Raw genomic sequence first — 115,343 nt, 5'->3', positions numbered from 1 at the left:
ACTTATGTACTTATTATAATTCAATAGTTTATAAAAGAAAAGCGATTTGCTCAAACGTTTTGAAAGATTTGAAAATAGGAATAAAAATAAAAACAGCTTAGCATAAAAAGCTAAGCTGTTGAGTGGTTCAACTAATAATCAGTGGGGATGAAAGAATCCCAGTGATTAAAGTTTCACCTTATCCCATTCCAACTGGCGCTAAAACTCTCACTTTAACACGGAAGTGAAGACTAAGAAGTGTTAAGTGTGAGATCAAGCGCCAGTAAGAATCCGATTGGTTCAACTAATAATCAGTGGGGATGAAAGAACCCCCCACTGATTAAAGTTTCACCTTATAAGCCGATTATAGCCATGTGTTCTTTAAGGATCTGTTCAGAATGACGGAATTTTTCCATTTCATCCTCTGTCAGCCGAAGTTCAACAACTTCCTTTACACCAGAACGGGTGATGATGGCTGGAACCCCCATGCAGACATCTTTCATACCGTATTCTCCATCAAGGACCGTCGATACGGCGATGATTTTGTAATCATCGTTAAAGATGGAACGAGTGATATAGGCGATGGCATTACCGATGCCGTAATAAGTGGTTCCTTTGCGGTTCAGGATTTCGAATCCTGCTTTGCGGACCTGGTCGGTGATTTCATCCAAATCGATGCCGCTGTATTTTTCTTTATGTTCCTCTAAAATTTGCATAAATGGCTTTCCGCCGATTGTCAAATGGGACCATGCAACGAACTGGGAATCACCATGCTCACCCATTGTATAGCCTTGAATACTGCGAGGGTCCACATCGATATGCTCGGAAAGAATGGACTTCAAGCGAGAGGAATCCAAAGAAGTACCTGTTCCCAATACCTGATTTCTTGGCAGCCCTGATTCTTTCCAAATTAAGTATGTGATGATATCGACTGGATTGGAAGCAACGAGGAAAATACCGGAGAAACCTGTTTTCATTACTTCGTGGACGATGGATTTAGCGATTTTCGCAGAAATCTCCAATGTATCAAGGCGTGTTTGGCCGGGTTTTGGCGGTCCACCAGCTGTCACGATGATTATGTCCATATTTTTGCAGTCTTCATACGAACCAAGACGGACCTTGGTTCTTGAGGTGGTGAAATCCACACAATGCTGAAGATCCATCACTTCACCGTATGCCCTTTCTCTATTAACGTCAATAAGAACCAATTCATCTACAATATTTTGGTTCACGATTGAGTAACCGGCTGATGCGCCTACAAAACCTGTACCGATGATGGCTACTTTCCTGGTTGAACAGATCATATGTATCCTCCTGTTTGAAAAATGAATGATTGTGTTGATAAACTTTTTTCCTGTACTAATGAACGCTCAGACTTCCGCTTCAAAGGGCGAGAGGATGTTAAGCGACCGTAAAGAACCTAAGTGGTTCATAGTGATTTATGGGGGATATCCCCCTTGGTCTTTTTATAAAAGTAGTGAACATATAAGTGAATTATAAAATGGACGGTGTGAAGGTGAGAATAGTTTTAACCAGACATTTTTTCTTTATGGCGATTCTTTGGACGAAGTCTGATTTATGGTAATTTTCAAAGTGGCTCAGTGGCTTAAGTAAACGTCTCTTTTATTGGAGAGCTGTTTATCCATTCCTGTTTAAAATGGACGATGAAAGTTTTTGCCGTTCTGATTTGGGCATGGCCATCTATAACTTCTGGGGTTGGGAAGGAGAAGGAGGAGAGACTTTTTAAGTCCTTTCCTCTATCGTTCAATAAACCATTCGTTCCTTGCCCTGTTTCATTGGCCTGGTAGTCGATTCTGCTAACGCTCCGCAAAATTTTTTCGCTTCCGTAATAAGATAGCCCCATCCGCAGCTTATATCCAACAGTTTCTTTCCTTTCTTAACATTCAGTTTGTGAAGAATATGGCGGATTCTATTCGTTTGCCGCATGTGGCAATCTTAAGAAGCCAGAAGATACGCTGAAAGATGTAAGGACAAAAACAGGCTGCTTTACTTAAAAGTCAATTTGGAGCTCTCGGTTATATCAGCTTCCAAAACATCTGTAATCATCTTCAAGGCAAAATCATTCTCTTTCTTTGTATTAGAAGCTATGCAGTCTGCTGGGACGAATATGTTATATTCACGCATATATGCTTCATCGGCGCTGAAGAGGACGCAAATATTCCCTGCTATTCCTGTAAGGATCACATTTTTGGCTTCAAGCTGATGAAGGAGTGTATTCAACGCTGTTTCGTAAAAAGCAGAGTGCTTAGGTTTAATTAGAAAATAATCATCCTCATCCGGTGTTATTTCATCCAGTATGTCTTCATTCTGCTCATTTTTGCAGAATTCGATGATTTTTTTGTAATTGGCCTGCCACATATAATAATGGTCGTTGACATAAATGACAGGTATGCCCTCTTCCTTCGCTTTTTTCTTTAAGTCTTTCAGAGGTTTAATGATGTTTTTTGTATGCTCAAGTAATTGATCGCCTCCGGGGAAATCGAAATTATTGATCATATCGATAATGATTAATGCGTAAGGATGTTGATGCTTTAAAGAATTTGGTGCTGGCATCGTGATTCCTCCTTTTAAAGAACTTTTTAGTTATTACATACCGCATTTGGCCGCTGATAAACCTAGAGGAAAACCTGATCGGTCATCGGTGTCAGATGAATTGGAATGGAAAATTTTAGAGAGGATATTTAGGGGGTATGATTCCATACTAATCTGTGTAACGAGATTACTCTTCAAGGAGGCGTCATCATATGACAGTCATTAATAATGTGAAAACCACTCTTGCTGGGTTAAAAACAGCTCAGGCCAGCTTTGAAACATTTGCTTTGAGCACAGATAACCAAGAAGCCAAGCAATTGTACCAGAATGCCGCTGCCCAAACACAGTCAATTGTGGATTCACTATCTCCACGTGTGGAACAAATGGAACAAGAAGAGCCTCAATACAAGCAATAAGCAGGAAGGGTTGGTTAAAGCAACCAACCCTTTCTTCCATTACATACAAAGTGCGAAGTCAAAGAAGTAGAAGCGGGAGATCAAGCATCCGTAAGAACGCGACAATTGGCGGGAGATGAATGCCCCCATCGATAAACGTTTCACTTTGTATAAGAAAGCAATTTCATCCATAAAGGGAGTGCCGATATGGCTAACAGCAAAAAGAAAAAACTTACACCAACCCAACAGGAATATCAAGAACTGCAAAGCCAATTGGAGTTAAAGCGGCCCGTATTAAAAAATTGCATGAGAGCCTTTTGGGTAGGGGGCTTAATCTGTTTGATCGGGCAAATCCTAGAATTTTTCTATATCTACTTTTTTAATTTCACCGAACAGACTGCAGGCAGTCCTACAGTAGGGACTTTCGTTTTCATTGCCATGCTTTTAACCGGTTTTGGAGGTTATGACCGCCTTGCCCAGTATGGCGGCGCCGGTACGGCTGTGCCTGTGACAGGCTTTGGAAATGCGATCATTTCTGCATCCATTGAACATCGACGGGAAGGGCTTGTGCTGGGGGTTGGCGGCAATATGTTCAAATTGGCGGGATCTGTTATCGTCTTTGGCGTATTTTCAGCTTTTGTAGTTGCCCTTATAAGAACGCTTATAGTCAAGTGGGGTGGTTTTTAATGCTTAAGGGTCATCGTACATGGGTGTTTGACCATAAGCCGGTCATCCTTTCCACAGGTACAGTAGGAGGGCCGTTTGAAGCAAAGGGAGCGCTGGCCGAGGATTTCGATTTATTGCATGAAGATACATGGCTGTTGCAGGATTCCTATGAAAAAGCGCAGCGGGTGCTTCTTGAAGAAGCTTCCAAAAAGGCAATTGAAAAAGCGAGCCTTCAAAAGGAACAGATTAAGTTCTTTTTCGGAGGGGATCTCATTAATCAGATTACGCCTACCAGCTTCGCTATGAGGACACTCGGCATTCCGTACTTTGGCTTATTCGGTGCTTGCTCTACGTCGATGGAGGGATTGGCCTTAGCAGCTTATATCGTTGACACAAAAGGCGCTGATTACATATTGACCGGAGCTTCCAGCCATAATTCGGCTGCAGAAAAACAATTTCGCTATCCGACCGAGTATGGCGGCCAAAAGCCTCCGACAGCGCAATGGACCGTAACAGGGGCAGGGGCAGCAGTCATCGGACAAAGCGGTAAAGGGCCGAAAGTGACCTCGGCCACGATCGGCCGTGTCATAGACATGGGATTAACCGATCCATTCAATATGGGAGGCGCCATGGCGCCAGCAGCTGTAGATACGATCGAATCCCATTTGAATGAGCGTCAAATTGACCCTTCTTATTATGACTATATTGTCACTGGAGATCTGGGGACAATCGGGCAAGATGTGTCGCTCGCTTTGTTTGAAAAACATGGAATCCCTATAAGTAAAGAGCAATTTAAGGATTGCGGCCTGATGATCTATAGGCAAGGGCAGCCGGTTCTTGCGGGGGCGAGCGGGCCAGGATGCTCGGCAACGGTTGTTTACGGCCATTTATTGAACGCCATGAAAAGAGGAGAGTTCAAAAGAATGCTGGTAGTGGCCACAGGGGCATTGCTTTCTCCGCTATCCTTCCAACAGAATGAGACCATTCCATGCATCGCCCATGCAGTTTCAATCGAAATGGATGGCTAAAGAGATCGAAAAGGAGGTTGTCAAATGACTGTTGCGTCGGAAGTGAAACAATGCTTAGCCAGTATGAAGGGAATTGAATCGAGTCTTTCAACATTGGCCCTCACCATGGTGGATCCCCAATCAAAAAAGGCATTGGAGGATTCAAGGCAGCTTGTCGGTGAAGCCATACTGGAGCTGAGTGAGCGGATTGGTGTACTTGAAAGGGAAGAACTGCAATACAAAGGGTTTTAAAGGCAAGGAGGTGCAGTCATGCCGGATTGGTTAGTTGTTATTGTAAGGTCGATTATTTTCCTTGTTGCGCTTTTCCTGATAACCAAAATGCTCGGAAAGAAACAAATTGCCCAGCTTTCTTTCTTTGAGTATGTAACGGGAATAACCATCGGGAACATTGGGGCTGAGGTGGTAACCGGATTGGAGCAAAGCGTCGGTCTGGGATTGTTGGCTTTGGTTGCCACAGCCATCCTTCCATTTATAGTAGGGTTCATTTCGTTAAAAAGCAAAACCTTCCGAAATTTTGTGGAAGGTAAAGGGACTGTATTCATTCAAGATGGGAAAATTTTAGAAGAGAATCTGAAGAAAGAGCGTTTTTCCACAGATGAATTGTTGGAGATGCTCAGAAAAAAAAGTGTATTTTCAACTGCTGATGTAGAATTTGCTGTCTTAGAACATACAGGTGATTTAAACGTTTTGCTAAAGAAAGAGAATCAACCTTTAACCCCTAAAGATATCAATATGCTAGTCCCAAATGAAAAGGAACCGCAGACGGTTATCATGGACGGCAAATTGCTGGATGAGCCATTAGCAACGTTGGGTCGAAGCAGGGCGTGGCTGCAAACAGAGCTTGAGAAGTTGGGAGTTACCCTTGAGAATGTATTTCTTGGGCAAATCGATTCGTATGGAGAGCTGACAGTGGATTTGTTTGATGACCAGCTGAAAGTGGCATCACCGCAAGGAAGGCCTCTATTGTATGCAACCATGAAAAAATGCCAGGCGGATTTGGAACTTTTTGCGCTGGGAACAGATGACCCGGAAGCAAAACAAATGTACGAAAAAAATAGCGAGAAATTGCAACAAGCCATCGACCATGTGGCTTATATTCTAAAAAGCTGATGGTGACAGGCCGTCGCAAATTCCGCATACTAATTTTAAAAATACTGTAAAGAAACTGTATGGACGAGATTCTTTACAGTTTCTTTATTTTGAGTTGGCAGTTGGATCGAAATGCGTGGCAATCTTCAGCATATCGATTGGATTAGTGACGCCAAAAATAGAATAGACTGTTTTTCCTTCTTGCCAGGTTACTTTATTAGTAGCAGATTTGGATGCTTCTACATCAGCTTTGACTGAACCGTATTGATGCGGGGCAGGCAGTGAATTCTTTTCCAAATAGGAAACGATTTGTTTGGCTAGCGGTGTATAATCGCTGTTTCCTTCTATATTGGAAGCGTGTACGGATAAATACCATCGCCCTTCATGCCAATTGAGCCATTTGTTTCCCGCGCCGGCTTCTGGAAATCCTTTAATGCCCGATCCCAATTGAATAGGGGGGTTGCCTGTATTGATTTCTTTAGGAGACATATAACCGACCGCTTCCTGCGCCTGCTGGACAGTATTATATTGGCGGACTTCCACAGTAGCAATAGGGTGGGCAATTTGGACAATATTCAATTTCTTATGATTGACCGGAATGCTAGTATCGGTTTCGAAGAAAATGACTCTATACATTTGTTTATCCGAAACAGTGGCGGCACTCAAATGTTTTTTGGCATTCGTCAACGGCAGTTCCTTTGGCAGCTTTGGTTCCAAATTGCTGGAAATTTGTTTCTTGGTCTCGGCAATCACTTCTTTTTGCGTCACATTCGTTTGGGTGTTGTTTTGGTAACCTGAAGGGTTTGTTGCTGAGCTCCCTGCATCTTTTGTTCCATTATTGCTATGATCGTCCGAGGTCTGCGGTTTCGATGATGAATGGCCGTTGGAATTGGTTTCGGTAGGAGTTGTGGTTGAATCCTGTTGTTGTTTCTCTTGTGTGGAGGTGCCTGCTGTTGTTGTTTCTTCCTTGTTGGTACAAGCAGACAATGCCAGCAATGATAATAGTGCAGCTAAGTAAATGGTTTTCTTCATGATTATTCACCTCTCTTTGCTTATTCCCGTTAAAAATTAGAAAAAACGTCATTATCTATTCGTTTAGTATATTTTAGATAAAAATACCAAAATATATAACTTTAAGCAATAACAACCATATTCGTTATCATCTGCATGAAGATTACGAAAGTCAAGTTAGAATCATCTAAAAATGTACAAAAAAATAGCGGAAGCCCACCCGATATGACGTTTTCTCTTTATACAGTATTGCGGCCACAAGCAAAATGATTGGACAGATAAAGGGAAAATTTGATTGATGGGAGTTTTTGCGCCAGTTAGAAAATAATCTCCATCCAAAAGGGTGGAGATTATTCATTCATGAGAAGTTTAGATGACGTACTCATATACACTTATAAAATGGGCCAGGCTGCCGAGCAAAATAAAGATATGGAATATTTCATGAAAGCCAAGATGTTTGAATTCTAAAAATGCCGGCTTCAGTGCATAAATGATACCGCCTATTGTGTAGATGATCCCTCCGCCAATCAATAGGTAGAGACCTTCTTTGCTGAGGGCTTGGGACAGTGGCTTGGCGGCCAGAATGATGATCCACCCCATTGCTATATATAAAACGGTCGATAACCAACGAGGACAAGAGAACCATAGAAGTTTAAACAATACACCGCTCACAGCAATAAGTGTAATCAATCCAAATAGAAACCAACCGATTAAACCATGAAGGGAAATCAAACAAAAAGGGGCATACGAACCGGCAATTAAAATAAAAATCATGGAATGGTCCAGTTTTCTTAACCAGGCAATGACTGTATCTTTGGCAACAACTAAATGGTAGGTTGCTGAGGCGGCATAGAGGAGAATGAGGCTGATGCCGAAAATGATGACAGCTGACAGTTGAAGCACGGTCGAGTGGCCAGCAGCAGCTTTGATCGTCATGGCCAGCAACCCGATAAAGGAAAAAATAGCACCCGCCAAATGCGTAAACCCGTTGATGGGTTCCCTGATATACATATTCATTTTAGTAATCTCCTTTGTTAAACATGTAGTTTTTATAACTACATATAATTATATGTATGAATCGAAATGTAGTCAATGTTTATATTTACTTTTATTTTTCCCTCCTATAAACTGAAATGTAAGGAGATTGCAAAGGCAGGTAACTACTTTATGATGGAGAACAAAACAGAGTATATAACGAAAAGTGTCCAAGAACCGTTGCTTAAATCGGAAGATATACCGGATATCGATTTATACATGGACCAGGTTATTCAATTATTTGAACAAAAATTTGGGAGCACTAAACGCCACGAAGAAGACAAAATTTTGACCAAAACAATGATCAATAATTATGCGAAGGGTAAATTATTCTTTCCAATCAAAAACAAAAAATATTCCAAGAACCATCTCATCTTAATTTCCCTGATCTATCAATTGAAAGGGATTCTTTCCATAAATGATATTAAAGATACATTGAGTGCGCTTAATAAGGAAGTGACCGAGACAAATCGCTCATTGGAGTCCTTTTATGAATCCTATCTGGCTGTACAGACAAAGAACGCAGAACATTTTAAAGAAGAAGCGGCTTTGATAGACATAGAAGCAGCTGAGGAAATGCAGCCTAAGGATAAAGAGTTGGAGCCGATTCTGAAAATCGCCTCTATGATCCATATGAGCCAAATGTACAAAAAGGCAGCAGAAACATTGATTGACGAACTAAAACTAGAAGCAGACCAAAAAGGGTAACCAATACCTGCTGTTTTGATCCCATTCTAACTGGCGTTATGACTCCCGCTTCATCATATGTAAGTGGGAGATTAAGCGCCAGTAAGAATGATAAACGCAGACTATAAAAAGAAGTAATCTATTAAGCAAACATCTTTTCTAATAGGGGAAGCGTATGCGAAGAGAAAAATGGGCAAATAGCTTTACGTCAGGCATGTGTAGGTATAAGCTAAAGGTAGGATTAATTATTTGAATATATTTAACTGATTTTACTTTCAAAATGTTTTTCTAGAATAATTTTTGGGTATGGATAAACGACCATTTCTTAAAAAGAGTAAAAGCTTTTTGATTGTAGAAAACTGTTTTTTAATTTATTATTTCTTTTGACTATTTATAGTTTGAAAAATTTTCTTGAATGTATGTCTTCAAGAACTAAATGAATGGCTTGAAGGCGGGGGACCTTTTAATACCCCAAAAAATAAGTAGAACTACTTATTAGTAAAGGAGAATTGGATATGTCAGAAACAGTCACTCAACCAAAGTCTGAACAAGAAGTGGAACAAAAAACTTCAAATCAAGAACAGCAAGACGTTATCGATCAGCTATTACAACCCGAGGTTCAACAATCATTGACTGCGTTAGTAGAGCAGTTGCCGAAATTGACTGAGCTTATGGACATGTTGACTAAGTCTTATGACTTCGTACAAGCAGTAGCGAAAGACGAAACGTTAAAGAGCGATACTGTCGGTGCCATCACTGAAATTGTGGAACCTGTCAAAAATTCCGTGAAGAAAGTGGCAGCTACAGCAATCGAAGCTAAAGACCGTGCTGAGGCAAGCTCTGAAGTTGTAGGTCTTTTTGGTCTGTTAAAAATGATCAAAGATCCACAAGCTCAGAAACTATTCCGTTTCTTGAATGCTTATCTTCAAATCAACGCAGAAAAAAGCAGCAAGTAATTAGGTCTTTTTTAACAATCTATTAGCGAGGACGGAGGATTATACTATGTCAAAACATATTGTCATATTAGGTGCTGGTTACGGCGGTTTGTTATCCGCTTTAACTGTGCGTAAATATTTAAGCAAAGAAGAAGCAAAAGTAACTCTAGTGAACCAATATCCAACTCACCAAATCATCACAGAGCTGCACAGATTGGCAGGGGGCACCATTTCTGAAGAAGCTGTGACTATGCCATTGGAAAAATTGTTGAAAGGCAAAGATGTGGATCTTAAGATCACTAAAGTGGAATCTTTCAACGTAAACGATAAAAAAGTGAAACTTGCTGACGGCAATATCCTTACTTATGATGCATTGGTAGTGGGATTGGGAAGCAAAACAGCTTACTTCGGCATTCCAGGGCTTGAAGAGTTCAGCTTCGTGTTGAAATCAGCTGCTGATGCTAAGAAAATCTACAACCATATTGAATCTCATATCCGTGAGTATTCAAAAACAAGAAAACCGGAAGATGCTACCATCCTTATCGGCGGAGGCGGTTTGACTGGAATCGAGCTTGTGGGCGAGATTGCGGACAATATGCCTAAAGTGGCCAAACAGTATGGCGTAGATCCAAAAGAATTGAAAATCATGCTTGTTGAAGCTGGTCCGAAGGTAATGCCTATGCTTCCTGACCACTTAATCGAGCGTGCAATGTCCAGCCTTGAAAAACGCGGTGTTCAGTTCATCACTGGGGTACCGGTTACAGGCGTTAAAAACAACGAAATCGATCTTAAAAACGGCGAAAAAATCGTTGCTAATACATTCGTATGGACAGGCGGCGTACAAGGCCTTCCAATGATTGAAGAATCAGGGCTTGAAGTGAACCGTGGACGGGCTACAGTGAATGAATTCCTGCAATCTACATCCCATAAAGATGTATTTGTTGTCGGCGACAGTGCAGTAGTCTTCAAAGAAGACGGCAGACCACAACCGCCTACAGCGCAAATCGCATGGCAAATGGGTGAACTTGTTGGCTACAACCTGTTCGCTTACTTGATGAATAAAGACATGGAAGTATTTAATCCGGTTAACTCTGGTACACTTGCAAGTTTAGGACGCAAGGATGCAGTTGCTTCTGTCGGCGCAAGCAATACGTCTCTTAAAGGCTTGCCTGCATCTATGATGAAAGAAGCAAGTAATATCCGTTATTTGTCCCATATTAAGGCGTTATTTGCGCTAGCTTATTAATCTATTGAATGAATCACTGGAAAGTCCCAGCAATTTGGCTGGGACTCTTTTTTTATGCAGTAAAAGATGGATTTCGCCTAGAAATTAGTTTAAAGGTAAAATTTTTATCGCTAAACTTTTTTATATATTAGTATAGTTATTTGATGATAAGAACTGGACAATGGACATGCTGTGAGACTTTATGGCTTACACCGCCAAGCACCATTTCTTTTATGTTTCCGAGTCCACGGCTTCCGATGACAACCAAGTCGGCTTGCTCTTGTTCCGCCAGTTGTATAATCTGTTCGGCTGGATCGCCTTCCACGTATTTGGCTGAAGGAGTGAATCCCTCTTCCTCGGCCTTCTGCTTTGCTTGTTTGAGGATTTTTTCACCGGCTGTACGCACAGCATCGTACACATTCTCAGCTGAGGGGATAATCATTGTCGGGGGCATAACAACGCTCCTACCTACATGGACAAGCAGCAGGTCGGCCTGTTGCCACTTAGCAAGCGATAACGCCGTGTCCAGAGCTTTGTCACTCATAGGCGAACCATCTATGGCTACCAAAATCTTATTAAACATTCCTTTTTCCTCCCAACTATGTAAAAGCCATATAATTGTATACCCTTTCGGCAAATCACGAAAACGCATTGACGATTGAATCTATATGGCAAAATAATAAAGAAATATCCATTTGTAGAACAATAAGTATGAAGGATCACCTGGCCTAATTGAAGGAGCTGAAAAGAAAAAATAGTTTGTATGCATATTATTTCCTATGAAAGAATATAGAGCGTATAATAGGTTGGAGTCTTTTTTGAACGAAAACGAAGAAAGGAGAGTGGAGGCCGTGTTAAAGGATGATATCGGTTTTATGGCAACAACCACTGCGAAGATGCTTAAAGCCTTCATCAGCCAGGAATTAAAGTCTTACCATATAACAAGTGAGCAATGGACAGTGCTCAAGCAATTATCCTTTGTCGGTGATTTGAATCAAAAAGAATTAGCGATTCGGACGGATAAGGATCAGGCAACATTGACCAAAATACTGGATTTGCTTGAACAGCGGAATCTGTTAGCCCGGAAGGCAAATCCGCATGACCGGCGTTCTTACCTAGTTGAAATAACAGAGCAGGGCAAGCAGGTGGTGGATGAGGTTCTTCCCTTCATTGAAAACCTGTACCAGTCGATTTTGGCTGGAATATCTGAGGAACAGCTACATGATTTCACCTGCGTCCTCGAACAAATGAAGAATAATATTGAACAAATGAAAAGTTGATTATGAATTCATACATTTATGAAAGAAGGATTTGGATTGGAACAACACGAAATATCGAAACTATGGACGTGGCAGTATATTGTCACGATAGGAACTACTTTTTTATTTTTTCTTAGTTTTCAAGCCTTATTGGGAGGTTTTCCGGTATATGTGACGGAGATCAGCGGCAATCCGTCAAAAGGGGGAATAATGACCACGGCGTTTATGTTGGCCGCTATTGTCTCACGGCCCTTCGTGGGAACACTCATTCAAAAATTTAATATGAAGGTGACGTTGATTGCCGCTCTAATTCTCGGAATCGCAACGATTATCATTAGCTTTGGCAAGGAAGCGTATATGCTTCTAGTGGCAATCCGGATTGTCCAAGGGTTATTATTCGGCATTATAACAACGTTGCTCGCCACAATGGCCACTAATTTAATTCCAATCGACCGTATCGGTGAAGGAATCGGCTATTTTGGGCTGGCGACAAGCTTAGGGACCACATTTGGCCCGATGATTGCCATCTCTATTCTCCATACTTTTCCTTTCAAGAATCTCTTGCTGTTTATCATCCTGATCACATGCGTTACCACAATCGGAAGCATTTTTATTAAAAGTGAAAAGAAGGAAATGGTTGCTGCTTCGGCACACAAAGTTGAAAAGCAATCATTCTGGAGCAACGCATTCGATAAAAGAGCGCTATTGCCAGGTATTTTAGTTTGTCTATTCTATATTACTTTCTCGGGAACGGTTAATTTCATTGACGGTCTGGGAACAGAAAATCACCTTGGCGGAAAGGTTTCACTCTTTTTCTTGATCGTGGCAGGTATGCTTGTGCTGACACGGCCGTTTTCAGGCAGAATCTATGATCGGTGGGGCCATAAATACTTGGTATACCCGGCAGGTGTATTAGGTGTAGTTGGGTTGATTACCTTATCATTCTCGCACCATATTACGATTTTGTTTATTGCTGCCGTCTTGTACGGGATTGCCTATGGCGTTATGCAGCCGACCATGCAGGCTTGGGCAGTAAGCCGTGTAGGACATGGCAAGGCTGGGACAGCCAATGCGATGACCTTGAACTTCATGGATCTTGGCATGGCGATTGGTGCCGCTACTCTTGGCCGAGTGGCAGCAGGAGTCGGTTACAATGAGATGTTCGGTTTATCAAGCATCCTTGTGGCAGCTATGCTCGTTTTTTATTTACTCCGCAAAAAAGAACAGAAAACGGTGTTCGCTGAGAATATAAAATCAGCTTAAACATCTGTTCTTGACTTTAATTAGGCAACTAAAAAGGCATACCCTATTTTATATGACAAATAGGTTATGCCTTTTTTTAATGTGAAACATCTGTCTGTTGCAGCCTAGAATACTGGATAAGGCACTCTAATGCAGCTTGTTAAAATGCCGTTTCATAGGAGTACAGGAAAATGTATATGCTGCTCTTCTTTAAACCTTCATTTATCAATCAATTGCTAGTAGAAATAAAATAGCATCTATCCAAAAGCTATGTACACTCTAATCAGGATTCAAACAAAGATTGATTCTACTAGCATAGAAAAGAGAAGCTATAAGTGCGCGGCTTCTCTCTTTTCTGGTTCATTCCCCGATATAGAGCATTTCATCGTACACGAGATTTTCTCTTAGTTTGGAAGCGGTATTGGCCGTGATTTTTTTATCTTCAATCATATTTTCAATAATATCCCGTCCTATTTGTGTTGCCCGCAAATGGGCGCGGTTTAGTTGCATTTGATAGTTGCCGTCTTTATCCTTGCGCAGAGTCATCTGTTTAAGGAATCGATTGTAGCGCTGCATGACCAGAATGGCCTCCTGGCGGTTTTCATCGGTCATTTTCTTTTTAATGAAAGATACAGCGCCTCTGGCCGCCATGATTTGGGCAAAGCGGATGCTTCGAATCTCCTCGCTATATTTGTTCAGTGTATTCTTGACTTTTGTTTCATACCCCTTTTTCCATTTCCGGTTAATCCGGCGTTTGAACACCCAGAGAAGGAAAATGGATTTCAACTTCCGCATTGGCGATTTTTGCAGGAACTGAGTCGTTTTGGTCAGGTACACCGTATAAATCTTCAAAACAGAGGCAGAAATGCGTCCGTCCTCCACCAAGTTTTTGACAATTTCCAGTTCCTTCTCGGAAGCTTCAAATGTTAATTCCTTAATAATCTTTTGGTCCGGAGCTTTAGCAGGGCCGGATTCCATATCAATCATTTTTTGATGCAGTTCCCGGATCACTTGTTGCACGGCCATATTAGATCCATCTTTGGTTTCACTGGCGAGTTGATTGATGGTGGCCTTGATCATGGTTTTAAAGGCATCGTCAGTATCCAAGTATTTGCCTTTCACCGTGTTTTCCTTTACAGCCAGCAGTGGCAGGATCAAAGTAGCTGCGAGCAAGCTGATCAATATGACGCCGGCCACAATGAACATAACGATGTTCCGCATTGGAAACTCATGGCCGTTTGGCAGAATGAACGGTATGGAAAGGGCAGTGGCCAAGGAAATGGTTCCGTGTATGCCTGAAATAGCTGTCACAAATGCATAGCGGCCGCGCGATACAGGTTCGCTTCCCTCATCGTAATCCACAGCCACTTGACTAAGGTTGATGAAAAACAGTTCGAGCGGCGGTTTTCTTTCTTTAATGAAAATACCGTGGAGCATATACACCCACAGGTAGCGCAAAATGAATAATCCAATAGCAATCAGGAAAGTAATTCCTATGATGACACCCATCGTTATTTCCGGATCTCTTTTTAGCCCCGTATATACTGAAGGCAGCATAAAGCCAAGCAGGGTGAAAACCAGTCCGTTCAAGACAAAGGATACGACAGACCAGAAATGGTCATTGATGAATTGCAGCTTGGTGGTTGTACGCTGAAGACGGTCCTTTTCGATGCCGTGAATAATTCCAGCTGCCACAACTGCCAAAATCCCTGAAACACCAATCTCTTCTGCGAGAAAATAAATGAAGAAAGGCGTGATGAATTGGATCACAATCATCATAGTGATTTCTTCAAGGCCCAAGTTGCGGATAGCCAGGCGGAATTTTACAATCAGATAGCCTAGTAATAGCCCGAGAAGAAGGCCGCCTAAAGAGACGAACAGAAAGTTCAGGCTGGCTTCCTTAATTGAAAAGACGCCTGTCAATGCAGCGGCCAATGCCATTTTGAAGGCTACGATGCCAGCCGCATCATTCAAAAGGGACTCGCCTTCAAGAATAGGCATAATATTGCCGGGGAGCTTGAGTCCATTTGTGATGGATTTAACTGCAACATTATCAGTCGGTGTAATGATGGCCGCAAGTGCAAATGCCACAGCCATTGGCATTTCGGGTATCAGTATATGGATCAAATATCCGCCAGCGAATACGGTAAAGAAAACTAGCCCGAATGCAAGAAGGAGGATGGGCGACTTCAAATTCCAAAATTCTCTGCGCGAAATATGGTTCCCCTCACTGAACAGCAAGGGAGCGATGATACAAATCATAAAGATTTCAGGATCAAAATCTAATTCAGTGGGCACCGGCGACAAAGATAGGATGACGCCTATTCCAATCTGAAAAAGAGCGAGCGGCACTTTAGGCCATTTGTTGCTCAAGAGGTTGGATAAAATAATAGCAACAAATAAACCCAGAAGTGTAATTAAAAAAGACATACAAAATCCTCCTTGGTTTTTATAAAAAATAGCTGATTGTAAATGGAACGATTATATGTAAAGGTTTAATATGTGTAACTTTTAATGGGAGGAGATTTTTCATTCATTCCACCGTGGTTATTCGTGGAACCAACCTACGTTCTTGCTACAAACTTAACCTCCCAAGTGCGCTTCTTCGAATTTCTCTTGTAGAAGCGAGATTTTAGCGACATTTTGAATGGGATATAATAGATTGTTTAAAGAATCACATATTTATATACCCAAAAAGTGTAAAATTTAATACGGAGATGATGGGTCAAATTTATTCATTTGATGAAAAAGAAGTTAAAAATAGTAGAAAAACTCTAACTATATAGTATACCAGTTTACAACAGATAGTAAAGAAAAGGGTTTAGATAAAAATGGTATCCATTGGAATTCTGTGCTCAAAGAAGATAAGACTGCCTTGGAGAGTAGAAATTTGATTGTTAGGAAGAGTTTATGTTATTTTGAAATAATAAAGGGTATAGCTTATATAGTATGGTACATATCCAATCAAAAAGGACAACGATGACCTTAAAAGGGGGAAAATGAGATGTTCCATCTATTTAACAGTTTTCATGCCAGCTCTTGGGCTATTCTGCTGGTTGCTTTCTTTTTGACCTATTTCCTAGAAAACAAAAAGATCATGAGCATCATTTTGCGTTTGTTTTATGTGGTAATGCTGGTATCCGGAATTGGAATGCTGACAATCATGGAATTTCCGATGCACTTTGTTGTTAAAGGCATTTTGGCGATTCTATTGATTGGATTAATGGAAATGCTGTTGGCACGCCAGAAAAAGCAAAGCTCGTCTCCTCTTGTGCTTTGGATTCTTTTCATTATTGATCTGATTTTGATCATTCTGCTGGGATACAAAGTGATCTCACTGTAAAAGGGTGAAAGGGATTGCCTATTTTTAACGGCAATCCTTTTTTGCTGCCCTGTAAGCAATCTTAGTTTCAAATAAATAGGGCATGGGTATATTGAAATCATCATTAGACGTTAATCAATTAAGGGGTATGGGACAAATGAATAGTGCAATAAGCATAAAAGGCGAAATGATGGCGCTTCGTAATTTTGAAGAAGCCGCAGACAGTATTATAAAGATGATGAGTTTATTTATTGATATAAATTCCTTGTTTATTGCAAAGAATGACAACGTGACAAACCATATTGTCAAAGCGTTGAATCAGGAAGAGATTTTGATTTCGGCAGGAGAGGAGTTGCCGTTCAAAGAAACGTTTTGCAAATTAAGCGTCGACTTCGGCAGGGATATTCTCATCATACCGGACATCAACCAAAGCGAACTGGCATGCCATTTGGATGTCACCCGCCGTTTAGGCGGAGGATGTTTTATCGGTATTCCGATTTATTATAAGAATGGAGAAAACTATGGTACGATTTGCGGGCTCGATTCGAGGCCGTTTGAGTTTACGGATAAGCACGTAGAACTCTTTAAATCAATGGCCAAGGTGTTATCTTATGTCTTAGAATTGGATAAGGCAAACCGTGAAATCCAGCATCTTTCCGCTCCGTTTGTTCCTATTACGAAAGGGGTCGCAGTGCTTCCGATTATTGGCGAAATGGATGATAAGCGTGTGGAATCCATCATTGCGCTAGCTTTGTCAAAGAGCCAGGAACTGGAGTTGGATTATCTGATTATTGATCTTTCCGGGATTTCACAAATCCATACGCAGACTAGTGACTCTTTATTAAAAATGGTCTCGCTGCTTCAATTGATCGGCGTAGAACCTCTGTTGACCGGGATACATCCATCAATGGCTTTGGATGCTGTCAAAGAGGATATACACTTAGGGGATATTCTTATAGAAGCCAATCTTGAACAGGCCCTTATACGCCTGGGCTTCAGTCTAGTCAAACGTTAGCATTCCATACATATCCGAACATGCTGGTTACGGCATGTTCTTTTTGCATATACAAGGGTTTTACATAGTAATAGCGAATGTAACTAATATAGGAACCGATTTAAGGCTACTATGAAATTAGATTGAGGGGGGAAAGCTCCGTGGAAGAAAAGATTATCCAACTATCTAATGACTATCAACATGCCGGCGGTATACATATCTTTTTTAATTCGTACAATACGGAACGTTACTTGGACATTGCAACAGACTATGTGAAAGTGGGGATCAAACAGGATAAGTATGTCATGCTGATTGAAAATGAGCGTATCTATCCGCTGCTCCTGCAAAAATTAAAGAAGGCGCTGAACCCTGCACAACTTGAAAGAATTCATTATATTAATAGCTTTGATTTTTATTTATACAAAAAGAATTTTCATCCCTCCACAGTAGTGGATTATTTCCTGCAAAAGCTGGCGCCTTATGTAGAAAAAAATGCAGCCATATGCTCGTGGGGGCATATCGAATGGAACGATAATCATAAAATGGTTGCGGTCGTCAGGGAGTACGAAGAAAAAGTAGAGAAGTTGGTTAATGACCTGGACATTATGGCCGTATGCGCCTACGACGGGGTAAGATTGCCCGCTCAACTGAAAAAAACGTTGCTTAACTGCCATAATGTCTACATGACAGATGATGATTTAATCTATCCTATTCGAACGGGCACTAAGAATTTTACTTCTAAAGATGCATGAAGACAAAAACATCCGGGCGGTCCAACTACTAATCGGCGGAGAATGAATACCCCCTGCTGTTTAACGTTTCACTTTATAGAATAATTAAATGAATCGTGCTATTCTAAAGGTAGTTTACATATTTTGCATAAACAACCAGATCGTGAAGGGAAGAAATTCATATGAAACAAAAAGTAATCGTTTACAAAAAAGTGCCGGCGGAAGTACTCGCCATGCTGGAGAAAGACTATGAAGTTGTTTACTTTGAACGCTTGGATGAATCTAATCAGGCTGACTTCTTAGCGGAATTAAAAAATGCGCATGCATTGCTTGGGGCTGATCTACCTGTTAATGAAGAACTTCTTAACGCTGCTCCTCAGCTAAAAATAGTCAGCAATATTTCTGTAGGCTACGATAATTTGGACCTGCCGGCAATGACAGAGCGTGGAGTGATGGCTACAAACACGCCGGATGTCCTGAACGATACGACAGCCGATACTATTTTTGGATTATTGCTTTCGGCTGGACGCAGATTGCCAGAGCTTGACCAGTATGTCAAAACGGGTAAATGGAAGGGTTCAGTGGAAGAAGAGATGTTTGGCTTTGATGTGCATCATAAAATATTAGGCATTATTGGGATGGGCGGAATTGGAGGGGCTATCGCCAAACGCGCCCATCTGGGATTCGATATGAAAATCCTTTATCATAACCGGTCACGCAATGAAGAAGCAGAAAAGAAATACGGCGCCGTTTATTGTGGATTGGATGAGCTTCTGGCGAAATCTGATTATGTATGTTTAATGACGCCGCTTACTCCGCAAACGGAGAGAATGATAGGTGAGCGGGAATTCAATTTAATGAAGCCTACTGCTATATTCATCAACGGATCGCGGGGGAAAACAATTGATGAACAAGCGTTAATCCATGCACTTCAACAACAAAAAATAGCCGCAGCGGGCCTAGATGTCTTCGAACAGGAACCGGTTAACCCGGATAACCCGTTGCTTGGCATGAAAAATGTCGTTACTCTTCCTCATATTGGCTCAGCCACGGCCGAAACACGCACCGCCATGAGCAGGATGGCCGCAGAAAGTGTGATCGCTGCTTTAGAGGGAAAATGTCCGCCACGTATCTTGAATGAAGGGGCGTATAAAGGATCATAGAGGCTTGGAAATTCTAGTATCAATCATAAGCTGCATTCCGAATTGTTCATTCAATGACTCGGGATGCAGCTTTTTGTAATGTATTTAAACAACGGCATAAGCAATAAAATGGCTCGAATATCATTTAGGGTGTATACTATGAGTATACTTTATATATTAGGGGTATACATTACATGAAAGAAAATATTATCGCCTTACATCAGAAAAATATTGCAAAGGGGGCTGAGCATTTATTTTTGGATAAAGGATTCAATCTAACATCAATCAGTGATATTTCCGAAACCTCTGGCTATAGTCGCAGAACCATCTATAAGTATTTTGAAAGCAAAGAAGAGATTCTATATTATCTCATTATAGAAGGCCTTGACCATCTCGTTCAAAGCATTGGCGATGCGATTGATTCTGAACAAAATTTCTTGAAAAGATATGAAGCTATCTGTGCATGTATGCTTTTCTATTACGAAAATTATGCCATATCAGCACAGTCGGTTAATCGGTTCCAGAGTAATGCGCCATTAAACATGACAACATCTGTAGAACGGATCTTTGCACTGGGAGTAAAGATAAATGAATACTTATCGATCTGGATAGAGCAAGGAAAAGAAGAGGGGATTTTAAAGGAATCCTTGGATGTCATGCCGACCGTATACATTTTATCAACCAATCTAAATGCCCTTTTTGAACTGGTCACCACAAAAGGAACCTATTTATTTGCCTCTCTTCATATGACAAAAGAACAGTTTTTATCTTATGGATACACGATGAATTTAAATAGCCTATTAAAGGAGCCTACAAAATGAAACAAAATGAGTCCAGTATGACTTCCCTAATCTCAAGTTTTAGTCGAGCCTATCATAGTGAAAATGATACACCTGTCATATTCGATGACTATTTAGCTAAAGAGTTGATTTCTGCTGAAGAATATAATCAAATTAAACAATTTATGGTTAATGGATTTTCGTTTTTTGCACCAGAATTAGCGGGGGAAATGAAGACGAACGATGATAAATTAAGATGGATCGTCCAAACACAGCTAGCTCCTACGCCGCTTGCACGAGCCGCTTATACAGAAAGAGTGATTCTCAATGAGAAAACATTAGGCTTAAAGCAATATGTTATTTTAGGTGCTGGCATGGATACGTTCGCATTCAGAAAAGGTGAAGGGCTTTCTATATTTGAAGTTGATCATCCAAATACACAACAGTTCAAACTTAGCCGGATTCAAAAAGCAGGTTGGGAAATGCCGAGCAATCTAAAAATGGCCGCAGTTGATTTTCAGAAAGACAATTTACAAGAAGCGCTTTTACAGGCTGGGTTTGATCCAAAAGCCAAAACGGTATTCAGTCTTTTAGGTGTTTCTTATTATTTAAACAAAGAAGAGTTTAAGAAGCTGTTAGGGCATTTGGAAGAATTGATGATTGAAGGCAGTTCCATCATTTTTGACTATGCAGATGAAGAACTGTTTCAGTCCGACGTTAAGCGAGTGCAAAATATGGTGGCGATGGCAAAGCAAAGCGGTGAATCTATGAAATCCGTTTTTTCTATAAAGGAACTTGAAAGAATGCTCCAAGATTCCAGCTTGTTAATATATGAACATTTATCCCCAGAGTTGATCCAAGAAGCGTTCTTCTCAGATAGAAAAGACGATCTAAGCGCTTTTGAACATATACATTACGTACATGCAGTGTACAAGTAAAACGTTTCCATATTTATCGGATACCATTTTTTCACGTTGCTGAAATAAAAAGTTAGCCATATGTACCTGTTGACTTGCGATCTCATGAAACGAAACCTGTTTAGGTATTGAGTCATCTATCTTATCATACGTCTATTTTCTAAAAGGTGGTTGTTTTTAAATAAGGTGAGTGATTGATCATAAAGTTGATTGATAGGAGCAGAAGGTGCGAGACTCCTGCGGGATGAGCGGGACAGGTGAGACCCCACAGGCGATTTGCGCCGAGGAGGCTCACCGCCCGCCCCGCGGAAAGCGAGCATCCTGGAGCGGATATCAATCGTCGCTTGTACCTTGGCTCTTTTTTTACTTTTTCAAAAGGAAGTATTGAAGCCGTTTTTCTATTTTATTTATTGAAAAGATTGTTTTTCAACACTGAAAAAAAAACCTGATTTCAACTAAGAAATCAGGTTTTTTCATGTTATAAGGTAGATTCATCCTTATTTCATGGAAACTGGTTCTTTGATGTATTGTGATTCGAAATCGTAGATTTTTTCTACGTAGATTTGGTGCCAAATCATATAGACAAGGATTGTCCAGATTTTGCGGCTATTGTCGCGTTTGTTTGCGCAATGTTCTTCCAACAAGTGAAGGACTTCTTGTTTATTGAATACATCGTCTGTTTGGCTTGTTTTGATGATATTGACAGCCCAATCGTGCATTTCATCTTTCAGCCAGTGGCGGATCGGAACAGGGAAACCTAATTTCTTTCTGTTCAATACATGTTCCGGCACAATGCCTTCTGCTGCTTTACGCAAGATATACTTAGTCGTATTGTGGGCGATTTTTTCTTTTGTATGGATTTTGGCCGCTACATTGAATACTTCTTTATCCAGGAACGGAACGCGAAGTTCAAGTGAGTTCGCCATTGTCATTTTATCGGCTTTTACAAGGATGTCCCCGCGCAGCCAAGTGTGGATGTCCAGATGCTGCATTTTTGTAACGGCATCGTATCCTTTTGATTCATTGTAAATAGGTGCTGTGACTGTTTGGTAGCCAAGGTTCGGCAAGTAATTTTTAAGAAGGGCTTTCTTTTCATTCTCTTCAAACATTTTCGCGTTGCCGATGTACCGTTCTTCCAATGGAGTGACGCCGCGTTCAATGAAGCTTTTTCCTTTGACGCCATCAGGCAGCAAGTGGCTGAATGCTTTTAAGGTACTCTTGACAGGGCCAGGGATTTTATTGAACATGCTTAGTGATTCTGGCTCGCGGTAAATATTGTATCCGCCGAACAATTCATCGGCTCCTTCACCGGACAGGACAACTGTTACATGCTTTCTTGCTTCACGCGCTACGAAATATAAAGGAATGGCAGCAGGATCGGCCAATGGGTCATCCATATGCCAAATGATCTTAGGCAGTTCCTTCATATATTCCTCAGGTGAAATGACATACGAGATATTTTCCAGGCCAAGCGCATCCGCTGTTTCTTTTGCGACATCAATTTCACTGAATCCATCTCTTTCGAAACCGACAGAGAATGTCTTTAAGTTAGGGTTGACCTGTTTGGCAAGCGACACGATGATGCTTGAATCGATTCCGCCTGACAAGAAAGAACCGACAGGCACGTCACTGCGCATATGCATGTTGACTGAATCCATTAATACGTTTTGGATTTCAGTGATCAATTGAGATTCAGATGTGTTTTGGATATGGAAGTTTGGTTTCCAGTAAGGCTTGATTTCCATCTTGCTGCCCGGTTTCTTCGTGAAGTAATGGCCCGGTGTAAGTTTTTTAACACCTTCTGTCATGGTGTCAGGTTCCGGAACGAACTGGAAGCTTAGGTAATGCTGCAATGACTTGTAATCCACATCGCCTTCCATCGCCATCATGATACTTTTCTTTTCGGAAGCGAAATAAGTTTCCCCATCCTTTTCAGCATAGAAGAATGGCTTGATGCCGAACGGATCTCTTGCTCCGAATAACGTTTCTTCCTGCTTGTCCCAGATCATGAAAGCAAACATTCCGCGAAGTTTTTTCACTGCTTCTTCCTTCAGTGAGCTGAAAAGGGCAATGATGACTTCTGTATCTGATTCTGTGGCGAATTCAAAGCCTTGTGCCTGAAGTTCACTTTTTAATTCCAGATAGTTATAGATCTCGCCGTTGAAGATAATCCAATAGCGTTCATTCTCATATGAAAGCGGCTGATGACCGCTTTCCAGACCAATGATGCTCAAGCGTCTGAAACCAAAGCTAATATGGTCATCAAAGAAAAAACCGTCGTCATCGGGTCCTCTATGTGTAATAATGGCGTTCATATCTTTTAATGTATTTTCGATATTAGGGTTCTTGTCATTATGAATACATCCTACAAATCCACACACGTATATCACCAACCTAGTTGTTTTTCAAATTTATTTTTCCTGATCAAACAATTGGTATGGACTGAGGTCCGAAACCAATATTTAATTTTACCACAAAATGATATAAAAACCTTCATTCAAATTAGTTTTAGGCAATCAACTGCAAATATACTTGCTATTAGAAAAATATAACAAAAAAAGAAAGCGGGGGATAGAGGGGAAAAAGAGGGAATTCAAGGCAAAAGCACTGCATACCTAAAATGCAGTGCTGATCAGGGAATGCGTCGCCTCAATTTGGCCTGAAAATATCAAAAAGCCAAGCAAAAGCAGCAACATGCCAGTAACAAATGTTATTTTGCCGAGATGGCGGTTAATGAAGCGGATGGCATCCATGGATGTTGCCGATAAGATAGAGAAAATGAAAAAAGGGACGGCTATTCCCAAGGCAAACACGGCAAGCAATGCGGCGCCTGCAGTCCATGAAGCGGATGCAGCGGCAAGAAGCAATATGCTAATGGATAACAGTCCAGTCCCCGGAGTCCATTGCATGGAAAATAGCATGCCGGACAAAAAGCTGCCGAAGATGCCTTTGGAAGAAAAGGCGGCCAATTTTTTTCGGCCCTTCATAAATAACTTTACGTTCAACAGGCCAGTCAATAAAAAGCCGAATATAATCAATGCCAAACCGGATGTTTTAAGTGAAGGATCGCGCACTTCAAAAAATAGATTGCCGATCCAACCGGCTATTCCCCCAAGGATCATCAAGCAAATCAGGTAGCCAAGCAGAAATAGTCCGGTATGAAAAGCAACTTTGCCCCTGCTGCCGCCCATTTTTGCCGGACCTGCGCCTTTGCCTATCAATTGGGCTATATAAGCAGGCAAAAGCGGAAACATGCAAGTTGAAAAGAAGAGACTGATTCCTGCTGCAAAAACAATAAGAAATTCTATATAAACCATTTATTAATCCTACTTTCCGAATATCAAACCTATTGAATCCTTCGTACGTTCCTTTTTCCTAAGTGTATTATATTCAACCGTAAACTCAAGAAAAATGATTCAGCATCCTGCAGGCGGACAATAGGAGAGATTGTTTCTAGCCAGAATGTAGGGATGGATAATATGGATGAAAGATCCACTACCAATAACCTATTAATATGATAATTAAATCTATATATGGGAAAATAAAGAAATAAAAGATTGTTTAATAAAAGCTCTTCCGCTAAAATGAAGATAGCATTTTTTGTCAACTTATGGCGAATGGAGAGTCATTATGAACAGGACCGATTTACGGAAACGCAAACGAAGGAAAAAGCTGATTGTCATCTATACTGTTTTCATTTTGTTTGCGCTAGTAGTTATGCCCGGCTCTTATTTTGCATGGGACTACTACACAAGCTATAGCAAGGCAGTGGAGGAATCTCCCGTTACTAAAGAACCTGTCACTTTTAAAGGCGAGGAACCTGTTGCCGGCAAGGTGAATATTTTGCTTGTCGGGGTGGACACAAGAAAAGAAGGAGAAGCATCCAATTCAGATTCAATGATGATTGCCCAATACGACAGTGAGACAAAAAAAGCCAAAATTGTGTCTTTGATGCGTGACATGTTCGTTGGCATTCCCGGCAAATCGGATAAATATAGATTGAACGCCGCCTATTTAATGGGCGGGGGGAAGGATGGCGCCGAATTATTAAGGCAAACGATTAAACAAAACTTCGATGTTGATTTGAATTACTATGCCATCATCGATTTTATGGGATTCAGCAAGGCGATCGACCAGGCCTTTCCTGAAGGAATAGAAATAAATGTGGAGCAGCAGATGTCAGAGGGAATCGGCATGACGCTTAAGCCAGGCCTTCAACGTTTGCACGGAAAAGAATTATTGGCATATTCCCGGTTCAGAAAAGATGCCCAAAGCGATTTTGGGCGTGTTAAGCGGCAACAAGAAGTCATTGATGCAATCAGTGAGGAACTGAATAGCTTTCATGGTGTGACAAAGCTGCCTGGTATGATTGGGACAGTTTTGCCCTATATATCCACCAACTATGACACAACCAAGATCCTTTCGGTGCTATCCTCCTTTTTACTGAGCGGCGCCCATCAACGTATTGAAAAATTGACCATCCCGATCGATGGGAGCTTTGAAGATGAATTGGTGAATAAAGCGTGGGTACTGCAAATAGATGTAGAAAAAAACAAAGAAGCACTAAATGAGTTTTTAAATGGAGCTTAAGAAAAAAACTGTTGCCAGCATGGCAGCAGTTTTTTTGTCATAAACGGTATAAGTCTTTCAATAAAGATTGCAATTCCAGGGCGGCCCCGTCTTTTTGCAGATTCGCGGCCATACCCTGGATAACGGGGCCGCGGGGGTCAGGCCGATTCACTTCTTCCTCGAGGACTTCAAGTGTAATGAGGGTATCCTTTTGCTCGCTATATGTAGCTTTTGCTGATTGTATGGCTTCCTGTACGATTCTCAATTGCTGATATTCTTCAGTTTGGAAAGGGCATTTGAATAACGGAAGGATATCTTCTTCCCGGATGACGATGGATTCATTGCCTTTTTCAAAACCGGCTGCCAGGCTATCGCTGCGTTTCAGGATAAATCGTGCCAGCTCATAGAGATCCATCTTCTGCGTGTTGTGGATCAATAACTCTAAGTAAGATTGGGACAGGCTTTGGACCAAAAGTGTAAACGACCAGATGTTTTCCCCGACTTGTCCACCGTAAATATCATTCAAGGCATCCTTCAGCGTATAGGTTACATCGGAACGGATTTTACCAATCAATTCCCCTATCTCTTTATTAAAAGGAATGGCGCTTTCCCTGGCATACATAACAAGGAAATCCTTCGAGTCAAGGAATCCTCGGTATTGCGTGACCATTTGCTCGATGAACAGCTCTCTTGGCGAAAGATGTCTTGATTTCAGGTTTAGGATTTCTTGGTGAAATGTTTTATAATGATGCATGAAGATGCGGTACAATAGATTTTCTTTTGATTTATAGTATAGATAGAAGGAACCCTTGCTGATTTCCGCTTCAGTAGCGATTTCTTGTATGGAAGTGGCAGAAAAACCTTTTTGGGCAAATAACTTCATGGCAGCATCCATTATTAATTTTTCTTTTTCTTTCATTCCCTCAACTCCATTAAATGTGAATGTTGGATCGTTTACTTCATTAAGTGACCGGTCAGTCATTATGCAGAGGTGATGTTCTCTTTTGAAAAAGAGTTGCTGCGAGTCAGTTGGAAAAGGTAAACGTATCTAATGAATAGCCTTATTATATCAACTGTTTGCCAGAAAATCACTAGAAACAAAAAGAGAAAGCTCTGTTTTTGAATTATTTAGAACCGACCGGCAATTCATTCTTTTTTGTTTGACGCTGAATGACTGGTCAATTAATATTAATAGTAATTAGGGCTCTATGGCCAAACTTAAAAAACAAAGGGTGTCGAGATGAACAAGATAATTGGCTTTACGTTGAAGAATAAGCTGGCGATGTGGCTGATCACCATTATTGTCGTAGCCGCCGGGCTCTATTCAGGAATGAAGATGAAAATGGAAAGCATACCGGATATCAGTGTGCCAGTATTGAGCATTACAACAGTCTACCCGGGGGCAACTCCGACTCAGGTAGATGAAAAGGTAACACAGCCGGTCGATCAAATCGTCCGCAATTTAAGCGGAGTTAAAAATGTAACAGCTACATCCTACCAAAATGCATCCTCCATACAAATCGAATATGAGTATGGAAAGAACATGGATGATGCGAAAAATGAGGTGAAGGAAGCCCTTGAAGGTGTGACTTTGCCTGATGATGTAGAAAAATCCAAAATCGATAAAGTGAATATCAACGCATTCCCGATTCTTTCATTGAGTATCGCTAATGAAAAAGAATCTTTGGCTGAATTGACTGAAGACGTTGAGGATGACATTGCTCCAGCCCTTGAAGGAGTGGAAGGCGTTTCGTCTGTGCAAATCTCCGGCCAGCAGGTTGATCAAGTTGAATTGAAGTTCAACGATGAGAAGATGAAAGAATTGGGCCTAGAACAGGAAACGGTCGAGAATATCATCAAGGCATCCAACATCCATGCCCCGCTCGGCCTTTATACGTTCAAGGACAAAGAGAAAGCCGTTCAAGTGGAAGGCAATATTATTTCTTTGAACGATTTGAAGAATCTTGAAATACCTGCTGTCCCTTCTTCAGAAGAGGAGTCGGGCCAATCTGCTGATAGCCAATCCTCTAACGGCGAGCAAACAGGCATGCAGGCGGATTCTGCCCAATCGCAGGGCGCTTCATCACAAGGAGCCGGTCAACAAGCAGCAGCTGCCGCTGGAATCCCGACAGTTAAGTTAAGTGAAATTGCCGATATTCAAGAGGTTGGCAAGGCTGAATCTGTTTCAAGAACAAATGGAAAAGAGTCCATCGGTATTTCAATCGTGAAAGCAGTGGATGCCAACACGGTTGACGTAGCGAATGCTGTCAAAGATAAAATCAAAGACTTTGAAAAAGACTATGACGGCTTGGAAATCGTAACCGCATTTGACCAAGCGACTCCAATTGAGGATTCGGTTGAAACGATGCTGAGCAAGGCGGTCTTCGGCGCTATCTTCGCTATGCTGATCATCCTTCTGTTCCTAAGGGACTTTAAGTCTACGATTATATCGGTCGTATCCATACCGTTGTCATTGCTGATTGCGGTCCTTCTGCTTAAACAGATGGACATCACGCTTAATATGATGACGTTGGGAGCCATGACAGTTGCAATCGGACGTGTGGTCGATGACTCGATTGTTGTTATTGAGAATATTTATAGAAGAATGTCGGATAAGGATGAGCCGCTGAAGGGCGGAGAGCTAATCAAATCAGCTACTAAAGAAATGTTCATCCCGATTATGTCCTCGACCATTGTGACGATTGCTGTCTTTCTTCCGCTTGGCCTAGTCAGCGGAATGGTCGGAGAACTATTCATGCCATTTGCATTAACAATGGTGTTTGCGTTACTTGCTTCTTTGCTTGTGGCTATCACAATTGTTCCGATGATGGCTCACATCATGTTCAAAAAAGGCGTCAAAGTTAAAGAAAAAAGCAAAGAGCATAAGCATGGACGCCTGGCGGGCGCTTATAAGCGTACGCTGAATTGGGCGCTGAACCATAAAATCATTACCAGCGCCATTGCTGTGCTTCTGTTGGTCGGCAGTTTGGCTTTAACTCCGCTGATCGGTGTCAGCTTCCTGTCCATGGGAGATGACAAAATGATGATTGCGACCTTCAAGCCGGAACCTGGCGTCACAATGGAAGAAACAGAAAAAATCGTTACGGAAGCTGAAAAATCTCTCCTTGACCGAAAACACGTCAAAATGGTCCAATTATCGCTTGGAGCAGGAAGCCCGATGAGTATGGGTGATTCAAACAGTGCCATGTTCTTTGTCAATTATGAAGATGACACACCGGATTTTGACCAAGAAAAAGAAAAGGTAATTAAAAAGCTTCAATCAATGACCGGCAAAGGCGAATGGAAATCGCAGGATTTCTCAGCAACCGGAAGCAGCAATAAAATTGAACTGCAAGTATTCGCCAAAAATATGAAAGACCTTGAGAAAACAGTAAACAAAGTTGAAAAAGTCATGAAAGAAAACAATGACTTGAAGAAGATCGACTCAAGTCTGGCAAACACGTATGATGAATACACATTTGTTGCCGATCAAGAGAAATTGAGCAAAACTGGATTGACAGCGGCACAGATCTCCATGGCCCTTGCACCTGGCAAGCAGCCTCCTGTACTGACAACAATCCAAAAAGACGGGAAAGATTTGAAAGTCTATGTCCAGGCTGAAAAATCCACATATAACTCGATAGAAGATATGGAGAATAAGACATTGATGTCCCCTCTTGGCGTCCCTGTGAAAATCAAAGATGTCGCCAAAGTGGAAAATGGCAAAACATCCGATACGGTTTCGCGCTATAACGGAAAAATTTACGCAAGCGTAAGCGGAGAATTGAAGGGAAGCGATGTTTCTTCCGTATCGCAAGACTTGCAGAAGAAAGTGGATAAACTGGATAAACCAGCAGGATCAAGTATTAAGATGGCTGGTGTGACAGCAGATGTGAAGGAATCGTTCACTCAGCTGGGATTAGCAATGCTGGCTGCCATAGCGATTGTGTACCTTGTATTAGTCATCACTTTCGGTGGTGGATTAGCGCCATTCGCTATCTTGTTCTCATTGCCATTCACTGTCATTGGGGCGTTGGTGGCCTTGCTTATTGCAGGGGAAACAATCTCTGTATCGGCTCTAATGGGGGCATTGATGTTGATTGGTATCGTAGTGACCAATGCGATCGTACTGATTGACCGTGTTATTCATAAAGAAAACGAAGGCTGGGATACACGGGAAGCCATTTTGGATGCCGGTGCAACGCGTTTGCGCCCAATTCTGATGACCGCCATCGCAACGATCGGTGCATTGCTTCCGCTGGCATTCGGTTTGGAAGGAAGCGGCATTATTTCGAAAAGCTTGGGTGTAACCGTCATCGGCGGATTGATTTCATCTACGCTGCTGACCCTTCTGATTGTGCCGATTGTTTATGAAACAATTTCGAAGATCATTCATAGAAAATCACGTAAAAAGCAACAAAAACAGGCTGTATCTAGAGAAATATAAAACAACAAAAGGCCCGATCCTCACTTAGAGAGATCGGGCTTTTTTAGTATAGTGAAGTAATTTTGGCATTGAACTTAAATCTTCTTTTCGAAAATGTATGAACTGAAGAATGTTATGCCCATTTATCAATTGCTGCATTGTTTCAAGAATAATGTAGCGACGATTGATATCCGCTCCAGGATGCTCGCTTTCCGCGGGGCGGGCGGTGATCCCGCAGGAGTCTTCGCACCTTCCGCTTCTATCAATCAATCTAGTATCAATCAGGTTTGTACAGTATTAAAACCAGAATGAACTTTTTATTAAAATCAATATATTTCTTAAAACCTTTATCAACGGTGAACTTCTATACCATGTCAGACATTATAGAAGGTTAAATTAAAGAAGATAGGTGAGTATTAGAAAATATGCTTTATCTGTCCTCTCTTTGTACAACAAATGGCCTCATTTACTACAACAACCAAAATATTTGTTGTTGTGCTAACGCCCCCGTTCGTATTATAAGGTTAGCCAATGTTATTGGTTGACCTTTTTATTTAGGTTCTAGAATACTAATGGTAGCTGGGGTAGAACGACCGCCCCCGTGGGATTTTAATCCCGATAACTAAACCGTTCGCCCCCTACTTATAGAAACATGATTGAAGCTGGTTGGGACTTAGATCTCGTATAACAAGCGAAGCTATGACACTATAAGGAGCCATTTAGGGGTTACCAGCTAATTCATTGATGAGGAGGAGATATCATGAATCCAGTCATTGGTCTGGATGTCGCAAAAGGAGAAAGTCAGGTTCAAGCATTCTTGGAGAAAAAGAAACCATACAAAAAGAGCTTTAAAGTCGCACATACACTGGATGGATTACAGGAATTACACGCCTTTATCAAAGAAGTGGAAGAACAATCAGGTTCACAGCCACCCATTGTTTTGGAATCTACGGGACATTATCACCTGCCTGTCGTTCAGTATTTTGAAAAAAGAGGATACCTGTTAATCGTTGTGAATCCACTCATTTCTTACAAAGCGAAAAGTTCGAGTTTACGCAAAGTCAAAACAGACATAATTGATGCTCACCATCTCTGCGAGCTGTATTACAAAGAGGATTTAGAGCCCTATAAAAAGCGTGGCATTCAGCTTTTGAACTTGCGTAATCTGACGAGACAGCACGAGAATTTGACGGGTATGTTTGTCCAAGCTAAGCTACAATTTCAATCTGTGCTGGATCAAGTATTTCCTGAGTATGTAGGTGTGTTCGGAGAATTGTACTCGGATGTCTCTTTACGTACTTTATCAACCTTTCCAACCTCTAAAAAAGTGTTGGAAGCTGGTGAAGAGACCCTTACCGTGAAGATTCATGAACTGTGCAAGAGCCGATCTCAGAAATGGGCCAGTAATCAAGCGAATAAGCTCATACAAGCAGCTAATCGAAATCCGTTTCAGCAGACCCTGTATCATAGCCATCTGATTAGTTTAGAGATGCTTATTAACATTCTTCTTGAATATAAAAAGCATCTATCCGTACTTGAAGAAGAGATAGATGCCTTAGCAAAAAATATAGAAGAATATAAGATTATCCAATCCATTCCTGGTATCGGCGAAAAAATCGCGGCCACGATTATTTCCGAGATTGGAGAAATAGATCGGTTTAATCACCCTAAAAAGTTAGTAGCCTTTGCGGGAATTGACCCCAGTGTATTCGAGTCTGGTACCTTCAAGGGTACCAAGAATCACATCACGAAAAGGGGTTCCAGCAGGCTACGGCATGCCTTATTCACAGCTGTCCGTTGCGCCATTCGAGATGCCCGTAAAACTAGAACGACCAAAGAACTCATCCCTCGAAATAAGAGATTACGTGAGTTTTACGACAAAAAGCGAGACGAGGGAAAACCTTATCGAGTAGCCATTATTGCCTGTGCTAATAAGCTTTTACATTGGATTTACGCTCTTTTGAAAACCAAAACAACCTTCCAAGATGTTGCTTAAAATAAATTTTCACATATCTTCAAGGAACTTCCATCTTGTTGGAGGAAGTTTATTTGTCATGCCTTATTTTCAGTATAGCATGCTTACATTATATTTTTGAGTGAAATGATTGACAAACTATTAGCTGGTTTAATTTAAGTACACTTTTTCACAAACTTACTTCATTCATTATTGGAATACTGCCCCTTTGCTACAATAAGGAATTCAACGCAAAAAGGCATTAACCCTTCCTGAAGCTATACCCTCGTTGGTTCTGTCGGAAAAATTAAAATATTTTAGACATAAAATACTCGTTATAAAATTCATCATTGATTAGCAACGAATTTCTTTTAATACCTTCTATTTCAAATCCACTTTTCTGGTATAAAGAAATACCAGCTTCGTTTTGAGTGACAACTGTTAGCTCTAATCTTGATATATTAGAGTGTCTTGCCCACTCTTCTAATTTTTGAAATAAACTTGTACCTATACCACGACCTCTGTACTTTTCTAAAATACCAACCACGAGATATGCAGAGTGCTTTGTTCTCTTTACGTTACCACCAATAGCTATCAAATAGCCAACAATTTCTCCCTCTTCTTGTTCTGCAACAAATATTGTTGAATTACTTTGTTTCTTGATGAGTTCTAATTGTTTACGTTGTTGTTCAGGAGTGGTTTTTCTTTCTCCTGCTTCCATAAGCATAAACTTAGCTTCAGATTCAACTTGCTTAACGAGACATATAAATTTTTCGGCATCCAAGGGTTGTATCTCTCTAATTAACATTATTAAATCCCCCAATAATCAATTTCCAAAATTATAAACTATGTTTGTTAAACTAAACTGCCCCTTTACCACCATAAGGAGTTCAACATAAAAGGGCATTAATCCTACTTGAATCAAGGCCCTGATAAAAGCCCCCTTCTCATTAAGTAGGGGCTTTAATTTACTTATTTCATCCATAAAACTATATAAGGAAAAGAATAGTAATAAACAGTTCCTAAGCTTAGTAAAAGGAAACTATATTTCACGATTTTATTCTTTATAAGAAGCGCTAGAACACTGGCGATTATAGGTAAGAATACAACGAAAAATTGGAAAGTCATATTATTGACTGGTGAATAGGAATAAAGAAAACTAAACAAATGGAACAACGCTAAGATAATCCAGATAAATATCACAAATACTAACGATATCACTGATTTTTTATTCAAAACTCTCTCCTTCTATTCTATAAAGTAAGAATCTATTTTTTGTACTTGAATTTCTGGTCCTTTTTTAATTAAGCATTTTAAATTCCCTTCAGAGGATGATTATTAATAAGGTATTCTATTTGTATTATCTAAAGTCCTTCTTGAGCTAAACTGCTTCTTTTCTGCCATAAGAGTTCAACAATTAATCCTTCTTGGATCAACGCCCTCGATAGAGACATAACAAGATCAAGACTGCTCATTAGTAGCCTTGATCTTCAGCTTTAACCTCCATTAGTTCAATAAGTTCAAAAAACGTTAATTAATTTCTGATTAACGTATCCTATGAGTGGTGCATTTATTTCTTGATAACTTTTATTAAAAAATAAATTATTCCGACTGTAACAGCAAGGGAAAACAAAAAAAGTATGTTAGCCATATTATATTAACTTTCCCCCTTAAAAAGTTATGAAAGTTATCTATTCTATCGTTTAACTTCTTTATCTTCCCTAAGAAGTTAAACAGAAAGGGAGTTAATCTCTCTTGGTTCAACGCTCCCGCATACTATATTATACCTTATTTTACCTTTTGTGTATAGATTAGTAATTCCACTAACCTGCCCCGATAGTGACACAACAAAAAAGACTGCTCATTAGCAGCCTTGCTCTTCAGCTGTAACCCCAGATAGTTCAACAAAGGCTAGTTGTTGTATTCATCAGCATTAATTATTTTATATAACTTAACGAATTCTTCAGAGATAGAAATAAAATGGTTATTCTCGCTGTTACTCAAGCCTCTTAGCACACCATCGATCTTTCCGATTAATTGAGGTTTTTTCTCACCTATTTCCCACGAGAACAATTCATCATCAGAATTATAACGATCAAAAAAATAAGCATAATTTCCTCTAACACATAGAGCCTGAGAACCATATAATTTTTGGGGAACTTTATAATAATTTATAGCTTTAGTTTCAGGATAAATCTGTATTAAACAAAAGTTAGAATAGGGGAATAGCCAAACAGAGGACGCTTTCCCTTTGCAAATAGCATAACAATCGGATATAGATGGTCTAATCGTTAAATCGGAATGATACCTAAAAACAGCCTTACCAGTAAAATCGAATAAAACCAAACCCTCTGTTGATATTCCATTTCCAAAAACGCCTTCATCAAAATAACTTATCCAAATACCTTCCTTACCAATTTCAATGTCCTCAATGCCATCTCCACCGTTAAATGAAACAAGAATTTTCCCAGCCAAATTCAAGATAAAAACATTATCCAAATCATTTTCATTTCTTGAATCAGCAATAAGTAGAGTATTTTTATCAATCCATCTTACAATTGAATATTGCAATTTAAAAGGAATGGTTAGAAAATCATTTTCATTCAAAAGTATCATTAACTGTCGTTTTACTTTTAAAACAACCGCTACTCCTAAATTGTCTTTCCAATCCGCATCAATGATTTTATAAGAATCGAGGTTAGACGCTTCTTTTGAAAATACAATTTGGTCAAGTATATCTATACAAATACCCCCTTTACACCACAATTGGAATTTATTTTCATTGTTATCATAACATATTCTTCTTTAACTAAACTGCCCCATTAGCAGCATAAAAAAAGGAACTGCGATATTGTTCCCAAATTCATTAAACCATCCGATAATTGAATGGATTTATACACAAAATATTTCCATGTAAGACTTTACAAAATTGTATTTCATTAGTATTTTCAAATGTATAATTATAATTTTCAAAATCAATAAAATATCTTGAGGTCTATATTTAAAAGGGAGGACATTATGCTAAACGCCTTTAAGAAACCTTATATCTTTCCTATTATAATGTTTATTGGAAGTTTACTTTATTCAATTGTGCATAGTGTTTGGGTTATAGCGCTGTCATCCGCAGTACTAATAATTGTTGGAATACTTAATGATAAAAAAAGTCTAAAAAATATTTTCTTTGCAATTGTGGGTTATCTCCTAATATTGTTAGTAATTTCAGTAATTTTCTTTAGATATTAATTTTATTGGGTCTCTTCTTGTGAAAGCCTTCTAAATATGTTTTGTCAGTAATTCAATATTACTTGCCCATATCTCTTCTTGAGTTAACCTGCCACTTCGTACAATAACCAATTATAGCAAATTAGCTTTAAAATATAGATTTGTTCCCTTCCACCTTTATTTAACAACAACTAAAAAACTCCATTTTGAAAAAAGATTGATCAAAATGGAGTTTCTCTTTTTAACTTATTGTAAGTCTCTCTGTTAATCTGCTAAATAGTAGTCTTTAAACAGTGAAATTCGGAAGAGAATTACGCAATACATCAACAACTTGCTGTAATTGCGCTAATTTTTCCTCATCTGATAAATTCGTTGTACCACCGATAGAGCCAATTCGAAGACATACAGGACCAAGAGTTAACCGAATTGCGCCTAATAAAACTACCGTTGACGTACAAGGAATGTTTACACATAGCAAATCACCATTCTCACAAACAGTGCCGTCTGGACAAGTAGGGCATTCAGCTTGTTGTATCTCTACTTTGTGTTTGTGTACCATAAATTAGAACCTCCTTTCTCTAAAGATATAATAAAATATGCTAGAAGGAGCTTATATGAAAGGGAAGTATGCCTTTTTTTGGTTAAAATAGGTGTTTGTTATTTTATTAATCTTTCTTCTAATGGCAAAAAAGAAGCCATTTCTTCTTCACTTCATTTCTCTTTTACACTTTTAAGATAGTCAGATGGGGCAAACTGAATATTTATCATTAGAAACGTTCCATATCATTTGCTTCTTATTTTATCTGTAAGAAAGAAGAGGAAGAGATCGTGCAACCATCTGATTAAAATCCGAGAATGGCTAGAGGAAGAAGAAACTATGGGGTGATTCTATATCTCTTTTTTAGGTGTTGTTTCAACTGTTTTATAAAGTTTTTTTATAAAAGGGAAGAGATTAACTAGAAGATGATTGATAGGTATCGGATTTGGGCAGATACAGAAGCAGAAGGTAGAAGACTCCCACGGGATCAGGGGGACAGTCGAGACCCCGTAGGTGCTAAAGGCGCCGAGTATGCTCGACGCCCGCTCAGTGGAAAGCGAGCATCCTGAAGCGGGTATTTGCACCTCCCATTTATGTTTTGGTGTTCACATCATCGCCGGGATTTCAAAAATTGCTCTGTTTTTTCGATCAGTGCATTGTAATAGGATGGCTGATGCTGCACAAAATCCTGTTTGCCAATGTTGCTGGCATAAGGAGTCTGTTTGCCTCCTGTTTGCTGGACAAATCCTTGTACCTTAATTGTTTCTGCCTTACCCGTCCACAAATCCCGGAAATCTTTGAAACGGGCCGTTACAATCCCCGCAACTTCCTCTTCTTGTAAACGGAAATGCGGCACTTCCCCGTAACATGGATAGAGAAAGACATGGCTAAGTTCTTTGTCGATAAATTCCGGGCCTTCGATCACGTTTTCTAAGATGCCTAAAGGAATGCAGTCATCCAAGGCAATATCGATGCCCAATTCTTCATGTACCTCCCTCAGTCCATCTTCGGGAGCCTCATTCGCGAGCAGATGGCCGGCTGCTGTAATATCAAGCAAACCTTTGTAATCCTTCTTCCATTGGCTTCTTATCTGTAAATAAATCACATCTGTCTCTTGGATGCGGCCGATTATCCAGCAATGGAAGGTTTCGTGCCAAAGGCCCTGCCGGTGGATATCAGCCCTGGTCCCAGTCCCGATGGCTTCTCTCTGATCGTTAAAGATTCTTAATAATTCACTTTCCATAATAAAGCCTCCCAATAGGTGGATGATTTAACGTAAATGTTAAATAGTCTATATCTACAATATATAAACAGCCTGCTTTTTTAAAGGAATGTACAGGAAGTTTACAGAATATAAAATCATTTACATTTTTATATTATTTTGGTAAAATAAGTAATTGATAGACTGAAGTAAAATACATATAGTGCGATATTAGCCAACAATAAGGTAGATAAGTAATCTTAGCTCAACGATTAAACAAGTAGCTCCACAAAAAATCCCAGTATACGGAATGCCTCTTGTATTAATTTCTGAATAATGAATCTTATTAAACGGTAGAAGTGATAAAAGCTTGAATAAGAAGCATACCATATCAATAGGGACAGAGACAGGGGGAACAGAATGATTGAATTTCAAAGCGTCAATAAGTTTTATGGTGAATTTCAAGTATTGAAAGATATTAATCTTACAATCCAAAAAGGGGAGGTCGTCGTGATCATCGGCCCCTCGGGATCAGGAAAAAGCACGCTTCTGCGCTGCATCAACCATTTAGAAACGATTTCGACCGGAAGCCTGCGCGTCAATGGAATTGCTCTGAATGATAAAAAGACAAATATCAATGAACTCAGGAAGAATATTGGTATGGTATTTCAGCATTTTTATTTATACCCTCACAAGACTGTTCTGCAGAATATCACCTTGGCCCCTATGAAAGTTTTAGGAAAATCTAAGGAGGAAGCGGAAAAAGTTGCGCACGCTTATCTTAAAAAGGTAGGAATCCCTGACAAAGCGGATGCCTATCCATCCCAGCTTTCAGGCGGCCAACAACAACGTGTCGCAATTGCAAGGGGACTAGCGATGAATCCGGAAATCATGTTGTTTGACGAGCCAACTTCCGCACTCGATCCGGAAATGATTGGTGAAGTCCTTGATGTCATGAAATCGTTGGCGAAGGAAGGGATGACCATGGTCGTGGTGACTCACGAAATGGGCTTTGCCAAGGAAGTGGCTGACCGGATCATTTTCATCGATCAAGGCCAGATACTGGAAGATGCAATACCGGCCGAGTTTTATTCGAATCCCAAGGAAGAAAGGGCACGATTATTCCTCAGCCGTATTTTAAATCATTAATCAAAAGTAAGGGGGATTCTATGAAATTATCAAAGAAATTAATCTCATTGTTTTTAGTTTCAATGCTGGCGGTTATAATGCTGGCGGCCTGCGGTGCTGCAAAGGACGAGAGCAGTGGCGACAAAAAAGACGCGAAAAGCGGCAAAACCATTACGTTCGGAGTGAAAAATGATACACGCTTATTTGGTCTGAAAGATCCTGCATCTGGTGAAGTGGAAGGGTTTGATATTGATATTGCCAATGAATTGGCAAAACGGATGTATGGCGATGACACCAAAGTCAATTTAAAAGAAGTTACCTCCAAAACCCGTATTCCCATGCTGAAAAACGGATCTATCGATGCCATAATTGCGACAATGACGATTACGGAAGAACGGAAAAAAGAAGTGGACTTCTCGGATGTTTATTTTGAGGCTGGCCAATCCCTTCTGGTGAAAAAAGGAAGCAAGATTAAGAGCATTAAAGATTTGAACAAAGATACAACTGTTCTTGCAGTTAAAGGGTCAACATCCACCCAAAATATCCGTGAAAAAGCCAAGGATGCACCAGTTCTGGAATTCGAGAACTATGCAGAAGCATTCACAGCCCTGAAAGCAGGCAAAGGGGATACGCTTACGACAGATAATTCCATCCTTTACGGAATGGCTGACGAAGACAATAAATATCAAGTGGTGGGCGGAACGTTCACCGATGAACCGTATGGAATTGCCGTGAAAAAAGGAAACAAGGAATTGTTGGATAAAATCAATAAAGCGCTTAAAGACATGAAAGACGATGGCACATACGATGAAATCTACAAAAAATGGATCAAAATAGATTCTTCGAAATAAGGAAAGGCTGTGCCCAGCCGGATTGATTTCCGGCTGGGCATTTTCGGATAGCAGGAAAGAACGTGATCCGAATAGAGCTTTTTTGTGTACATGCAATACGGATACCGAATAGATGAGGCATGTCCACGTTGGGTAAAGGAGTGAAGAGATTGATTGATTTTTCAGTGCTGACAGATAACATTGATACCTATTTAGAAGGATTTCTATACACCCTGAGGGCAAGTGTTACTGCGTTAATATGCAGTTTTATACTTGGTGCCCTGCTGGCTATTTTCAGAATTGCACCTATTAAGGCGCTCAATTGGATAGGTACTGCATATGTCGAGTTCTTCCGGAATATTCCGTTGTTAATTATCGTATTTTTCATTTATATCGGACTGCCGACCGTTGGGATTGAATTGAATGGATTCATATCCGGAACCATCGGTTTGACCATCTATACATCGGCTTTCATTGCAGAAGCCATCAGGGCAGGCATTATGGCAGTCCCTAAAGGACAAATGGAAGCGGCCAGGTCATCCGGCCTTTCCTATAATCAGGCGATGAGGATGATCATATTGCCGCAGGCCATCAAAATTGTCATTCCATCTCTTGGCAACCAGTTCCTTAATCTAGTCAAGAACTCCTCCATCCTTACAGTAGTGGCGGGGCTTGATTTGATGTATGCCGGAGATATGATTGCCGCTTCCACCTTCAAGACAATCGATACGTATATTTTTGTTGGGATGTTCTATCTCATCTTGACAATTCCCTTAAACTACATGGTGATCTATCTGGAGAACCGCTTTGCGAGAAAAGGGGTGTGAATGAATGGATTTTGCAGGAGCTTTTACAGCAAGTAATTTTATGTTTTTGTTGGAGGGATTCGGTGTAACATTAAAGATTGCTTTGATTTCAATCGTGCTAAGTTTTCTTATTGGCGGGGTTGTGGCAATCCTAAGGTATGCGAAGATACCGGTGGTGTCCCAATTGCTGGCGATCGTTGTGGATATCATTAGGAATCTTCCGTTGCTGTTAATCATTTTGTTTATCTATTTGGGGCTGCCCGAAGTGCTTGGATATAGCCTGGACATTACATTTGCGGCAATCACTGCACTAACAGTCTTTGAGTCAGCCATGATTTCAGAGGTAGTCAGAAGTGGCTTGAACAGCATAGAAAAAGGACAAATCGAAGCAGGACGCTCTTCGGGACTCTCGTATATACAGACGCTTTGGCATATTATCTTGCCGCAGGCGCTGCGAAGAATGGTGCCGCCGATTGTTTCCCAATTCATTTCTTTATTGAAAGATACATCATTGGCTGTCGTCATTGCTTTGCCGGAATTAACGCATCATGCACAGATTATTAATGCGCGGAATACACATTATGTCATCCCAATCTTCTTGTTGGTTATGGTTATGTATTTTGCCGTCAATTTCGCCCTGTCTTTATTGGCGCGGCGCCTGGAATTAAAAACAGGGTAAACTGAGTTTTCATCGGCAGGTGTAATCATTCCCAGCTTATCTTCTTCGTCTTTATTCTCGAATAGGTTATAATGGGATAAACATGGAGCCGGGTTTCAGACTGTAGGCAACCTTTTTAAAAGAAGAGGATGTTTACAGTTTTTTTGTGTTCCCCGTCTGATTTTCCGTTCCGATTTACATAGAACGGATGAAAGGATGTTCGGGCTATGTGCAATCCCTATGGTTGTGGCATAAGCATATAATGTGTATTTTCATACCCTTAAGGGTATAATACTATTCAATGAACGATTCCTTATTTGGTAAGGGGCTGATATAATGACATATATTTTTATTTTTATCGGATTGGCCATTCTGTTCCTGTTATATTCTAGATATATGCCGGTAGCAGGAGTCCGTTGCAAAAGCTTAAAAGCAATCATGCAGGAACCTGCAAAGGTCGTAGTGGATTTGAGGGATTATAATGTTTCTTCTCGCTCGCCGCTGAATGGGACCATTAATATACCGGTTGCTTATATAAAAAGGCACTACCATGATATACCTAATAAGCAAGTCCATGTAGTAGCAACAGATCGCATTGAGAAGAATATGGGGATAAGACTTTTGCGCAAAGAAGGTATTCAAGTGGTATCTTATTCGCTTGAAGGTTGTCCGTGCGGTAAAAATCTAGTCTCATTAGGAGGTTAAATGAATAATGGAATACGATAATTCTGTAAAAAATCGCGTAAAACGAATCGAAGGCCAGCTGCGCGGAATCCTGCGCATGATGGATGAAAATAAAGATTGTAAAGAAGTTATCACGCAGTTATCCGCTACACGTTCAGCGATCGACCGTACGATTGGCGTTGTGGTCAGCTCCAACCTAGTAGAATGTGTCCAGAACGCAGAAGCCAAAGGAACTGACACGGAATCTTTAGTGAAAGAAGCGGTAAATTTATTAGTCAAAAGCAGATAAGAGGGTACGCTCTCCTTATCTGCTTTTTATTTTGTTCAAACATGCAGCGGCATAAAGCCAAGCTGGATCATTTTTTTATCGGAGCACATGATTGGACAACTAATACCCCTGATGGTATTCTTGGTATATCCCATAAAGCATTCCGGAGAGAAAAGCCGGAGAGCAATGGAGGCGGCCGGCGTGAACCAAGAAATGAGGATGAGCGCAGGCGCGGGGATTATATAGTGAGGAGTGAGCAAAGTGGCAATTAAAGCAGATGTTGTATTGGATGCAAAAGGTCTTGCATGCCCGATGCCAATCGTCAGAACAAAAAAAGCAATGTCAGACTTGGCAAGCGGCCAAGTTTTGCAAGTAGAGGCAACCGATAAAGGCTCAAAAGCTGATTTGAAAGCTTGGGCTGAAAGCACTGGACATCAATATATCGGTACTCTTGAGGAAGATGGGGTGCTGAAGCATTATATCCGCAAATCATCCACCGATGAGAAAACGGAGAAAAAATATCCGCATGTCATCCCAAATGAAGAACTTCAGGAGAAGATCGACAAAGGGGAACCTATGACGATCCTTGATGTCAGAGAAGAAGCAGAGTATGCATTCCAGCATATTCCGAATGCAGTGTCCATTCCACTTGGAGAATTGGATGAAAAAATGGATGAGCTGGACAAGGATGGCCAGATCTATGTAGTGTGCAGAACAGGCAACCGCAGTGATATGGCTGCGTCAAAACTGGCTGCAAAAGGATTCAGCCATGTAGTGAATGTCGTTCCTGGCATGAGCAAATGGCAAAATAAACAATAAAAAATTATCGATTGATAGGAGAAATGGGAAATGAATAAAAAAGTAGCAATTATCGCAAGCAATGGCGGATTATTTGATGCATATAAAGTGTTTAACATCGCTACAGCTGCAGCAGCAACAGATCAAGAAGTAGCCGTCTTCTTTACATTTGAAGGACTTAATTTAATCCATAAGGAAGCGTATAAGCAATTGCCGATGCCTGAAGGCAAGGAACATTTTGCGGAAGGCTTCAAAAAAGCAAACGTTCCGGCAATCCCTGAATTGGTAGCCATGGCACAGGAAATGGGCGTTAAGTTCATTGGTTGCCAAATGACAATGGACGTTATGGGATTGGCTAAAGAAGATTTTGTAGATGGAATTGAAGTCGGCGGAGCCGTCACTTTCTTAGATTTCGCCAAGGATGCAGATGTAACGTTAACATTCTGATTCGTTACAGCCCGTCCTTGACGGGTTTTTTTAGAAAAAAATATACTCCGGGGGGTAAAATGAATGAGTTTTAAAGCAATGACTGCAAGTGAAGTAACCAAAAAAGTATTTAATCAGGATACACTCTTTATCCTGGATGTTCGGAATACAGATGCATTTAATGATTGGAAAATTGAAGGAAAACATTTTGACTATCTAAACATTCCATATTTTGATCTTTTGGACGGCGTAGAAAGCATACTTGATCAGCTGCCAAAGGATAAAGACATATTGGTTGTTTGCGCTAAAGAGGGTTCATCCCTCATGGTGGCTGAAATGCTGTCGGATGCAGGATTGGATGTTTCATATCTGAAAGGCGGAATGAAAGCTTGGAGCGAGCATCTTGAACCTGTCAAAATCGGCGATTTGAAAGATGGGGGCGAATTGTACCAGTTTGTCCGCATCGGAAAAGGATGTTTATCTTATATGGCCATATCGGATGGAGAGGCCGCCATTATAGATGCAACCCGCATGATTGACGTCTTTCTCGATTTTGCCAAGGAAAAGAACGCAACTATTAAACATGTATTTGACACACATTTGCATGCCGACCATATTTCCGGAGGCAGAAAAATCGCCGAAGCAACTGGCGCGGCTTATTGGTTGCCGCCTAAGGACGCGGAGGAAGTGGTTTTTGCATATAACCGCTTGGAGGACGGCAATGATCTAACGATCGGCCACACGGATATCCATATCCATGCTTTATATTCACCAGGACACACAATCGGCTCCACATCTTTCATTATCGATGGCCGCTATTTATTATCAGGCGACATTTTATTCATTGATTCAATCGGCAGACCTGATTTAGCCGGATTGGCTGAAGACTGGGTCGGCGATTTGAGAGAAACACTGTACAGCCGCTATAAAGAATTATCGGATGAGTTAATCGTCCTGCCAGCCCATTTCATGATCATTGATGAATTGAATGAAGACGGTTCTGTGGGCAAAAAACTGGGTGAATTGTTCAAGAAAAACCACGGATTGAACATTCAAGATGAAGCTGAGTTCAGAAAACTAGTAACGGAAAATCTTCCGCCTCAGCCTAATGCCTACCAGAATATCCGCCAGACAAATATGGGCAAGCAAACTCCTGATGAAGAAGAACAGGGTGAGATGGAAATCGGGCCAAACCGATGCGCAGTCCGTTAATCCGCTTATGCCAGAATAATAAAAAAGAGATTGAAAGGTTGATATAATATATGTTGAAGGCAGATAAGATCGTAGATGCAAAAGGACTGGCATGTCCTATGCCGATCGTCCGCACTAAAAAAGCAATGGATGGATTGGAAAGCGGCCAAATGCTAGAGGTCCAGACAACAGACAAGGGCGCTAAAAATGATTTAACCGCTTGGGCAAAATCATCAGGCCATGAATTGGTGGATTCTTCCGAACAGGATGGCATCCTCACGTTTTGGATCCGAAAAGGAGAATAAACACAAAAGCGAAAGAGGAAAGAGCATCGCTAAGGTGTTATTTCCTCTTGAAGGAGGAGAAACACCTTGAGCATAGGATTCATTGCGGCGCTTGCCGCCATTGGTTTTATTGGTTCATTCATATCGGGCATGGTAGGTGTCGGCGGGGCTATCATAATGTATCCCTTATTATTGTATATTGTGCCAATGCTTGGATTTTCAGGCTTTTCAGCGCATGAAGTCTCTGGAATCAGTGCGTTCCAGGTAGTTTTCAGTACACTGGCAGGGGTATGGGCATACCGTAAAAGCGACTATCTGAATAAGACATTGATCATTTATATGGGGACTGCCGTATTGCTGGGCAGCTTCATCGGCGGGTTTGGTTCCCAGGCCATGACGGAATCATCAGTTAATTTTGTATATGCCATTTTGGCTACAATTGCGACAATCATGATGTTTATCCCCAAAAAAGGGATCGATGATTTGCCTGCTGACCAAGTATCATTCAATAAATGGGTAGCTGCTTCATTGGCGTTGGTTGTTGGTATAGCCGGCGGTATAGTTGGAGCTGCCGGTTCATTCATTCTTGTGCCAATCATGCTCGTCGTCTTAAAAATCCCAACCCGTATGACGATTGCTACATCATTGGCTATCGCCTTTATTTCATCAATCGGCACCTCGGTAGGGAAGGTAATGACGGGCCAGGTATTATACGGTCCTGCATTGGTATTAATCATTGTCAGCCTTATTGCATCGCAATTGGGTGCAAAGGCGGGCCAAAAGATGAATACCAAAATACTGCAGGGAATCCTGGCTGTCCTTATTATGGCGACAGCAGTCAAAATATGGCTTGAATTCTTGTAAACTAGGATCAATTGAAGCCATTTAACGGAATTAAGACAAAAGCAGGGAGGCAATCCTTGCTTTTTTGTTTTGATTTTTGGCAGCTTCTTATACAAAAGGAATTTCCCATAGCCAAGGTTTTCACTTTATAATAAGAGATGAAAGAGCATGAAAAGGAAAGTGATTCAATTTTGGGAGTTCTGCGTGAGTATAAGAGCAAGATATACGGGAAGAAAATCGTGATAACCGGCACGCTTTCCAAACCCCGGCGGATGGTGGCAGCAGACATTCATCATAAAGGCGGCTTGCTTCAAGGAGCTGTTACCGCTCAAACGGACTTTCTAGTGGTTGGAGAAAGATTCGGCAATACAAAAATATCAGCTGCATTCAAATTTGGCACCTATACAATTACGGAAAAAGAATTTATGGAGATGCTGCGGGAGGACGCAGATTGAGATAATGGCCATATGAAAAAGGGCAACCTTAAAAGAGTTGCCCTTTTTCATATGGTGTTTTTCTCCTATCAATAAAGGATTGATGAGGAAAAATAAGACCCACCGATTAAAGTTCACTTTATGAGCGGCAGGCTTCGATGTATTTCTCTAATAGATGCCGCATATCTTCATCAGTTTCATATAGCTCTTCAGGGTGGAATTGCAGGCCGAGCACAAATTGGCTTGGATCTTTCCACTCGATTGCTTCAATTACTCCATCGGGCGCCGTCGCTGCTATACGGCAGGAATCCGCTACGTCTTTTACTGCCTGGTGATGTTTGCTGTTCACTTTCGCTGTGGAGCTTCCAAGTAACTCATGCAACAAGGTGCCTTCTTTTATTTGTATTTCATGGGTTGGTTTTTTTCTTGAAATGTCTTGGTTATGCTGTACTTTACGATGATTTCGTTCTATGTCCTGCACCATTGACCCGCCGAGTGCCGTATTTAACGTTCCGAGTCCGCGGCAAGTACCGATAATAGGAATTTTCTTTTGCATGGCGAATTCAACCAATGTTTGCTCCATTTGATCACGTTGAATATTGACCATTTTCAGCAAGTCGGATGGTTGTTCGTCATAGTACATCGGGGAAACGTCTTCTCCGCTTGTGAGGAATAATCCATCACATAGGTCAATGCTTTCCCTTGCTGTTTCTTCGTCACCCACAGGAATGACGATTGGCAGCCCGCCAACGTCAGCGATGGCCTTAGCGTATTGATGGTTGACCTGGACGCATGGATTTGTTTCCCCAAGTATTTCTATGTCCAGTACAGAACTGGTGATGCCGATAATTGGTCGATTTTTTTTCATATTGCTGTCTCCTTACACGTTTAGTTATCTTTCTATACCCTTCTGCAGGGACTTGATAATCACAAGCGGGCTTTTGAAACGGTTGAAATTATTTGTATTGGTGTATAAAAGTGTCAAAAAAGCTGTTGGATTTATGCTTTCGAGTGTAAACATTTGTTTGTGCCATGTTTTTTTAGTATTACTAATAAGGGAACAAATCAATTAAAGGGGATTGTGAACGTGAGAAAATGGATAGAAAAAGGATTCAGTTCATATTGGAATCCTTATTGGGCAATTGGCATTGCAGGTGTTCTTAGTGCTGTGTATTTTGGGCTCACTAAAACAGTCTGGGCTGTCACTGGCGAATTCACTCGTTTTGGGGGGCATATCCTTCAGTGGTTCGGCGTGGATATTTCGGATTGGGGTTATTATAACTTGATTAAAATGCAGGGGACGACATTTTCCCGAAGTGATGGCTGGATTGTCTGGGGAATGTTTATAGGAGCACTCATTACCATTTTATTAAGCAATAATTTTAAGATACGGATTCCAAAACAGAAACGCCGCTTAATTCAGGCATTAATTGGAGGCATCATTGCCGGCTTTGGTGCCCGGTTAGCGCTTGGTTGTAATTTGGCTGCCTTTTTTACAGGGGTACCGCAATTTTCGTTTCATTCATGGATTTTCATGATTGCGACTGCCATAGGCACATATTTCGGATTTAAAATAGTCAGCACGAAATGGTGGAAAGGCAAACCGGTGCTGCTTAAAGGGAATCCGGTTTCAATGAAGAAAAAAGATGCCTATATTCAGCCTTATTTAGGAATTATCATTGCTGTCTTGTATGCGATATTGATTATTTACTTTTTTGCTGCAGGAAAAACGGTATTGGGAATCGCTGCATTATTCGGCGCTGCATTCGGTATTTTGATCGAAAGAGGCCAGATTTGCTTTACGTCTGCTTTTCGTGATCTCTGGGTCAGCGGTCGGGCAACGATGACTAAGGCGATTGCCGTGGGCATGTTTGTAAGCACCATCGCGACTTTTATTATCATTATGTATTATGGGCTGGAGCCGATTACAAAAATCGCTGCTCCAAGTACGTTTATCGGCGGCCTGCTGTTTGGCCTCGGAATTGTGCTGGCCGGAGGATGCGAAACAGGGATGATGTATCGAATGATGGAAGGCCAAGTGCTTTATGTGGTCGTTTTCATCGGAAATGTCATCGGTGCTACATTCCTTGCTTATGCATGGGATCATTTAGGTGTGTTCCATGCGCTCGTCGAAAGTGGAAAACCGATTAACCTCCTTGATCAACTAGGATCATATCCCGCCTTGCTTGCTACGCTTTTACTGCTGGTATTGTGGTTTGCTGTCGCCCGTTATTGGGAGAAACATTATCGTTTTGGGACAGGTTTTAAGAAAGAGGGGAATAAAACAGTATGAAAATCGATTATACGTTGGATTTGCGCGGTGAGCCTTGTCCATTTCCTGTCATATATGCATTGGAAGTATTAAAAGATATGCAGAAGGGGGAAGTGCTTCAAGTGGTCGCCGATTGTCCGGCTTCATTCCGCAATGTGCCTGAGGAAGTCACAAAGCATGGCTACCGCTTGGTTGAAGAGCCTGTCAAGAATGGGCAGGATTTGTATTTTTATATTTCGGCCTAAATGAATATCGAAAAAGCCCGCCTGGTCCAGGCGGGCTTTTTAATGGAAAAACACTATTAAATAGTTGCGATTTGGTCTGCAGGAATCGCAATTCCTAAGCCTTCGGCAACACGGGTGCCGTATTCAGGGTCGGCTTTATAGAAATGCTCTACTTGGCGGACTTTAATGTCTTCCTTAGTGACCAGCTGCAAGGATGCCACAATATTTTTTACTAGGCGGGCGCGTTCGTCCTCAGAAAGAAGGCGGTACAGATCGCCGGCTTGTGTGTAATGGTCATTATGGTCATAAGGAACGCTGTCTGTCATCCCCTCTACGTGAATGGCAGGGCGTTTATATTCAGCAGACTCCTGCGGGCCGCTGAAACTGTTTGGTTCATAGTAGACCGAACGGCCGCCATTATCATCCGCGCGCATAGCGCCATCCCGGTAATAATTGTTCACTTGGCTGATCGGGCGGTTGATCGGCAACGTATTGTGATTGGCCCCTACACGGTAACGGTGGGCATCTGCATAGGCGAACAGGCGGCCTTGCAGCATTTTATCCGGAGAGACATCGATTCCCGGCACCAGTGTTCCCGGCGAGAATGTAGCTTGCTCAACTTCGGTAAAATAGTTTTCAGGATTGCGGTCCAGCACCATTCTTCCGACCTCAATAAGCGGGTAGTCTTTTTGCGACCATACTTTAGTCACGTCGAAAGGATCGAAGCGATATGTATTCGCATCCTCGAAAGGCATGATTTGGACGCACAGCTTCCATGAAGGATAATCCCCGTTTTCAATACTGTTGAAAAGGTCTTCCGTATGGTAGTCCGGATGATCGCCGGCAATTTTGGCGGCTAAATCGACATCCAGATTCTTGACGCCTTGCTCTGTCTTGAAATGATATTTAATCCATACCCCTTGGCCGGCGGCATTTACCCATTGGTATGTATGGCTGCCGTAACCATTCATATGGCGCATCGATGCCGGAATGCCGCGGTCGGACATCAGAATGGTCACTTGGTGGAGGGATTCAGGCGACAATGACCAGAAATCCCAGACGGCTGTCGGGTTTTTAAGATGCGTTCGCGGATCTCTCTTTTGTGTATGGATAAAATCAGGGAATTTAATGGCATCGCGGATAAAGAAGACCGGCGTGTTATTGCCGACAAGGTCATAGTTGCCTTCTTCCGTATAAAACTTCACAGCAAATCCGCGCGGGTCGCGGACTGTATCGGATGATCCGAGCTCTCCTGCCACAGTTGAAAAGCGGGCAAACAATGGCGTACGCTTTCCTACTTCAGATAAGAATGCCGCTTTTGTATAAGCAGTCACATCATTCGTAACTTCGAAATAGCCGTGGGCGCCTGCACCCTTTGCATGTACCACGCGCTCCGGCACACGTTCTCTATTAAAATGGGCCAGCTTCTCAAGCAAGTGGACATCTTGGATGAGGGTAGGGCCTCTTGAACCTGCTGTTATTGAATGTTGATTATCGCCAACTGGGGCTCCCCAGCTTGTGGTTAATTGTTTATTCTTCTCCATAGTAGCCTCCTTGTTCGTATCTATCTTTTTGATAGATTAAATAATAACAGATTTAAAAATATAATCAATACTTTTTTATAATAATTATAAATAAGGAAAAATTGTTGGATAGGAAGAAAGGATGTGAGATTGTGAATTATATATGTTTTATGGGCTTTGTGGACTTATTTAGGGAGAAAAGATATGGAGGGAAAGAGAGGCTGTTTTTCGACAAAAAAATAACCACTTGAGAAAATTGTCACATTTTCTCAAGTGGTTGTGATGTTTATACAGACATATTTCGTTCTTTTGGTTCTGTTTTTGCTTTTGATGGCCAGAAGCTCCATTTGCCAAGAAGGAGAATAATGGCTGGCACAAGCATGGATCGGACTAAGAAGGTATCCATCAGGACGCCTATAGCCACCATGAAACCGAACATAAATAATTCCTGGATCGGCTGGGTGGTCAAAACGGCGAAAGTGGCAGCTAAGATTAGGCCTGCCGAAGAAATAACACCGCCTGTCTTGCCGATGCCCCGATGCACTGCTTCTTTAAGGGAAAAGGAGCCGAGCTCTTCCTTGATGCGCGAAATGAGCATGATATTATAATCGACTCCGAGCGCCACTAAGAAGACAAAGGTATAAAGCGGAATCCGGAAGCTCATGGCATCATATCCGAAGAAGTGGTCAAAGATCCACATACCTAAACCGAGTGCTGCAAAATAGGACAGCAGAATCGTCGCCATCATATAAATCGGTGCAATGATCGAGCGTGTCTGCAATCCTAGCATGACCATGATGAAGAGGGTCACAAGGACTACGACGACGATGGTATCGCGGTTATTGGCTTTATTCAGGTCAGCTTGTTTAGCTGTCTCTCCGGTGAAATAAAGATGATACTCTCCCTTAGTCCCACTGTTTTTCAGCATATCCGTTCTATCGCTATTTAATCGGTCCATCGTATCAATGGCATCAAGTGTATAAGGGTTATCTTTCAGGATCATCTGTAAGGTAACGGCTTTGCCATTATCTGATGCATTTGCCTGATAGTTTTGCGCAATGGTTTTGCTTGAAGGCGTAATACTCTCCACACCTTTTTGTGCTTCTAATTCCTGGGCGATGGCGGTCAGTTTGCCTGCATCCAATTGTTCATCCGATGTGATAAGAACAGTTGTCGGCGCCAGGCTTCCCGGTGAATACTTATCTTCCAGGATTTCAAATCCTTCACGTGATTCCATATCGCTTGGGAAAGACTTCAATAGATTGAAAGAGTACTTGATATTGAATGTATTCAACGAAAAGACCACTAGGATCAGAGTAAGGACAGCAATAATCGTTTTGGGGCGGCGGGAAACAAATACGCCAATCTTATCCCAAATAGGCTGTTTGGCTTTCTCCTTCGCATCTTGTTTCGGAATAAACGGCCAGAAGGCTTTTTTGCCGAACAGGGTGAACAGGGCAGGCACCAGCGTCAGGCCGCCAAGCAAAATAATGATCATGGCTGTCGAGAAAATAGGCGCAAAATTCCTATAGCCGGCATCGGAGGCGAAGAAAAGCATCAGCATTGCTACAAAAACGGTGCTGCCGCTAAAGAAAATAGGCTCCGATACAGCCTTCATGGCTTGATACATGCTCTCATATTTATTCTCTTGCGTCTTTAATTCTTCGCGGAAACGGGCGAAGACAAATAAAGAATAATCAGTCAATGCCGCAAAGAGAAGAATAGACATAATCGATAAAGATTGCTGGTCAAGATGGACACCTGCTTTTCCCATCAGCCCAAGCACGCGCTCGACTACCAGATAGACAATACCGCATGCAAGCAGCGGAATGACCGCGAGCAACGGAGAGTGGTAGATAAGGATCAGCAATACCAGAATGATGGCTACTGTCGCAAGGATCAGCACAACATCCGCGTTTGAAAATAGCTGGACAGAATCGGATGCAATCGCGGCAGGCCCAGTCATTTTTATCTTAATAGGATCTGAGACAGATTGTTTAATATCTTTTTTCAATTGGTCCAGTACAGACGTGATTTTTTTTGATTCCAATCCGGATTTCAATGTAATCGGCAGCGTTAAGCTGGTGCCGTCTTCAGAAAGGAGCGCTGCCTGGGCCTGGGGAGGCAACTGGTACAGCGGTAAAACTTCTTTCACATTTTTCGAATGGTTCTCGCTTATGTTTTTTGAGGCATCGGCAATTTGCTGTAATTGCTCTTTTGTCAATTTTTCAGCGGAAGTGAAGACCGCAATGGCAGGCGTCCCATCATCTTCTTTAAAATAGCGGTCCATTTCTTTTTGGGCTTTTTCAGATAAGGCGCTCTGCGGCAGGCCGCTGCTATTTCCTTTGGAAATTTCATCTTTTGCCTTCGGTGCTGTGACTGACAGAATAATGACAGCCAGAATCCATACAGAAATGATGATGCTGATTCCTTTTTTGGATCGGGTGGCTGTGGCCATCCATTTAAACATAGCTTGAAAACCTCCTTCATTTTTTTATTTCCGACACAACTGTCGATAATAGTCAGAACTATTGCATAATTCTATTTAAGTATGTCACACCATAAGAAAAGGCGTCAATTATTTACAACTGACACCATTTAAGATAAAATCCATTATTTCTTCAAGACGCTCTTCCTCCGTCTGGTTCCGGAAATTGGGGATTTGGATTAAGTTAAAAATGACATAGGAAATAAAAACAGTATTCGCTTCCTTTTTGATCATGCCGGCTTCTTTTGCCTGTTGGATCAGTAAGAGGCTATCGCTGTAGATTTCTTTAGAAACTTCACGAACCACCTGAATTTTATTCGAATAAGCCCCTTTTTCCTCCATTTGCTCAAGCATCTTAATAACCAGCTGGATGTGGGAATACTTGAGGAATACACGGATAAATTCACGGAATTTGGCCTGGATATCCTCGATTTGCATGATGTCCTGGCTTTCTTTGACTCGTTCATAAGCGAATCCATGCAAATAGGCGATAATGAGTTCATCTTTATTGGGATAATATTCGTAAATCGTACTTCTGCCCACAGATAATCTTTCTGCCAATAATCCGAAGGTAAAAGCATTATATCCTTTCTCAAGGAGTAATCCTTCGGTTGCTTTCATCAGAGCATGATGGTCAAGCTTTTTTTTCCTGGCCATAAGCAAGAACCCTCCCTTCCTAAGATGTTACTATACTATTCTAATTGGATCGGGGGTGGATGAAACCGCCGCCAATCAAAGTTTCACTTTATTATGACACGAAAGAGAAGCAATGGCTATCTGTTGGATGCATGCCCGGATCTCATAGTTAATGAATAGCGGAATGGAGGGGACTTTCTGGAGGGCAACAGTTGCGCGTGTCTCTGCTTGTTTGCCGTTTGTGTTTTTGGTATAGTTTGTATATTGAATTGTGAGAATTATAGAGTAAGATTAGCTTTCTAGGGTTCCGCAGCGTCTGGCTGGGCTGGTCCGAGAGAAAGCCGCAACCCCTTGGCGGGATTGTGACACGGAAGGATAAAAGCCTGGGAGAAAAGCATGTATGCTTCATTCTCCCAGGCTTTTTTTGAATGGCACAAGAGAAGCTGAAAATAAAGCAAAGGAGAGGAAATCGGATGAATAAACATTGGATGAAAGTCTTTGTGGCAGCCATTTTTGAAGTTGCTTGGGTAGTCGGCTTAAAGCATAGTCAGAATGCATGGGAATGGACGGGTACAGCTATAGCGATTGCAGTCAGCTTTTATTTAATGATTATGGCGGGGAAAGATCTTCCTGTCGGTACGGTCTATGCTGTATTTGTTGGGCTTGGGACAGCCGGTACTGTCGTTTCAGGGATTCTTTTTTTCGGTGAGCCTTTCAGTGTTGCCAAGATTCTACTGATCATTGTTTTGCTGGCAGGCGTAGTCGGGCTAAAAATGGTAAGTGACGGGAAATCAGAGGAAGGGAGCGAATCCTGATGGCTTGGATATATTTAGTGATTGCCGGGCTGTTCGAGATGACAGGGGTCCTTAGTATCAATTTGTTTCATAAAAGAAAAGATATATTGTCTATTTTTTTGATGCTGGGAACATTTGCGGGAAGTTTTTTATTCCTGGCATTGGCGATGAAGGATTTGCCGATGGGAACGGCTTATGCCATCTGGACGGGCATCGGTGCATCGGGCGGTGCGATCATTGGAATGGTTTGGTTCGGTGAATCGAAGGACTGGAAACGTCTTTTGTTTATAACAATGGTCCTTGCCGCGGCAGTCGGCCTTAAACTTACTGCTTAATATTTACTATATTATTATAACGTACCTGCTATTGCAGGTACGTACGTTTATATCCAGCCGAATGCCTTCTCTACATCTGTATCCATCACAAATACCTCGATCCGTTCTCCGGTCTTCGTGCTGATGTCGCTATGGCTGGATTGGACAGTACAGTTGGTATATCTTTCGACGATTTCTTCGAAGTTTTCACTATACATTTCCCTGAGGATCTGCCGTGCCTGTTTGACGAGCTTTCTGCCATTATGCTGCTTGACCAAGTGTTTTTCCTCAATGGTGAGCACTCCTTTGAAACGGACAATGATCATATCACCCACAATATAGGTTTTGGTTTCCTGGGGCCCTCTTCCAATCAAATCGCGCTGCAGTTTGATGAATGCTTCACTTAGCTCGCTTTCGAGTTTTTTCTTCGTAATGGCCATAATGATTCCTCACTTATATAAAAATATATAGCATTAAAGCGTATAATCACCTGAGTAGTCGCGCTTTGCATGTTTTAATGTTCGAATGATTATGCACACCGTTCATTTTTACCACGTTATCCCCAAATTTAAAAATGTTGAAAATAGGAGTAAAAACAAGGAATAATAAGCATTATGATAATTTCTATGAAAAAATCATCTTTTATGGATGTTTTTACCTGTATTTAGCCTTATTTTATTGTTTGCACAAAGCGTAATAGCAAGGTAAGATGAATTCAAATTTAATTCGGCTTAATCTCTTAATCGAGAACGGAGGAACCAATCTTTTGGGGTTAATTTTGCAGACATGCAGAAGGGATGAGAAAACTCTTTCGCCATCCTACCCGTCAGCTAACTTCGTCGGCTAAAGCGAAGGAGGTCATAAAGACCGCCTGATCAAGGGGCCTTTTTTGTGCGATTTTTTAGGTGCGCAGAGAAAGGGCAGCTTGAATGATGATGTAGGTCTTTTTGTTTTGCCTATATGTAAAAGAAAAAGGAAAATGGAAGACGGAACGCAAAGAGGGCAAAAGCTTGCTGGGCGTTAAGTAGGCCAATATATACTTTTTCTCCAAAAACACTTAAACGCGGAAAGGGAATGCTCCCTAATTTTATTTTTCTGTGCTTTAAGAAAAGGAGATAAGTATGTATTGGCCTTTTATTTTGCCTTTAAGAAGGAGGAAAGCCCGGACGGAATTCAACTGTTTCGATGAAATTTCCAGATGAAATGGAGGTGTTTAGGAATGATGGATGTATGGATGGTAGGCTTAGTCGCTATTTCCTCCTTGTTGATGGCGGGCCTGATTGTCTGGGCGGATAAAGAAATCGAAAAAAGGGGTGGGCAATAATGATGTTCTTCTTGTTGGCAATGGGCATATGCGTTTCCTTGTACTTATTGTATGCGTTATGCAATCCGGAAAAATTTTAATTTCGTAGGGGGATGGAAGGGTGTTAATGAGTATCGTTTCCATAATTGTTTCACTGGTCATCATCGGCTTGATGGTAAAGCCGACGGGGGTGTATCTAGCAAGTGTGTTTGGTGATAAACCAACAAAGCTTGATCGTATTTTTGGAGGATTTGAACATGTATTGTATCGCATATCGGGGGTCAAAAAAGAAAATCAAAGTTGGAAATTATATGCATTATCTTTTCTTTTAGTGAATGTTGCAACTTTGCTTATGGCCTATTTGGTTTTTAGATTTCAAGGCGTACTCCCGCTAAATCCAAGTCATATTAGGGGGATGGAGTCATCACTAGCATTCAACACAGCCATTTCATTCATGGCCAACACGAATCTTCAGCATTACAGCGGAGAAACGGGATTGTCTTATTTATCCCAAATGATCGGCATCGTCTTTTTGATGTTTATTTCGCCGGCAACCGCACTGGCAGCGGTGATGGCCATTATAAGAGGCTTGGCGGGTAAAAATGTCGGCAATTTCTTTGTGGATCTCACGAGAAGCTTAACGCGCGTTTTCCTGCCGATTGCTTTTGTGTCTGGCTTGGTATTTGTCTTTCTTGGTGTGCCGCAGACGCTTGATGCGACGGCGGAGGCCACGACAGTGACGGGAGAGCAGCAACAAATTGCACGTGGACCGGTAGCTGCATTCCTAGCGATTAAAGAAGTCGGCAATAATGGCGGAGGGTTCTTTGGCGCCAATTCAACTCATCCCTTCGAAAATCCGGGCGGGATCAGTAATTTTCTGCAAATCTGGCTGATGATGCTTCTGCCAACAGCGCTTCCGTTCGCATACGGCAAGATGGTCGGCAACAGAAAACAGGGCCGAATCCTGTTCACGATCATGGCTGTGATGTTTGCTATTATGCTCGTTGTTTCGCTCACTTCCGAATTCAATGGCAGCTCTGTGCTCCAGAGCCTAGGCATGAAAGATGGATTGGGCAGCATGGAAGGGAAGGAAACGCGTATCGGTGTAGGGGATTCAGCTTTTTATTCTGTCGTCACGACGGCTGCCGAAACAGGAGCGGTCAATACGATGCATGATACATTGACACCGATCGGCGGTATGGTCACGCTGATGAATATGATGCTTAACACCGTATTCGGCGGTGTTGGGGCCGGGTTTATCAATGTGTTGATGTATTGTTTGGTTGCCGTTTTCTTGTCAGGGCTAATGGTGGGAAGAACACCGGAATTCTTGGGCAAGAAAGTGGAAGGATGTGAAATGAAAATCATAGCAGTTACATTACTGATCCATCCTTTACTCATTCTAGGCGCTTCAGCCATCGCGCTTTGGACTCCTTTGGGCAGCGAAAGCATTTCCAATCCCGGTTTCCATGGCCTGACGCAAATTGTCTATGAATACACGTCCTCGGCAGCCAATAATGGCTCTGGCTTCGAGGGGCTGGGGGATGCCACGCTGTTCTGGAATATTTCAACCGGATTGGTCATGTTCTTTGGCCGTTGCTTCAGCATCATCGCCATGATTGCCGTTGCCGGGTCGTTGGCCAAAAAGCAAGTTGTTCCAGAGACAATCGGAACTTTCCGGACAGATACTTCATTGTTTGGAGGCATATTGTTGGGGTCCATCCTCATTGTCGGTGCGTTGACGTTTTTCCCGACATTAGTACTGGGCCCTGTTGCTGAATTTTTAACACTTTGATAATGGAGGAAGGAAGAAAATGGGCGAAACAGCAGTAAAAAAACACGGATATCCTGATGCTGTGCATCAAGATGCCGGCCTGGGCACTCAGGCGAAGCAGAAGAATATGATGCCTCATCCGCTAAAGGAGCCGAAACAAAAAGGATTAATCGGAAATGCCATTAAGCAAGCTTTTGTCAAATTAAATCCGGCTACAATGGTTAAAAATCCGATTATGTTCGTTGTAGAAATTGGGTTCGTCATAACACTCTTCCTTTCATTCATGCCAGGATTGTTTGGAGGAAATTCAGACATTTGGTTTAATGTGACGGTTACCTTCATCCTGCTATTCACCATTCTATTTGCCAACTTTGCTGAAAGCTTGGCAGAAGGAAGAGGCAAAGCGCAAGCCGATTCGTTAAAGAAATCTAAACAAGAAACGACAGCTAATCTCTTAAAAAACGGCCAGATTGTAACTGTATCTTCGACCACCCTTAAAAAGGGCGATATAGTGGTCGTTTCGCAGGGAGAAATGATTCCGGGGGATGGCGAAATAATAGAAGGCCTGGCATCGATCGATGAATCGGCAATCACTGGCGAATCAGCGCCTGTTATTAAGGAAAGCGGCGGCGATTTCAGTTCGGTTACTGGCGGCACGAAGGTAATCTCAGACAGTATTACCGTACAAATCACTAACGATTCAGGCGATTCCTTTCTGGAACGGATGATTTCGCTAGTCGAGGGAGCCGCGCGGAAAAAAACGCCTAATGAAGTAGCCTTAAACACGGTATTGACCGCATTGACCTTGATTTTTATGATTGTCGTCATGGCTTTGCCACTGTTTACGGATTATTTAGGATTCGCGATTGAATTGCCAGTATTGATTGCCCTTCTTGTTTGTTTGATTCCAACAACGATTGGCGGCCTTCTGTCCGCTATCGGCATTGCCGGCATGGACAGGGTGACGCAGTTCAATGTCATCGCGATGTCCGGGAAGGCGGTGGAAGCAGCCGGGGATATTCACACTATTATTCTTGATAAGACGGGAACGATTACGTTCGGCAATCGTATGGCAAGTGATTTTTTGGCTGTCGGCGGTTGCTCAAAAGAAGAATTGCATTTTTGGAGTGCAATTGCATCCGAGTATGATGATACACCAGAAGGCAAGTCGGTTGTTTCACTTGTCGGACAATTGGGGACAGTGGCGGACAGAAGCATCATAAAAGAGGCGGAAATGATAGAATTTCGGGCAGAGACAAGGATGAGTGGCCTTAACTTAAAAGACGGAAGGGCTGTCCGTAAAGGGGCCGTAGAGGCGATTAAACAATGGGTAATGCAGCAAAATGGATCTTTACCATCCGATTTGGATGAGAAAACGAATAGAATCTCGGAAAAAGGGGGAACCCCGCTTGCTGTAGCTGTGGACGGCCGTATTCTTGGTTTAATTTATTTGAAGGATACAGTGAAACCCGGTATGAAAGAGCGTTTCGATCAACTGCGGAGAATGGGCATCAAAACAGTCATGTGCACGGGGGACAATCCAGTCACAGCAGCAACGATTGCCAGAGAAGCAGGCGTTGATGAATTTGTCGCTGAATGCAAACCGGAGAACAAAATTGCGGTCATTAAAGAAGAGCAAAGCCAAGGGAAGCTTGTTGCCATGACAGGGGACGGTACCAATGATGCACCTGCTTTGGCGCAGGCGGATGTTGGCCTGGCGATGAATTCGGGAACCACCGCAGCAAAGGAAGCCGCCAATATGATTGATCTGGATTCTGACCCTACTAAGATCATTGAAGTGGTAGGGATAGGGAAACAACTGCTTATGACCCGGGGGGCATTGACAACATTCAGTATTGCTAATGATGTAGCGAAATATTTTGCTATTATCCCAGCTATGTTCATGATTGCCATCCCTCAAATGAGCGCTCTCAATATCATGCAGCTGAGTTCGCCAATGTCGGCTATTTTATCGGCCTTGGTGTTCAACGCGATTATCATTCCGTTGCTGATCCCTTTAGCCATGAAAGGGATTGCCTACAAACCAATGAGTTCGAACGCATTGCTTGGCAGGAATTTAAGCGTGTATGGGCTCGGCGGGATTCTTGCCCCTTTTGTGGGCATTAAAATAATCGATGTCATACTCGGTGTATTTATATGAACCAATTCAATGAAGGAAAGAGGGAGTATGTCTAGTGAAAGAATTGCGATTGTTGACAGTTCCGGTTCTGCGGTTCAGTGTTGTTGTGATGATAGTATGCGGATTGATCTATCCACTTGTCTCCACGGTGATTGCACAAGCGTTCATGCCTTATAAAGCGAATGGAAGTATGATAGAAGACAGCGAGGGGAATATTGTGGGCTCTGAATGGATCGGCCAAAAAGTAACAGATCCGAACTATTTCCAAGGACGGATTTCGAGTGTAGAGTACAACGGAACTGGCTCAGGAAGCAACAACTATGCCCCGTCTAATCCTGACCTCAAGAAACGGGTGCAAGAGTCTATCATTCAATGGGGAAAACAAAACCCTACGGTTCCTGTATCAGAAGTGCCGGCTGACTTACTGACTAATTCCGGTTCAGGTATAGATCCGCATATATCACCGGAAGGAGCCTACGTGCAGATTGACCGAATTTCCGAAAGGGGAGGAATCAGTAAATCGGTGCTGAAAAAACTGGTCAAGGAACATACAAAAGGAAGAGAGTTGGGCTTGTTCGGGCAAGAACGGGTCAATGTTTTGAAATTGAATCTCGCCTTAAAGGAGCTTTATAAATAAGAGGCTGGACCCAAGAGTGGATCGACCAAGCTTTTTCAAGCGGGTGTTAATAAGACGAAAATACGGGGGTTAAAGGGTGTCAAGAATCGCTGTTCTTGACGCCTTTTGAGCAGTTGGAAAGGAGAAGAAAATGGCAGCTGACCATTACTATTCACGCCGAAAGACACCAGAACAGATCTTGGATGAGTTACATAATGAACATAGAGGAAAAATGAAGCTTTATATTGGAGCAGCACCAGGTGTGGGGAAAACCTATAAAATGCTGCTGGATGCCCATGATGCCAGAAAAGAAGGAAAGGATATCGTCATTGGCTTGGTGGAAACGCATGGACGGCACGAAACTGTGGAGCAATTGAAAGATTTAGAATGCATTCCTCTAAAACAAATCACTTACAAAAGCCGGACATTCGGTGAGTGCAATATCGAAGAAATCCTTAAACGCCAGCCGGGCATCGCAATCGTAGATGAATTGGCCCACAGCAATATTAAAGGAAGTAAGAACCGTAAACGATATCAGGATGTCGAAGATCTTTTGGAGTCAGGCATAGATGTATGGTGTGCAGTCAATATCCAGCATATTGAGAGTGTGAATGATATTGTCAAACAAATTACAGGCATCTCTATTCGTGAGAGAGTGCCGGATTATTTCATCCAAAAAGCAGACGAAATCCAATTGATTGATGCCAGCCCGGAAACGTTGCGCAAACGACTGGCAGAGGGAAAAATCTATAAACCGGACAAAATCGAGCAAGCCCTCCAGCATTTCTTCAAACAATCCAATCTATCTGCACTGAGAGAATTAGTGTTACGCGAAGTGGCCAATGATATGGATGAAAAAATCCATTCTGATTTTGAGAAGGAAGAAGGCCCGTTAGGAGTATATGACCGTATAATGGTGTGCGTGCATTACGGACCCACTGCCGAAAAGTTGATCCGGAGGGGATATCGGATGGCACATCGTATGAAAGCTGAATTATATATACTCCATATTGCATCAGAAAAAGAGCCATTCTACTCGGCGGAGAAACAACAGAAGATAAAGCGCTGGAAAGCATTGGCGGATGAATTTAATGCCCATTTTATTATTGAAGAGAGAGGGAAGAGTAAGCCGGCGGACATCATCGTCTCGATTGCCAAAAAATATCGGATTACGCAAATCATACTTGGGCAGTCAGCGAGGACACGATGGGATGAAGTAAGGAAAGGATCAATCGTGAACAGCATTATGAGGAATGCCAGAAATATAGACATCACCATTGTCAGCGATGGAAGATAAAGATTATTGGAAACGCCCGAATTGAAAAAGATGCTTCCTTATTCGGAAACATCTCAACGGAAAAAATAATGTTGTTGGCTGCTCTTTTATTCAACATACGTTCCACCTATTTAAAATGATTAGAACTATAACAAAAATAATCAAAGTAGATAGAGAGATTAATGGAAACAAAAGAGTTAGTAATACGCTGGACCAAATGGATGCGATTTTTAGAGTTATGAGGGAATTGGGTAGGCTGGATATCCACTGCTGAAGTTGACCAGTTTTACGAAAGGTACTGAAAGCTGTTTTATCTCTATTTTTCACTTATTTTCTCTTCTCCGATTCTTTTTCTCCATATACAAAAAAGCACCCTATAGAATAGCCACTTTTCAAAGTATCTATTCTATAGGGTACAGTTTAGGCTTTCTATTCCTCTTTTTTTGTAGGCATTTAAATCTTTTTCAGCACGCGTGCAGGATTCCCTCCTACAACGGTTGATGGCGGTACATCTTTCGTCACTACAGCGCCGGAGGCAATGACAGCGTTGTCTCCAATGGTCACTCCAGGATTGATGATGCATCCGCCGCCGAGCCATACATGGTTGCCAATCGTCACCGGTTTGCCGAATTCAAAACCGGATGCACGTTCCTTGGCATCCAATGGATGGGTTGCTGTGTAAATATGCACCCCGGGACCGAGCATGCAATGATCACCGAATGTTACTGGGCAGACATCCAGAATGACACAGTTAAAATTAGCAAAGAAAAAATCGCCTGTATGGATGTTGTAGCCATAATCACAGCGAAAATCTGGCTCGATCGTTAGATGTTTTCCTGCTTTGCCCAATAAAAATGCCAAAATGTTTTGGCGTGCCTCGGTATCCGTTTCTTTCGATGTATTGTACAGCCGAGTCAGCTTCCTTGCGTGTTCCCGGTCTGAACAAAGTTGCGGATCGTTAGATTGATACATTTCGCCTGCAATCATTTTTTCTTTTTCAGATTTCATCTAAACGCCTCCTGTGTTGGAATGGTCATTTACCTTAGCTGCTCTTCTTGATTGACGTTAATATTTACCAATATTATAATAAATCCAAAGAATGAAGTAAACGTTTACGTAAAAAGAGGTGGAGAAATGGGCGTTACGATCAAAGAGGTAGCACAACATGCGGGCGTATCGATTGCTACGGTCTCCCGCATATTGAATGACCGCCCGGGCTTTAAGCCAGCCACGAAGCAAAAAGTGCTGGAGGCGATTGATGAACTTGGCTACCGTCCCAATGCTTTAGCAAGAGGGCTGGTCAATAAAAGGACCAAGACAATCGGTGTTATATTCCCTACTGTATCTTCGATGTTCTCGGCGGAAATTCTTCGCGGGGTCGAAGAGGCTGTCCATGCAGCAGGTTGGAGTGCCATTGTATGCAATACGGATAGCTCTACAGAAAAAACGCTGCAATATTTGGAGTTGCTAATCGAAAAACGAGTGGAAGGAATCCTTTTTGTCAGTGATCTGTTCACCGCACAATATGAGGAATGTATCCATCAGGCAAGTGTGCCAGCCGTGCTTGTGTCTACCATTTCATACAGCGGGCTTCCATATGTAAAAGTCGACGACCGAATGGCGGCGTTCTCTGCGACAGACTACTTGATCAAGCAGGGGCACAGGAAAATATGCATAGTCAATGGCGGGAAGGAGGATGCGATTGCAGGCATCCCGCGTATGGAAGGATACAAACAGGCATTCAGGCACCATGGCTTGGCGTTTGAACCTGAATGGCTGATTTATAGTGGAGATTTCAGTTTCCAATCGGGCAGATCCGTTTACGAACAGGTGATTAATAGCGGAACGACTGCGGTTTTTGCTTGCAGCGACGAGCTGGCTGCCGGGATTTTGTCAGAGGCGCACCGGCATTCGGTGGCTGTGCCTGAAGAATTATCCGTGATGGGATATGATAATCTGCTGATTGCAGAAATGGCGATTCCGCCGCTTACGACTGTGAGCCAGCCCTTGTTTGAAATGGGAAAAAAGGCGGTGGGTATGTTGTTCCAGGTGATGGATGGATCTACATGCGTTCCAAATTGCGTGATGCCCCATCAGATCATCAGCAGAGAATCGGTTTTGAGGCTAATAACGTAAACGTTTACGAAGAAAGGGTGGGACGAATGGAGAAAACATGGTGGAAAGAAGCTGTCGTATATCAAATCTACCCCCGTAGCTTTAAAGATAGCAATGGGGATGGAATCGGAGACCTTAAAGGCATTTTATCCAAACTTGATTACATAAAAAAACTGGGCGTGGATGTCATTTGGCTCTCGCCAGTCTATGCCTCTCCGAATGATGACAACGGGTATGATATAAGTGATTATTACAGCATCATGGAGGAATTCGGGACGATGGCCGAAATGGAGGAGCTGATTCGCCGGGCACATGAAATAGGCTTGAAGATTGTGATGGACCTGGTTGTCAATCATACTTCGGATGAGCATCAATGGTTCAAGGAAAGTTCGTCCAATGAAAATTCAGATAAGCGCGATTATTACATATGGAAAGAAGCGGTTGACGGCCGTGAGCCGACCAATTGGGAATCGATTTTTAAAGGCTCTGCCTGGGAGTGGAATGAGGCTACGGGCGATTATTATCTGCACCTGTTTAGCAAGAAACAGCCGGACTTGAATTGGGAAAATCCTGAACTGCGCCAAGACATATATCGGATGATGCGTTGGTGGCTGAATAAAGGCATTGATGGTTTCAGAATGGATGTAATCAATATGATTTCAAAAGACAATGCCTATCCGGATGGCCCTTGTCCAGAAGGCCAGCGCTATGGCGATGGTTCCGCCTTTTTCATGAATGGGCCGAAAATCCACGAATATCTGCAGGAAATGAACCGGGAAGTATTATCGAAGTACGATATTATGACGGTCGGAGAAACGCCTGGTGTAACACCAGAAGATGCCGTGCTTTATACCGGCGGCAAGCGGCATGAGTTGAATATGGTCTTCCAATTCGAACATATGGGGCTCGGTGACGGTCCTGACGGTAAATGGAACAATGGCCCGTGGGAATTGAAAGAACTTAAGAGGATTCTTGCGAAATGGCAGACGGGGTTGCATCACGATGGATGGAATAGCCTCTATTGGGATAACCATGACCAGCCGCGGGCCGTTTCGCGATTCGGCCATGATGGGAAATACCGTAAGGAGAGCGCCAAAATGTTGGCGGCTTGCCTGCATATGATGCAGGGGACCCCCTATATTTATCAAGGGGAAGAATTGGGGATGACAAATGTCGCTTTTGATGCGCTGGACCAGTATAAAGATATTGAGACATTGAATGCGTATCGGGATTTGGTTGAAGGCAAGGGCTGGACACACGAAAAGATGATGAGCGCCATCCATGCAAGAGGACGGGATAACGCCAGAACGCCAATCCAATGGGATGATTCGCCAAATGCCGGCTTTACAAACGGAACACCTTGGATTGAAGTAAATCCTAATTATCAAGAGATAAATGTAAAGCAAGCATTAGAAGATAAAAACTCTGTCTTTTATGCTTACCAGAAATTAATTCAGCTGAGGAAGCAGCATGACATTATTGTATATGGGGATTTCCAACTTGTTGCTGAAGATGACGAGCAGGTATTTGCCTACAAGCGTTGTTTGGGGGATGAAACGTTATTGGCTATTTGCCATTTCTCGGATGAACAGTCGGAGTTCGTATTTCCGGGAGAATTGGAGGGGAGAAAAGGCGAATTGCTCTTCTCAAATTACGAAAGCGCTCTCTGTGACGGAAGCGCGGCTGTTTTGCGACCATTTGAGTGCCTTGTCTATTTATACCGTTCATAATCTGAAGGCTCCTGTTAAGCACGGGGGCCTTTCTTTTTGTATGCTTATAGATGATTACCCTGTTAAAAGGGGATATATCATAGATATCATCAGAATTGGGGGGTTACGTTATGAATGAGAAAAAGATTGTAGGCGAGAAAGCAGCCGAATATATAAAAGAAGGCATGGTTGTAGGGCTTGGCACCGGATCCACTGTCTATTACACTCTGCAAAAATTAGGGATGATGGTTCAGGAAGGATTGAAGGTGCAGGGTGTTCCAACCTCCCAAGCGACGGAAAGTATCGCTCGGCAGTTGGGCATTCCTTTATTAGACGTGGATAAGGTCGATAGGATTGATCTTGCGATTGATGGGGCTGACGAAGTGGACCCTGCCCTTCGGTTGATCAAAGGGGGAGGCGGAGCATTGTTGAGAGAAAAAATCATTGCCCACACAGCCGACCGCTTCATTGTTGTTGCCGATTCAACAAAATGTGTCCCTAAATTAGGCGCATTTCCTTTGCCAGTCGAAGTAGTTCAGTTCGGATACAATCTTACGGCACAAAAAATAGAGGGGTTAGGCGGCAAATGCCGGATGCGGATGGCTGGTGATAAGCCATTTATCAGCGACAATGGCCATTTTATTTTTGACTGCATCTTTAACGAGCTAAATCCTTCTGCATTGGGATCAGCCTTAAATCATATTCCAGGCGTAGTGGAAAACGGCCTGTTCGTCGATATGGCGGATAGGGTGATCACTATGAAAAATGAACAGGTAATCTTGTTGGGGGAATAATTAATACAGATTGTTATGCGGGAGTGCAACAAGTATCCTGAAAAAGAGAGGGAAAAAGGAAAATATGTTGTATTCTTCTTTTGTTTCCTATCTTTTGCTGATGGACCGGTTTATGGAACGCAAATGAAGGAAGAGGGGTTAAAATGAGTGAATGTTCATAAATTCCTTATAAATCCAATGTTTGTTAACATATTCACAATTTCGACACATATTGCTTGACTCTTAATTTAATAAGTTTTACCATGGTTACATTAAGTAACCTAAACATGATGGATAACTCATGAATATGAATGCCAACTGTTACAATTTGAATATCGATTGTATTGTAACAAGTCCATTTATCTAGTAAAGGGGTACTATGCACGATGCGTAAGCGTCAGGTATGGATAAAGGGAGGTTCTAAAATGGAGTCGATGAGTTTTGTGTTATTTGGGGCAACCGGGGATTTGGCAAAAAGAAAAATTTTTCCGGCTCTTTATAATTTATATATTGAGAAAAAAATGCCTCAATCGATTTCAATAACAGGATTAGGGAGAGGGAATCTGACTAACGAAGATTTCCGGTCGCATGTTAAGGAATCATTGTATACATTTTCAAGAAGAAAACCGGAAAGCGATGCTGAACTGACTGATTTTTTGGAGTCCTTCCAATACGGTCAATTCGATGCCACTCAACCAGAGGATTACAAGAAGCTTCTCAAATTGGTTGAGAAACGTGAGCAAGAACTTGGTTTAGCGCAAAACAGAATGTTCTATCTTTCAGTTGCACCAGAATTTTTCGATGTAATTGCCTTTGGCATTAAGGAAAGCGGTTTGGGATCAGTGAGTGGCTGGAAACGGTTAGTCATCGAGAAACCATTTGGCCATGATGTGAAGTCAGCACGTGAACTGAATGAAAAATTGAGCAATGCCTTTGAAGAAGAAGAGATTTATCGAATTGACCATTATTTGGGCAAATCGATGGTTCAGAATCTTGATGCTTTGGAGTTTGCTAATCCGATTCTTCATACTCTTTGGAATAACCACCATATTTCGAATGTGCAGATTACAGCAAGCGAAGTCGTCGGTGTAGAAGAACGGGCAGGCTATTATGACCATACCGGAGCTATCCGTGACATGTTCCAAAATCATATGCTTCAAATGCTGATGATGACTGCCATGCACTTGCCAAGTACAATCAATGCGAATAACATCCGAGAGGAAAAACGCAAGGTCATGGAAGCTGTTCGGCCGCTGAACATCGATGATGTGAAGCATAATGTCATCCGTGGGCAATATTCTGCCGGAGAGCTAGACGGAAAAAAACTTCCTGGTTATTTGGATGAACCGGGCATTTTAGAAACATCTAAGAATGATACATTTATTGCTGCTCGGTTATGGATCGACAATCCATTCTGGAAAGGCGTTCCTTTCTATATCCGCACCGGCAAAAGAATGAAGGAAAAAGCAACACGAATTGTCATAGAGTTCAAGAATACGTCAAAAGAGTTATACGACAAGCAAAAGCAACAGGTTTCGCCTAATCTATTAATCATAGAGATTTCGCCGAACGAAAACGTCACTTTCCAACTCAACAGCAAAAACCCGCTAAAAGGCGGCCAAATCGAGCCCGTACAAATGAACTTTCTGTCAGAGCAAAAGGATGTTCCTGAAGCTTATGAACGTTTGATAGGAGATGCATTGAACGGAGATTCTACGTTTTTTGCCCATTGGAAAGAGGTTGAACTTGCTTGGGAATGGGTACAACCAATATTGGATGCCTTCAGAGAAAATAAAGTGCCGCTCCACAAATATCCAGCGGGATCAAATGGTCCGGCCGAAGCCTATGCATTGCTTGAACAATCAGGTTTTACATGGTGGCTTGACCCTGAAGAAGAAGAAAAAGAATCTACATTAAAATTACAAGCTTAACCCACAATAGAGAGCTCAGAGGAGGAATATGCAAATGAGTCATAAAATCGACACATTAGCAGTTAATGCAATCAGAACGTTATCTATAGATGCAATCAACAAAGCCAATTCAGGCCATCCAGGCCTTCCAATGGGTGCTGCACCAATGGCTTACGCTCTATGGGCAAACCATTACAAACATAATCCTGAAAACGGCAAATGGTTCGACCGCGACCGCTTCGTCCTTTCAGCAGGCCATGGTTCAGCTATGCTTTATAGCTTGCTTCATCTTTCCGGCTATGATGTAACATTGGATGACTTGAAGAATTTCCGCCAGTTGAACAGTAAAACACCTGGACATCCAGAATTTGGACATACAGATGGAGTAGATGCGACTACAGGCCCTCTTGGACAAGGGATTTCCAATGCAGTCGGAATGGCAATGGCAGAAGCACACTTGGCAGCACAATTCAATAAAGATGGATTCCCTGTCATCGACCATTACACATATGCGCTAGTAGGCGACGGCGACTTGATGGAAGGTGTTGCTTATGAAGCAATGTCAATGGCTGGACACATGAAATTGGGCAAATTGATTGCCTTGTATGACTCAAACAGCATTTCTCTTGATGGAGAATTGAACTTCTCATTCTCTGAAGATATTAAGAAAAGAGCAGAATCTGCACATTGGCAGCATATCCTTGTTGAAGAAGGAAATGACGTTGAAGCAATCGCTAAAGCAATTGAAGAAGCAAAACAAAATACAGAACAACCTACATTGATTGAAGTCAAAACAATCATTGGATTCGGTAGCGAAAAAGTAGCCGGCACTAACAAAGCGCACGGTGCGCCAATTGGAGTGGAAGAAGCAGTCGCTGTTAAAAGAGCATACGGCTGGGACTACGGCGAAGATTTCTATGTGCCTGAAGAAGTAAAAGCGCATTTTGAGGAATTAAAACAAAAAGGCATTAAAGAAGAAAACAGCTGGAAAGAACTTTTCAATGCTTATAAAGAAAAATATCCTGAATTGGCTGAGGAGCTGCAGAATGCAATCGATGGCAAAGCATTGATTGAAGCGAGCGACCTGCTTACATTCTCAACTGATAAAGCCGTTTCTACTCGTGTGGCAAGCGGAAACAGCATCAATCACTATGTGAAGAAAGTACCTGCCATGTTCGGAGGAAGTGCCGATCTATCAGGTTCAACAATGACTGATATTAAAGGTGAAGACCGATTTGCCTTCGATTCATATGCAGGCAAAAAGGTGTACTTCGGTGTTCGTGAACATGCAATGGGTGCAGCCGGTAATGGTATGGCTCAACATGGCGGTGTTAAACCATTCGTCAGCACATTCTTTGTGTTCAATGACTACCTACGTCCATCTATCCGTTTGGCAGCCTTGCAAAAATTGCCTGTAACCTATGTGTTTACACATGATTCAATCGCAGTCGGTGAAGACGGCCCTACACATGAACCAGTTGAACAATTGGCAGCCTTGCGTGCAATTCCTGGCTTAACTGTGATCCGCCCTTCTGATGCGAATGAAACAGCAAATGCTTGGGCATATGCACTTAAACAAACTGAAGGACCGATTGCGCTTGTATTGACTCGCCAAAACTTGCCTGTATTAGAAAAAACAGCAGGAAATATCGATGACCTAAAACTAGGTGCATATGTAATGGAAGAAACAAATGCACAACCTGACGCAATCTTAATCGCAACAGGTTCAGAAGTTTCACTTGCATTAAAAGCAAAAGCTGAATTGGAAAAAGACAATATGTCTATCCGCGTAGTGGCAATGCCTAGCTGGGAATTGTTCGAGCAACAATCAAAAGAATATAAGGAACAAATCCTTCCTAGAGCCATCAAAAACCGCTTAAGCATTGAAATGGGCATATCACTTGGCTGGGAACGCTATATCGGCTTAGATGGCGTCAGCTTGTCAATCAATACATTCGGTGCTTCTGGTAAAGGCAATGAAGTAATGGAATACTTCGGCTTTACTGTTGACAAAGTTGTCAGCGCAACAAAAGAATTAGTTCAAGGTTAAGCACAGTTCCCGCGTTTTGCGGGACTGTTTCAATAGATATAAATTAATGGTTTTTGATAATAGGAGGAGATTGGTTTGAAAATCGGGTTAATCGGCCTTGGCAAAATGGGGATGAACCTTGGCCAAAATATGTTGGACCACAAACATGAAGTGGTCGCTTTCGACGTAAACAGCGACGCAATCAAACAAATGGAAGGCTACGGCGCAACAGGAGCTTCAACATTGAAAGAACTTGCTGAAAAGCTAGAACAGCCACGTGTGTTATGGGTGATGGTACCTCATCAGGTGGTAGATTCCGTCATTGACGAAATCACACCATTCCTAGCTAAAGGCGATATCATCATTGAAGCTGGAAACTCTCATTATAAAGAATCCATCCGCCGTTATGAATTATTGAAAGAAAAAGGAATCCACTTCATGGATGCCGGTACTTCTGGCGGCACAAGCGGCGCACGCAACGGTGCATGCTATATGGTCGGTGGAGATCCTGAGGCTTGGGAAGTTGTTGAACCTGTATTTGCTGATACAGCCGTAGAAAAAGGCTATCTATACGCAGGTCCAGCCGGAAGCGGACATTACTTGAAAATGGTCCACAATGGTGTGGAATACGGTATGATGGCTGCAATCGGTGAAGGATTCGAATTATTGGAAAAGAGCCAATTCGATTATGATTTCGAAAAAGTGGCCCGTGTCTGGAACAATGGTTCCGTCATCCGTTCATGGTTAATGGAACTTACAGAAAGTGCATTCTCCAAAGACGCTAAGCTGGATGCTATTAAAGGTGTTATGCACTCTTCAGGAGAAGGAAAATGGACTCTTGAATCAGCATTGGATCTGCAAACAGCAACTCCAGTGATCGCTATGTCCTTATTGATGAGATATCGTTCCCTTGAGGATGATACATTCACCGGTAAAGTTGTCGCTGCACTACGCAATGAGTTCGGCGGACATGCTGTAGAAAGCAAATAATCTAACAAAAAAACGGAGGTCATTATAAATGAAATTCTTTATTGATACTGCAAACATGGATGATATTAAAAAAGCGTACAAAATGGGTGTATTGAACGGTGTAACAACAAACCCTTCATTAGTAGCTAAAGAAGGCGTGAAATTCGAAGACCGCATCGAAGAAATTCTGCTAGCAGTTCCTGATGTAGAATCTGTTTCTGCTGAAGTAACTCCTGATGCCATTACTGCTGAACAAATGATGGCTGAAGCCGATGAATTAATCAAAATCAACAATGGAGATAAAAGAGTAACAATCAAAGTGCCAATGACTGAAGCTGGTTTAGAAACAACTCGTTACCTAGCTAAAAAAGGCGTTAAAGTGAATGTGACATTGATCTTCACTGTAAACCAAGCCTTATTGGCAGCTCGCGCAGGCGCTAGCTATGTTTCTCCATTCTTGGGAAGATTGGATGATATCTCTGAAGACGGCGTTCTATTAGTTTCTAAGATTGCTGAGCTATTCCGAATCCACAACATCGATTCTCAAATTATCGCAGCATCTGTCAGACATCCGGACCATGTAACTCGTGTAGCAATGGCTGGCGCTGATATTGCAACCATTCCATTCAAAGTCATTCAACAATTGACTAAACACCCATTAACAGACCAAGGTATCGAAAAATTCGCTGCTGATTGGACAAAGGCTGTTAAATAATAAAGGATCAATAAGAGACTGCTAGGCTCCGGACAACGTTGTTTGTCCGTTGCCTTTAAGCAGTTTTTTCAGTAAGAGTGATTTTTGTTGATCGGCAGGGAGGATGTTCCTTCCAATCAAAGTTTTGCTTTATACGAAAGGGGATTGTTTCGTTTGTCTATTTCACTGAATTATTCGAATGTTTTACCGTTCATGAATCAGCAAGAGGTTGATAATCTTGGTGATTTTGTTGAAGTTGCACATCATATGCTGCATGAACATAAAGGGCCCGGCTCCGATTTTCACGGCTGGGTAGACCTTCCGACTGAATATGACAAAGAGGAATTCAGCCGTATCAAGAAAGCTGCTGAAAGAATCCGCAGCCATTCAGATGCTTTGGTTGTCATCGGAATCGGCGGTTCATATTTAGGGGCTCGCGCAGCGATTGAAGCTCTTTCTCATTCTTTCCATAACCAAATGGAAGGCACAACTGAGGTCTATTTCGCTGGCCAAAATATCAGCTCAACCTATCTTTCACATTTGATGGAAGTGTTGGAAGGGAAAGATATTTCGGTAAATGTGATCTCTAAATCAGGAACAACAACAGAACCGGCACTTGCATTCCGCATTTTCCGCGAATACATGGAAAAGAAATATGGCAAAGAAGAAGCGAAAAAACGGATTTTCGCTACAACTGACCGGGAAAAAGGCGCCTTAAAACAACTGGCTGACGAAGAAGGCTATGAAACATTCGTCATTCCTGATGATGTCGGCGGCCGATATTCTGTTCTTACAGCAGTTGGATTATTGCCGATCGCAGTTTCTGGATTGGATATCGATGAAATGATGAAAGGCGCAGCAGCTGCAGCGGCTAAATATAATGATCCTAAATTGGCAACAAATGAAAGTTACCAATATGCGGCTGTGCGAAATGCATTATACCGCAAAGGCAAAAACATTGAATTGCTCGTGAATTATGAACCAGCTCTTCATTATGTATCAGAATGGTGGAAACAGCTATTCGGCGAAAGTGAAGGGAAAGACCAAAAAGGATTGTTCCCTGCTTCTGTCGATTTCTCGACTGACTTGCACTCTATGGGACAATACGTACAAGAAGGACGCAGAGACCTGATTGAAACAGTAGTACAAGTCAAGAAACCAAAAGTGGAAATGACTGTTCAAGAAGACGCTGCAAACTTGGATGGCCTAAATTTCTTATCTGGCAAAACATTGGATGAAATTAACAAAAAAGCATTCCAAGGCACTGTTTTGGCCCATGTGGACGGCAATGTGCCGAATATAATCGTAGAGTTAGACGAACTTACTGAGTATACATTTGGCGAGATGGTTTATTTCTTCGAAAAAGCATGCGGCATCAGCGGTTTATTGATGGGTGTTAATCCATTCGACCAACCTGGTGTGGAAGCTTACAAAAAGAATATGTTCGCTTTGCTCGGAAAGCCTGGCTATGAAAGTGAAAAAGAAGCATTAATGAAACGTCTATAATTAAGAACGAGCATCCGAGCCTTCGCATGAAGGAAAGGATGCTTGTTTTATACTTGCAAAAGAAAGAAGGGGTATATATGAATTTGCTTGATGCAAAAGTCATCAAAACAGCATACGGACTGGAAACATATATAGATGCGGAGAAAAATATCGAAGTCGTTGATGTAAAGTTGCCTGATGAACAACAGGATAAATACCGCATAAAAATCGGTATTCAATATTATCTATTAAGAGAAGATAAGGATCTATATGAATCCCATGATTATGAAAGCCAGATGAATTATTTCTGGATGGCAATGGATAAAGAATTAAGCGGTCTAGAGTTATTGGAACCTACCACAGAAAACTTATTTGCGGTGAAGGATAAAGGAGAACGAGATGCAACTAAGCAGATGATCAGTGAGTGGATGATCCATACAAATGCTTTTAAGCAAGGAATTTTGCGCGCTATGGAAGAAATGAAGCAGGAACAGTCGCCAGAGAAAACAAAAATGGCAGCTTTTATGAAAGAGCTGTTGAAACTGAACGATGAACATGTCGAAAAAGCACCATTGATTAAATGCAGTTAATAAGGTGGATAACTTGTGCTTACACATAATCTATAGAGAGAGCCTACTACCATGGAGATGCTGTCGTATTCCGGTTAGTGAGGCTCTTTTTCATATTCTGGGGAAGTGTTCGCTTTCCGCTGGCCGAGCGGCAAGTGCTCCTTGGGGACGTGGCTTTTGCGGGTTCCATCTTTTGGTCGGGGGGTATAAAGAGTAAAAGATGGCTGATTTTTACACAGTTAGTAAAGCGTTTACAATTATTTTTTTGCTGCAATCATTTATGATATATTTACCGGGTGAACGGTTTTGCAAAATATAATACTAAAACTTTGGCATTGGTGAGGATTTTTATTCATCTTTCACCGATGATTAGTTGAACAATTGGATTCTAACTGTCGCTTGATTGTCTTTATCTTCACTCCCATGTTGGAGTAGGAATCTTGCGCCAGGCAGAACGGCTTACATAGTTACTCAATGAAAGGTGAGGTGATGAGTTATGGCCGATGATCAAACATTCGGGAAATTATGTAAGAAAAAAGAGCAGTCATTCAATTTGATAGGAAAGAAATGGATCATATCCATTATCCACACTTTAATGGAGAAACCTAAAAGATTCAGTGAAATTCATGCTTATATTCCGGATTTAAGCAAAAAAATGCTGAATGAACGAATGAAGGAACTGGAAGATCACGGTATAGTGGAGCGCGATGTCATCTCGGAGCGACCTTTGCGGACAGAGTATACATTGACTGCCAAGGGTTTAGGTTTAGGGCAGGCGTTAAAGTCTATTGAGGATTGGGCGGATGAATGGTGGTAACCAGCAGTCTTTAGCAGAGGCTAGGGGGCTTCACCTTTTTCTCTACGATAAGTCAATATGGGCTCTCTTTCGTTCGCTGTGTTTCCTTTATCTCAGGGAAAGCGCTTCAGTCCCTACGCCTCTAAACGGGTGTTCTCCGTTTTTCGGTGTTGTCTAGCTCCAACGGTCAGCGCCTAGCAAACTTCACTCTTTTCCCTACGATAAGTCAACATCAGCTCTCTTTGTTCGCTGTGTTTCCTTTATCTCAGGAAAAGCGCTCCAGTTTGTACGGCGCTAAACGACCGTTTCCGCTTTTCGGTGTTGTCTAGCTGCAGTGACCAGGGACTAGCAAACTTCGGGTTTTTCTCTACGATAAGTCATCATCAGCTCTCTTCGTTCGCTGTGTTTCCTTTATCTCAAGAAAATCCCTCCAGTTTGTACGTCCCTAAACGGTCACTTCCGCTTTTCGGTGATGTCTAGCTCCGAACACCCAGCGGCTAGGGGACTTCACCCTTTTCTTCTACGATAAGTCAACATCAGCTCTCTGCGTTCGCTGTGTTTCCTTTATCTCAAAGAGAAAGGGCTCCAGTCCCTACACCGCTAAACGGGTGTTCTCCGCTTTTCGGTGTTGTCTAGCTCCAACGGTCAGCGCCTAGCAAACTTCACTCTTTTCCCTACGATAAGTCAACATCAGCTCTCTTCGTTCGCTGTGTTTCCTTTATCTCAGGAAAAGCGCTCCAGTTTGTACGGCGCTAAACGACCGTTTCCGCTTTTCGGTGATGTCTAGCTGCAGTGACTAGGGACTAGCAAACTTCGCACCTTTCTTCTACGATAAGTCAACATCGGCTCGTATCCTCGCCGTGTTTCCTTTATCTCAAAGAAAAGGTACTCCAGTTTGTACGTCCCTAAACGGTCACTTCCGCTTTTCGGTGATGTCTAGCTCCGAACACCCAGAGGCTAGGGGACTTCACCCTTTTCTTCTACGATAAGTCAACATCAGCTCTCTTCGTTCGCTGTGTTTCCTTTATCTCAAAGAGAAAGGGCTCCAGTCCCTACACCGCTAAACGGGTGTTCTCCGCTTTTCGGTGTTCAAGGTTGTGATTTTTGTGCTTTACAGTATAATTAAAAGGTGTTCTTTTTTTATTTAAGAATGCTTTTTTTGAATCAAATCTATAAAGGGGAATATGACGTGCAACCAGTTAAATTACGTTCATCTAGAATAGACTACACTTTGTTCTTGATTTTATTTCTCCTTTTCCTGAGCAGTTGCATCGCAATTTACAGTGCACAAACGAGCGGACAATACGGAGGAAATTTTCTCGTTAAACAAGTTGTATGGTATATAGTCGGAGGTCTGATCATTTTTGGTGTCATTAGGCTGGATTCCGATCAACTGAAAAAAATATCCTGGTATGCTTATGGCTTCGGCTTGCTGTTGCTTTTTGCCTTGGTTATAGCTCCGGAAAGCCTGGCTCCGACCATTAATGGCGCGAAAAGCTGGTTCAGATTTCCTGCATTGGGATCCTTGCAGCCTTCTGAATTTATGAAGGTGTTCCTAGTGCTCGCGTTGGCGAATGTGGTGACAACCCATCATGCCAAGAATATGGTGAAAACCATTCATTCGGATATCTGGCTTTTAATCAAAATAGGCTTGGTTACTGGAGCTCCTTTATTTCTTGTCATGCTGCAGCCAGACTTGGGAACTTCCTTGGTATTGCTTGCAATCATGGTGGGTGTTATTTTTGTATCAGGCATCTCTTGGAAAATCCTTGTGCCGATTTTTTCGGGCATTACCGTATTTGCCGGCACGATTTTGGCTTTAGTTATCTGGGCGCCGGATGTTCTGGAAAAGTATTTAGGAGTAAAATCGTATCAGTTTAATAGAATTTATTCTTGGTTGGATCCATACAATAATCAGGATTCCACCGGTTATCAGTTGATGAAATCCCTGCTTGCCATCGGCTCCGGCCAAACAACGGGCAAGGGTGTGGGAAACAGTGAAGTTTATTTGCCTGAAAGCCAGACTGACTTTATTTTCAGTGTAATCGGCGAGGAGTTCGGCTTTGTTGGCACAAGTATTATTGTCAGCCTATTCTTCCTATTGATTTACCATATCATTAAGATTGCGATGAATACGAAGAATCATTTCTATACGTATATCTGCGTAGGGATTATCTCAATGATCACCTTCCATGTATTTCAGAATATCGGCATGACCATTGGATTATTGCCTATAACAGGTATTCCGTTGCCATTCATCAGTTATGGAGGAAGTTCATTGCTCGGTAATATGCTGGGAATGGGGCTTATCTTTAGCATCGGATACCATTATAAGAACTATATGTTTTCAACAGAAAAATAATTGCATTCCCTGCTATTAATCAAAAAAAGGCCCTTTTGAGGAGCCTTTTTTTTGATCTTACTGCAGACCATTTCCGAAGGGAAATTGATTTTTATAGCCTGTAAATTGTTGATGGGATTGGGCCAAGGATTGGGCTTCCGCTTTTTCCAAGCCATACCATCCCTTTTTGAACATTAGATCGTATACATTTCGTTGCGCATGAGAGGACTCTGTGAACGAAGTGAAAATATCTTCATATAAGCCTTTATGGCTTGCTTCATGCATGGCTGTGCTGTAGGAGTTTGTGATATACTTCTCAGTTGCAAGCATGTCATTCAAATAATCACGGTCATTCATAGCTGGAGTTTCTGGTTGCTGCGTTTTTGGATTTTGTATTTTTGAATTCATAGTCTCTCCACCTTTTAATGGGAAATGGATGGCTGGGATGGCTGTGATCCCAAACCTAGATGTTGAAGGAAGCGATCATATTGCTGTTCATGCATTTTTCCCAACGCAGTGATTGCTTGTTTAATTTCTTCGTCTTGGCAGTTCATTGCAAATAGGGCCGCTTTTTTGGCAATAATCAGATTCCAATTCATCATATCTGTCAAATATAGAGCGTCCTTAGAGGTGATGACAGCGGGGGGTTCCTGAAAAATTGCTTGGGTGTTATTTATCTGCTGATTCTGGTTCAACTGTTCCATTGTTAACCCTCCTTATAAAAAGATCATTTTTAGTTTTTGTTTGATTGAGTTAAATATACATCTGGAGAGTCCATGCTGGGTTCTTTCAGCGTTGCCCTTGAAGTGGTTGCTGTGAAAATATTTTTAAAATTGTAATGGTAAATTATTGCGAAAATTTCCAAAATCTCTTATTATGAACATATAAGATTTTTTATCCAAAATTTTTTTACGTGAAAAATGAATGAATATTCATTCAAACGTACAAAGGGGGACATTGTGTTGGTACGAAACATTCATAAAGCGGCGGTATTAGGTTCAGGAGTCATGGGTGCCGGTATTGCTGCACATCTTGCCAACGTTGGGATTCCTACATTGCTGCTTGATATTGTGCCGCGTGAATTGACGGATGCGGAAAAGCAAAAAGGACTTACATTGGAAGATGCACAAGTCAGAAATCGGATTCCAGCTGCGAATCTGCAAAAATTATTGAAACAAAAACCTGCACCTCTTGCAGTTAAAAAAAATATTGATCTGCTTCAAGTAGGCAACTTCGAAGACGATATGAAGCGTCTGGCCGAGGTTGATTGGGTCATAGAGGTAGTCGTTGAGAACCTGGATGTAAAGAGAAGCGTATTTGAACAAGTAGACCAACACCGCAAACCGGGAAGCATTGTTTCCTCCAATACGTCCGGCATCTCAGTTGAAGCAATGGTTGAAGGGCGCTCTGAGGACTTCAAAAAGCATTTCCTCGGTACGCATTTCTTCAATCCTCCCCGTTATCTGAAATTATTGGAAGTCATTCCAACACAATATACAGACAGTGACGTTCTGTCTTTTATGAAAACATTCGGCGAAGATGTACTCGGCAAAGGGGTCGTTATCGCGAAGGATACGCCTAACTTTATTGCGAACCGCATCGGCACATATGGTCTGCTTGTCACCGTGCAGGAAATGCTTAAAGGCGGCTACAGCATTGGTGAAGTGGACTCTGTAACAGGCCCAGTCATCGGCAGACCATCAAGCGCAACCTTCAGAACATTGGATGTTGTCGGCCTTGATACATTCGCCCATGTTGCCAAGAATGTCTATGATCAAGTGGATGGTGAAGAGAAAAAAGTATTTGAAATCCCGCCGTTTATCCGAAAAATGCTTGATAAAGGTTGGTATGGAGCTAAGTCAGGCCAAGGTTTCTTCCTGAAAAAAGGAAAAGAAATCCTCGAACTCAATCCAGAAACAATGGAATACCAAGAACGCAAAAAATTTAAATCAGCATCCCTGCAGGCTGTCAAACAACAAAAAGGATTAGCGAATAAATTGAAAACGCTTTTATATAGTGAAGACCAAGTAGGAACCTTACTTTGGAATATCACAAGCCCTGTCCTTCTTTATTCGGCACAGTTGCACGGTGAAATTGCCGATACCATCCAAGCGATTGATGAAGCAATGAAATGGGGCTTCGGCTGGCAGCAAGGCCCATTCGAAATGTGGGACAGCATCGGTGTCGCAAAAGCGGTAGAGCGAATGAAGGCGGAAGGAAAGCAAGTGCCTGAATGGGTTGAAAACATGTTGGCAGCAGGCAATGCTTCCTTCTACAAAGAAGAAGACGGCCATTTGTTCTATTACCATAACGGTGAATATAAGCAAGTCGTCGAAAACCCGAAAAATATCAACTTGAAACAGCTTAAGAAACAAAAAGGCGTCATCAAGAAGAATAGTGGGGCGAGCCTTATTGATTTAGGTGACGGCGTTGCGCTGCTTGAATTCCACTCACAGAACAATGCGATCGGCATGGACATTATCCAAATGATCAATTTTGCGGTTGATGAAGTTGAAAAGAATTATAAGGGATTAGTCATCGGCAACCAGGGCAAGAACTTCTGTGTGGGTGCAAACCTAGCCATGATGCTGATGGAAGCACAGGATGACAATATGATGGAAATCCAAATGGTCGTCAGCCAATTCCAAAAAGCAATGTTGAAAATAAAATACAGTTCTAAACCGGTCGTGGCAGCGCCATTCTCCATGACACTGGGCGGCGGTGCGGAAGTATGCCTTCCGGCAGCGCGCATTCAAGCATCACCGGAAGCCTATATCGGCCTTGTGGAACCGGGCGTTGGCTTAATCCCTGGCGGAGGCGGCAGCAAAGAACTTTATATTAAGCATATCGAAGCTTTGCCAAAAGGCGTTGACTTCGATATCCAAAAGGTGGCTAATAAGGTTTTTGAAATGGTCGCCACCGCTAAAGTTTCTACATCTGGCGAGGAAGCGCGGGAAATGGGCTTCCTGAATAATAGCGACAAAGTAAGCGTCAATCCGGACCATCTTTTATACGATGCGAAACAGACTGTGTTGTCCATGCATGCAGAAGGATATTCCGGCCGTATCCGCAGCAAGGTGCCGGTTGTCGGAGAAACAGGTTATGCAGCTCTGTTGCTTGGAGCTCAAGCTATGAAACTGTCAGGATTCATTTCTGATTATGATATGAAGATTGCCGAAAAATTAGCATTCGTTATTGCTGGAGGAAAGGTTCCGTATGGCACAGTAGTGGACGAAGAGTACTTACTGGATTTGGAACTGCAAGCTTTCGTGAGCTTGATCCAACAGCCTAAGACCCAGGCGAGAATGCAAAATATGCTTGTTAAAGGTAAGCCGTTGCGTAACTAATCAATAGCGGAAATGAGGAGGTTCGACATGAGAGAAGCGGTAATTGTAGCAGGTGCGAGAACACCGATCGGGAAAGCGAAGAAAGGGACGCTTGCCCATGTGCGTCCTGATGACATGGGAGCATTGGTTGTAAAGGAAACGTTGAAGCGTGCAGGCAATTATGAAGGAAATATCGATGATCTAATTATCGGATGTGCGATGCCGGAAGCGGAACAAGGATTAAATATGGCAAGAAATATCGGTGCATTGGCTGGATTGCCGGATACGGTGCCGGCCATTACCATCAACCGGTATTGCTCCAGCGGCCTTCAATCGATTGCATATGGAGCTGAGCGCATTATGCTAGGCCAAAGTGACACGATTATCGCAGGCGGCGCTGAATCGATGAGCCTTGTGCCGATGATGGGCCATGTGACCCGTCCTAATCTAACGCTAGCTCAAAATGCTCCAGAGTATTATATGGGAATGGGGCATACAGCCGAGGAAGTAGCTAAAAAGTTTGGCATTTCCCGTGAAGATCAAGATGCATTTGCGGTGAGAAGCCATCAAAAAGCTGCTGCAGCCATTAAAGCAGGGAAATTCACAGATGAAATTGTACCGGTGGATGTTACGATGCGATCTGTCGGCAGTGACCATAAACTGAAGGAAAAGAACATTCAGTTCTCCATAGACGAGGGCGTTCGCCCGGATACCAGCGTCGAGGGATTAGCTCGCTTGCGTCCGGCCTTTTCTATGACAGGCAGCGTCACAGCGGGGAATGCTTCCCAAACAAGTGACGGAGCAGCTGCAGTAATGGTCATGGATGGCGAAAAAGCGAGTTCGTTGGGAATGAAGCCAATGGGCAAGTTCCGTTCTTTCGCTGTTGCTGGTGTACCGCCTGAAATCATGGGGATCGGGCCAGTGGCTGCCATTCCGAAAGCACTGAAGCTTGCGGGACTGGAATTATCCGATATCGGTTTATTCGAATTGAATGAGGCATTCGCTTCCCAATCGATCCAGGTTATCAGAGAGCTGGGCATCGATGAGGAAAAAGTGAATGTGAATGGCGGCGCGATCGCTTTAGGGCACCCGCTTGGATGTACAGGGGCCAAACTGACGTTGACTTTGCTGCATGAAATGAAACGCAGAAACCAACAGTTCGGTATTGTCACGATGTGTATCGGCGGAGGCATGGGAGCTGCCGGAGTATTCGAATTGATGGCTTAATCCATAGTCAGGGACAAATATAAACAAAATGAACAGGGAGGCTTTTCTAATGTCAAACACTACTTCAAATATTATTAAGGGCGGAAGTTTCATCATTGAGGATGTGGAACTGGATCGCGTGTTCACACCGGAAGATTTTACAGAAGAGCAAAAAATGATCGCTAAAACGACAGAAGATTATGTGAACAAAAGTGTCGTACCGGTCATTGATAAATTGGAAAACCATGAATTTGAAAATTCTGTCCGTTTATTGAAAGAAGCGGGAGAACTTGGCTTACTGGGTGCCGATGTTCCTGAAGAGTACGGCGGATTGGGATTGGATAAAATCAGTTCTGCTTTAATCGCTGAAAAAATGGCGCGTGCAGGCGGTTTCTCCATCACGCACGGGGCACATGTTGGGATTGGCTCATTGCCGATCGTTCTCTTCGGAAACGAAGAACAAAAACAAAAATATTTGCCTTTATTGGCCACCGGTGAAAAGTTGGCTGCTTATGCCTTGACTGAACCAAGTTCCGGTTCCGATGCATTAGGCGCAAAAACAACAGCAAAATTGAACAGTGAAGGAACACATTATGTGCTTAACGGGGAAAAACAATGGATTACCAATGCCGGATTTGCTGACGTATTTGTTGTCTATGCAAAAGTGGATGGCGACAAATTCTCTGCATTTATCGTAGAACGCGATTTTCCAGGTGTATCTACCGGTGCGGAAGAAAAGAAAATGGGGATCAAAAGCTCTTCCACACGTACATTGATCTTGGAAGATGCCCAAGTCCCTGTTGAAAATCTATTGGGTGAAGTGGGCCGCGGACATGTCATCGCCTTCAATATCCTGAATATCGGACGCTATAAATTGGGTGTGGGCGCTGTCGGCGCTTCTAAGCGGGCCTTCGAAGTGGCGGTTTCTTATACCAATCAACGCCAACAATTCAAAACACCGATTTCATCTTTTAACCTGACAAAAGAAAAGCTCGCAACGATGGCTTCCAAAATGTATGCAGCTGAAAGTTCTGTATACCGGACTGTAGGATTGTTTGATGACCGTATGGGTATGCTGTCGGCTGAAGAGGCTAAAGACGGCAAAGAAGTAGCGAAATCGATTGCTGAGTACGCCATCGAGTGCTCCATGAATAAATTCTTCGCTACGGAAGTATTGGATTATGTAGCCGATGAGGGCGTTCAGTTGCACGGTGGATACGGCTTCATGGCTGAATATGAAATCGAAAGAATTTACCGTGATTCCCGCATCAACCGGATTTTTGAAGGAACAAACGAAATCAACCGCTTCCTAGTTCCGGGTACATTGCTTCGCAAAGCAATGAAAGGCGAGCTTCCACTTCTTCAAAAGGCAATGGCCCTTCAGGAAGAATTGATGATGCTTATGCCGGAAGAATCAGGTGACGAAGCGCTTGCCCAAGAAAAAATGCTTGTGAAGAACGCAAAGAAAATCGGCTTGTTGGCAGCTGGATTGGCTGCTCAAAAATACGGAAACAACCTGAATGACGAGCAGGAAATCCTAGTGAATATCGCTGATATCGCCTCATTGGCATATGCAATGGAATCAGCTGTATTGCGCACAGAAAAATCGATTAAAAGAGTTGGCGAAGAGAAGAGCAAGCAAAAATTATTGTATACTCAAATTTTCTGCCAAGAAGCATTCGCCTTGATCGAACAGCACGCAAAAGAAACATTGATTGCAACAGAAGAAGGCGACACACTCCGTGTCATGATTTCTGCGCTTCGAAAATTGGCGCGCTTCACGCCAATCAATGTAATCAGCAAGAAACGGGAAGCTTCAGTAGCCTTGATCGAAGCTGAAAAATATACTGTCTAAATCGACAATCGAACCCTGTGATGAATAGGAGCCGCCATTGATGGCGGCTCCATTTTTACTAATTGGCACTGCCAGTATGAAGCCGGTTGATTCAATAATCAGTAGTGGAATGATTGAAGACAACCTGAGTAAAGTTTCACTTTAGAGGGAGGCAAGGCTATCAGATGGATACAGGATTCGAGGCTCGTTAAAGGAAACAAAACCTTTGTACTTTTTTAAAAGATTATGTATTCTAAGAGAAGGTGATGAATATGCAGTTGGTCATGTATTGGTATCCAAAATGCGGTACCTGCCGCAATGCAAAGAAGTGGCTGGAAAGCCATGATTTGCCTTTTAGAGAGATACATATAGTGGACAATCCCCCTTCCAAGAATGAGCTGAAAGATCTTCATCTAAAGAGTGGATTGGAATTGAAGAAATTTTTCAACACGAGTGGCCAAAAATATCGGGAACTCGGTTTGAAGGATGTGCTTAAGGACGCGAGTGAGGATGAAATGTTGGAACTGCTGGCATCCGATGGCATGCTGATTAAACGCCCGATTGTAACGGATGGCAAACATGTCACACTCGGTTTTAAGGAAGAACAGTTCCAGGAAGTTTGGCTATAGGCGCTTACATGTTTTTTAGTAGGCATGATTTATAGATGGAACCATACAAACATATATAGTGGAGGGATTTTTGATGGCAAACACACCAAAGGATTTGCGTTATTCAGAAGAACATGAATGGGTAAAAACAGAAGGTGATAAACTTCGCATCGGCATCACTGATTTTGCGCAATCAGAGCTTGGCGACATCGTATTCGTTGAGCTGCCGGAAGTAGGCACCAGCATTTCAGCTGATGAGCCTTTCGGAAGCGTTGAATCTGTTAAGACCGTTTCCGAATTATACGCACCTGTATCCGGTAAAATTGTTGAAGTGAACGAGGATTTGGACGATAATCCGGAATATGTGAATGAATCTTCCTATGATAAGGCTTGGATGATTGTCATTGAGCCAAGCGATGCATCTGAAATCGAAAACTTGATGACAGCTGAACAATATGAGGAAATGATCAACGAAGAGTAAGGTCTTCTCGAAAAAGTAGAGGCTGCAATAATGCAGCTTCTTTTTTTTCCTTTTCTTAAATGGGAGCTCATCCTCCTGCTTAGAGCACCGCTTATCATGCAAATAGATAATTAGCCTGTTTTCGGATATGTTATGTTTAAGGAATCTTTGCTGTTCGATTCTCTTGGCTTTTGAATCGGTAGCGGTCCGGCCTTAACAGAATAGGATTATAACGATGTGTTTAGCCAAGCGTCAGGTGCAGATCGATTAAATGCATTTGCCGGCATGTTTTCACTTCATAATAGACTGAAAAAGGTGATGATATTGGGTGATGTTCAGACAGAAAAAGTCCTGGTGGTTGAAGGGTCGTCCGATCGGAAAAAAGTTCAAAAAATATTGAATGAAGAGGTGGACATCCTTTGCACGAACGGGACGATTTCTTATCAGAAAATGGATTCTTTTGTAGATGAACTCTACGACAAAGATGTCTATATTCTGACGGATAGCGACGAATCCGGTGACAAACTGAGAAAACAATTCAAGCGGGAGATTCCCAATGCGCGCCACCTCTATATAGATAGAACATACAGGGAAGTGGCGGCGGCCCCTGATTATCATATTGCGGCGGTGTTGCTGGGGGCCAATTTTGCGATCCACACGGAATATTTATATAAAGGATGAAGGTAGAAATGGAAGAATGGAATGGGGAAGAACTGCAGAAGCGGATTGATGGCGGAGACCGGTTCTGCCTCTACATGTACACGCCATTATGCGGTACTTGCCAAGTGGCATCTAAAATGCTGTTGGTCATTGAAGAATTGCTCCCTGATGCAGCCATTGGTAAAAGCAATGCCAATTATATTGAACAGACAGCCCTTAAGTATCAGGTGGAAAGCGTTCCGTGCCTGTTGTTTTTTAAACATGGAGAGCTGACGGATAAATTGTACGCCTTTCAGTCTGTTCCATACTTGTTGGAACGTCTGAAAAAGCATTTTGCAGAGGAAGTCTGAATAATCGACATCGCTGAAATACTTGTCGAGCGTTTATTAAAGGTTTTATGGTGCCAACGTTGTATTTCTTTTATAAAGAGGACTGGAAAGGAGTGGCGGCGTTGGACCATATTTTACAATCAATGATGCATACATTGGAGGAGAGGCAGCAGCTGCATGTTTTACTGAGGAAGGCCCACACAATGGTTGTTTTTTCGTCTGAAACAGGAAAGTGGCATCTCTTTCTTTCAAATAGAGAGGTTCATACACATTATACGGATAAAGGTACCTATCGGGTTTCCATTATAGGGGAAGAAGAAGATCTCCTTAAAATTATCAAGGGAACAGCATCTCTGCGGCAGCTGCAGAAACAGAACAAAGTGAAGCTGCAGGGAAATTACCGCCAGATTCTGTTGTTGGAAGCAATCCTTTTACTAAGCTCTGAACGAGAAGTAGTTTGATTATTTTAAATTTTAAAAATAAAGCATTGACTTATACGGATGGAAAGTGATATATTTCCATTTAAGTTGATGAAATAAATCAGAATTATCTTATCAAGAGTGGTGGAGGGAGCGGCCCTGTGAAGCCCGGCAACCGGCATGGATATGCACGGTGCCAAATCCAGCGGAATGAATAGTTCCGCAAAGATGAGAAGATCGTACGTCAGGGCTTCTTCTCTTTGAAGAAGCTTTTTGTCATGGACAAAAGAGAGAGGGTTAGGGAGGAAAAACGGATGAGCGATAAAAAGTATCGGTTTGAAACAGTAAGTATACATGGCGGCTTGCGGGCCGATCCAGTAACGGGAGCTCGTTCTGCCCCCATTTATCAAAGCAATGCCTATTTATTCAAGGACAGCGAACATGCGGCTAATCTTTTTGGGCTCAAGGAACCCGGATATATCTATTCTAGAATCCACAATCCGACCGTCTCTGTGTTTGAAGAACGTATGGCACAGCTGGAAGGCGGAATAGGCGCATTGGGCGTATCTAGCGGCATGGCTGCTATTACGCTGGCCATCCTTAATATTGCCGGAGCCGGCGATGAAATCGTAGCAGCTTCTAATTTGTATGGAGGAACATTCAACCTCCTGGCCAATACACTTCCCAAATATGGCATAAAAGCTAAGTTGGTCGAGCCTGATCAGCCGGAAAATTTCCGCTCTGCCATCACGCCGAAGACGAAAGCCATTTTTGCTGAAACAATAGGGAATCCAAGCCTTCATGTCCTGGATATTGAGAAAGTGGCAGAAATCGCTCACGAGAATGGGATTCCACTAATTGTTGATAATACTCTTGCCACGCCATATCTCTGCAAGCCGATTGATTTTGGTGCGGATATTGTTGTCCATTCCGCGACTAAGTGGCTGCTTGGCAATGGCACAACGCTTGGAGGAATCATAGTGGACGGCGGAAAATTTGACTGGGGCTCTGGCAAGTTTCCTGGCTTTACTACCCCAGATCCAAGCTATCATGACATGGTGTTTGCCGAAACGCATGGCGAAGCCGCCTATATCGTAAAGGCAAGAGTACAATTGCTGCGTGATTTGGGTCCGGCGCTGTCCCCTTTCAATGCCTTTCAATTTACGTTGGGATTGGAGACCTTGCATGTAAGAATGAAAGAGCATGTAGCCAATACAAAACGAATCGTCGAATATTTAAAAGGCCACCCCGCAGTCGAGTGGGTTCTTTATCCAGGGGACAGCGGCCACCCGAATAAAGCGCTGGCGGACCATTACCTGCCAAAAGGAGCGGGAGCAGTTGTTGTATTCGGCATAGAGGGAGGAAGAGAAGCGGGAGCAGCCCTTATTAATTCGATCCAGTTGTGGAGCCATGTGGCCAATGTGGGAGATGCCAAAAGCCTGATCATCCATCCGGCGTCCACTACCCACCAGCAACTGGGCGAGGAAGAACTGAAGCTTTCCGGAGTAAGCGAGGATCTAGTCCGTTTATCGATTGGAATCGAACATGTCGACGATTTGATTGAAGAACTGGAAAAGGCCATTGAAGCAGCAACGGGCAAGACATCAGTGCCAAATGAAGTCCTATTAACAGACTAAAAAAGCATATGGCATGCCAAAAGCTTCATTGACAGTATTTTTATATAATGATAGAATCACATTAACTTATTCATTGTAAACAATTAAATTAAATAAATATTGCGAAGCTCTTATCAAGAGAGGTGGAGGGATGTGCCCGATGAAACCCGGCAACCGTCAAAATATTTTTGAAATGGTGCCAATTCACACAAAGCAAAAATGCTTTGGTAGATGAGAGAAAGGTCCCTGTTTCTATTCATGCCTTTCTGCTCATTTTTGCAGAAAGGCTTTTATTATTTTAGAGAAACATTTTAAGGGAATGTGAGTAGTTACAAAGAGGTGATTGATCATGATAAAAATAGATAACGTAACAAAGATATTCACGGGTAAATCCGGTTCTTCATTAAAGGCTGTTGATTCAGTATCAATCGATATTGACGCTGGCGAGATATTTGGGGTCATCGGATACAGCGGCGCCGGGAAAAGTACACTGATCCGGATGTTGAATGGCTTGGAAGTGCCTACAGAAGGAAGTATAACGGTTGGGGAGCACATCATTTCATCAGCGAAAGGAGCACAACTTCGAAAAGCAAGGCATGAAATTGGAATGATCTTTCAGCATTTCAACTTATTATGGTCCAGAACGGTCCGCGAAAATATCGCTTTTCCGCTTGAAATTGCCGGTGTTCCTGCAAAGCAGCGCTTGGCGCGTGTCGATGAGCTGATCAGTCTTGTAGGCCTTGAAGGCAGAGGAGATGCCTATCCTTCGCAGTTAAGTGGAGGGCAGAAACAGCGTGTTGGCATAGCCCGCGCTTTGGCCAATAATCCCAAAGTGCTTTTATGCGATGAAGCAACTTCGGCTCTTGATCCGCAAACAACCGATAGTATCCTCGAATTATTGGTCGATATTAATCAGAAATTGAATTTAACGATTGTTCTCATCACTCATGAAATGCATGTCATCCAAAAAATCTGCCATCGGGTAGCGGTGATGGAAGCTGGCCGGGTTGTGGAATTGGGCGATGTGCTGGATGTCTTCAAAAATCCTCAGGCGCCGATCACCAAACGGTTTGTTGAGCAATTGACCGATCCGGAAGACACACAGGAGGCAATTGATAACTTATTGAAAAAATTCCCTTCGGGGCATGTGGTGAAGCTTACGTTTGTCGGCGATGATACAGATCAGCCTGTGGTGAGCCAGTTAATCCGCGAGTTCGCTTTTGATATTAACATCATCGAGGGAAAAATTGCCCAGACACAGAAAGGATCGTATGGAACACTGTTCCTGCATATAGACGGAAGTGCTCCCGAACTGCAGCAGGCTATTGACTTCCTGCAAAAACGTAGAGTGGGCGTGGAGGTGATTACACATGAATGATTCATTTTTTCAGAACTTGGATTGGGATGTGATGTGGGAGGCAACATATGAAACACTGTTCATGTCCGCAATCTCGTTATTATTCGTATTTATAGTAGGAGTCGCTTTAGGGCTGATTTTATTTTTAACATCAAAAGGAAATTTGTGGCAAAATCGGCTGGTTTACGGAATTGTCGGTGCTTACGTGAATATATTCCGAAGCATACCGTTCATTATATTGATTGTCCTTTTAATCCCATTCACAAAATCATTGATGGGAACAATGATTGGGGCCAAGGCTGCGCTTCCCGCTCTGATCATCGGAACAGCCCCTTTTTATGCGCGGATGGTTGAAATTGCTCTCCGTGAAATAGATAAGGGTGTCATTGAAGCAGCAAAAGCGATGGGTGCCAAAACAAGTACAATCATATGGAGTGTCTTATTGCCTGAAGCCAAACCGGCCATCATTTCAGGCATTACCGTAACAGCAATTGCCTTGATTGGATCCACAGCCATGGCAGGTGTCGTCGGTGCGGGCGGCCTGGGTAATGTGGCTTACCTTGAAGGATATCAACGAGGCCAATCAGATGTAACCCTGGTGGCGACAGTCATCACATTGGTGATTGTCTTCATCGTTCAGTTTATCGGTGATTTCTTCACTCGTATAACAGATAAAAGATAAAGGAGAGAATAAAATGAAGAAACGCATTAGTTTACTATTTGTTCTAGCTTTAACTCTATTGTTGGCAGCATGCGGTACAAGTGACAAAGATGATAAATCTTCATCAGGTGACAATCCTAAGTTGACTGTCGGAGCCACAAACGTGCCTCATGCCGAAATTCTTGAAGAAGCAAAACCGTTGCTTGAGAAAAAAGGAATCGATCTGAAAATCGTTAAGTACAATGATTATGTAATGCCGAATAAAGCATTGGCTGAAAAAGATTTGGATGCCAACTACTTCCAACACATCCCATATCTTGAGCTTCAAAATAAAGAAAACAATTACGGCTTTGTCAATGCAGGCGGTATCCATATTGAACCGATCGGCATCTATTCTAAAAAATATAAGAAGCTGACAGATTTGCCGAAAGGCGCTGAAATCATCATGAGTTCTTCAGTAGCCGACCACGGCCGCGTTTTATCGTTACTGGAAGCTAAAGGATTGATCAAGCTAAAAGAGGGTATTGATAAAACCGCTGCAACGGTGAAGGATATTGTCGACAATCCAAAAAAACTTAAGTTCAAAACAGACATCGATGCACCACTTTTAACACAGGTCTATAAGAATGACGAAGGCGACGCTGTTGCCATCAACAGCAACTTTGCAATTGATGGCGGGCTAAACCCGCTTAAAGACTCCATTGCCATTGAAGGATCTGAATCTCCATACGTAAATGTGATTGCTGTCCGTAAAGAAGACAAAGACAATAAAGATATTCAAACGCTGGTGGATGTTCTTCATTCAAAGGAAATCCAAGACTTCATTAAAGATAAATATAAAGGTGCAGTAGTGCCTGTATCCGAATAAGCAGTTAAGGGATCCGGTTGTCCGGGTCTCTTTTTTTAGAGTAAAATAGGCCTCTATTCTCATTTGAATAACAATCATTCTCAATGTGGTGATTGCTGTCCGCTTTTCATATGGGATGCTTTGGATGCTTATATGGAAGGATTCACGAGTATATGTAAGGCCTAGTATTTATTTTTCCTGCTATTCATGCTCAAGATGATTAGCTTCCGTATATGCGGGTATATACAGTTTGTAGGCAACATGAATAAAGTGTTATCCTAATAAACGACAAAGCGTTAGGAGCTAACGCATAAAAGAAAGGATTGGTTCATTATTAACTCTCATGAGTTGGATTTGAATGTGACAAGTGAAATGGAAAAGGCGATGCAATCTTCTCACGGAGTAGGCTATGACGTTTACAGCCGGAACTTGGACGTAAGGATGCGTGTTGAGAGAAAGAGAGAAAGAAGCTACGCTCAAAGTCATCAAATCTTGAATGAATACAGTCGGCGGGTATTTAAATAAGTTGGAGAAAAAAACCAGATGCTTTTATTATCTGGTTTTTTTACTTCTTGCGCATAATGGAGTAGTATACATATAGAAGAAAAAATAAAAGTATGTTAATCGGCCTGGGAACACTGGCAGAATATGCACTATCGGCACAGTGATTAAGAAGGCATAATTAGTTGATTCTACTTTTCATTTGTTATAATATTGTAATGAGAATAAAGTGAGAATAAGTTTTTGAAATATATTTACTATATATGACATTGTTGGAGGTATAAATATGACACGTTCTACATTGAAAGTGAAAGATCTGCACGTTGCCATCGAGGATAAGGAAATCCTAAAAGGGGTAGACCTTGAAGTTAGCGGCGGAGAAATCCATGTAATCATGGGACCGAACGGAACTGGTAAATCTACCTTATCATCTGCTATTATGGGGCATCCTAAATATGAAGTTACAAGTGGAAGCGTTACATTAGATGGCGAAGACGTATTGGAAATGGAAGTTGACGAGCGCGCTCAAGCAGGCTTGTTTCTTGCTATGCAATACCCAAGTGAAATCTCCGGCGTAACCAATGCTGACTTCTTGCGTTCCGCAATCAACAGCCGCCGTGAAGAAGGCGATGAGATTTCCCTCATGAAATTCATCCGCGAAATGGACAAGAAAATGGAATTCCTTGAAATGGATCCAGATATGGCCCAACGTTATTTGAATGAAGGTTTCTCAGGCGGAGAGAAAAAACGTAATGAAATCCTTCAATTAATGATGATTAAACCGAAGATTGCCATCCTTGACGAAATCGACTCCGGTTTAGACATCGATGCTCTAAAAGTTGTTTCTAAGGGCGTAAATGAAATGCGCAGCGAAGATTTCGGATGCTTGATTATCACCCACTATCAACGCCTGTTGAACTATATCACTCCTGATTACATCCACGTTATGATGCAAGGCCGCATCGTTAAATCAGGCGGTCCAGAACTTGCACAACGTCTGGAAGCTGAAGGATATGACTGGATCAAGAAAGAACTAGGTATTGAAGAAGACGAAACTGAAGGCCAAGAAGCGTAAGTGCTGGGGGGATTTCGATGACTACAGAATTGAAACTATCAATTGGAAAAGACGCGGTCAGCGCTTATTCCAAACAAAATAATGAACCGTCATGGCTTACGGAATTACGAGAAGATGCTTTCGAAAAAGCAGCTTCTCTAGAAATGCCGAAGCCTGACAAGACCAAGATCAATAGCTGGAACTTTACGGACTTTCCTGCACACGCAGTCGAAAGCTCTGTCTATGGTTCAATCGATGAATTGCCTGCGGATGTAAAAAACATCGTCGGCACAAACGAGAACCATAATGTATATATTCAACGCAACAATACACCAGCATTTTCTTCTGTGTCGGATAAATTGAAGGAACAAGGTGTGATTTTCACTGATATATTTACTGCAGCAAGAGAGCACAGCGATTTGCTGCAAAAATATTTCATGACAAAAGCCATTAAAGTTGATGAGCATCGTTTGACTGCTCTACATGCTGCATTAATGAACGGGGGGGCTTTCATTTACGTTCCTAAAAACGTAGAAGTGAAGGAACCTTTACAGGCTATTTTTATCCGCGACAACCAGGAAGCTTCTCTATTCAACCACGTACTGATTGTGGCTGAGGAAAGCAGCCAGGTGACATATGTAGAGAATTACTTCTCCACTGTGGAAGGCGCAGGATTGGTTAATATCGCTTCTGAAGTGATTGCCGGCGATAATGCGAAAATTGTTTACGGAGCGGTTGATACATTAACCAAAGATGTTGTAACCTATGTAAACCGACGCGGTGTGGCAGCTGCAAATGCAAAAATCGAGTGGGCATTAGGTTTGATGAATGATGGAGATACCATTTCCGAAAACATTACGAACCTGGTCGGTGATGGTTCACATGCTGATTCGAAGACGGTTGTAGTCGGACGCGGCGAACAAAAACAGAATTTCACAACAAGCATTGTCCACTGGGGCAAGAATTCTGAAGGCTATATTCTGAAGCATGGTGTAATGAAGGACAGTGCTTCATCCATCTTCAACGGAATCGGCAAGATTGAGCATGGCGCAACCAAGGCGAATGCCGAACAGGAATCACGTGTCCTAATGTTGAGCGAAAAGGCGCGCGGAGACGCCAACCCAGCCCTTTTGATCGATGAGGATGATGTAACGGCAGGCCATGCAGCATCTGTTGGGCGTGTAGACCCTGTCCAACTATACTATCTAATGAGCCGAGGCATTCCAAAAGCGGAAGCTGAACGCTTAATTATTCACGGATTCCTTGCACCGGTTGTCAACCAGCTTCCAATTGAAGAAGTGAAGAAACAATTGGTCGAGGTAATTGAAAGGAAAGTTCGATAATATGAACCCAAGTGAAATTCGTAAGCAGTTTCCGATTCTTGATCAAGAAGTCAATGGAGAGCCGTTGGTGTATTTGGATTCAGCAGCGACTTCACAAAAGCCTCAATCAGTGATCGATACTATCGACCAATATTATGAAGGTTACAACTCTAATGTCCACAGGGGTGTCCATACCCTTGGGACAAGAGCTACAGACGGATATGAAGGCGCCCGGGAAAAGGTGCGCAAATTCATAAACGCAGCTTCAACTGAAGAAATTATCTTTACAAAAGGAACGACTGCTTCCCTTAACCTAGTGGCTGCCAGCTACGGCCGGTCCACTATAAAAAAAGGGGACGAAATCGTTATTTCCCAAATGGAACACCACAGCAATATCATCCCATGGCAACAGTTGGCCCTGCAGACAGGTGCCACGCTGAAGTATATTCCATTGCAGGAGGATGGCACCATTTCCCTTGAGGAAGTGAAGAAGACCATTTCTCCAGCAACCAAGATTGTATCGATGGCCCATGTATCGAATGTACTGGGTGTCATCAACCCAATCAAGGAAGTTGCCGAGATTGCCCATGAAAATGGGGCAGTTATGGTAGTGGACGGCGCACAGGGAGCTCCACACATCAAAATGGATGTACAGGATATAAACTGTGATTTCTATGCCTTTTCCGGCCATAAAATGTGCGGGCCTACCGGTATAGGTGTTCTTTACGGGAAAAAAGAATTGCTTGAAGAGATGCCTCCAATTGAATTTGGCGGAGAAATGATTGATTTCGTTGATCTGTATGATTCAACATGGAAGGAACTCCCTTGGAAATTCGAAGGCGGGACACCAATCATTGCAGGGGCGATCGGATTGGGTGCAGCCATTGATTTCCTTGAAAGCATTGGGCTAGATGAAATTGAAAAGCATGAACATAAACTGGCTGATTATGCGTTGAAGCGGATGTCTGAAATTGAAGGCATCACCATCTACGGGCCTAAGGATAGTTCGCAACGGGCAGGTGTCATTACCTTTAACCTGGAGGATGTCCATCCGCATGACGTCGCAACTGTGCTGGATGCGGAAGGCATTGCCATCCGGGCCGGACACCATTGTGCGCAGCCTTTGATGAGATGGTTGAAAGCTTCGGCAACAGCAAGAGCCAGCTTTTATCTTTACAATACAGAAGAAGATATTGATAAGCTCGTAGAGGGGCTTATCAAAACAAAGGAGTATTTCTCTAATGTCTTTTAGTAATTTAGATAATCTTTATCGCCAGGTCATTATGGATCACTATAAGAATCCCCGCAATAAGGGATCTTTGGATGAAGGCAGCCTGACAATCGATATGAATAACCCTACGTGCGGCGACCGTATCCATCTTACTTTAAAAGTAGAGGACGGCAAGGTGGCTGATGCCAAGTTCGACGGAGAAGGCTGTTCAATCTCGATGTCATCGGCTTCCATGATGACTCAGGCGATTAAAGGCAAAGATATTGAAACGGCGCTTCATATGTCTGAATCCTTCTCTGATATGATGCAAGGAAAAGACTATAAGTTTGAAGAAGATGATCTTGAAGATATAGAAGCATTGCAGGGAGTCTCTAAGTTTCCAGCCCGTATCAAGTGTGCGACACTTGCTTGGAAGGCGATGGAAAAAGGTTTGAAAGAGCAATAAGATTATCAGCATCCATCTAGGAAAGGAAAGAACAATGTTTCCAGGATGGACTGTGAAATGGAGGGATTCGTCCAATGGCAAAAAAAATGCCAGAAATCGGTGATTATAAATACGGATTTTCCGACCGTGACGTTAGTATTTTCCGTTCGAAGCGCGGACTTACGAAAGAGATTGTTGAAGAAATCTCAAAAATGAAGAATGAACCTCAATGGATGCTTGATTTCCGTTTGAAATCATTGGAGTACTTTTATAAAATGCCTATGCCGCAATGGGGCGGGGATTTATCCGGTTTGAATTTCGATGAGATTACGTATTACGTTAAGCCATCTGAGAAATCGGAAAAATCTTGGGATGAAGTGCCTGATGAAATCAAGCAAACATTCGATAAACTGGGCATTCCGGAAGCAGAGCAAAAATACCTTGCCGGCGTATCTGCCCAATACGAATCTGAAGTTGTCTATCATAACATGAAGGAAGAGCTTGAAGAACAAGGAATCATCTTCAAGGATACAGACTCCGCTCTCCGCGAAAACGAAGATATTTTCCGCGAGCATTGGGCGACTGTCATTCCGCCAACGGATAACAAGTTCGCAGCGCTTAACTCAGCAGTTTGGTCAGGCGGATCTTTCATTTATGTGCCTAAGGGCGTGAAATTGGATACGCCGCTGCAAGCATACTTCCGTATCAACTCTGAAAACATGGGCCAATTCGAGCGTACGCTGATCATCGTTGATGAAGGAGCAAGCGTGCATTATGTAGAAGGATGTACAGCTCCTGTATATACAACAAATTCATTGCATAGTGCTGTAGTTGAGATCATCATCAAGAAGGATGCATACTGCCGCTATACAACCATCCAAAACTGGGCAAATAACGTATATAATCTCGTTACGAAGCGTGCAACATGTGATGCAAACGCAACAATGGAATGGATTGACGGAAATATCGGTTCTAAATTGACGATGAAATATCCAGCTGTTCTTCTTAAAGGCGAAGGGGCAAGAGGTTTAACATTATCTATTGCGATTGCCGGCAAAGGGCAACACCAGGATGCTGGTGCTAAAATGATCCATTTGGCGCCAAATACATCTTCAACGATTGTATCCAAATCCATCTCCAAGCATGGCGGAAAAGTAACGTACCGCGGAATCGTTCACTTTGGACGCAAAGCGGATGGAGCTCGTTCCAACATTGAATGTGATACATTGATTATGGATAATCAATCAACTTCTGATACGATTCCTTATAATGAAATCCTGAATGATAATATCTCTTTGGAACATGAAGCAAAAGTTTCGAAGGTTTCTGAAGAGCAATTATTCTATTTGATGAGCCGAGGCATTTCAGAGCAAGAAGCGACTGAAATGATCGTTATGGGCTTCATCGAGCCATTCACTAAAGAACTTCCAATGGAATATGCAGTTGAAATGAACCGCTTGATTAAATTCGAGATGGAAGGTTCTATTGGATAATTTGATTTTAACCACGAAAAGGCATATGAAATGTTTTCATTTCATATGCCTTTTTTTTCGTGCTAACAAGTGTTAAGAATTGGAGATCAATCTACTGTAAGAATCCGGTTGGTTCAACTAGCGGGTGGTGAGGGACAATTCTCGCCGACCAAAGAAAATAGGACCTTAAAAAGTCTGCTTATTTCTTTAATACTCTAAATGCTCTTCTTATCTTTCTGGCAAATTCCAGTGGCGGCTCAATGGATTCAAAGTGCATATACATGGCACGCGGGTGGTCGAATAGCCAGTGGTTATGAACAGCGGTTACAATAATGTCCATTTTTCGCAGTTCAGTCAATAAAGGATTGATTTCTGATTGCAAAAGAACCGTTTCCCCTAAATTCAAAGCATTTCCCTGACGGTCCAATTGCTCAAATGAAAAAAATTGAGGATTGACCAACGGAGACTTTGTATGGCGTCCGAGAATCTTGAAGTCTATATTGCGAAATTTTTGTACTAAACAAACCCCATTTCGATCCAGGCTTCCTTGCCCGCCGAGTATTCTAGCAAATTCTTGGCAAAGTTGATTTTTAGAGCTCATTCTGCCCATTCCTTTCTGTCGTACACTTGAAGAAAATAATATCCTCTGCTTTTTAGCATATGCTAGTCCAATCACTTTTGTTTAGAGGGAAAGGGCCCTTTTTCCTAAGTAAGGATTTAAAATTACGAAGCGCAGGATTTGAGCTTTCTGATTTTTCCTATGATAAAATGACAGTAATAGAGGATAGGAAGTGATTAGGGATGATCTATATTGGTGTGACAGGTTGGGGAGACCATGAATTCCTTTATGGACATAAACTTCCTGCCCGAGACCGGTTAAAGGGATATGCTGAGCATTTTCCCATCGTTGAGGTGGATACAGCTTTCTATGCCATTCAACCCCGAAGAAACAGTGAAAAGTGGATCCGTGAAACGCCTGATGGTTTCCAATTTATCGTTAAGGCTTATCAAGGGATGACGGGCCATAGCAGAGGGAAAATTCCTTTTGACAGCAAAGAAGCTATGTTTGCGGCTTTTAGGGAATCCCTGCTTCCTTATATAGAGAATGATTGCCTTGCGATGGTCTTGTTCCAGTTTCCGCCTTGGTTTCAATGCACTAAGGAAAATGTCACTTATTTAAGATGGTGCAAATTGCAAATGGGGGATATTCCCCTAGCGCTTGAATTCAGAAACCAGACTTGGTTCAGTGAAGAATACCGCGATAAGACGCTTCAGTTTATGAGGGAAGAGGGCTGGATTCATTGTATTTGCGATGAACCCCAGGCAGGTGAGGGATCGGTTCCACTTGTTTTACAGGCAACCGATAGGGGCAAAGCCTTTATCCGCATGCATGGCCGCAATGTTTACGGTTGGAATAAGCCTGCTAACGGGGAGAATTGGCGGGCTGTCCGTTTCTTATATAAATATAATGAAAAAGAACTTCAAGAATGGAAGGAATATCTCCAACTGCTGCAAAACCAAACGAATGATATCTACATGGTTTTTAACAATAATTCTGGAGGGGACGCGGCGTTAAATGCCAAACAGATGATTGACATGCTGGGCATTACCTATACACAGCTGGCCCCCAGACAATTGGACTTATTCTAGAAAAACAGGGCGTGAAACAAACGTTTGATTTTACACCTGACTGCTTTCAGTGTTTCAGCAGGATGAAAAGAGGAGGAAATGATGGAGGAAACGATACATTTATATCATATTAATGATCTTCACAGCCATTTTCAGCATTGGTTACAAATAAAGAATTTCATTTCTGAGAGAAAAAAGCTGCATAGAGAGATGGATGAGGAAAGCATCATATTTGACTTGGGCGACCACGCAGACCGTTTCCACCCATATACGGAAGCCTTACTCGGTAAAGGGAATGTTAAATTGCTTAATGAATTAGGCTGCCAATATGCAACGATCGGCAATAATGAGGGTATTACTTTTCCTTATGACGTGCTGGACCATCTATACGATGAAGCGGCGTTTGAAGTCATTGTAGCCAATCTTTATGGAAAAGACGGAAAGCGTCCTCGATGGGCGCACCCTTATAGCATCCATCAAACCAAAAAAGGGAACAAAGTTGCAATAATCGGAGCGACTGCTAATTTTAAAGCATTTTACGAAGTATTGGGCTGGCAGATCACAGAACCAATTGAAGAAATCGCGAGGGCAGTCGAAGCGGTCAAAGAAGAGTGTGACTTGATTGTTTTACTCTCCCATTTGGGTTTGGAAACCGATGAACAGATTGCGGAAAGCCTTCCTGCTATTGATGTGATATTGGGCGCCCATACACACCATATTCTCCACAAAGGAAAGATGGTGGGCCGGACACTTTTATGTGGAGCCGGCAAAGGAGGCACATATGTAGGCCATGTGGAAATCGGCCTATATGGCCAAGGAAGCCCAGAGCTAAAGACGAGCCTGTATGATATGAATAACCAACCGCCTGCCGAGGGAACGGACGATTTCTTGTCCGGCTTGGAAGAAGTAGGCCAACAAGGATTATCAACAGTCGTATGCACACTTCCTGAACCGATTGAATCGGCGTGGTTTGATCCTTCCCCGCTTGCCCAATTGCTTGCAGATACATTGCGTGAATGGTGTCAGGCAGATTGCGCGATATTGAATGCCGGCCTGCTCTTGGATGGTTTGGAAGCGGGACCCGTAACGATGCTGGATCTTCATAGAATCTGTCCGCATCCCATTAATCCCTGCTTAGTCGAATTGACTGGCCAGGAATTAAAAGAGATTATTATTCAATCCAGGGATCCGGAGTGGCCGCATATGCCTGTTAAGGGGTTCGGCTTCAGGGGAAGTGTCATGGGGAACATGGCCTATAGCCAAATTAGCGTGCCAGACCGCCATCATATATACATTGCCGGTAAGGAACTAATGCCTAAACAGATGTATAAACTGGCAATACCCGATATGTTTACATTTGGATTTTTCTTCCCTAGCATCAAAAGGAACAACACAAAAAAGTATTATCTTCCCGAATTTTTGAGAGACCTGCTTGGGTTTAAACTGGCTGAGCTCTATCCGGATTCGTAGGAAGGACGACAATCACCCCTTCCTTTGCCTAAGCATATGGTATTGGGTAAGGAAAGGGAGGATGTAGATGGTTGAGTTAAAACCGATCCAAATTGATGGTCGGACTTTTACAGCAGTTACGGTTCAACTGCCTAAAACGAATTTGTTAATGATCACATCTGATAAAGGGTATATTATGTGCGGTGCTTTGGATGTTGCCTTGTTGAATGAAAAACTGAAAGACCGGGGCATCGTAGCCGGAAGGGCAGTCGGTGTCAAAACGTTGCAGGAACTGCTGGATGCTCCGCTTGAATCGATTACGGCAGGCGCCGAAGAACTGGGCGTCACCAAGGGGATGTCAGGAAAAGACGCTTTATTATATATGTAAACAATACCGCCGCTATTAGGCGGTTTCTTTGTGTTTAAAAAGCTTAACTACGTTTTAACAGATTTAGTGATTGCTAGCGGATGGCAATCATTGCATACTAATGCCAAATTAGCAACAATCCTCACTGATTAAAGTTACACTTTATTAAAAATTTAATCGTTTTTTAGACTCATATTTTGTATAATATTTTTATTATTACAATAATTAGTATTTGTGCATTTCTTTCTCAGTTAGATGATGAAGTGAAACGTTGATAGGTGAAAGGGCTCGGTCATCCCCTGCTATCAATAGTTGAACCAATCGGACGTTGAGGCAAAAACGTGGGTGGAAGCATTCCATTGAAGTGAATGGCAAACCGAATCGTACCATAGGAGAATATCATGCGACTAATATCTACAGAGTATTTAAACCCGGGGAATATATTGGGTAAAACCATTTATAACGGTAGTAAACATGTGCTTTTACAAGAGGGTATAGCGTTAAACGAACGAATGATTGCCAGGTTGAAGGAACTGGGCATCCCATTCGTTTATATAGAAGATTCTTTAACGGAAGGCATAGAAGCAAAGAGTACGATTTCGGAACAAACAAGAGCTGAATCCATTGCGACCATCCAAAAGGCGTTTATGGAAATTGGGGAGCAGGAGTCTTTGATCAACAGTTCCTTTGTCATAGAAAAAGCAGCCAAAAAGCTTGGCGCGCTCATTAGGAATATTATGTCGGAAATTAAAAGCAACGACAATTTGCTGACGATTCTTTCCGATATGTATATACATGATAGCTACATTTTTATCCATTCCTTTCATGTGACGCTGTATTCACTAGCAATCGGCATGCAGCTGAATCTTTCGCAAAAACAATTGGAAATACTGGGTATGGGCAGTATCTTGCATGATGTGGGAAAGACGAAAATCCCACTTGATATTCTTCTGAAACCAGGCCGGTTAACCGAGCTTGAATATGAGGAAATAAAAAAACATGCCGAGCATGGCTTTCATATCTTGAAGAAAGCCGGTACAGTCCCTCTTTTAGTAGCGCATTGTGCATTCCAGCATCATGAACGCCTGAACGGATCCGGCTATCCGCGCGGCCTTATAGGAAGCGAAATCCATTATTACGGCAAAATTATTGCGGTAGCGGATGTCTTTGATGCGGTGACTTCGAATCGGGTCTATCGCAAAGCGATGCTGCCTCATGAAGGCTTAGAAATCCTTTATTCAGGATCAGGGTCTCTATTCGACCAGAAAATTGTAGAGGCTTTTCGAAAATCGGTCGCCATTTATCCAATCGGGCTGACGGTTGTGCTGAACGACGGCCGGATAGGAGTCGTGTCCCGGCAAAACGTCGGAGTCAGCGACCGGCCGGTGGTAAGGATTATCGAAGAAAACAATAAGATCGTCACAGAGGTTTATGAGGTCGATCTTTTGAAAAAGATGGATGTACTAATTGTGGATTGTGATAAAACATTGTTGTCCAAATGAAGCGGATTTTGATCGGCCAGGATTCTTGTTTCCGCCGGTCAGTCATTGAACTGGCGCTATTCTTCTCTTGCCATTTTTATATCGCTTTGATATATTAGAATAATAATAACATAAAAACTATCACCGCATGGGGTAGAGGATGCAGAACTGAAGAGTAGAATGTGTGAGGATGACAACGATGACCACATTCGAAAGGCTGTTTTGCCGAAGTGGTGTGACAGAGTCGGCTGTCCACTGCTGGGGCTGTTCTAAAGAAGAGCAGCACTGTCATCATAAGGTTGGCTTATGATGGGGAGCTACAGAGCGATGGGACGATCACATACATTACCTAAAAAGTAATGAAAGGTTGTTTTCTATCCTTTCATTACTTTTTTTATTTGTCCGGCCAGGTTAACTCCTCTTGCCCTTTAGGTAACTCTTAAAGGAGAGATGAAGGATGGAAAATACAGTTTATACGCTAATCCCGCCTATTTTGGCATTGGTCATGGTCCTTTTGACCAGACGCGTGATTTTGTCCTTGGCTGTGGGAAGTATATCTGCAGCTTTATTGCTGGCAGATTTTCAGCCAACGAAAGCCTTGTCCATTATTGGCAACACAATGATCGATTTATTTATTAGTGAAGGGACCTTAAATACAAGCAAGGTATATCTCCTGTTCTTTCTGCTCATCCTTGGCTGCATTACTGCATTTGTCACCATATCGGGAGGAAGCCGGGCTTTTGGAGAATGGGCATTGAAAAGAGTGAAGACACGGACAGGAGCCCAATTAACCGCTGGCATTCTCGGAATTGTTATATTTATCGATGATTATTTCAACAGTTTGGCTGTCGGCCAAATATCAAGGCCGCTGACGGACCGCAACCGTGTTTCCCGCGCCAAACTGGCTTATATTATCGATTCAACGGCAGCGCCGGTGTGTGTCATTTCACCGATTTCTAGTTGGGGAGCCTATATCATTGCCATCATGGCGCCTATATTGGCTGCCAATTCATTGGATATCAGCGGTTTTACGGCATTCGTCCAAATGATTCCTCTGAACTTTTATGTGTGGGCTTCCTTATTGCTTGTATTCTTTACTTCCTGGAAGAATATTAACTTTGGCAGCATGCACATCCATGAAGAGCGTGCCCGTTTGACAGGAGTGGTGATGAACCCGGATAAACAGGCGCCGGGAGAATTGAAAAGCGATCTCCCCATGAGCAAGCATGGTTCGGTCTATGATTTGCTGGTTCCGATCGGTTCATTGGTTGCCGGAACTGTGGCTGCTATGCTGTGGACGGGAAGCAAGGCAGTGGAAGGGCAAGCTACCGTGCTGCAGATGTTTGAAAATACGGACGTCCCTACCTCTTTATTTTACGGAGGGTTGTTCGGGTTGGTTGTAACGGCTCTATTATTCCTGCGCCAGGTCTTTGTTAAAAAAGCGCTTCGTCCCGGTTTGGGATGGATGGGGATACGCGAGGGAATCCAGTCGATGCTTCCAGCAGTCTATATTTTGGTGTGCGCATGGATTATTGTGGATTTAGTGGGTGCACTGCAAACGGGGGCTTACCTGGCAGGATTGGTTGAAAAAATGGAGTTGAGTGCCGACTTTATTCCATTCATCCTATTTGTAATTGCCGGGTTGATGGCTTTATCGACAGGCACTTCCTGGGGGTCTTTCGGCATTCTGCTTCCGTTGGCGGGGGATATTGTGGCAACGATGGATTCTTCGCTCCTATTGCCGTCCTTGGCAGCAGTTCTTGCCGGGGCTGTTTTTGGAGACCATTGTTCGCCTATTTCCGATACGACGATCCTTTCATCCACAGGAGCCGGCTGCCATCATATGGACCATGTTTTGACCCAGCTTCCGTATGCTCTTGTGGCAGCATGCGCATCATCTGTGGGATATTTGGTCTTGGGCTTCACGAACCAAGTGTTACTATCATTCGTTGCGGCAGCGGCCGTCCTGTTTACAGTCCTAATTGTTGTTTCCCTGCGCCAGAGAAGTACAGAGTTGGCGATGAGTGATTCATTGGATAATGATTTTTAAATAAACGGGCTTCCTAATTGGATGCCCGTTTTATTCTCTGTTAAATGCGCTAAAGCTTCCGTTTTACAGAGGAGTGAAGACAAAGAAGTGATTTGGGAAACCCCCACCGATTAAGGTTTCACTTTATCGTTTTGTCCGTTTTTCTAGTCGTTCCCACACTTTTAGATGATAGTAAGGATCAAAGCTCCACTCAATGCGGCCGTTATCCTTATACATGCCAAAGTGAAGATGGGGAGGAAACTTGCCGCTTGTTCCGGGTGGCCCATAGCCAGTACTGCCGACACTGCCGATGACCATGCCTGGTTCCACAATCTGCCCAACTTCCAAGCCTTTTGCAAACCCATTCAAGTGGGCGTAATAATGGTACGTATTATTGATATCCCGTATTCCGATGCGCCAGCCGCCGTAACGGTTCCAGCCTTTTATTTCTATAATGCCGTATGATGTCGACCGCACCGGTACGCCATACCCGGCAAAGATATCGGTTCCTTCGTGAGTCCGCCTGCCGCCCCATCCTCTTGCGGTGCCCCATGTGCTTCTATAGCTATACGTCGAGTTAATCGGGACAGGAAAGGCTTTTTTATTGAGTGATATGGTGCCATATTTTTTGAAGAGCTTGGCGTTACCCATGACAATCCCAACTGCTTTATCTCGGTTATAGTATTTCCAGAGGGCAATCCTGAGATTATCATCATTGGTTCCGAACCTTGCCAGATAATCTGCCATTGAGACAAGTGCATCAAAATCGTTGTTGGCATCTGCTTTCCCATCGCCATTGCCATCCTTGCCCATGCCTTCGAAAAAGGCAATGCGTGCCGGGTTTGTATCAAATGGATTGGGATTCATCACGCCGCTCCACTTTTCGGAAGAATACAGGATTCCGATCAGCCCTTTGGAGTCAGGCAAGTCGCTTCTCGTATTTCGGACACTATGTTCATATTGGTCGATGGCAGCTATGTAATACCATGGGATTTGATAGCTTGCTTCGATTTGTTTATACATGGCCATTCTGGCGGCATCAGGAGAAGAGGAAGATGACGCCGTAGCTGCTTCCGGGCTGAACAGGATACAAGACAGTAAAAAAATGAAGGTGCATACTCTTGCAGTCAGCATCCCTTTCACTCCTTCCTTAAAAATCTCTATTGGTAGTGTGCGATGAACAGGCGTAATTACTAGTATTAATTATTGGTAAAACGGTGCCAAATGCTTGGACACAATAATTTCAATATGTTACATTTACTACAAATCCTGTATTTTTTTATAAGATTGGAGCTGACTTTTTTGGGCAACAAAAATACTGAATATCTCCGCAAACCTGAATGGCTGAAAATTAAGTTAAATACCAATGAGAACTACACCGGGCTGAAAAAGATGATGAGGGAAAAAAATCTCCATACAGTCTGTGAAGAGGCAAAATGCCCTAATATCCATGAATGCTGGGCTGTGCGGAGAACCGCTACCTTTATGATTCTTGGATCTATTTGTACGAGAGCATGCCGCTTTTGCGCTGTTAAGACAGGCTTGCCGACGGAATTGGATTTGGCGGAACCGGAACGCGTAGCAGATTCAGTGGTTCAAATGAATTTAAAACATGTGGTTGTAACCGCTGTCGCACGGGATGATTTGAAGGACGGAGGAGCCGGCGTATTCGCTGAGACAGTCCATGCAATCCGAAGAAAAAATCCGTTTACCACGATTGAAGTCCTACCTTCTGATATGGGGGGAGATTACGATAATATAAAGACATTGATGGATGCTCGTCCTGACATTCTCAACCATAACATCGAAACAGTGCGCCGGCTATCAAACCGTGTACGCGCCAGAGCAAAGTACGACCGTTCGCTTGAATTGCTTCAACGTGCAAAGGATCTTCAGCCTGATATCCCGACTAAGTCGAGCTTGATGGTGGGGTTGGGAGAGACTTTTGAGGAAATTATTGAAACCATGGATGATTTAAGAGCCCATGATGTGGATATTATGACCATTGGACAGTATCTGCAGCCAAGCAAAAAACATCTTCCAGTGCTCAAATACTATAGCCCGCAGGAGTTTCAGGAACTTAAAGAGATAGCAATGTCAAAAGGGTTCTCGCATTGTGAAGCAGGTCCTCTTGTCCGTTCATCTTACCATGCTGACGAACAGGTGAATGCTGCCGCAAAAATGAAACATGAAAACGGCGAGAAAGCCGTGGCAGGGCGTTAAAATGGATGGCTGGCAGCGGAAGTTTTTACGCTGTCTGTCGTTAAAGATATGAGCTTGGGCGTTTGGGCCGTATACTCTGTACGCGCGCTTTTGTTATAACAGAAACAGAAGCTGTTTTTTTGAGGGCAATGTTGAGTTATAATGAAGCAAGGATGATCGTCGAGGTGAGGAGAAAATGGTTACAATCAATAATGTGGAATATGAGTTGGTTGAAGATTACCGCAATGGCTATAATGAAGAAGCCTTTAAAGGGCGCTACAGCGAGATTTTGAATAAATACGATTACGTTGTCGGCGACTGGGGATATGGACAGCTTCGCCTGCGCGGCTTTTTTGATGACCAAAACCAGAAGTCCTCATATGATACGAAAATCAGTACATTGTCTGAGTACTTATATGAATACTGCAATTTTGGCTGCCCTTATTTTGTTGTTAAAAAGGTAAAAAAAGGATAGCTTGAACAGAAAGAAACCCATGAATCGTGTGGGTTTCTTTTTGCTTTCTATCGGCCCAGTACAAATAGTGGACAACCTCAACTCCCTAAATGATTTGTTCCAGAAATCCCCGTAGTTCTTCCGCTTGCTGGGCAGTGAGGGAATAGGCGGATTCCAAATAGCCTTCTTCTTCAAGGTCATCACTGCCGAGTATGGCAAAAGTATTGCTTTGCATATCAAGCACCAACTGCTTGCCAAAAAAACGATCCGAAGAAATAATTGCCAGATCAAAGCGTTGGCTGTCCCCGACAAAGCTGACAAATCTCGTATTCGTTGTTTCTTTATAATCATATAAATAGAAGATATCTTCCATGCAAGACCGCTCCTTTTATCCGTAATAAAATGAAATGGTGGGTTAATACAGGCTGGCCGCCGAGCCCTAAGTTCTTATTGCCGCTCAAATCTCCCACTTACCCTTTTCGTCACCTTTATTTTTTGATTCTTACCTATTCTACCAGTTTTCGGGCGAAAAGATTAAATAATCCAATTATTTTAAACCGTTGGTATATTTTTACCTTACTTCTGTCTTTCGTGATAAAATAAAATGGAACTTTAATCGGCGGGGCTTTCAATCATCCCCCACCAATTAGCAGTTGAACCAATCGGGTTCTTACTGGCGCGTGGCCATCCACTTGCCATTTTTGTCTTCACTTTCGTGTTGAAGTGGAGTCTTAGCGCCAGTTAGAAGGGGATAAAGGGAACAATTATTTAATGACAGTGGCTGAAGGGCTTCCTGCCGGAAAGTAGGGTGGAAGCACGGCACTTTGAAATGAAGGGAAGAAGAGATATGTACTTCGTTGACCGGCAAAAAATTGAGATAAACCTGCAGTGTATGGAAAAATACAGTAAGTTATACCAAGAAGAAAGCAACTGGGAAAATCCGATCCAGCTCTTGGCTTTAGAACGGATTGCCCATGTGATGACGGATTGTGTCCTTGATGTAGGCAATGCCATTATCGATGGCTTTATTATGAGAGACCCTGGCAGCTATGATGATATTATTGATATCCTCCTTGATGAAAAAGTGATAACAGAGGAATTGGAAAAACAATTCAAAGCAATTCTGCCTATCCGAAAAATGATTGTCCAAGATTATCTTGAAATGGACCATGAAAAAGTAAAAGAAACCTGGAACGTAAACTTTTCAGCTTATCTAGCCTTCCCGCATGCAGTCAGAGAATATTTGAAGAATGAGTTGGGACCGGTTACGGCCTTTAAACCAGAGCATTAAAGCGATACTTTAATCGCAGAGGCTTTATTCGTTGAAACAACCTTAGTTCTTACTGTTGTTCGCCAGTTAGAACGGGAAAAGGAAAGCGGTTACGTTCGCTGAGCTGTCTGTTTGTGGCTGACATGAAATATAAGGGAATTGATTTTTTGCCCCAATATGCTTGTGTAATAACGCTGTATGCCTTAAAGTCTAAAGTGTCCGGTCTTTTTTGATTGACAATAGAGGACAAGCATCATAGGAATTATTCGGCTTAAAAGACAGGTTATGATCCTTTTCGATTCTGCTTTCTTTATAGGAATGGATGAGAAGAGCGAAGCCTGGATAAGTTGAATACGTTATTTTAGAGTTTGGGGTGAACTACAAATGTCAGACTACATTCAGATGTTTATAGACTTTTTTCATCAATTTGGCTATTTTGGCGTTCTTTTAGCGTTATGTTTTGAATTTATACCTGCAGAAATCGTTTTGCCACTCGCTGGCTATGGCGTTTCGGAAGGCAAGTTCAACATCCATCTGCTGGCATTGGCGGGCACCATCGGCGGAACAATCGGGCCGATTACATTGTATGCATTGGGCCGATACGGCGGAAGGCCATTGGTGGAGAAATACGGAAAATACTTTTTGGTCTCAGAAAAACAAATCGCCGCATCAGACCGTTTCTTTGAAAAATATGGACCTGGCGTTGCTTTCTTTGCCCGTTTCCTTCCGGTTGTACGGACGGCTATCTCCATTCCATGCGGGATGACAAAAATGAGCCTTATGAAATTCAGTGTGTATACATTCATAGCGATGTATCCAATCACGTATTTCTATCTTTACCTAGGTATGAAGCTGGGGGAAAATTGGGAGCAGGCAGGCGCGATGTTCGATCAATATGCCTTTCCTATTGCCGGTGCAGCCGTGTTATTGATCGGTTGCTATGTCGCATATAGGCAATTTGCCGGCAATAAACAGAAAGCGGAAAAAATTCGCAACTAAATAGGTATGAAAGGATGCCCGCAAAGCATCCTTTCTTTTTTTGCAGGGGCCAATCGTCTGTGATAAAGTATTCTAGAATAAGGAAGAGAACTGAAAGTCAACATGTATTGGAGTGGTCGGATTGAAGCAGTATAAAGGATTTTTAATTGATTTGGATGGCACGATGTATAAAGGGACCGAAAAAATCGAAGAGGCCGGACAATTTGTCCATGAACTCAAAAGAAGAGGATTGCCTTATCTTTTTGTAACCAATAATTCTTCCCGGACACCGGCTCAAGTAGCAGAAAAGCTTCGGGCATTCGATATCCCGACAGAAGATGAACAGGTTTTCACAACAAGCCAAGCAACAGCGAATTATTTGTATTCAATTAAACCGAATGCAACAATCTATCTGATTGGCGAAGAAGGAATTCGCCATGCGCTTCAGGAGAAGGGCTTTACTTTTGTGGAGGAAAATCCTGATTTTGTGGTGACGGGCATCGACCGAGAGATCACGTACGAAAAATTGGCGAAGGCTTGTCTGGGAGTGAGAGCCGGAGCAACCTTCATAGCTACAAATGGTGATATAGCTATCCCGACAGAAAGAGGTTTATTGCCTGGTGCCGGTTCATTGACGGCCGTTGTGTCGGTTTCAACAGGGGTCTCGCCGGTTTTCATCGGCAAACCGGAAAGCATTATTATGGAACAAGCCCAGGAAGTACTCGGTGTCGATAAAGAATATACCCTTATGGTCGGAGACAATTATGATACTGATATCATGGCCGGTATGAAAGCCGGACTGGATACATTGCTCGTGCATACTGGCGTAACAACGCCTGAGTTGTTGCTCGGTTATAAGGACCAGCCAACCCATGTATTGCCTTCGCTGGATCAATGGAAATTTGAATAAGAAAAAGATAAACGCCCCGCTTCGAGAACAGCGGGGCGTTTTGTTTTATTCAACATGCTCAGATCGGTGCGCAAGCCTGCTGGAGGCTGCTGCTGCAATAGCACCGACAATGTCATCCAGAAAGGTGTGGCATTCTCCGCTGGACTTGTCATTCAGCTTTTTAAGGATGCCCGGTTTTTGTTTGTCTATATATCCGTAATTGGTAAATCCGATGCTGCCATAAACATTTACGATAGAAAAAGCGAGAATTTCATCGACGCCATATAGGCTCTCATCTATAGCAATAGTTGATTGCAAAGGTTCATCTAGCAGTTTTTTCTCAGCCAGAATATCTAATTGAATGCCAGTAAGAATGGCGTTTTGGACTTCCCGTTTAGACAGGACCCTTTCGACATTCTCCAAACAGTCTTCCATTGATAGATTTTCGTGATACGCCTTTTGCAAATACATCACAAGCTCGGCGATGTCTGTGACAGTAACGCCGCGCTCCTGTAGCCATTTGCGGGCAGTTTGTTCCGATAGATTGTTTTGTTCCTTCAGCATATTCATTCACCTTTTCTCATGTAGTCGCATTTTCTGCCGGTTAACGCAGGATCTTTCAATCGTTACTGTATGGTATGCGCCCGCCCCGGATTCGTCTACTTTTTTTCTTGCGCAGAGCTTTCGTTGTTTCTTCGCCGGAAAATGCGTATGGACGGGCAGTATTTCATATATATAGTGTAGGATGCACGGAAAGGCTGTTGATTACTACATAAAGAGGAGTGTTTATGATGCTTGAAGACGTGGTGTACCAGAACTATGGACTGGTCATGGAAAGACAGGAAACGAAGGGCCCTTACCGCCAATTCTTTTCGGGAGATGCTTTATTCACCATTGTCCCCATAGATGAACTGGAAGAACAGGAATTGGTTGAGCGGCTGCGAATGTCAGAATTTATGCAGCAGCAGGGCGACCATTTTGTCTCTTCGTTTGTCATGTCAAATGAGCAAACTTATTTATCGGAGGTGGATGAAACATTATTCGTTTTATTGGCCAATTATCATTTACAAGAGCCAAGGGATTATAAGATGGGCAGTAAACTGGCAAAGTTCCACCATAGGGCCAGGCAATATCCTGATCAAGTCACGGCCTGCAACCGGATCGGACAATGGAAGGGGCTATGGGAGGAGCGGTTGGATGCTGTTGAAAGAGCATGGAGGGAGAAGCTGCATGCCCACCCCTCGAATGAGTTTGAAACATTATTTGTTGAATCCTTTCCGTACTATCTTGCGCTTGGAGAAAACGCAATCCAATATTTAGTGGACAGTGAGCTAGATGACGAGCCTTCGCCATGGGATGCCGGAACCATCTGCCACGATCGGTTTTATACTGACACTTGGAGTGGAGATTATTTAGTGAAGAATCCGTTCGATTGGGTATTCGACCACCACAGCAGGGATTTGGGGGAATGGGTGCGGGAAAATTTCCATCGATACCCGCAGACCTACCAACCTTCTATGGTGCAATTCCTGCAAGAATATCAGCAAGGACTTCCCTTGTCAGGGTTCTCCTGGCGTTTACTGTATGCCCGGCTTCTCTTTCCTGTCCACTACTTGGAGTGCGTAGAGAATTATTTTTCCGGCGGAACGGAGAGCAATCAAAGAAAAAGAGAGGAGACATTGGAGAAATGCCTTGAGCAATCGCACTATTATGAGGATTTCCTAAAGCAATTCCATGAACTAAATGGAGTTCCTCTTACACATCTCAAGATTCCCAGAGTGGATTGGCTTTAAATATTCAAAGAAAATCTCCTGTTTATATATTGAAATCTGGTACAATAATTGCAATCCAATAATATTCTGTTATTTTTGACTATTGAAAATAATAGTCGGAAAGTCTATAATGTCTTTTATATAAAAACAAATGTATATGAGGAGAGAACAAACGAGAGGGGAATAACGATGGATGCAATCTCAATTGGCTTGTTGGGGCTAGGGACAGTTGGCTCCGGTGTGGTGAAAATCGTCGAGAACCACCAGGATAAACTGATGCACCAAATTGGCTGCCCAGTCAGGATTAATAAGATACTGGTGAAGAATATCGAGAAGGAAAGAGACGTGCATGTTGACCCGGCGTTATTGACGGATTCCCCGGATGATATTTTAGAGAATCCCGATATCAATATAATTATTGAAGTGATGGGGGGCGTCGAAGAGACAAGGAAATATCTGCTCAGGGCCGTGCGGAACAAAAAGCATGTCGTGACAGCAAACAAAGACCTAATGGCGCTGTATGGACCTGAATTGTTAGCTGAGGCGACCCGCAATAAATGTGATCTTTTCTACGAAGCGAGTGTTGCAGGCGGTATCCCGATCCTGCGGGGGCTGGTGGATGGTCTGGCGTCCGACCGTATCACCAAAATGATGGGAATTGTGAATGGGACTACTAATTTCATCCTGACCAAAATGAGCAAGTCTGGAAGCCCATATGAAGAAGCCCTGGCGCAGGCACAGCAATTGGGCTACGCGGAAAGCGATCCGACAGCCGATGTGGAAGGATTGGATGCTGCTAGGAAGATGGCCATTCTTGCCACGCTCGGCTTTTCGATGAATATTGATCTTGATGATGTCAGCTGTGAAGGCATTACTCATATAACAGAAGAAGATATTGATTACAGCAAGCAACTGGGATATACAATGAAATTGATCGGCATAGCGGACCGCGTTGGCGAAAAGGTGGAAGTGAGCGTACAGCCGGCGTTGCTGAATGAAACGCACCCGCTTGCGGCAGTCAATGACGAATATAATGCCGTCTATGTTTACGGAGAGGCAGTGGGAGAAACGATGTTCTACGGACCAGGTGCCGGCAGCCTTCCAACTGCCACAGCCATTGTGTCCGATTTGGTGGGCGTCATGAAAAATATGCGCCTTCATATAAATGGGCGAAGCGCTGGGGCACCCCAATATGAAAAAAACCTAAAAAATGAGGATGAAATTTTTGCTAAACACTTCCTGCGCCTTCATGTAAAAGATGAAATCGGCGTGTTTGCAACGATTACCACCCTATTTGCACAGCATTCGATTTCCTTTGAAAAAATCCTGCAGCTGCCATTGGCTGAAAAAGGACATGCTGAAATTGTGCTGGTAACCCACCGGGCATCGCTGAAGAACTTCCATACTATTCTTCAGCAGCTTCGTGACAATGAACTGGTATTGGAAATAAAAAGTACATACAGAGTCGAAGGAGATGACAAGAAATGAGTTGGAAAGGACTATTGGCTGAGTACACGGAATTTTTGCCGATTACCGAACGCACGCCGAAGCTTACCTTGCTGGAAGGAAACACACCGCTTCTGCATTGCGGGAACTTATCGGAAGAATGGGGCATCAACCTCCACGTGAAGTATGAAGGCGCTAATCCAACCGGTTCCTTCAAAGACAGAGGCATGGTCATGGCCGTGGCAAAAGCAGTGGAGGATGGCAGTGAAGCGATTATCTGTGCTTCCACCGGCAATACGTCTGCCGCTGCTGCCGCCTATGCCGCCCGATTGGGCATACGTTGTATTGTCGTCATACCGGACGGGAAGATTGCGATGGGCAAATTGGCGCAAGCTGTCATGTATGGAGCCGAAATCGTAGCCATTGACGGGAACTTTGACCATGCGCTTAAAATCGTCCGTAGCATATCAGAACAATCGGCTATTTCTTTGGTGAACTCAGTCAACCCTTACCGGATCGAAGGACAAAAGACAGCGGCTTTTGAAATCTGCGATGCGCTCGGTCAAGCTCCCGATGTTCTGGCGATTCCTGTAGGCAATGCCGGCAACATTACAGCTTATTGGAAGGGGTTCAAGGAATACCACGAAAAGAAAGGTATGAAGCTCCCTGAGATGAGAGGGTTTGAAGCGGAAGGAGCCGCTGCTATCGTCCATGGCCGTATTTTTGAAGAGCCGGAAACAATCGCAACCGCCATCCGCATCGGCAATCCTGCCAGCTGGCAATATGCTGTTGAAGCAGCTTCGGAATCCCATGGGAAAATAGATGAAGTTTCAGATGAAGAGATTTTGTCCGCCTACCGTTTATTGGCCAGAAGAGAGGGAATCTTTGCCGAGCCGGGATCCTGTGCAAGCATTGCGGGAGTGATCAAGCAGTTGAAGAGCGGTGAAATAAAGAAAGGCAGCACCGTTGTAGCAATCTTGACAGGCAATGGATTGAAAGATCCTGCCACTGCCGTTGAATATGGGGACATTAAACCAATCTTGCTGCCGGCTGACGAACAGGCAATCATCCAGCATCTGAATGGCGTTGCATACGTATGACAGAAGATATAATGTTCCGCATAAAAGTCCCGGCAAGCACGGCAAATCTCGGGCCAGGATTTGATTCCATTGGTTTAGCGCTTTCATTGTATTTGACTGTGGAGGTCTATGAGAGCAATAGATGGGTTGTCGAACCTATGACAGAGGAAATGGCTGCATTTCCTCGGGATGAGAATCACTTTATTATTCAAGTAGCTTTGAAAACAGCTGCCAAATATGGCGTTGAGCTTGCGCCATGCCGGTTGAAAATCACAAGTGAGATCCCTTTGGCACGTGGGCTGGGCAGCAGTGCGGCAGCCATTGTGGCCGGTATTCAGTTAGCGGATACCCTTAGGGGCCTTCATTTATCCCCGGAAGAAAAGGTTCGGTTATCTTCTTTGGAAGAGGGGCATCCGGATAATGCCGGCGCTTCAGTGACAGGAGGGCTGGTAGTGGGGCAACATGATCAGGAACATACTCGCCTTCTTTCTTTTTCATTGCCAAACATTGGGGTTGTCGCTGTCATTCCTCCCTATGAGCTAATGACCAGCGATTCCCGTGACGTTCTCCCGGTTGTTCTTGACTATAGAGAAGCTGTGCGTGCAAGCGCAATCGCCAATACATTCCTGGCTGCCCTGCTATCAGGCAACTTTACGGCAGCCGGAGAAATGATGAAAATGGATCGTTTCCATCAGCCTTACCGACGCAAGCTTGTACCACTGCTGGAACAGGCAGAAGCTACGGCAGAGAAAGCTGGAGCCTTTGGAACAGCTTTAAGCGGTGCCGGGCCAAGTGTGGTTTCGTTCGCCGAGGAAGAACGCATTCCTTTTTTGGTGAGGGAGCTGCAACAGTCATTCCCGGATTGCCAAGTGAAACATGTGCCTATTGATGAAGAAGGATGCACCGTCAGCCATGCTCAAACGATGAAAATGCAAAGCTAAGCGACTGCAAGTTTGCTTAGCTTTTTGCCGTTGCTAGTGGGCAGTAATGTTCCGAGATTACGTTTTCTTCAAAAAGAAAATGCCCAGTGAAATCACTGAGCATCCATAATCATTTATTAGAAAACTTGTTCCACTTCTACTACACCGGGTACTTCTTCAAGAAGAGCACGCTCGATTCCAGCTTTTAGTGTGATAGTAGAACTTGGGCAGCTGCCGCATGCACCAAGCAAACGAAGTTTTACAATTCCATCTTCTACATCCACAAGTTCACAGTCTCCCCCATCACGAAGCAAGAAGGGGCGAAGTTTATCCAGTACTTCTTGAACTTGGCCGAACATAGCTTGTTCAGACATATCATCGACTCCTTTCTATATCTATACATATTATAATCACCATAAGCTAAAAAATCCATTAAGTATTCTCACTTTCGGAAAAGATTGGTTTCCATTACAATAACAAGGAAAGAAAAGAAAGGGGATTGTTACATGACTGCATCGCCTGTTGAAATTATTGTATACGGAGCGGAACAAATCTGTGCCAGCTGCGTCAATTTGCCTTCATCAAAAGATACATATGAATGGCTGGAGGCCGCTCTTGAGCGCAAATTCACCGGCCAGCCTTTTTCTGTCACGTATGTGGATATATATAGCGAACAAGACGAAAAAGAAAAGGCAGATTTCAGTGCGAAAATCATCGAGGAAGACCTCTTTTATCCGGTTGTGGTCATTAAAGGGGAAATCGTGGGCGAAGGGAATCCAAAGCTGAAAGACATTGTCAGGGAAATGGAACAGTATGGCTACCGTGTAAGCCAGTAGAAATGCGTGTAAAGGAATCTTTAATGCTTGTATGTAAGCGTAAACAAGTGGGGGAGAGTCCATAAAAAGACGTGGATTGTAGACTGGATCCTAGAGAGCAGCAATTTTAAAGTTGCTGCTCTCTAGGATCCTTTTTGTCTGATGAGAAGAACAGTCAGCTAACGGATCATTCTCTTGTAAAAGCGATAGGTTATCATGAAAAATAACGGGATACTGATTCTATCCTATTCTAACTGGCGCTAAGACTGGCACTTCCCACCAGAGCGACGAAAGGAGATTAAGCACCAACAAGAACCCGATTAGTTAACTTAAGATTGTCGGAAGGTGAATAAACCCCCTACCGGTCAACGTTTCACTTTATTTTTAACGGGTAGAAAGAAATATAAATTAAAACAAAGAGGTGAATATCGTGAACCATATCAAAGCACTAGTAATTAAGTTTTTGATGATTGCAGTTGTGGTAGGCATTATAATGACAGGAATATACGATGTTGCTTTTGGCGACTCCATGTGGATCAGTCTTGTGTTAACGATCGGAGCTTATTTAATTGGTGACCTGCTGATCTTTCGTGGTACAGCAAACAAACAACAGCAAAGCACGAGAAATATGATAGCAACCATATCTGATCTAATCTTGGCTTTTGTGATTATTTGGTTAATGGGCCTTGGATTAGACGTATCATTAGATAACGAAGATTTAATAATTGCTTCCATTATCTCTGCTGTCATTATTGGATTGGGCGAGTTTTTCTTCCACAAATATTTAGATCGTAATGTTTTTAATACAAAGGTTGAGTAACGTATAAAATATGAATTTGTAAAAAGATGAGCAAATCAAAAAAGCCCCCTCACTCAATGTACTGCACCCCAAAAGTTAGAGTTGAAAATCTAACTTTTGGGGTGTTTATTTATGGCTAAATATAGTGAAACCTTTAAATTAATGGTTGTGAAAGAATATTTAGAAGGAAAACTGGGATATACGCTTTTAGCTCAGAAACATGGATTACCGTGTAGTACACCGATTAAAAGGTGGGTGAAAAACTATGAGAAATTTGGTGAAGATGGATTAAGAAGAAAGACAAAAAAGAGCATTTATCCTGTTCAATTCAAGCTGGATGTATTAAGCTTTATGCAAAGAACAGGTTCTTCAGAAACAGAAACAGCCCTGCACTTCGGGATCACGAATCCTCCTATGATTGCTTCGTGGAAGAAGGCT

At 42.6% G+C, this 115,343-nt stretch carries 111 protein-coding genes, 1 pseudogene and 5 riboswitches; of the genes and pseudogenes, 85 read left to right on the top strand and 27 right to left on the bottom strand.

What is annotated here, in order from left to right; translation table 11 throughout:
- Positions 1-332: 332 nt before the first annotated feature.
- The 3 genes from BN1765_RS17760 to BN1765_RS17750 all read right to left on the bottom strand — a co-directional run bounded on the left by BN1765_RS17760 (position 333) and on the right by BN1765_RS17750 (position 2,553).
- Complete coding sequence (locus tag BN1765_RS17760) at positions 333-1,283, bottom strand: L-lactate dehydrogenase (RefSeq protein ID WP_050616364.1); 951 nt, start codon at positions 1,281-1,283, stop codon at positions 333-335.
- Between the two features lie 460 nt (positions 1,284-1,743).
- The gene (locus BN1765_RS20840; RefSeq protein WP_075050826.1) at positions 1,744-1,926 is read right to left on the bottom strand and encodes a class I SAM-dependent methyltransferase; all 183 of its coding nucleotides are present in this window, start codon (positions 1,924-1,926) and stop codon (positions 1,744-1,746) included.
- A 60-nt stretch (positions 1,927-1,986) separates the two neighbouring features.
- Positions 1,987-2,553, bottom strand: coding sequence for a cysteine hydrolase family protein (locus BN1765_RS17750; RefSeq protein ID WP_050616362.1), 567 nt, complete (start codon positions 2,551-2,553; stop codon positions 1,987-1,989).
- A 191-nt stretch (positions 2,554-2,744) separates the two neighbouring features.
- On the opposite strand from BN1765_RS17750, the gene BN1765_RS17745 reads away from it, so the two are divergent.
- The 5 genes from BN1765_RS17745 (at position 2,745) to BN1765_RS17725 (ending at position 5,731) form a co-directional block, all read left to right on the top strand.
- A complete protein-coding gene (locus BN1765_RS17745; protein ID WP_050616361.1) occupies positions 2,745-2,948 on the top strand; it encodes a DUF1657 domain-containing protein in 204 nt (67 codons plus the stop codon).
- Between the two features lie 186 nt (positions 2,949-3,134).
- A complete protein-coding gene (gene spoVAC, locus BN1765_RS17740; protein WP_050616360.1) occupies positions 3,135-3,614 on the top strand; it encodes a stage V sporulation protein AC in 480 nt (159 codons plus the stop codon).
- Positions 3,614-4,621, top strand: coding sequence for a stage V sporulation protein AD (gene spoVAD / locus BN1765_RS17735; RefSeq protein WP_050616359.1), 1,008 nt, complete (start codon positions 3,614-3,616; stop codon positions 4,619-4,621). The genes spoVAC and spoVAD overlap by 1 nt, the downstream gene beginning before the upstream one ends.
- A gap of 24 nt (positions 4,622-4,645) precedes the next feature.
- Positions 4,646-4,852 (top strand): DUF1657 domain-containing protein, encoded by a 207-nt coding sequence (locus tag BN1765_RS17730; RefSeq protein ID WP_050616358.1) that lies wholly within the window; start codon positions 4,646-4,648, stop codon positions 4,850-4,852.
- Between the two features lie 18 nt (positions 4,853-4,870).
- Positions 4,871-5,731: a DUF421 domain-containing protein gene (locus BN1765_RS17725; RefSeq protein ID WP_050616357.1), complete on the top strand. Its 861-nt coding sequence runs from the start codon at positions 4,871-4,873 to the stop codon at positions 5,729-5,731.
- 84 nt (positions 5,732-5,815) lie between these two features.
- On the opposite strand, the gene BN1765_RS17720 is transcribed toward BN1765_RS17725, so the two are convergent.
- Complete coding sequence (locus tag BN1765_RS17720; RefSeq protein ID WP_050616356.1) at positions 5,816-6,742, bottom strand: hypothetical protein; 927 nt, start codon at positions 6,740-6,742, stop codon at positions 5,816-5,818.
- Positions 6,743-7,090: 348 nt separating this feature from the next.
- A complete protein-coding gene (gene trhA, locus BN1765_RS17715; protein ID WP_050616355.1) occupies positions 7,091-7,738 on the bottom strand; it encodes a PAQR family membrane homeostasis protein TrhA in 648 nt (215 codons plus the stop codon).
- A 153-nt stretch (positions 7,739-7,891) separates the two neighbouring features.
- Between trhA and BN1765_RS17710 the strand changes: the two genes are divergently transcribed.
- The 3 genes from BN1765_RS17710 (at position 7,892) to BN1765_RS17700 (ending at position 10,624) form a co-directional block, all read left to right on the top strand.
- On the top strand, positions 7,892-8,464 hold the full coding sequence (locus tag BN1765_RS17710; RefSeq protein WP_050616833.1) for a DUF1836 domain-containing protein: 573 nt from the start codon (positions 7,892-7,894) through the stop codon (positions 8,462-8,464).
- Between the two features lie 494 nt (positions 8,465-8,958).
- The gene (locus BN1765_RS17705) at positions 8,959-9,399 is read left to right on the top strand and encodes a helical membrane plugin domain-containing protein (protein WP_050616354.1); all 441 of its coding nucleotides are present in this window, start codon (positions 8,959-8,961) and stop codon (positions 9,397-9,399) included.
- Between the two features lie 46 nt (positions 9,400-9,445).
- Positions 9,446-10,624, top strand: coding sequence for an NAD(P)/FAD-dependent oxidoreductase (locus BN1765_RS17700; RefSeq protein WP_050616353.1), 1,179 nt, complete (start codon positions 9,446-9,448; stop codon positions 10,622-10,624).
- Between the two features lie 136 nt (positions 10,625-10,760).
- Here BN1765_RS17700 and BN1765_RS17695 read toward each other — a convergent pair whose 3' ends face one another.
- The gene (locus BN1765_RS17695) at positions 10,761-11,186 is read right to left on the bottom strand and encodes a universal stress protein (RefSeq protein WP_050616352.1); all 426 of its coding nucleotides are present in this window, start codon (positions 11,184-11,186) and stop codon (positions 10,761-10,763) included.
- 268 nt (positions 11,187-11,454) lie between these two features.
- On the opposite strand from BN1765_RS17695, the gene BN1765_RS17690 reads away from it, so the two are divergent.
- Together BN1765_RS17690 and BN1765_RS17685 are read left to right on the top strand one after the other, a co-directional pair.
- Entirely contained in the window at positions 11,455-11,883 is a 429-nt protein-coding gene (locus tag BN1765_RS17690; protein ID WP_050616351.1) for a MarR family winged helix-turn-helix transcriptional regulator, read from the top strand.
- A gap of 18 nt (positions 11,884-11,901) precedes the next feature.
- On the top strand, positions 11,902-13,125 hold the full coding sequence (locus BN1765_RS17685) for an MFS transporter (protein WP_050616350.1): 1,224 nt from the start codon (positions 11,902-11,904) through the stop codon (positions 13,123-13,125).
- 339 nt (positions 13,126-13,464) lie between these two features.
- Here the strand turns inward: BN1765_RS17685 and BN1765_RS17680 are convergent, their stop codons facing one another.
- Complete coding sequence (locus BN1765_RS17680; RefSeq protein WP_050616349.1) at positions 13,465-15,534, bottom strand: cation:proton antiporter; 2,070 nt, start codon at positions 15,532-15,534, stop codon at positions 13,465-13,467.
- A 574-nt stretch (positions 15,535-16,108) separates the two neighbouring features.
- On the opposite strand from BN1765_RS17680, the gene BN1765_RS17675 reads away from it, so the two are divergent.
- The 6 genes from BN1765_RS17675 (at position 16,109) to BN1765_RS17650 (ending at position 21,010) form a co-directional block, all read left to right on the top strand.
- Positions 16,109-16,447 (top strand): YisL family protein, encoded by a 339-nt coding sequence (locus tag BN1765_RS17675; RefSeq protein WP_050616348.1) that lies wholly within the window; start codon positions 16,109-16,111, stop codon positions 16,445-16,447.
- A 136-nt stretch (positions 16,448-16,583) separates the two neighbouring features.
- A complete protein-coding gene (locus BN1765_RS17670) occupies positions 16,584-17,441 on the top strand; it encodes an STAS domain-containing protein (RefSeq protein WP_050616347.1) in 858 nt (285 codons plus the stop codon).
- 140 nt (positions 17,442-17,581) lie between these two features.
- Positions 17,582-18,172, top strand: a complete 591-nt coding sequence (locus tag BN1765_RS17665) for an MEDS domain-containing protein (RefSeq protein WP_050616346.1) — start codon at positions 17,582-17,584, stop codon at positions 18,170-18,172.
- Positions 18,173-18,333: 161 nt separating this feature from the next.
- Entirely contained in the window at positions 18,334-19,314 is a 981-nt protein-coding gene (locus BN1765_RS17660) for a 2-hydroxyacid dehydrogenase (RefSeq protein WP_050616345.1), read from the top strand.
- Between the two features lie 173 nt (positions 19,315-19,487).
- The gene (locus BN1765_RS17655) at positions 19,488-20,114 is read left to right on the top strand and encodes a TetR/AcrR family transcriptional regulator (RefSeq protein ID WP_050616344.1); all 627 of its coding nucleotides are present in this window, start codon (positions 19,488-19,490) and stop codon (positions 20,112-20,114) included.
- Complete coding sequence (locus tag BN1765_RS17650) at positions 20,111-21,010, top strand: class I SAM-dependent methyltransferase (RefSeq protein WP_050616343.1); 900 nt, start codon at positions 20,111-20,113, stop codon at positions 21,008-21,010. Before BN1765_RS17655 ends, BN1765_RS17650 begins: the two co-directional genes overlap by 4 nt.
- 476 nt (positions 21,011-21,486) lie before the next feature.
- Here the strand turns inward: BN1765_RS17650 and asnB are convergent, their stop codons facing one another.
- Together asnB and BN1765_RS17640 are read right to left on the bottom strand one after the other, a co-directional pair.
- A complete protein-coding gene (gene asnB, locus BN1765_RS17645) occupies positions 21,487-23,370 on the bottom strand; it encodes an asparagine synthase (glutamine-hydrolyzing) (RefSeq protein WP_050616342.1) in 1,884 nt (627 codons plus the stop codon).
- 234 nt (positions 23,371-23,604) lie between these two features.
- Positions 23,605-24,306: a cytochrome c biogenesis CcdA family protein gene (locus tag BN1765_RS17640; protein WP_050616341.1), complete on the bottom strand. Its 702-nt coding sequence runs from the start codon at positions 24,304-24,306 to the stop codon at positions 23,605-23,607.
- A 313-nt stretch (positions 24,307-24,619) separates the two neighbouring features.
- Between BN1765_RS17640 and BN1765_RS17635 the strand changes: the two genes are divergently transcribed.
- The gene (locus BN1765_RS17635; RefSeq protein ID WP_050616340.1) at positions 24,620-25,579 is read left to right on the top strand and encodes an LCP family protein; all 960 of its coding nucleotides are present in this window, start codon (positions 24,620-24,622) and stop codon (positions 25,577-25,579) included.
- A 37-nt stretch (positions 25,580-25,616) separates the two neighbouring features.
- On the opposite strand, the gene BN1765_RS17630 is transcribed toward BN1765_RS17635, so the two are convergent.
- Positions 25,617-26,477: a TetR/AcrR family transcriptional regulator gene (locus tag BN1765_RS17630; protein WP_050616339.1), complete on the bottom strand. Its 861-nt coding sequence runs from the start codon at positions 26,475-26,477 to the stop codon at positions 25,617-25,619.
- Between the two features lie 321 nt (positions 26,478-26,798).
- Here BN1765_RS17630 and BN1765_RS17625 point away from each other — a divergent pair, with 321 nt between their 5' ends.
- The gene (locus BN1765_RS17625) at positions 26,799-30,005 is read left to right on the top strand and encodes an efflux RND transporter permease subunit (protein ID WP_050616338.1); all 3,207 of its coding nucleotides are present in this window, start codon (positions 26,799-26,801) and stop codon (positions 30,003-30,005) included.
- A gap of 739 nt (positions 30,006-30,744) precedes the next feature.
- Positions 30,745-31,980, top strand: a complete 1,236-nt coding sequence (locus tag BN1765_RS17620; protein ID WP_050613344.1) for an IS110 family RNA-guided transposase — start codon at positions 30,745-30,747, stop codon at positions 31,978-31,980.
- A 265-nt stretch (positions 31,981-32,245) separates the two neighbouring features.
- Here BN1765_RS17620 and BN1765_RS17615 read toward each other — a convergent pair whose 3' ends face one another.
- The 4 genes from BN1765_RS17615 to BN1765_RS17590 form a co-directional block, all read right to left on the bottom strand.
- The gene (locus tag BN1765_RS17615; protein ID WP_050616337.1) at positions 32,246-32,746 is read right to left on the bottom strand and encodes a GNAT family N-acetyltransferase; all 501 of its coding nucleotides are present in this window, start codon (positions 32,744-32,746) and stop codon (positions 32,246-32,248) included.
- Between the two features lie 1,103 nt (positions 32,747-33,849).
- Positions 33,850-34,704 (bottom strand): TetR family transcriptional regulator, encoded by an 855-nt coding sequence (locus BN1765_RS17605; RefSeq protein WP_230199546.1) that lies wholly within the window; start codon positions 34,702-34,704, stop codon positions 33,850-33,852.
- 742 nt (positions 34,705-35,446) lie between these two features.
- Positions 35,447-35,719 carry a hypothetical protein gene (locus BN1765_RS17595; RefSeq protein WP_050616334.1) on the bottom strand — a complete coding sequence of 91 codons (273 nt, stop codon included), beginning with the start codon at positions 35,717-35,719 and terminating at the stop codon, positions 35,447-35,449.
- 589 nt (positions 35,720-36,308) lie between these two features.
- Entirely contained in the window at positions 36,309-36,941 is a 633-nt protein-coding gene (locus tag BN1765_RS17590; RefSeq protein WP_050616333.1) for an NUDIX hydrolase, read from the bottom strand.
- 378 nt (positions 36,942-37,319) lie between these two features.
- On the opposite strand from BN1765_RS17590, the gene BN1765_RS17585 reads away from it, so the two are divergent.
- From BN1765_RS17585 to BN1765_RS17525, 12 genes are all read left to right on the top strand, one after another.
- A complete protein-coding gene (locus BN1765_RS17585; protein ID WP_050616332.1) occupies positions 37,320-38,048 on the top strand; it encodes an amino acid ABC transporter ATP-binding protein in 729 nt (242 codons plus the stop codon).
- 20 nt (positions 38,049-38,068) lie between these two features.
- On the top strand, positions 38,069-38,878 hold the full coding sequence (locus BN1765_RS17580; protein WP_050616331.1) for a transporter substrate-binding domain-containing protein: 810 nt from the start codon (positions 38,069-38,071) through the stop codon (positions 38,876-38,878).
- Positions 38,879-39,027: 149 nt separating this feature from the next.
- Positions 39,028-39,684: an amino acid ABC transporter permease gene (locus BN1765_RS17575; RefSeq protein WP_050616330.1), complete on the top strand. Its 657-nt coding sequence runs from the start codon at positions 39,028-39,030 to the stop codon at positions 39,682-39,684.
- A gap of 4 nt (positions 39,685-39,688) precedes the next feature.
- The gene (locus tag BN1765_RS17570) at positions 39,689-40,342 is read left to right on the top strand and encodes an amino acid ABC transporter permease (protein WP_050616329.1); all 654 of its coding nucleotides are present in this window, start codon (positions 39,689-39,691) and stop codon (positions 40,340-40,342) included.
- A gap of 315 nt (positions 40,343-40,657) precedes the next feature.
- Entirely contained in the window at positions 40,658-41,026 is a 369-nt protein-coding gene (locus tag BN1765_RS17565; RefSeq protein ID WP_069203047.1) for a sulfurtransferase, read from the top strand.
- Positions 41,027-41,033: 7 nt separating this feature from the next.
- The gene (locus BN1765_RS17560; RefSeq protein WP_050616328.1) at positions 41,034-41,294 is read left to right on the top strand and encodes a metal-sensitive transcriptional regulator; all 261 of its coding nucleotides are present in this window, start codon (positions 41,034-41,036) and stop codon (positions 41,292-41,294) included.
- A gap of 240 nt (positions 41,295-41,534) precedes the next feature.
- Positions 41,535-42,092, top strand: coding sequence for a sulfurtransferase TusA family protein (locus BN1765_RS17550; protein ID WP_075050825.1), 558 nt, complete (start codon positions 41,535-41,537; stop codon positions 42,090-42,092).
- Between the two features lie 30 nt (positions 42,093-42,122).
- Positions 42,123-42,518, top strand: coding sequence for a DsrE/DsrF/DrsH-like family protein (locus BN1765_RS17545; RefSeq protein ID WP_050616326.1), 396 nt, complete (start codon positions 42,123-42,125; stop codon positions 42,516-42,518).
- Positions 42,519-42,581: 63 nt separating this feature from the next.
- Positions 42,582-43,709 (top strand): MBL fold metallo-hydrolase, encoded by a 1,128-nt coding sequence (locus BN1765_RS17540; RefSeq protein ID WP_050616325.1) that lies wholly within the window; start codon positions 42,582-42,584, stop codon positions 43,707-43,709.
- A gap of 53 nt (positions 43,710-43,762) precedes the next feature.
- Positions 43,763-43,993, top strand: a complete 231-nt coding sequence (locus BN1765_RS17535; RefSeq protein ID WP_147554270.1) for a sulfurtransferase TusA family protein — start codon at positions 43,763-43,765, stop codon at positions 43,991-43,993.
- Positions 43,994-44,059: 66 nt separating this feature from the next.
- A complete protein-coding gene (locus BN1765_RS17530) occupies positions 44,060-44,836 on the top strand; it encodes a sulfite exporter TauE/SafE family protein (protein WP_050616323.1) in 777 nt (258 codons plus the stop codon).
- Positions 44,837-44,973: 137 nt separating this feature from the next.
- Positions 44,974-45,270, top strand: coding sequence for a BRCT domain-containing protein (locus BN1765_RS17525; RefSeq protein ID WP_050616322.1), 297 nt, complete (start codon positions 44,974-44,976; stop codon positions 45,268-45,270).
- A 118-nt stretch (positions 45,271-45,388) separates the two neighbouring features.
- On the opposite strand, the gene BN1765_RS17520 is transcribed toward BN1765_RS17525, so the two are convergent.
- The gene (locus tag BN1765_RS17520) at positions 45,389-46,117 is read right to left on the bottom strand and encodes a gamma-glutamyl-gamma-aminobutyrate hydrolase family protein (RefSeq protein ID WP_050616321.1); all 729 of its coding nucleotides are present in this window, start codon (positions 46,115-46,117) and stop codon (positions 45,389-45,391) included.
- Positions 46,118-46,336: 219 nt separating this feature from the next.
- Here BN1765_RS17520 and yedE point away from each other — a divergent pair, with 219 nt between their 5' ends.
- Positions 46,337-47,542, top strand: coding sequence for a selenium metabolism membrane protein YedE/FdhT (gene yedE / locus BN1765_RS17515; protein WP_050616320.1), 1,206 nt, complete (start codon positions 46,337-46,339; stop codon positions 47,540-47,542).
- Positions 47,539-47,766, top strand: a complete 228-nt coding sequence (gene yedF, locus BN1765_RS17510) for a sulfurtransferase-like selenium metabolism protein YedF (protein WP_050616319.1) — start codon at positions 47,539-47,541, stop codon at positions 47,764-47,766. Before yedE ends, yedF begins: the two co-directional genes overlap by 4 nt.
- Before the next feature lie 56 nt (positions 47,767-47,822).
- On the opposite strand, the gene katA is transcribed toward yedF, so the two are convergent.
- The 3 genes from katA to BN1765_RS17495 form a co-directional block, all read right to left on the bottom strand.
- Positions 47,823-49,289 carry a catalase KatA gene (gene katA, locus BN1765_RS17505; RefSeq protein WP_050616318.1) on the bottom strand — a complete coding sequence of 489 codons (1,467 nt, stop codon included), beginning with the start codon at positions 49,287-49,289 and terminating at the stop codon, positions 47,823-47,825.
- A gap of 265 nt (positions 49,290-49,554) precedes the next feature.
- Entirely contained in the window at positions 49,555-51,738 is a 2,184-nt protein-coding gene (locus tag BN1765_RS17500) for an MMPL family transporter (protein ID WP_050616317.1), read from the bottom strand.
- A gap of 108 nt (positions 51,739-51,846) precedes the next feature.
- The gene (locus BN1765_RS17495) at positions 51,847-52,413 is read right to left on the bottom strand and encodes a TetR/AcrR family transcriptional regulator (protein ID WP_050616316.1); all 567 of its coding nucleotides are present in this window, start codon (positions 52,411-52,413) and stop codon (positions 51,847-51,849) included.
- A gap of 267 nt (positions 52,414-52,680) precedes the next feature.
- Positions 52,681-52,784: riboswitch (guanidine-I (ykkC/yxkD leader) on the top strand.
- 81 nt (positions 52,785-52,865) lie between these two features.
- Between BN1765_RS17495 and BN1765_RS17490 the strand changes: the two genes are divergently transcribed.
- On the top strand, positions 52,866-53,207 hold the full coding sequence (locus BN1765_RS17490) for a DMT family transporter (protein ID WP_050616315.1): 342 nt from the start codon (positions 52,866-52,868) through the stop codon (positions 53,205-53,207).
- On the top strand, positions 53,207-53,521 hold the full coding sequence (locus tag BN1765_RS17485) for a DMT family transporter (protein ID WP_050616314.1): 315 nt from the start codon (positions 53,207-53,209) through the stop codon (positions 53,519-53,521). Before BN1765_RS17490 ends, BN1765_RS17485 begins: the two co-directional genes overlap by 1 nt.
- A 47-nt stretch (positions 53,522-53,568) precedes the next feature.
- Here the strand turns inward: BN1765_RS17485 and BN1765_RS17480 are convergent, their stop codons facing one another.
- Positions 53,569-53,940 carry a Na-translocating system protein MpsC family protein gene (locus BN1765_RS17480; protein WP_050616313.1) on the bottom strand — a complete coding sequence of 124 codons (372 nt, stop codon included), beginning with the start codon at positions 53,938-53,940 and terminating at the stop codon, positions 53,569-53,571.
- 278 nt (positions 53,941-54,218) lie between these two features.
- Positions 54,219-54,360, top strand: a riboswitch (cyclic di-AMP (ydaO/yuaA leader).
- A 463-nt stretch (positions 54,361-54,823) separates the two neighbouring features.
- Between BN1765_RS17480 and BN1765_RS20835 the strand changes: the two genes are divergently transcribed.
- The 5 genes from BN1765_RS20835 to kdpDN all read left to right on the top strand — a co-directional run bounded on the left by BN1765_RS20835 (position 54,824) and on the right by kdpDN (position 60,630).
- Positions 54,824-54,904 carry a potassium-transporting ATPase subunit F gene (locus BN1765_RS20835; RefSeq protein WP_075050824.1) on the top strand — a complete coding sequence of 27 codons (81 nt, stop codon included), beginning with the start codon at positions 54,824-54,826 and terminating at the stop codon, positions 54,902-54,904.
- 26 nt (positions 54,905-54,930) lie between these two features.
- Positions 54,931-56,598 carry a potassium-transporting ATPase subunit KdpA gene (gene kdpA, locus BN1765_RS17475; RefSeq protein ID WP_050616830.1) on the top strand — a complete coding sequence of 556 codons (1,668 nt, stop codon included), beginning with the start codon at positions 54,931-54,933 and terminating at the stop codon, positions 56,596-56,598.
- Positions 56,599-56,704: 106 nt separating this feature from the next.
- Entirely contained in the window at positions 56,705-58,738 is a 2,034-nt protein-coding gene (kdpB, locus tag BN1765_RS17470; protein WP_050616829.1) for a potassium-transporting ATPase subunit KdpB, read from the top strand.
- Positions 58,739-58,772: 34 nt separating this feature from the next.
- Positions 58,773-59,354 carry a potassium-transporting ATPase subunit KdpC gene (gene kdpC, locus BN1765_RS17465; RefSeq protein ID WP_050616312.1) on the top strand — a complete coding sequence of 194 codons (582 nt, stop codon included), beginning with the start codon at positions 58,773-58,775 and terminating at the stop codon, positions 59,352-59,354.
- A 130-nt stretch (positions 59,355-59,484) separates the two neighbouring features.
- On the top strand, positions 59,485-60,630 hold the full coding sequence (gene kdpDN / locus BN1765_RS17460) for a KdpD-like non-kinase potassium sensor (RefSeq protein WP_050616311.1): 1,146 nt from the start codon (positions 59,485-59,487) through the stop codon (positions 60,628-60,630).
- A gap of 432 nt (positions 60,631-61,062) precedes the next feature.
- Here kdpDN and BN1765_RS17455 read toward each other — a convergent pair whose 3' ends face one another.
- Positions 61,063-61,617, bottom strand: a complete 555-nt coding sequence (locus tag BN1765_RS17455) for a maltose acetyltransferase domain-containing protein (protein ID WP_050616310.1) — start codon at positions 61,615-61,617, stop codon at positions 61,063-61,065.
- 126 nt (positions 61,618-61,743) lie between these two features.
- Between BN1765_RS17455 and BN1765_RS17450 the strand changes: the two genes are divergently transcribed.
- The 11 genes from BN1765_RS17450 (at position 61,744) to rodA (ending at position 76,020) form a co-directional block, all read left to right on the top strand.
- Positions 61,744-62,745 carry a LacI family DNA-binding transcriptional regulator gene (locus BN1765_RS17450; RefSeq protein WP_050616309.1) on the top strand — a complete coding sequence of 334 codons (1,002 nt, stop codon included), beginning with the start codon at positions 61,744-61,746 and terminating at the stop codon, positions 62,743-62,745.
- A gap of 26 nt (positions 62,746-62,771) precedes the next feature.
- Positions 62,772-64,454 (top strand): glycoside hydrolase family 13 protein, encoded by a 1,683-nt coding sequence (locus BN1765_RS17445; protein WP_050616308.1) that lies wholly within the window; start codon positions 62,772-62,774, stop codon positions 64,452-64,454.
- 110 nt (positions 64,455-64,564) lie between these two features.
- The gene (gene rpiA, locus BN1765_RS17440; RefSeq protein ID WP_050616307.1) at positions 64,565-65,227 is read left to right on the top strand and encodes a ribose-5-phosphate isomerase RpiA; all 663 of its coding nucleotides are present in this window, start codon (positions 64,565-64,567) and stop codon (positions 65,225-65,227) included.
- Between the two features lie 404 nt (positions 65,228-65,631).
- Positions 65,632-67,137: a glucose-6-phosphate dehydrogenase gene (zwf, locus tag BN1765_RS17435; protein WP_050616306.1), complete on the top strand. Its 1,506-nt coding sequence runs from the start codon at positions 65,632-65,634 to the stop codon at positions 67,135-67,137.
- Between the two features lie 34 nt (positions 67,138-67,171).
- Complete coding sequence (tkt, locus tag BN1765_RS17430) at positions 67,172-69,166, top strand: transketolase (RefSeq protein WP_050616305.1); 1,995 nt, start codon at positions 67,172-67,174, stop codon at positions 69,164-69,166.
- A 75-nt stretch (positions 69,167-69,241) separates the two neighbouring features.
- On the top strand, positions 69,242-70,135 hold the full coding sequence (gene gnd, locus BN1765_RS17425) for a phosphogluconate dehydrogenase (NAD(+)-dependent, decarboxylating) (protein ID WP_050616304.1): 894 nt from the start codon (positions 69,242-69,244) through the stop codon (positions 70,133-70,135).
- Positions 70,136-70,163: 28 nt separating this feature from the next.
- Positions 70,164-70,829 carry a fructose-6-phosphate aldolase gene (gene fsa, locus BN1765_RS17420; protein ID WP_050616303.1) on the top strand — a complete coding sequence of 222 codons (666 nt, stop codon included), beginning with the start codon at positions 70,164-70,166 and terminating at the stop codon, positions 70,827-70,829.
- 153 nt (positions 70,830-70,982) lie between these two features.
- Positions 70,983-72,314: a glucose-6-phosphate isomerase gene (locus BN1765_RS17415; protein WP_075050846.1), complete on the top strand. Its 1,332-nt coding sequence runs from the start codon at positions 70,983-70,985 to the stop codon at positions 72,312-72,314.
- Positions 72,315-72,391: 77 nt separating this feature from the next.
- On the top strand, positions 72,392-72,883 hold the full coding sequence (locus tag BN1765_RS17410; RefSeq protein WP_069203105.1) for a hypothetical protein: 492 nt from the start codon (positions 72,392-72,394) through the stop codon (positions 72,881-72,883).
- 475 nt (positions 72,884-73,358) lie between these two features.
- Positions 73,359-73,679: a winged helix-turn-helix transcriptional regulator gene (locus BN1765_RS17405; protein ID WP_050616301.1), complete on the top strand. Its 321-nt coding sequence runs from the start codon at positions 73,359-73,361 to the stop codon at positions 73,677-73,679.
- A 1,168-nt stretch (positions 73,680-74,847) separates the two neighbouring features.
- Positions 74,848-76,020 carry a rod shape-determining protein RodA gene (rodA, locus tag BN1765_RS17400; protein ID WP_050616827.1) on the top strand — a complete coding sequence of 391 codons (1,173 nt, stop codon included), beginning with the start codon at positions 74,848-74,850 and terminating at the stop codon, positions 76,018-76,020.
- A 57-nt stretch (positions 76,021-76,077) separates the two neighbouring features.
- Here rodA and BN1765_RS17395 read toward each other — a convergent pair whose 3' ends face one another.
- Both BN1765_RS17395 and BN1765_RS17390 read right to left on the bottom strand, forming a co-directional pair.
- Positions 76,078-76,407, bottom strand: a complete 330-nt coding sequence (locus BN1765_RS17395; RefSeq protein WP_050616300.1) for a spore coat protein — start codon at positions 76,405-76,407, stop codon at positions 76,078-76,080.
- A 14-nt stretch (positions 76,408-76,421) separates the two neighbouring features.
- Complete coding sequence (locus BN1765_RS17390) at positions 76,422-76,703, bottom strand: hypothetical protein (RefSeq protein ID WP_050616299.1); 282 nt, start codon at positions 76,701-76,703, stop codon at positions 76,422-76,424.
- Positions 76,704-76,961: 258 nt separating this feature from the next.
- On the opposite strand from BN1765_RS17390, the gene BN1765_RS17385 reads away from it, so the two are divergent.
- The 17 genes from BN1765_RS17385 to sufB all read left to right on the top strand — a co-directional run bounded on the left by BN1765_RS17385 (position 76,962) and on the right by sufB (position 95,347).
- Entirely contained in the window at positions 76,962-79,346 is a 2,385-nt protein-coding gene (locus BN1765_RS17385; protein WP_050616298.1) for a 3-hydroxyacyl-CoA dehydrogenase/enoyl-CoA hydratase family protein, read from the top strand.
- Between the two features lie 27 nt (positions 79,347-79,373).
- Positions 79,374-80,552, top strand: coding sequence for an acetyl-CoA C-acetyltransferase (locus tag BN1765_RS17380; protein ID WP_050616297.1), 1,179 nt, complete (start codon positions 79,374-79,376; stop codon positions 80,550-80,552).
- A gap of 49 nt (positions 80,553-80,601) precedes the next feature.
- Positions 80,602-82,386, top strand: a complete 1,785-nt coding sequence (locus tag BN1765_RS17375; protein ID WP_050616296.1) for an acyl-CoA dehydrogenase family protein — start codon at positions 80,602-80,604, stop codon at positions 82,384-82,386.
- A gap of 251 nt (positions 82,387-82,637) precedes the next feature.
- Positions 82,638-82,994 carry an arsenate reductase family protein gene (locus BN1765_RS17370; RefSeq protein WP_050616295.1) on the top strand — a complete coding sequence of 119 codons (357 nt, stop codon included), beginning with the start codon at positions 82,638-82,640 and terminating at the stop codon, positions 82,992-82,994.
- A 73-nt stretch (positions 82,995-83,067) separates the two neighbouring features.
- Entirely contained in the window at positions 83,068-83,454 is a 387-nt protein-coding gene (gcvH, locus tag BN1765_RS17365) for a glycine cleavage system protein GcvH (protein ID WP_050616294.1), read from the top strand.
- Positions 83,455-83,751: 297 nt separating this feature from the next.
- On the top strand, positions 83,752-84,114 hold the full coding sequence (locus tag BN1765_RS17360; RefSeq protein WP_050616826.1) for a toprim domain-containing protein: 363 nt from the start codon (positions 83,752-83,754) through the stop codon (positions 84,112-84,114).
- Between the two features lie 8 nt (positions 84,115-84,122).
- Positions 84,123-84,443, top strand: a complete 321-nt coding sequence (locus tag BN1765_RS17355) for a thioredoxin family protein (protein ID WP_050616293.1) — start codon at positions 84,123-84,125, stop codon at positions 84,441-84,443.
- A 101-nt stretch (positions 84,444-84,544) separates the two neighbouring features.
- Positions 84,545-84,883: an SCP2 sterol-binding domain-containing protein gene (locus BN1765_RS17350; RefSeq protein WP_050616292.1), complete on the top strand. Its 339-nt coding sequence runs from the start codon at positions 84,545-84,547 to the stop codon at positions 84,881-84,883.
- Positions 84,884-84,970: 87 nt separating this feature from the next.
- Positions 84,971-85,076, top strand: a riboswitch (SAM riboswitch).
- A 79-nt stretch (positions 85,077-85,155) separates the two neighbouring features.
- A complete protein-coding gene (locus BN1765_RS17345; RefSeq protein WP_050616291.1) occupies positions 85,156-86,478 on the top strand; it encodes an O-acetylhomoserine aminocarboxypropyltransferase/cysteine synthase family protein in 1,323 nt (440 codons plus the stop codon).
- Positions 86,479-86,585: 107 nt separating this feature from the next.
- Positions 86,586-86,695: riboswitch (SAM riboswitch) on the top strand.
- A 111-nt stretch (positions 86,696-86,806) separates the two neighbouring features.
- Positions 86,807-87,835 carry a methionine ABC transporter ATP-binding protein gene (locus tag BN1765_RS17340; RefSeq protein ID WP_050616290.1) on the top strand — a complete coding sequence of 343 codons (1,029 nt, stop codon included), beginning with the start codon at positions 86,807-86,809 and terminating at the stop codon, positions 87,833-87,835.
- Positions 87,828-88,496 carry a methionine ABC transporter permease gene (locus BN1765_RS17335; protein WP_050616289.1) on the top strand — a complete coding sequence of 223 codons (669 nt, stop codon included), beginning with the start codon at positions 87,828-87,830 and terminating at the stop codon, positions 88,494-88,496. The genes BN1765_RS17340 and BN1765_RS17335 overlap by 8 nt, the downstream gene beginning before the upstream one ends.
- A 13-nt stretch (positions 88,497-88,509) precedes the next feature.
- Entirely contained in the window at positions 88,510-89,343 is an 834-nt protein-coding gene (locus tag BN1765_RS17330; protein ID WP_050616288.1) for a MetQ/NlpA family ABC transporter substrate-binding protein, read from the top strand.
- Positions 89,344-90,109: 766 nt separating this feature from the next.
- Entirely contained in the window at positions 90,110-90,898 is a 789-nt protein-coding gene (gene sufC, locus BN1765_RS17325) for a Fe-S cluster assembly ATPase SufC (protein ID WP_050616287.1), read from the top strand.
- A 17-nt stretch (positions 90,899-90,915) separates the two neighbouring features.
- Positions 90,916-92,220 (top strand): Fe-S cluster assembly protein SufD, encoded by a 1,305-nt coding sequence (gene sufD / locus BN1765_RS17320; protein ID WP_050616286.1) that lies wholly within the window; start codon positions 90,916-90,918, stop codon positions 92,218-92,220.
- 1 nt (position 92,221) lies between these two features.
- On the top strand, positions 92,222-93,451 hold the full coding sequence (locus BN1765_RS17315; protein WP_050616285.1) for a cysteine desulfurase: 1,230 nt from the start codon (positions 92,222-92,224) through the stop codon (positions 93,449-93,451).
- Complete coding sequence (sufU, locus tag BN1765_RS17310) at positions 93,441-93,875, top strand: Fe-S cluster assembly sulfur transfer protein SufU (RefSeq protein WP_050616284.1); 435 nt, start codon at positions 93,441-93,443, stop codon at positions 93,873-93,875. The genes BN1765_RS17315 and sufU overlap by 11 nt, the downstream gene beginning before the upstream one ends.
- Positions 93,876-93,949: 74 nt before the next feature.
- A complete protein-coding gene (gene sufB / locus BN1765_RS17305; protein ID WP_050616283.1) occupies positions 93,950-95,347 on the top strand; it encodes a Fe-S cluster assembly protein SufB in 1,398 nt (465 codons plus the stop codon).
- Between the two features lie 178 nt (positions 95,348-95,525).
- Here sufB and BN1765_RS17300 read toward each other — a convergent pair whose 3' ends face one another.
- Positions 95,526-95,927: a DUF1259 domain-containing protein gene (locus BN1765_RS17300; protein WP_050616282.1), complete on the bottom strand. Its 402-nt coding sequence runs from the start codon at positions 95,925-95,927 to the stop codon at positions 95,526-95,528.
- A 200-nt stretch (positions 95,928-96,127) separates the two neighbouring features.
- Between BN1765_RS17300 and BN1765_RS17295 the strand changes: the two genes are divergently transcribed.
- The 5 genes from BN1765_RS17295 (at position 96,128) to BN1765_RS17275 (ending at position 102,302) form a co-directional block, all read left to right on the top strand.
- Positions 96,128-96,976 (top strand): DUF72 domain-containing protein, encoded by an 849-nt coding sequence (locus BN1765_RS17295; RefSeq protein WP_050616281.1) that lies wholly within the window; start codon positions 96,128-96,130, stop codon positions 96,974-96,976.
- Between the two features lie 81 nt (positions 96,977-97,057).
- Entirely contained in the window at positions 97,058-98,425 is a 1,368-nt protein-coding gene (locus BN1765_RS17290) for a bifunctional metallophosphatase/5'-nucleotidase (RefSeq protein ID WP_050616280.1), read from the top strand.
- A gap of 67 nt (positions 98,426-98,492) precedes the next feature.
- Positions 98,493-98,792 carry a YunC family protein gene (locus BN1765_RS17285; protein WP_050616279.1) on the top strand — a complete coding sequence of 100 codons (300 nt, stop codon included), beginning with the start codon at positions 98,493-98,495 and terminating at the stop codon, positions 98,790-98,792.
- Between the two features lie 380 nt (positions 98,793-99,172).
- Entirely contained in the window at positions 99,173-100,273 is a 1,101-nt protein-coding gene (locus tag BN1765_RS17280; RefSeq protein ID WP_050616278.1) for an HD-GYP domain-containing protein, read from the top strand.
- Between the two features lie 125 nt (positions 100,274-100,398).
- Positions 100,399-100,580: riboswitch (Lysine riboswitch) on the top strand.
- Between the two features lie 129 nt (positions 100,581-100,709).
- A complete protein-coding gene (locus BN1765_RS17275; RefSeq protein ID WP_050616277.1) occupies positions 100,710-102,302 on the top strand; it encodes a Na+/H+ antiporter NhaC family protein in 1,593 nt (530 codons plus the stop codon).
- Between the two features lie 123 nt (positions 102,303-102,425).
- Here the strand turns inward: BN1765_RS17275 and BN1765_RS17270 are convergent, their stop codons facing one another.
- Complete coding sequence (locus BN1765_RS17270; protein ID WP_050616276.1) at positions 102,426-103,415, bottom strand: M23 family metallopeptidase; 990 nt, start codon at positions 103,413-103,415, stop codon at positions 102,426-102,428.
- A gap of 168 nt (positions 103,416-103,583) precedes the next feature.
- Between BN1765_RS17270 and lipA the strand changes: the two genes are divergently transcribed.
- Positions 103,584-104,504, top strand: a complete 921-nt coding sequence (lipA, locus tag BN1765_RS17265) for a lipoyl synthase (protein ID WP_050616275.1) — start codon at positions 103,584-103,586, stop codon at positions 104,502-104,504.
- Between the two features lie 175 nt (positions 104,505-104,679).
- Entirely contained in the window at positions 104,680-104,958 is a 279-nt protein-coding gene (locus tag BN1765_RS17260; protein ID WP_050616274.1) for a YutD family protein, read from the top strand.
- A gap of 85 nt (positions 104,959-105,043) precedes the next feature.
- Here BN1765_RS17260 and BN1765_RS17255 read toward each other — a convergent pair whose 3' ends face one another.
- A complete protein-coding gene (locus BN1765_RS17255; RefSeq protein WP_050616273.1) occupies positions 105,044-105,310 on the bottom strand; it encodes a DUF3055 domain-containing protein in 267 nt (88 codons plus the stop codon).
- Between the two features lie 474 nt (positions 105,311-105,784).
- On the opposite strand from BN1765_RS17255, the gene BN1765_RS17250 reads away from it, so the two are divergent.
- From BN1765_RS17250 to BN1765_RS17240, 3 genes are all read left to right on the top strand, one after another.
- Positions 105,785-106,228 carry a DUF86 domain-containing protein gene (locus BN1765_RS17250; protein WP_050616272.1) on the top strand — a complete coding sequence of 148 codons (444 nt, stop codon included), beginning with the start codon at positions 105,785-105,787 and terminating at the stop codon, positions 106,226-106,228.
- A gap of 363 nt (positions 106,229-106,591) precedes the next feature.
- Complete coding sequence (locus BN1765_RS17245) at positions 106,592-107,206, top strand: DedA family protein (RefSeq protein WP_050616271.1); 615 nt, start codon at positions 106,592-106,594, stop codon at positions 107,204-107,206.
- A gap of 121 nt (positions 107,207-107,327) precedes the next feature.
- Complete coding sequence (locus BN1765_RS17240; RefSeq protein ID WP_050616270.1) at positions 107,328-108,095, top strand: TIGR01457 family HAD-type hydrolase; 768 nt, start codon at positions 107,328-107,330, stop codon at positions 108,093-108,095.
- Between the two features lie 45 nt (positions 108,096-108,140).
- On the opposite strand, the gene BN1765_RS17235 is transcribed toward BN1765_RS17240, so the two are convergent.
- Positions 108,141-108,638, bottom strand: a complete 498-nt coding sequence (locus BN1765_RS17235) for a phosphatidylglycerophosphatase A family protein (RefSeq protein ID WP_050616269.1) — start codon at positions 108,636-108,638, stop codon at positions 108,141-108,143.
- A 224-nt stretch (positions 108,639-108,862) separates the two neighbouring features.
- On the opposite strand from BN1765_RS17235, the gene yutH reads away from it, so the two are divergent.
- From yutH to thrB, 4 genes are all read left to right on the top strand, one after another.
- Complete coding sequence (gene yutH / locus BN1765_RS17230; RefSeq protein ID WP_050616268.1) at positions 108,863-109,867, top strand: spore coat putative kinase YutH; 1,005 nt, start codon at positions 108,863-108,865, stop codon at positions 109,865-109,867.
- Between the two features lie 168 nt (positions 109,868-110,035).
- The gene (locus BN1765_RS17225; RefSeq protein WP_050616267.1) at positions 110,036-111,334 is read left to right on the top strand and encodes a homoserine dehydrogenase; all 1,299 of its coding nucleotides are present in this window, start codon (positions 110,036-110,038) and stop codon (positions 111,332-111,334) included.
- Positions 111,331-112,392 (top strand): threonine synthase, encoded by a 1,062-nt coding sequence (thrC, locus tag BN1765_RS17220; protein WP_050616266.1) that lies wholly within the window; start codon positions 111,331-111,333, stop codon positions 112,390-112,392. Before BN1765_RS17225 ends, thrC begins: the two co-directional genes overlap by 4 nt.
- Positions 112,389-113,312 (top strand): homoserine kinase, encoded by a 924-nt coding sequence (gene thrB / locus BN1765_RS17215; protein ID WP_050616265.1) that lies wholly within the window; start codon positions 112,389-112,391, stop codon positions 113,310-113,312. Before thrC ends, thrB begins: the two co-directional genes overlap by 4 nt.
- Before the next feature lie 116 nt (positions 113,313-113,428).
- On the opposite strand, the pseudogene BN1765_RS17210 reads toward thrB, so the two are convergent.
- Positions 113,429-113,724: pseudogene (locus BN1765_RS17210) on the bottom strand (NifU family protein).
- A gap of 73 nt (positions 113,725-113,797) precedes the next feature.
- Here BN1765_RS17210 and BN1765_RS17205 point away from each other — a divergent pair.
- The 3 genes from BN1765_RS17205 to BN1765_RS17195 form a co-directional block, all read left to right on the top strand.
- The gene (locus BN1765_RS17205) at positions 113,798-114,127 is read left to right on the top strand and encodes a YuzD family protein (protein WP_050616263.1); all 330 of its coding nucleotides are present in this window, start codon (positions 113,798-113,800) and stop codon (positions 114,125-114,127) included.
- 409 nt (positions 114,128-114,536) lie between these two features.
- Positions 114,537-114,926, top strand: coding sequence for a DUF2512 family protein (locus BN1765_RS17200; protein WP_050616262.1), 390 nt, complete (start codon positions 114,537-114,539; stop codon positions 114,924-114,926).
- Positions 114,927-115,037: 111 nt separating this feature from the next.
- Positions 115,038-115,343, top strand: a 306-nt coding sequence (locus BN1765_RS17195; protein ID WP_147554269.1) for a helix-turn-helix domain-containing protein, incomplete at its 3' end; no start/stop codon positions are given.

Source organism: Bacillus testis (genome assembly GCF_001243895.1).
GTDB classification, from domain to species: domain Bacteria; phylum Bacillota; class Bacilli; order Bacillales; family DSM-1321; genus Bacillus_AD; species Bacillus_AD testis.
The sequence above is the reverse complement of the archived record's forward strand: the minus strand, read 5'-3'. Positions and strand labels throughout refer to the sequence as shown.

Bases quoted from the DNA above. Each gene is read 5' to 3' on its own strand.
- BN1765_RS17760 (WP_050616364.1), bottom strand. From the start codon at position 1,283: ATGATCTGTTCAACCAGGAAAGTAGCCATCATCGGTACAGGTTTTGTA.
- BN1765_RS20840 (WP_075050826.1), bottom strand. From the start codon at position 1,926: ATGCGGCAAACGAATAGAATCCGCCATATTCTTCACAAACTGAATGTT.
- BN1765_RS17750 (WP_050616362.1), bottom strand. From the start codon at position 2,553: ATGCCAGCACCAAATTCTTTAAAGCATCAACATCCTTACGCATTAATC.
- BN1765_RS17745 (WP_050616361.1), top strand. From the start codon at position 2,745: ATGACAGTCATTAATAATGTGAAAACCACTCTTGCTGGGTTAAAAACA.
- spoVAC (WP_050616360.1), top strand. From the start codon at position 3,135: ATGGCTAACAGCAAAAAGAAAAAACTTACACCAACCCAACAGGAATAT.
- spoVAD (WP_050616359.1), top strand. From the start codon at position 3,614: ATGCTTAAGGGTCATCGTACATGGGTGTTTGACCATAAGCCGGTCATC.
- BN1765_RS17730 (WP_050616358.1), top strand. From the start codon at position 4,646: ATGACTGTTGCGTCGGAAGTGAAACAATGCTTAGCCAGTATGAAGGGA.
- BN1765_RS17725 (WP_050616357.1), top strand. From the start codon at position 4,871: ATGCCGGATTGGTTAGTTGTTATTGTAAGGTCGATTATTTTCCTTGTT.
- BN1765_RS17720 (WP_050616356.1), bottom strand. From the start codon at position 6,742: ATGAAGAAAACCATTTACTTAGCTGCACTATTATCATTGCTGGCATTG.
- trhA (WP_050616355.1), bottom strand. From the start codon at position 7,738: ATGAATATGTATATCAGGGAACCCATCAACGGGTTTACGCATTTGGCG.
- BN1765_RS17710 (WP_050616833.1), top strand. From the start codon at position 7,892: ATGGAGAACAAAACAGAGTATATAACGAAAAGTGTCCAAGAACCGTTG.
- BN1765_RS17705 (WP_050616354.1), top strand. From the start codon at position 8,959: ATGTCAGAAACAGTCACTCAACCAAAGTCTGAACAAGAAGTGGAACAA.
- BN1765_RS17700 (WP_050616353.1), top strand. From the start codon at position 9,446: ATGTCAAAACATATTGTCATATTAGGTGCTGGTTACGGCGGTTTGTTA.
- BN1765_RS17695 (WP_050616352.1), bottom strand. From the start codon at position 11,186: ATGTTTAATAAGATTTTGGTAGCCATAGATGGTTCGCCTATGAGTGAC.
- BN1765_RS17685 (WP_050616350.1), top strand. From the start codon at position 11,902: ATGAAAGAAGGATTTGGATTGGAACAACACGAAATATCGAAACTATGG.
- BN1765_RS17680 (WP_050616349.1), bottom strand. From the start codon at position 15,534: ATGTCTTTTTTAATTACACTTCTGGGTTTATTTGTTGCTATTATTTTA.
- BN1765_RS17675 (WP_050616348.1), top strand. From the start codon at position 16,109: ATGTTCCATCTATTTAACAGTTTTCATGCCAGCTCTTGGGCTATTCTG.
- BN1765_RS17670 (WP_050616347.1), top strand. From the start codon at position 16,584: ATGAATAGTGCAATAAGCATAAAAGGCGAAATGATGGCGCTTCGTAAT.
- BN1765_RS17660 (WP_050616345.1), top strand. From the start codon at position 18,334: ATGAAACAAAAAGTAATCGTTTACAAAAAAGTGCCGGCGGAAGTACTC.
- BN1765_RS17655 (WP_050616344.1), top strand. From the start codon at position 19,488: ATGAAAGAAAATATTATCGCCTTACATCAGAAAAATATTGCAAAGGGG.
- BN1765_RS17650 (WP_050616343.1), top strand. From the start codon at position 20,111: ATGAAACAAAATGAGTCCAGTATGACTTCCCTAATCTCAAGTTTTAGT.
- BN1765_RS17640 (WP_050616341.1), bottom strand. From the start codon at position 24,306: ATGGTTTATATAGAATTTCTTATTGTTTTTGCAGCAGGAATCAGTCTC.
- BN1765_RS17635 (WP_050616340.1), top strand. From the start codon at position 24,620: ATGAACAGGACCGATTTACGGAAACGCAAACGAAGGAAAAAGCTGATT.
- BN1765_RS17630 (WP_050616339.1), bottom strand. From the start codon at position 26,477: ATGAAAGAAAAAGAAAAATTAATAATGGATGCTGCCATGAAGTTATTT.
- BN1765_RS17625 (WP_050616338.1), top strand. From the start codon at position 26,799: ATGAACAAGATAATTGGCTTTACGTTGAAGAATAAGCTGGCGATGTGG.
- BN1765_RS17620 (WP_050613344.1), top strand. From the start codon at position 30,745: ATGAATCCAGTCATTGGTCTGGATGTCGCAAAAGGAGAAAGTCAGGTT.
- BN1765_RS17615 (WP_050616337.1), bottom strand. From the start codon at position 32,746: ATGTTAATTAGAGAGATACAACCCTTGGATGCCGAAAAATTTATATGT.
- BN1765_RS17595 (WP_050616334.1), bottom strand. From the start codon at position 35,719: ATGGTACACAAACACAAAGTAGAGATACAACAAGCTGAATGCCCTACT.
- BN1765_RS17590 (WP_050616333.1), bottom strand. From the start codon at position 36,941: ATGGAAAGTGAATTATTAAGAATCTTTAACGATCAGAGAGAAGCCATC.
- BN1765_RS17585 (WP_050616332.1), top strand. From the start codon at position 37,320: ATGATTGAATTTCAAAGCGTCAATAAGTTTTATGGTGAATTTCAAGTA.
- BN1765_RS17580 (WP_050616331.1), top strand. From the start codon at position 38,069: ATGAAATTATCAAAGAAATTAATCTCATTGTTTTTAGTTTCAATGCTG.
- BN1765_RS17570 (WP_050616329.1), top strand. From the start codon at position 39,689: ATGGATTTTGCAGGAGCTTTTACAGCAAGTAATTTTATGTTTTTGTTG.
- BN1765_RS17565 (WP_069203047.1), top strand. From the start codon at position 40,658: ATGACATATATTTTTATTTTTATCGGATTGGCCATTCTGTTCCTGTTA.
- BN1765_RS17560 (WP_050616328.1), top strand. From the start codon at position 41,034: ATGGAATACGATAATTCTGTAAAAAATCGCGTAAAACGAATCGAAGGC.
- BN1765_RS17545 (WP_050616326.1), top strand. From the start codon at position 42,123: ATGAATAAAAAAGTAGCAATTATCGCAAGCAATGGCGGATTATTTGAT.
- BN1765_RS17540 (WP_050616325.1), top strand. From the start codon at position 42,582: ATGAGTTTTAAAGCAATGACTGCAAGTGAAGTAACCAAAAAAGTATTT.
- BN1765_RS17525 (WP_050616322.1), top strand. From the start codon at position 44,974: ATGAAAGAGCATGAAAAGGAAAGTGATTCAATTTTGGGAGTTCTGCGT.
- BN1765_RS17520 (WP_050616321.1), bottom strand. From the start codon at position 46,117: ATGAAAAAAAATCGACCAATTATCGGCATCACCAGTTCTGTACTGGAC.
- yedF (WP_050616319.1), top strand. From the start codon at position 47,539: ATGAAAATCGATTATACGTTGGATTTGCGCGGTGAGCCTTGTCCATTT.
- katA (WP_050616318.1), bottom strand. From the start codon at position 49,289: ATGGAGAAGAATAAACAATTAACCACAAGCTGGGGAGCCCCAGTTGGC.
- BN1765_RS17500 (WP_050616317.1), bottom strand. From the start codon at position 51,738: ATGTTTAAATGGATGGCCACAGCCACCCGATCCAAAAAAGGAATCAGC.
- BN1765_RS17495 (WP_050616316.1), bottom strand. From the start codon at position 52,413: ATGGCCAGGAAAAAAAAGCTTGACCATCATGCTCTGATGAAAGCAACC.
- BN1765_RS17490 (WP_050616315.1), top strand. From the start codon at position 52,866: ATGAATAAACATTGGATGAAAGTCTTTGTGGCAGCCATTTTTGAAGTT.
- BN1765_RS17485 (WP_050616314.1), top strand. From the start codon at position 53,207: ATGGCTTGGATATATTTAGTGATTGCCGGGCTGTTCGAGATGACAGGG.
- BN1765_RS17480 (WP_050616313.1), bottom strand. From the start codon at position 53,940: ATGGCCATTACGAAGAAAAAACTCGAAAGCGAGCTAAGTGAAGCATTC.
- BN1765_RS20835 (WP_075050824.1), top strand. From the start codon at position 54,824: ATGATGTTCTTCTTGTTGGCAATGGGCATATGCGTTTCCTTGTACTTA.
- kdpA (WP_050616830.1), top strand. From the start codon at position 54,931: ATGAGTATCGTTTCCATAATTGTTTCACTGGTCATCATCGGCTTGATG.
- kdpB (WP_050616829.1), top strand. From the start codon at position 56,705: ATGATGCCTCATCCGCTAAAGGAGCCGAAACAAAAAGGATTAATCGGA.
- kdpDN (WP_050616311.1), top strand. From the start codon at position 59,485: ATGGCAGCTGACCATTACTATTCACGCCGAAAGACACCAGAACAGATC.
- BN1765_RS17455 (WP_050616310.1), bottom strand. From the start codon at position 61,617: ATGAAATCTGAAAAAGAAAAAATGATTGCAGGCGAAATGTATCAATCT.
- BN1765_RS17450 (WP_050616309.1), top strand. From the start codon at position 61,744: ATGGGCGTTACGATCAAAGAGGTAGCACAACATGCGGGCGTATCGATT.
- BN1765_RS17445 (WP_050616308.1), top strand. From the start codon at position 62,772: ATGGAGAAAACATGGTGGAAAGAAGCTGTCGTATATCAAATCTACCCC.
- rpiA (WP_050616307.1), top strand. From the start codon at position 64,565: ATGAATGAGAAAAAGATTGTAGGCGAGAAAGCAGCCGAATATATAAAA.
- zwf (WP_050616306.1), top strand. From the start codon at position 65,632: ATGGAGTCGATGAGTTTTGTGTTATTTGGGGCAACCGGGGATTTGGCA.
- tkt (WP_050616305.1), top strand. From the start codon at position 67,172: ATGAGTCATAAAATCGACACATTAGCAGTTAATGCAATCAGAACGTTA.
- fsa (WP_050616303.1), top strand. From the start codon at position 70,164: ATGAAATTCTTTATTGATACTGCAAACATGGATGATATTAAAAAAGCG.
- BN1765_RS17410 (WP_069203105.1), top strand. From the start codon at position 72,392: ATGAATTTGCTTGATGCAAAAGTCATCAAAACAGCATACGGACTGGAA.
- BN1765_RS17405 (WP_050616301.1), top strand. From the start codon at position 73,359: ATGGCCGATGATCAAACATTCGGGAAATTATGTAAGAAAAAAGAGCAG.
- BN1765_RS17395 (WP_050616300.1), bottom strand. From the start codon at position 76,407: ATGAATTCAAAAATACAAAATCCAAAAACGCAGCAACCAGAAACTCCA.
- BN1765_RS17390 (WP_050616299.1), bottom strand. From the start codon at position 76,703: ATGGAACAGTTGAACCAGAATCAGCAGATAAATAACACCCAAGCAATT.
- BN1765_RS17380 (WP_050616297.1), top strand. From the start codon at position 79,374: ATGAGAGAAGCGGTAATTGTAGCAGGTGCGAGAACACCGATCGGGAAA.
- BN1765_RS17375 (WP_050616296.1), top strand. From the start codon at position 80,602: ATGTCAAACACTACTTCAAATATTATTAAGGGCGGAAGTTTCATCATT.
- BN1765_RS17370 (WP_050616295.1), top strand. From the start codon at position 82,638: ATGCAGTTGGTCATGTATTGGTATCCAAAATGCGGTACCTGCCGCAAT.
- gcvH (WP_050616294.1), top strand. From the start codon at position 83,068: ATGGCAAACACACCAAAGGATTTGCGTTATTCAGAAGAACATGAATGG.
- BN1765_RS17360 (WP_050616826.1), top strand. From the start codon at position 83,752: ATGATATTGGGTGATGTTCAGACAGAAAAAGTCCTGGTGGTTGAAGGG.
- BN1765_RS17355 (WP_050616293.1), top strand. From the start codon at position 84,123: ATGGAAGAATGGAATGGGGAAGAACTGCAGAAGCGGATTGATGGCGGA.
- BN1765_RS17345 (WP_050616291.1), top strand. From the start codon at position 85,156: ATGAGCGATAAAAAGTATCGGTTTGAAACAGTAAGTATACATGGCGGC.
- BN1765_RS17340 (WP_050616290.1), top strand. From the start codon at position 86,807: ATGATAAAAATAGATAACGTAACAAAGATATTCACGGGTAAATCCGGT.
- BN1765_RS17335 (WP_050616289.1), top strand. From the start codon at position 87,828: ATGAATGATTCATTTTTTCAGAACTTGGATTGGGATGTGATGTGGGAG.
- BN1765_RS17330 (WP_050616288.1), top strand. From the start codon at position 88,510: ATGAAGAAACGCATTAGTTTACTATTTGTTCTAGCTTTAACTCTATTG.
- sufC (WP_050616287.1), top strand. From the start codon at position 90,110: ATGACACGTTCTACATTGAAAGTGAAAGATCTGCACGTTGCCATCGAG.
- sufD (WP_050616286.1), top strand. From the start codon at position 90,916: ATGACTACAGAATTGAAACTATCAATTGGAAAAGACGCGGTCAGCGCT.
- BN1765_RS17315 (WP_050616285.1), top strand. From the start codon at position 92,222: ATGAACCCAAGTGAAATTCGTAAGCAGTTTCCGATTCTTGATCAAGAA.
- sufU (WP_050616284.1), top strand. From the start codon at position 93,441: ATGTCTTTTAGTAATTTAGATAATCTTTATCGCCAGGTCATTATGGAT.
- sufB (WP_050616283.1), top strand. From the start codon at position 93,950: ATGGCAAAAAAAATGCCAGAAATCGGTGATTATAAATACGGATTTTCC.
- BN1765_RS17300 (WP_050616282.1), bottom strand. From the start codon at position 95,927: ATGAGCTCTAAAAATCAACTTTGCCAAGAATTTGCTAGAATACTCGGC.
- BN1765_RS17295 (WP_050616281.1), top strand. From the start codon at position 96,128: ATGATCTATATTGGTGTGACAGGTTGGGGAGACCATGAATTCCTTTAT.
- BN1765_RS17290 (WP_050616280.1), top strand. From the start codon at position 97,058: ATGGAGGAAACGATACATTTATATCATATTAATGATCTTCACAGCCAT.
- BN1765_RS17285 (WP_050616279.1), top strand. From the start codon at position 98,493: ATGGTTGAGTTAAAACCGATCCAAATTGATGGTCGGACTTTTACAGCA.
- BN1765_RS17280 (WP_050616278.1), top strand. From the start codon at position 99,173: ATGCGACTAATATCTACAGAGTATTTAAACCCGGGGAATATATTGGGT.
- BN1765_RS17275 (WP_050616277.1), top strand. From the start codon at position 100,710: ATGGAAAATACAGTTTATACGCTAATCCCGCCTATTTTGGCATTGGTC.
- BN1765_RS17270 (WP_050616276.1), bottom strand. From the start codon at position 103,415: ATGCTGACTGCAAGAGTATGCACCTTCATTTTTTTACTGTCTTGTATC.
- BN1765_RS17260 (WP_050616274.1), top strand. From the start codon at position 104,680: ATGGTTACAATCAATAATGTGGAATATGAGTTGGTTGAAGATTACCGC.
- BN1765_RS17255 (WP_050616273.1), bottom strand. From the start codon at position 105,310: ATGGAAGATATCTTCTATTTATATGATTATAAAGAAACAACGAATACG.
- BN1765_RS17250 (WP_050616272.1), top strand. From the start codon at position 105,785: ATGTACTTCGTTGACCGGCAAAAAATTGAGATAAACCTGCAGTGTATG.
- BN1765_RS17245 (WP_050616271.1), top strand. From the start codon at position 106,592: ATGTCAGACTACATTCAGATGTTTATAGACTTTTTTCATCAATTTGGC.
- BN1765_RS17235 (WP_050616269.1), bottom strand. From the start codon at position 108,638: ATGCTGAAGGAACAAAACAATCTATCGGAACAAACTGCCCGCAAATGG.
- yutH (WP_050616268.1), top strand. From the start codon at position 108,863: ATGATGCTTGAAGACGTGGTGTACCAGAACTATGGACTGGTCATGGAA.
- BN1765_RS17225 (WP_050616267.1), top strand. From the start codon at position 110,036: ATGGATGCAATCTCAATTGGCTTGTTGGGGCTAGGGACAGTTGGCTCC.
- thrC (WP_050616266.1), top strand. From the start codon at position 111,331: ATGAGTTGGAAAGGACTATTGGCTGAGTACACGGAATTTTTGCCGATT.
- thrB (WP_050616265.1), top strand. From the start codon at position 112,389: ATGACAGAAGATATAATGTTCCGCATAAAAGTCCCGGCAAGCACGGCA.
- BN1765_RS17205 (WP_050616263.1), top strand. From the start codon at position 113,798: ATGACTGCATCGCCTGTTGAAATTATTGTATACGGAGCGGAACAAATC.